Annotated in this window: 79 protein-coding genes (1 of these 79 only partly in view); 47 read left to right on the top strand and 32 right to left on the bottom strand. The window is 46.7% G+C overall.

Annotated elements, in window-relative coordinates; genetic code table 11:
- Nucleotides 1–147: 147 nt before the first annotated feature.
- The 4 genes from RJ60_RS04210 to RJ60_RS04195 all read right to left on the bottom strand — a co-directional run bounded on the left by RJ60_RS04210 (nt 148) and on the right by RJ60_RS04195 (nt 3,168).
- A complete protein-coding gene (locus RJ60_RS04210) occupies nt 148–900 on the bottom strand; it encodes an ATP-binding protein (RefSeq protein ID WP_103134087.1) in 753 nt (250 codons plus the stop codon).
- Between the two features lie 25 nt (nt 901–925).
- Nucleotides 926–2,128 (bottom strand): hypothetical protein, encoded by a 1,203-nt coding sequence (locus RJ60_RS04205; protein WP_103134086.1) that lies wholly within the window; start codon nt 2,126–2,128, stop codon nt 926–928.
- 118 nt (nt 2,129–2,246) lie between these two features.
- Nucleotides 2,247–2,939: a hypothetical protein gene (locus tag RJ60_RS04200; protein WP_103134085.1), complete on the bottom strand. Its 693-nt coding sequence runs from the start codon at nt 2,937–2,939 to the stop codon at nt 2,247–2,249.
- Nucleotides 2,920–3,168: a hypothetical protein gene (locus RJ60_RS04195; protein WP_103134084.1), complete on the bottom strand. Its 249-nt coding sequence runs from the start codon at nt 3,166–3,168 to the stop codon at nt 2,920–2,922. Before RJ60_RS04195 ends, RJ60_RS04200 begins: the two co-directional genes overlap by 20 nt.
- A 1,078-nt stretch (nt 3,169–4,246) precedes the next feature.
- On the opposite strand from RJ60_RS04195, the gene RJ60_RS04190 reads away from it, so the two are divergent.
- The 14 genes from RJ60_RS04190 to RJ60_RS04130 all read left to right on the top strand — a co-directional run bounded on the left by RJ60_RS04190 (nt 4,247) and on the right by RJ60_RS04130 (nt 28,151).
- Nucleotides 4,247–5,005 (top strand): hypothetical protein, encoded by a 759-nt coding sequence (locus tag RJ60_RS04190; RefSeq protein WP_103134083.1) that lies wholly within the window; start codon nt 4,247–4,249, stop codon nt 5,003–5,005.
- The gene (locus RJ60_RS04185) at nt 4,989–5,522 is read left to right on the top strand and encodes a BREX protein BrxB domain-containing protein (protein ID WP_103134082.1); all 534 of its coding nucleotides are present in this window, start codon (nt 4,989–4,991) and stop codon (nt 5,520–5,522) included. The genes RJ60_RS04190 and RJ60_RS04185 overlap by 17 nt, the downstream gene beginning before the upstream one ends.
- A 26-nt stretch (nt 5,523–5,548) precedes the next feature.
- Nucleotides 5,549–9,052: a BREX system P-loop protein BrxC gene (gene brxC / locus RJ60_RS04180; protein ID WP_103134081.1), complete on the top strand. Its 3,504-nt coding sequence runs from the start codon at nt 5,549–5,551 to the stop codon at nt 9,050–9,052.
- A gap of 1 nt (nt 9,053) precedes the next feature.
- Nucleotides 9,054–12,839, top strand: a complete 3,786-nt coding sequence (gene pglX, locus RJ60_RS04175; protein ID WP_103134080.1) for a BREX-1 system adenine-specific DNA-methyltransferase PglX — start codon at nt 9,054–9,056, stop codon at nt 12,837–12,839.
- A 3-nt stretch (nt 12,840–12,842) separates the two neighbouring features.
- Nucleotides 12,843–14,633, top strand: coding sequence for a DUF262 domain-containing protein (locus RJ60_RS04170; RefSeq protein ID WP_103134079.1), 1,791 nt, complete (start codon nt 12,843–12,845; stop codon nt 14,631–14,633).
- 31 nt (nt 14,634–14,664) lie between these two features.
- Nucleotides 14,665–16,878: a PglZ domain-containing protein gene (locus RJ60_RS04165; protein ID WP_103134078.1), complete on the top strand. Its 2,214-nt coding sequence runs from the start codon at nt 14,665–14,667 to the stop codon at nt 16,876–16,878.
- A 15-nt stretch (nt 16,879–16,893) separates the two neighbouring features.
- On the top strand, nt 16,894–18,909 hold the full coding sequence (brxL, locus tag RJ60_RS04160; protein ID WP_103134077.1) for a protease Lon-related BREX system protein BrxL: 2,016 nt from the start codon (nt 16,894–16,896) through the stop codon (nt 18,907–18,909).
- Between the two features lie 231 nt (nt 18,910–19,140).
- Nucleotides 19,141–22,071, top strand: a complete 2,931-nt coding sequence (locus tag RJ60_RS04155) for an ABC transporter substrate-binding protein (protein ID WP_180979900.1) — start codon at nt 19,141–19,143, stop codon at nt 22,069–22,071.
- 234 nt (nt 22,072–22,305) lie between these two features.
- On the top strand, nt 22,306–22,431 hold the full coding sequence (locus tag RJ60_RS15980; protein WP_258006171.1) for a hypothetical protein: 126 nt from the start codon (nt 22,306–22,308) through the stop codon (nt 22,429–22,431).
- Nucleotides 22,432–22,611: 180 nt separating this feature from the next.
- On the top strand, nt 22,612–24,864 hold the full coding sequence (locus tag RJ60_RS04150) for an ABC transporter substrate-binding protein (RefSeq protein ID WP_103134076.1): 2,253 nt from the start codon (nt 22,612–22,614) through the stop codon (nt 24,862–24,864).
- A complete protein-coding gene (locus RJ60_RS04145) occupies nt 24,852–26,165 on the top strand; it encodes a hypothetical protein (RefSeq protein WP_103134075.1) in 1,314 nt (437 codons plus the stop codon). The genes RJ60_RS04150 and RJ60_RS04145 overlap by 13 nt, the downstream gene beginning before the upstream one ends.
- A 579-nt stretch (nt 26,166–26,744) precedes the next feature.
- Nucleotides 26,745–27,176, top strand: coding sequence for a type II toxin-antitoxin system RelE/ParE family toxin (locus tag RJ60_RS04140; RefSeq protein WP_103134074.1), 432 nt, complete (start codon nt 26,745–26,747; stop codon nt 27,174–27,176).
- A 7-nt stretch (nt 27,177–27,183) separates the two neighbouring features.
- Nucleotides 27,184–27,738: a helix-turn-helix domain-containing protein gene (locus RJ60_RS04135; RefSeq protein ID WP_180979899.1), complete on the top strand. Its 555-nt coding sequence runs from the start codon at nt 27,184–27,186 to the stop codon at nt 27,736–27,738.
- Nucleotides 27,735–28,151 carry a protein-export chaperone SecB gene (locus RJ60_RS04130; RefSeq protein WP_103134072.1) on the top strand — a complete coding sequence of 139 codons (417 nt, stop codon included), beginning with the start codon at nt 27,735–27,737 and terminating at the stop codon, nt 28,149–28,151. Before RJ60_RS04135 ends, RJ60_RS04130 begins: the two co-directional genes overlap by 4 nt.
- 134 nt (nt 28,152–28,285) lie before the next feature.
- Here the strand turns inward: RJ60_RS04130 and RJ60_RS04125 are convergent, their stop codons facing one another.
- Complete coding sequence (locus RJ60_RS04125) at nt 28,286–28,954, bottom strand: hypothetical protein (RefSeq protein WP_103134071.1); 669 nt, start codon at nt 28,952–28,954, stop codon at nt 28,286–28,288.
- A gap of 256 nt (nt 28,955–29,210) precedes the next feature.
- On the opposite strand from RJ60_RS04125, the gene RJ60_RS04120 reads away from it, so the two are divergent.
- Complete coding sequence (locus tag RJ60_RS04120; RefSeq protein WP_103134070.1) at nt 29,211–30,278, top strand: family 16 glycoside hydrolase; 1,068 nt, start codon at nt 29,211–29,213, stop codon at nt 30,276–30,278.
- 11 nt (nt 30,279–30,289) lie between these two features.
- Here the strand turns inward: RJ60_RS04120 and RJ60_RS04115 are convergent, their stop codons facing one another.
- Nucleotides 30,290–30,745 (bottom strand): GNAT family N-acetyltransferase, encoded by a 456-nt coding sequence (locus RJ60_RS04115; protein ID WP_103134069.1) that lies wholly within the window; start codon nt 30,743–30,745, stop codon nt 30,290–30,292.
- 141 nt (nt 30,746–30,886) lie between these two features.
- Here RJ60_RS04115 and RJ60_RS04110 point away from each other — a divergent pair, with 141 nt between their 5' ends.
- The 13 genes from RJ60_RS04110 (at nt 30,887) to RJ60_RS04025 (ending at nt 46,817) form a co-directional block, all read left to right on the top strand.
- Nucleotides 30,887–31,891, top strand: coding sequence for a family 16 glycoside hydrolase (locus RJ60_RS04110; RefSeq protein ID WP_180979898.1), 1,005 nt, complete (start codon nt 30,887–30,889; stop codon nt 31,889–31,891).
- A gap of 148 nt (nt 31,892–32,039) precedes the next feature.
- Nucleotides 32,040–32,480 carry a hypothetical protein gene (locus RJ60_RS04105; protein WP_103134067.1) on the top strand — a complete coding sequence of 147 codons (441 nt, stop codon included), beginning with the start codon at nt 32,040–32,042 and terminating at the stop codon, nt 32,478–32,480.
- Nucleotides 32,481–33,933: 1,453 nt separating this feature from the next.
- Nucleotides 33,934–35,466, top strand: a complete 1,533-nt coding sequence (locus RJ60_RS04095) for a Fic family protein (RefSeq protein WP_180979897.1) — start codon at nt 33,934–33,936, stop codon at nt 35,464–35,466.
- 2,433 nt (nt 35,467–37,899) lie between these two features.
- Nucleotides 37,900–38,121, top strand: a complete 222-nt coding sequence (locus RJ60_RS15975) for a hypothetical protein (protein ID WP_103134063.1) — start codon at nt 37,900–37,902, stop codon at nt 38,119–38,121.
- A gap of 47 nt (nt 38,122–38,168) precedes the next feature.
- Nucleotides 38,169–38,903: a DUF6577 family protein gene (locus tag RJ60_RS04075; RefSeq protein WP_103134062.1), complete on the top strand. Its 735-nt coding sequence runs from the start codon at nt 38,169–38,171 to the stop codon at nt 38,901–38,903.
- A complete protein-coding gene (locus RJ60_RS04070) occupies nt 38,900–39,949 on the top strand; it encodes a nucleotidyl transferase AbiEii/AbiGii toxin family protein (protein ID WP_103134061.1) in 1,050 nt (349 codons plus the stop codon). Before RJ60_RS04075 ends, RJ60_RS04070 begins: the two co-directional genes overlap by 4 nt.
- A gap of 145 nt (nt 39,950–40,094) precedes the next feature.
- Nucleotides 40,095–40,382 carry a hypothetical protein gene (locus RJ60_RS04065; RefSeq protein ID WP_103134060.1) on the top strand — a complete coding sequence of 96 codons (288 nt, stop codon included), beginning with the start codon at nt 40,095–40,097 and terminating at the stop codon, nt 40,380–40,382.
- Entirely contained in the window at nt 40,366–40,641 is a 276-nt protein-coding gene (locus tag RJ60_RS04060) for a type II toxin-antitoxin system RelE/ParE family toxin (protein ID WP_180979896.1), read from the top strand. Before RJ60_RS04065 ends, RJ60_RS04060 begins: the two co-directional genes overlap by 17 nt.
- Before the next feature lie 508 nt (nt 40,642–41,149).
- Complete coding sequence (locus tag RJ60_RS04055; protein ID WP_103134058.1) at nt 41,150–41,548, top strand: acetyltransferase; 399 nt, start codon at nt 41,150–41,152, stop codon at nt 41,546–41,548.
- Between the two features lie 544 nt (nt 41,549–42,092).
- Nucleotides 42,093–44,189, top strand: a complete 2,097-nt coding sequence (locus RJ60_RS04045; RefSeq protein WP_103134056.1) for an EAL domain-containing protein — start codon at nt 42,093–42,095, stop codon at nt 44,187–44,189.
- 837 nt (nt 44,190–45,026) lie between these two features.
- Complete coding sequence (locus RJ60_RS15395) at nt 45,027–45,383, top strand: hypothetical protein (protein WP_146028889.1); 357 nt, start codon at nt 45,027–45,029, stop codon at nt 45,381–45,383.
- 293 nt (nt 45,384–45,676) lie between these two features.
- The gene (locus tag RJ60_RS04030) at nt 45,677–46,102 is read left to right on the top strand and encodes a helix-turn-helix domain-containing protein (protein ID WP_103134053.1); all 426 of its coding nucleotides are present in this window, start codon (nt 45,677–45,679) and stop codon (nt 46,100–46,102) included.
- A 514-nt stretch (nt 46,103–46,616) separates the two neighbouring features.
- Nucleotides 46,617–46,817, top strand: coding sequence for a hypothetical protein (locus tag RJ60_RS04025; protein WP_146739767.1), 201 nt, complete (start codon nt 46,617–46,619; stop codon nt 46,815–46,817).
- Between the two features lie 2,773 nt (nt 46,818–49,590).
- On the opposite strand, the gene RJ60_RS04010 is transcribed toward RJ60_RS04025, so the two are convergent.
- The gene (locus tag RJ60_RS04010; RefSeq protein WP_103134050.1) at nt 49,591–50,991 is read right to left on the bottom strand and encodes an HD domain-containing phosphohydrolase; all 1,401 of its coding nucleotides are present in this window, start codon (nt 50,989–50,991) and stop codon (nt 49,591–49,593) included.
- A 186-nt stretch (nt 50,992–51,177) separates the two neighbouring features.
- On the opposite strand from RJ60_RS04010, the gene RJ60_RS04005 reads away from it, so the two are divergent.
- The 13 genes from RJ60_RS04005 to RJ60_RS03935 all read left to right on the top strand — a co-directional run bounded on the left by RJ60_RS04005 (nt 51,178) and on the right by RJ60_RS03935 (nt 65,566).
- Nucleotides 51,178–53,259: a PAS domain S-box protein gene (locus tag RJ60_RS04005; RefSeq protein WP_103134049.1), complete on the top strand. Its 2,082-nt coding sequence runs from the start codon at nt 51,178–51,180 to the stop codon at nt 53,257–53,259.
- Nucleotides 53,256–53,696, top strand: coding sequence for a response regulator (locus RJ60_RS04000; protein ID WP_103134048.1), 441 nt, complete (start codon nt 53,256–53,258; stop codon nt 53,694–53,696). Before RJ60_RS04005 ends, RJ60_RS04000 begins: the two co-directional genes overlap by 4 nt.
- Nucleotides 53,697–56,647: 2,951 nt before the next feature.
- On the top strand, nt 56,648–58,051 hold the full coding sequence (gatA, locus tag RJ60_RS03985; RefSeq protein WP_103134045.1) for an Asp-tRNA(Asn)/Glu-tRNA(Gln) amidotransferase subunit GatA: 1,404 nt from the start codon (nt 56,648–56,650) through the stop codon (nt 58,049–58,051).
- The gene (gene gatB, locus RJ60_RS03980) at nt 58,048–59,493 is read left to right on the top strand and encodes an Asp-tRNA(Asn)/Glu-tRNA(Gln) amidotransferase subunit GatB (protein ID WP_180979902.1); all 1,446 of its coding nucleotides are present in this window, start codon (nt 58,048–58,050) and stop codon (nt 59,491–59,493) included. The genes gatA and gatB overlap by 4 nt, the downstream gene beginning before the upstream one ends.
- Nucleotides 59,490–60,311, top strand: coding sequence for a hypothetical protein (locus tag RJ60_RS03975; RefSeq protein ID WP_103134043.1), 822 nt, complete (start codon nt 59,490–59,492; stop codon nt 60,309–60,311). The genes gatB and RJ60_RS03975 overlap by 4 nt, the downstream gene beginning before the upstream one ends.
- Entirely contained in the window at nt 60,311–61,450 is a 1,140-nt protein-coding gene (gene hemW / locus RJ60_RS03970) for a radical SAM family heme chaperone HemW (RefSeq protein ID WP_103134042.1), read from the top strand. Before RJ60_RS03975 ends, hemW begins: the two co-directional genes overlap by 1 nt.
- On the top strand, nt 61,434–61,883 hold the full coding sequence (locus RJ60_RS03965) for a ferritin family protein (protein WP_099828569.1): 450 nt from the start codon (nt 61,434–61,436) through the stop codon (nt 61,881–61,883). Before hemW ends, RJ60_RS03965 begins: the two co-directional genes overlap by 17 nt.
- Nucleotides 61,883–62,386, top strand: a complete 504-nt coding sequence (locus tag RJ60_RS03960) for a dCMP deaminase family protein (protein WP_103134041.1) — start codon at nt 61,883–61,885, stop codon at nt 62,384–62,386. Before RJ60_RS03965 ends, RJ60_RS03960 begins: the two co-directional genes overlap by 1 nt.
- Before the next feature lie 13 nt (nt 62,387–62,399).
- Nucleotides 62,400–63,236: a 2-oxoacid:ferredoxin oxidoreductase subunit beta gene (locus tag RJ60_RS03955; RefSeq protein WP_103134040.1), complete on the top strand. Its 837-nt coding sequence runs from the start codon at nt 62,400–62,402 to the stop codon at nt 63,234–63,236.
- Nucleotides 63,233–63,844: a 2-oxoacid:acceptor oxidoreductase family protein gene (locus tag RJ60_RS03950; protein WP_099828566.1), complete on the top strand. Its 612-nt coding sequence runs from the start codon at nt 63,233–63,235 to the stop codon at nt 63,842–63,844. Before RJ60_RS03955 ends, RJ60_RS03950 begins: the two co-directional genes overlap by 4 nt.
- Nucleotides 63,841–64,272 (top strand): diacylglycerol kinase family protein, encoded by a 432-nt coding sequence (locus tag RJ60_RS03945; RefSeq protein WP_103134039.1) that lies wholly within the window; start codon nt 63,841–63,843, stop codon nt 64,270–64,272. The genes RJ60_RS03950 and RJ60_RS03945 overlap by 4 nt, the downstream gene beginning before the upstream one ends.
- Entirely contained in the window at nt 64,269–65,117 is an 849-nt protein-coding gene (locus RJ60_RS03940; protein ID WP_103134038.1) for a M23 family metallopeptidase, read from the top strand. The genes RJ60_RS03945 and RJ60_RS03940 overlap by 4 nt, the downstream gene beginning before the upstream one ends.
- The gene (locus tag RJ60_RS03935) at nt 65,114–65,566 is read left to right on the top strand and encodes a DUF523 domain-containing protein (protein ID WP_099828563.1); all 453 of its coding nucleotides are present in this window, start codon (nt 65,114–65,116) and stop codon (nt 65,564–65,566) included. The genes RJ60_RS03940 and RJ60_RS03935 overlap by 4 nt, the downstream gene beginning before the upstream one ends.
- On the opposite strand, the gene RJ60_RS03930 is transcribed toward RJ60_RS03935, so the two are convergent.
- The 7 genes from RJ60_RS03930 to RJ60_RS03900 are packed head-to-tail and all read right to left on the bottom strand — an operon-like array spanning nt 65,550 to nt 70,511.
- A complete protein-coding gene (locus RJ60_RS03930) occupies nt 65,550–66,152 on the bottom strand; it encodes a hypothetical protein (protein WP_258006170.1) in 603 nt (200 codons plus the stop codon). The genes RJ60_RS03935 and RJ60_RS03930 overlap by 17 nt on opposite strands.
- 18 nt (nt 66,153–66,170) lie before the next feature.
- Nucleotides 66,171–66,629: a hypothetical protein gene (locus RJ60_RS03925; protein WP_103134037.1), complete on the bottom strand. Its 459-nt coding sequence runs from the start codon at nt 66,627–66,629 to the stop codon at nt 66,171–66,173.
- Nucleotides 66,630–66,645: 16 nt separating this feature from the next.
- Nucleotides 66,646–67,746, bottom strand: a complete 1,101-nt coding sequence (locus RJ60_RS03920) for an NADH:ubiquinone reductase (Na(+)-transporting) subunit F (protein ID WP_103134036.1) — start codon at nt 67,744–67,746, stop codon at nt 66,646–66,648.
- Between the two features lie 13 nt (nt 67,747–67,759).
- A complete protein-coding gene (locus tag RJ60_RS03915) occupies nt 67,760–68,353 on the bottom strand; it encodes an NADH:ubiquinone reductase (Na(+)-transporting) subunit E (RefSeq protein ID WP_099828560.1) in 594 nt (197 codons plus the stop codon).
- Between the two features lie 15 nt (nt 68,354–68,368).
- The gene (locus RJ60_RS03910; RefSeq protein WP_099828559.1) at nt 68,369–68,968 is read right to left on the bottom strand and encodes an NADH:ubiquinone reductase (Na(+)-transporting) subunit D; all 600 of its coding nucleotides are present in this window, start codon (nt 68,966–68,968) and stop codon (nt 68,369–68,371) included.
- A gap of 2 nt (nt 68,969–68,970) precedes the next feature.
- A complete protein-coding gene (locus RJ60_RS03905) occupies nt 68,971–69,591 on the bottom strand; it encodes an FMN-binding protein (protein WP_103134035.1) in 621 nt (206 codons plus the stop codon).
- Nucleotides 69,588–70,511 (bottom strand): RnfABCDGE type electron transport complex subunit D, encoded by a 924-nt coding sequence (locus tag RJ60_RS03900; protein WP_103134034.1) that lies wholly within the window; start codon nt 70,509–70,511, stop codon nt 69,588–69,590. The genes RJ60_RS03905 and RJ60_RS03900 overlap by 4 nt, the downstream gene beginning before the upstream one ends.
- 71 nt (nt 70,512–70,582) lie before the next feature.
- Here RJ60_RS03900 and RJ60_RS03895 point away from each other — a divergent pair, with 71 nt between their 5' ends.
- Both RJ60_RS03895 and RJ60_RS03890 read left to right on the top strand, forming a co-directional pair.
- Nucleotides 70,583–70,843: a type II toxin-antitoxin system Phd/YefM family antitoxin gene (locus tag RJ60_RS03895; RefSeq protein WP_103134033.1), complete on the top strand. Its 261-nt coding sequence runs from the start codon at nt 70,583–70,585 to the stop codon at nt 70,841–70,843.
- A gap of 12 nt (nt 70,844–70,855) precedes the next feature.
- Nucleotides 70,856–71,995, top strand: coding sequence for an ABC transporter ATP-binding protein (locus RJ60_RS03890; RefSeq protein ID WP_099828555.1), 1,140 nt, complete (start codon nt 70,856–70,858; stop codon nt 71,993–71,995).
- A 52-nt stretch (nt 71,996–72,047) separates the two neighbouring features.
- Here RJ60_RS03890 and rpsT read toward each other — a convergent pair whose 3' ends face one another.
- The 16 genes from rpsT to speE form a co-directional block, all read right to left on the bottom strand.
- Complete coding sequence (gene rpsT / locus RJ60_RS03885; protein ID WP_099828554.1) at nt 72,048–72,326, bottom strand: 30S ribosomal protein S20; 279 nt, start codon at nt 72,324–72,326, stop codon at nt 72,048–72,050.
- A 44-nt stretch (nt 72,327–72,370) separates the two neighbouring features.
- Nucleotides 72,371–73,552: a methionine adenosyltransferase gene (metK, locus tag RJ60_RS03880; protein WP_099828553.1), complete on the bottom strand. Its 1,182-nt coding sequence runs from the start codon at nt 73,550–73,552 to the stop codon at nt 72,371–72,373.
- A 22-nt stretch (nt 73,553–73,574) separates the two neighbouring features.
- Entirely contained in the window at nt 73,575–73,880 is a 306-nt protein-coding gene (locus RJ60_RS03875; protein WP_099828552.1) for a hypothetical protein, read from the bottom strand.
- Between the two features lie 6 nt (nt 73,881–73,886).
- A complete protein-coding gene (locus RJ60_RS03870; protein ID WP_103134032.1) occupies nt 73,887–74,900 on the bottom strand; it encodes a hypothetical protein in 1,014 nt (337 codons plus the stop codon).
- Entirely contained in the window at nt 74,897–76,084 is a 1,188-nt protein-coding gene (hflX, locus tag RJ60_RS03865) for a GTPase HflX (protein ID WP_258006172.1), read from the bottom strand. The genes RJ60_RS03870 and hflX overlap by 4 nt, the downstream gene beginning before the upstream one ends.
- 67 nt (nt 76,085–76,151) lie before the next feature.
- Entirely contained in the window at nt 76,152–76,394 is a 243-nt protein-coding gene (hfq, locus tag RJ60_RS03860) for an RNA chaperone Hfq (RefSeq protein WP_099828549.1), read from the bottom strand.
- Nucleotides 76,387–77,307, bottom strand: a complete 921-nt coding sequence (gene miaA, locus RJ60_RS03855) for a tRNA (adenosine(37)-N6)-dimethylallyltransferase MiaA (protein ID WP_103134030.1) — start codon at nt 77,305–77,307, stop codon at nt 76,387–76,389. Before miaA ends, hfq begins: the two co-directional genes overlap by 8 nt.
- The gene (locus RJ60_RS03850) at nt 77,304–78,086 is read right to left on the bottom strand and encodes a class I SAM-dependent methyltransferase (protein WP_103134029.1); all 783 of its coding nucleotides are present in this window, start codon (nt 78,084–78,086) and stop codon (nt 77,304–77,306) included. Before RJ60_RS03850 ends, miaA begins: the two co-directional genes overlap by 4 nt.
- Nucleotides 78,083–78,274 (bottom strand): hypothetical protein, encoded by a 192-nt coding sequence (locus RJ60_RS03845; protein ID WP_243392177.1) that lies wholly within the window; start codon nt 78,272–78,274, stop codon nt 78,083–78,085. Before RJ60_RS03845 ends, RJ60_RS03850 begins: the two co-directional genes overlap by 4 nt.
- A 47-nt stretch (nt 78,275–78,321) precedes the next feature.
- Nucleotides 78,322–80,733 carry a carbohydrate ABC transporter permease gene (locus tag RJ60_RS03840; RefSeq protein ID WP_103134028.1) on the bottom strand — a complete coding sequence of 804 codons (2,412 nt, stop codon included), beginning with the start codon at nt 80,731–80,733 and terminating at the stop codon, nt 78,322–78,324.
- Between the two features lie 9 nt (nt 80,734–80,742).
- On the bottom strand, nt 80,743–82,071 hold the full coding sequence (locus RJ60_RS03835; protein ID WP_103134027.1) for a carbohydrate ABC transporter permease: 1,329 nt from the start codon (nt 82,069–82,071) through the stop codon (nt 80,743–80,745).
- A gap of 1 nt (nt 82,072) precedes the next feature.
- A complete protein-coding gene (folP, locus tag RJ60_RS03830; protein WP_099828543.1) occupies nt 82,073–82,918 on the bottom strand; it encodes a dihydropteroate synthase in 846 nt (281 codons plus the stop codon).
- Nucleotides 82,918–84,501 carry a CTP synthase gene (locus RJ60_RS03825; protein ID WP_103134026.1) on the bottom strand — a complete coding sequence of 528 codons (1,584 nt, stop codon included), beginning with the start codon at nt 84,499–84,501 and terminating at the stop codon, nt 82,918–82,920. Before RJ60_RS03825 ends, folP begins: the two co-directional genes overlap by 1 nt.
- 16 nt (nt 84,502–84,517) lie before the next feature.
- On the bottom strand, nt 84,518–85,369 hold the full coding sequence (locus RJ60_RS03820) for a deoxyribonuclease IV (protein ID WP_099828541.1): 852 nt from the start codon (nt 85,367–85,369) through the stop codon (nt 84,518–84,520).
- A gap of 10 nt (nt 85,370–85,379) precedes the next feature.
- Nucleotides 85,380–87,194: a translation elongation factor 4 gene (lepA, locus tag RJ60_RS03815; protein ID WP_103134025.1), complete on the bottom strand. Its 1,815-nt coding sequence runs from the start codon at nt 87,192–87,194 to the stop codon at nt 85,380–85,382.
- A 167-nt stretch (nt 87,195–87,361) separates the two neighbouring features.
- On the bottom strand, nt 87,362–88,237 hold the full coding sequence (gene speE / locus RJ60_RS03810) for a polyamine aminopropyltransferase (protein WP_103134024.1): 876 nt from the start codon (nt 88,235–88,237) through the stop codon (nt 87,362–87,364).
- A gap of 288 nt (nt 88,238–88,525) precedes the next feature.
- Here speE and RJ60_RS03805 point away from each other — a divergent pair, with 288 nt between their 5' ends.
- The 4 genes from RJ60_RS03805 to RJ60_RS03790 are packed head-to-tail and all read left to right on the top strand — an operon-like array spanning nt 88,526 to nt 92,295.
- Nucleotides 88,526–89,545 carry a rod shape-determining protein gene (locus RJ60_RS03805; protein WP_103134023.1) on the top strand — a complete coding sequence of 340 codons (1,020 nt, stop codon included), beginning with the start codon at nt 88,526–88,528 and terminating at the stop codon, nt 89,543–89,545.
- 14 nt (nt 89,546–89,559) lie between these two features.
- A complete protein-coding gene (locus RJ60_RS03800) occupies nt 89,560–90,258 on the top strand; it encodes a hypothetical protein (protein ID WP_103134022.1) in 699 nt (232 codons plus the stop codon).
- On the top strand, nt 90,255–90,635 hold the full coding sequence (locus tag RJ60_RS03795; RefSeq protein WP_103134021.1) for a hypothetical protein: 381 nt from the start codon (nt 90,255–90,257) through the stop codon (nt 90,633–90,635). Before RJ60_RS03800 ends, RJ60_RS03795 begins: the two co-directional genes overlap by 4 nt.
- Nucleotides 90,625–92,295, top strand: coding sequence for a penicillin-binding transpeptidase domain-containing protein (locus tag RJ60_RS03790; RefSeq protein WP_258006168.1), 1,671 nt, complete (start codon nt 90,625–90,627; stop codon nt 92,293–92,295). The genes RJ60_RS03795 and RJ60_RS03790 overlap by 11 nt, the downstream gene beginning before the upstream one ends.
- Before the next feature lie 2 nt (nt 92,296–92,297).
- On the opposite strand, the gene RJ60_RS03785 is transcribed toward RJ60_RS03790, so the two are convergent.
- Together RJ60_RS03785 and hflC are read right to left on the bottom strand one after the other, a co-directional pair.
- Entirely contained in the window at nt 92,298–92,927 is a 630-nt protein-coding gene (locus tag RJ60_RS03785) for a YigZ family protein (RefSeq protein ID WP_103134020.1), read from the bottom strand.
- Nucleotides 92,927–93,159: the final stretch of a protease modulator HflC gene (hflC, locus tag RJ60_RS03780; RefSeq protein ID WP_103134019.1), read on the bottom strand. Its footprint extends 625 nt past the window's final position; 233 of the gene's 858 nt are visible here — the last part of the coding sequence; the start codon falls outside the window, past its right edge; the stop codon is at nt 92,927–92,929. Before hflC ends, RJ60_RS03785 begins: the two co-directional genes overlap by 1 nt.

Below are 93,159 nucleotides of genomic sequence, written 5' to 3'. Positions count from 1 at the left end.
TTCAGCGGAGCTAGGCTCATGAACAGTTCCAGATCCCTTCTGTTGTACAGTTCTTCTTTCTTGCAACTGAGAACCTGCATCTTGGGACTGCTCTTAATCTTCTTTTTTCTCTTCTTGCAACTTGGAACTTGCATCTTGGAACTGCTCTTAATCTTCTTTTCGCTCTTCTTGCAACTTGGAACTTGCATCTTGGAACTCATCTCTCGTCCATGCCACATACCTCTCCCTCTTCTTCTCGCGGTAGGACTTGACTCCTTCCAGCCGCATGATCGCAGTCCTCTCGCCCAGTCTGTTGAAGATCCTTGCCCCCACGGTTGAATCGAAATCAGTTAAGTTCAGGTTGGAGGTTATTATAGTTCCCGCTCCCTGTTCATACCTGTGGTTTATCAGTTCGAATATCTTGTCTGTTGTCATCTTGTTCTCCGTCTCGTTGCTGAGGTCGTCGATAACGAGAAGGTCAACCCCCGAACACTCCTGTATCTTCTCGGAGACCGTCTTGAAGTCTCCGATCTTCAAGGAGGGAGCGGTTATGAAGGCTACCGTATCTCCCATATTGACAGCCTCTATCGCTATGCCGGCAGCGAGGTGAGTCTTTCCGGTGCCGTAGCCTCCGAGAAGGATGAAGTTCGATCCTATCTTCCACGCCCTGTGTCTCACGTATTTCTTCGAGAGGTCGAGCGCCCTTTCGGTCACTCCGTCTTCGGGGATGAAGTTGTCCAGTCTTCTCTCCCACAGTCCTTTGGGAAGGACTTTTATCAGCCTCTCCATGTTCTCCTTTACCCTTCTGAATTCTCTGTATATCGAGCACTCGTACATGAGGTCGCTGTAACGTGGGTCTTCGCTGGCGTAGACTATATATCCCCCGTAAGGGCACTTCTCCGGGCCGGGACAGTTCCTCATGCACTCTTCTATCGCCTCGTCTTTGCTAAACCGTGTATTTGAGGAGTTCTTCGAGTGTTTTGGGCTTTTCTCTTGCGGGGTTCTTGAACTTTTCGATAGGATCTCTAAACGATCCAGAATCGCTCCAATCTTTTCTTCCATTTCTATTCGCTCTCCTTCCGAATGCGCCCCTTAGAAGAGGCTGCATAAGATATTCAAAGCCTATCTCTTCGAGGACCTCGTGTTTTGATCTGTCCATAGCGATAATCGCAGTCTTTATCTGTGAGGGGTAGCATTTATTGAGGGCTTCTCTCAGGAGAGGAATCCACTCCCTCTCGAAGGGCCCTATTATCGCCTCCCATGTCTCCATTACGTCTCTCTCGTACCTCGAACAGGAGTCGAGATAGGAGAAATCCTCTTGCTCTCCATCTTCCCCATCCCGATCGTTCATCTTGAACGGCGGAACGACTAAACAGCTTTCAGCCGGGACTTCTTCCGGAGGTCCGCCTTCGCCTTGACGCAAAGGCTCCTTCCCGTTCGATTTGATTCCGGAAACGGCCATTTCGCCGGGAGGAGTATCTCCGTGAAGGGGCTCTTGCGAATCATTCTCCAACTCCGTTTGCACAAGAGAGGCTTTTGTGACTTCAGAAATCTCTTCTTTCTCTCCATTCTTAACCTCTTTTTCCGTTGATTGCGAAAGCAAAGCTTTCGTTTCTCCGTAAGGAGAAAGAATGTTTTTTTCTCTTGTTTTGTTTACTTTACTTTTCTTTAGTTTAGTTTTGTTTATATTACTAGCAGGCGTCGGGTAGGCCTCCGGGAGGTCTCCAGTAGGCCTAGAGTAAGTCTCGGGTATGGTCTCATCTTTAATGACGCTATTCTCTTGTTCATGAACAGACGCTTTCGTAAGATCGCAGGGTGGTGTGTCTAGAGTAGGTCTTGTGTCGACCTCGGGTAGGTCACGGGTAGGTGTCGGGTGCGCAATTATTGTGTATTTTCCCGGGTTATGTCGGTCACCCGTTTCATACGCCAACAGACCGAATTTACACAGTTTCCTCCTTGCCCTTATGAGTTGGTCCCTGGTGCAGGAGAAAACACTCTGAACTATCCCGTTTGGAACTATGAAACTCTCGGGCCATCTAGCGTTGTTCGCATAGTCGAGTATGAAGAAATAAAGAGACGTCTCGAGAGAGTTGAACTTATGAATCTTATTTGATATCCAGAAATTGTTAATCAGTTCTATGTAATTCACAGTAAAACCTCCAGTCAAAGATCGGACAGATGTGAGAGGTATGAGGCTAGAGGTTAGAAAGGCAGATCCAATTGCTCTTCTCACCTCTTCCCTCTGGCCTCTTACATCTTTTCAAAAGCTACGCTTTCCTGAATCTCCTCACCGGTTTCAGTTTCTCTTTCTTCTCGTACGCTTCTTCGGGAAGATAGTCGACCAGTTCCGAAAGGTTTCTGAACGTGATGAATTTGAATGGATCGGGAAGGCCAACGACTGTATCCAGCGCAGCCGCTAGCTTGTAATTGTCCTCGATTCCCAATCTCTCTTTGATCAGACTTGCAGTTTTCTTAATGAAGTCTTTTTTTCCCCACTTGGACATATCTTCACTCGTGTCTGCACGATACGAAGTATCCTTAGTAATATCATTATTTAGTAGTGACGGGTTTTCCGCTGCCGGATTATCCGCTTTCGGTTTTCCCGAAGTCGGGAAATCGGATTGCGGGTGAACCTCGCTCAAATAAGGGGTTTCGTAGATCAGATACCTCACTCCGTCGAACTTGCCCTTCGTTCCGCGCAACTTCACCTTTTTCACATAACCGGCCTTCTGCAGTTCTTCGATTCCCTTTCTTATACTTTCCTTTCCATCTTTAAAATTCCTCCTGATCTCGGAGAGCCGAAACTCCCAGTCATCGGGTTTGGAAAGAAAGAAGGCGAGAAGCCCTTTCGCCTTGCATGAAAGAGAAGCGTCGTTAAGGAAACTCTTGTCGATCGCCACGAAGTTTCTTTGCTTCTTCACTCTGAAAATAGATGGGGTATTAGATCTCGAGACTCTCAATTAGTTCTCTCCTTTCTTCAACTACATTTAGATAGGAATCGCGATTCCTGTCGTAGATCTCGTTCATAATCCTGTGGTCCTCCCTGTGAGCTCTTTCCTCCGAGGAAATGTTACGGAAACGATCACGATAGGAGCTAACGAATCTTCCTGTGCTAGAATCTCTTTGGGTAAAATATCCTTTGTACCTTTTCGGATCTCTTCCAGGAGATCCTTTTTTTCCTCTTGCCATTTTCCACACCTTCTTTCGTTTTGAGTTTTTTCTTACAGAATCGGAGCATAGAACTCCGACTGGACAAATCATAATCACAAAGAAACCCCGATTCCAAATACTTAAAGATCCTTTAAGTTTTGTTACAACTAATTGCCTTAATAACTCTCCCAGTGCTTCGGAAAATGACACAGTTGGATTTCATCTCTTCTCCCTCCTTATTTGCTTTGTGTTCGGCTGTTTCTGATTTCTAGCCTCACATAGGATCACCTCCTTTAGCAGAGCCCGGAATTCCTTAAGAGAAGAACGACCATCTAACCATCCAGAGTGGTTTTTCGAAAGCAGGACTGATTAAATGAATTCGGCCGAATAAAGAATCCGATGCCTAGAGATCTTAAATCACTCCGTCATTTGCCTGGAGATCCTTAATCACTCCTCATTCATCGAGAGTTCAGAAAATCGAATAGGCTCTTCTTGCTTTCAGAAGACCGGTCTGCGCATATCATTCATCATTTTATAGATTCAGAACTCCAAACACCAAGCTCAGGTGAAATTCACCTATTTTCATGTAGATGAAATCTAATAGTAAAAGATACAATCATTTACTCCGTTTCCCGAAAAAGATAATCACTCGTCTTCGAAAGTCTTCTTATCCAGGTAGTGATTTGTAGTTATGATTTCCTAGATTCAATGTTTGATACGCCTTTTGTTTGATCAAATGGCTGAGAGCGTTAGTGCCTATTCAAATGGGGATTTCGATACTTCTTGGAAGTTTAAGATGCCTGAGAGGAGTATACAGGGTAATTTAATTCGTCCTCAGGAGCCCGCTGTCTCAAGTCTGCTTTACACTCAGCAATCATCTATGTGTATTGGAAAAACCTGCGACAAATCCATTTGAATCTAGAGAAGCAGAATGCTGCGATTATAGCGTGAGAGACAGGTCTTATGGTCAGCGTAATGCATCATAATTGAATCTACTCAAGAGAGTCAGTATCAACTTGAGATCAGATGACGTTACAATTGAGCAGCAGACTTTGCACTTGGCGAAATGACAGTCACGTTGTTATAATCTATTTACCTAACGTGGAGGATCTGCTATATGCCGCCAAACTCAAAAACACACCTTAACAGAGCGTTTGACCATTTGGATAATGTCGTTTACATAATGGCCGAAGTTATGAAGGGAAGGAGCGCAGAGGAGATAAAACGTCATCTTGTCTCGGACGACCCGTTTCGAATCAGTTCTGGTGAATACAGAAAAAGAATGGCAAGCTGGCTCATTTCAGACTACGTGAAGGGTTTCTCGCCTGAAGCTCTGAAAGTCTTCGCGCGCATAATGACTTCCGAGAGTATCGACACGCAGACGAAGAGAGAGCTTTTATTCTGGAAGAACTGCGAGAGAGACGAGCTGGTGAGGGCAATCACAGTCGAGCAAGTATTTCCGGCTTATCATAAAGGGGCTGCCTTTCTGCTTCGTGAAGACGTCATAGATTACATCATAAAGAAAAAAGGCTTTACCGCATATATGTCGGACAAGAGGGTAACCATTTACCTCGCCATAACCACCAAACTCGGAATGGCGAGTGCGAATGGAAAAAACATAGACCTGAACTACTTCCGCCCAACTAAGAAGAGCGTTATGGCCGTGTTATACTTCCTCTTCAACTCGGGAATGGGACCTTCTAAGATCCTGCACTCGGATGATTTCAAATGCCTTCTCCTGGACGAGAGGGATCTGGTCTCTTACCTGGCGGAAATGAACGCTTCCGGAGTAATAGAATTCGCTATGGCCGGAAACATAGTGAGACTGGAACCTAAAGTAGATTTCGAGGAGCTGCCGGATGCACTTGAAGAATAACCTTTCTCTTTCAGAGAAGCTGAACATACTCTCGGAAAAGCTCGAAAGGGTAGATTCACTTACGAGTGAAACCGAAGGCTCGAAGGCTGTGGTACTCATAGTCTCTCCCAAAGAAGAAACGATAGCCATCCGGGAGCTTAAGATACGCTTTGAGGGCAAGTTGAAGCTGCTGAATCTGGGAAGCGTCCTTTCGGAGACGGCCACCAGTTATGGGATGGACAACCTAGCAGATGACTTCTCCTTCCTTGGCAAGTCCTGCATAAAAGACTTCGCTCATCTCCTGCACTCAAATATGACAGAGCGCATAGTGAAGGCCTCACAGGAAAGCTCTCTAACGGTTATACACAGGCTGGGCATACTCAACGGCTTCTTCGGTCTGAATCCGTTAATAGAGGAAGTGACGGGTAAACTCGTCAATCCCGTTCTATTTATCTATCCGGGAAAGAGGAAGGAACACATACTGACATTTCTGGATGGAAGACACACCACTTCGGTTTACAGGGCGCTGGTAATTTGAGATAGAAGGACTAGGGGGTAAGGGGAATGAAGATAAAAGAGCTTCTTAGGATAAACATAGACGACGAAGTCCCTCTCGTAATAAAGGCCGGTGAGCAGGATCTCGCTGTCGAAGAGAAAGAAATCTCCCAGTACATAGTCACCCACCAGATAGAGAAGCATCTTGAAGCCTTCCTGACGAACTACAAGCTTCTCTCTACTGACAGGATAGGAGTGTGGATCTCCGGCTTCTTCGGTTCGGGAAAGTCCTACTTCGCGAAGATACTCGGGTATTTGCTCACCAATCACACCCTGCCCAAGGGAATAACGGCCCGAGAACTCTTCAACGAGAGATTGAGCAACTGTTCGAACCCGGAATTCATAAAGGGAAACATAAGGGCGCTGAACAGCATAGCGAGTACCGTCGTTATGTTTGAAATGACGGCAGACAGCTCTCTCAATATGGAGACGATACAGCAATCTATCTTCAAGAAGTTTCTCGAGACCTGTGGCTACTCCTCATTCCCTAACGTAGCGGTAATGGAGTATGAACTAGATACATTCGGACACCTCGAAGAGGTACGCAATTACATAGAGCAGGGCGGAAACGACTACTCGAAGGTGGCTCAAAATGTCGGTGAATTCCGTCGCCACGCTGTAAAGGCTATGACGGAAAGGCTTGATTACACCGCGGATGAAGCGAGTGAATTTCTGAAATCTGCGGTAAACAAATACGATAATCTTTCCCCGAGCGTTCTTGCCGAACACTGCGTCGACTACACGAGAGAGACGGGAAAGAGACTCGTATTCATAGTCGATGAAATCGGGCAGTACGTGATATCCCTCAAAGATAACGAAGACAGAATACTTGCCCTGCAAGGAGTCGCAGAGGCCTTCGCCTCGAAGGGAAAGGGCTCGGTAAGGCTAATAGTGACCTCACAGGAAAAGCTCGACCAGCTGATAGCCAACAGAGACTTCGACAAGCGGAAGCTTGGCAAACTGACAGACCGGTTCGAAGTGAGGCTCGATCTCACATCCGAGAACGTGGATGAGGTGGCCCGCGAAAGACTGCTGAAGAAAAAGAGAGAGGCAGAGCCCCTGTTCGAAAAGACGATGCGTGAAAACCAGGGGAACATAACGACCCTCAGCGACACGAACGGAAATTACAGAAAGACCGAAACAAAAGACGATCTTATGACTTACTACCCGTTCCATCCATACCAGTTCCAGCTACTCCCCGATCTAGTGCAGAACACGATCGGCTCGACATATTACCAGGCTACGGCCCGCAAGTTCATCTTCCTCGTCGATTCAATACTGAAGAATCTGAAAGACGAAGAGTTCGGCCGGATAGTGAGCGCCACAGATCTCTTCGACGCTTTGGGCCCCTCCTTCTTCGGTTCGGGAGTAACCCATCTCGTGTATAGCGCCGACCAGTACAGGGGGAAGAACGTGAAGGCCTCGGACATACTCAAGACTCTCCATATACTGAAAAACCTCAATAAGATAGGCGCTAGCGAGACTGTAATAACCCGTATGCTTTGCAAGAACATCTTCGACAAACAATACGAGCTGACTAAGGAAGTCAAAGATGCCCTTGACTACCTGGAGAAGGCGAGATACGTTACCCGTTACAACGGAGAGATAACGCTCGTAACCGATCTCGAGAGGGACTTCATAGCAGAGATGGAGAACACCGTAATAGACATACCCAAGAGAAACGAAGAGATAGTCCGTCAACTGCTGAACATCTTCAACTACAAGGAAATCCGTTACGGAGAAGGCCCCTACATTCCCATAGAATGGTACCTGGATAACGCAGCAATCGGTGGCAAGAAGAAGGGTCTCCAGGTGCGCATCGCCTCATTTACCGGTGTCGATGTGGAAGGTCTCGAATTCGAGTCTATGAACCATCGCGATACGGTCTATGTGATCCCTGAGATAAACGAGACAATAGGTGATCTAGCCAGGGAGATAAAAAGCCTGGACGCTTCACTGAACTCCTTCAGAACGAAGAAGACGGGAGAAGGCATACACGAGATCCTCACCAAATACGGCAAGATAATGAACGATAAGAGAAACGAACTAGGCCGGGAGCTGCGAAAGGCAATAGACTCGGGACAGCTTCTTTACGAAGGCGAGCTAAAACCCACCTCCAGCCTTATAAACGAACTCAAGGACCTCCTCAAGGAAAAAGTCATACCCGGCCATTACACCGAAATCACCTTCACGACCGCCACGAGCAAGGATATAGAAGGGGCATTGACAAGACCGCAGAACACGCTGAAAACCCTTAAGGTAGATGACGACCACAGAGTCTTCAACGACAATGGAGACCTGATCGAGACACACAAGATCATCTCACCTGTAATAGCCTCTCTGGGAGAAGATCAAACGGGTGAAATTCTGCTCGAGAAGTTCTCGCTCGCTCCTTACGGCTGGACCCCGGAAACGATAATCTATTCAGTTGCCTGTCTCATACGTGGTGGAAAGATAATGGTGAACAATTCAGACTCTTACGGTAAGGCGGAGGTCCATAAAGCGTTGAAAAGCGTGAGCGAATTCAAGAAGGCCCGTATACGTCGCAGTGTGGTGCTAAACCCATCCGACAAGCAATATCTTATGGACATCATAAACCCGCTGCTGGATGACGGGAGGCTGTCGTTACAGTCGCCGAGGAGCGAATTCATTTCCCGGGCGCTCGAGGCGATGAAACATCTTGACAAGAGAATGAATGTACTGAAGAAAAGGATGGAAGAACTCGGTGCAGAGGTTAGGTGGAACCTCGACACGATTAGAACGATGCTAAACATTCTCACCGGTGGCGATAACGACTGTCTTGACGTCTTTCTTCGTGAAAGGGATTCGATACGAGAGCTGAAGGAAACTGCCGATAAGACGGAAAAGTTTCTCGAGAAGAACTACGAGCTCATACGTAAGCAGAAGGTCTTCCTCAACGAGCTGGAGGGTGAAATCTCCAAAAACGCCTTCGAGAAGGAGCAGAGCGAAGAGCTCTCCTCGCTCTTGAAAGAGTACAAGGACACTCTGCCAAGCATAGCCTCCTTCGGCACCGATCTCGACAGCATCTTCGAGAGACTGCGCAACACCTACAAGAGCTACTTCAACCCCATTCACGATGAGAGAGATGAATGGCTGGAGAAGATAAACAAGTATCTCGATTCTATACAGGAAGAGAAAAACGCACTGGGAAAGAGAGCGGGAGATCAAGACTGGTTCAGAAGACCCAACGCCCCTTGCGGAGAGCTTGAGATACAGTTCTCCATAAAGTGCGAGAAGTGCCACACGGGTCTCAATGAAGCCAGGCTTTACATAACAGACTTCGCGCACAGGCTGGAAAGCCTTGAAGACTCCTTCGACGGTTTTATGCGAGAAAAATCACCTGAAGAGTCGAACGGTACAGGGAAAGAGCCTGAAGTACAGCCAAAGAGACTGAGACTGAAGAGAAAGCTCACCTATGGTGAACTCAAAAACAAGTTGGAAAGACTCTCCGTTTCCGAAGACACCGAGCTAGAGATAGAGCTGGAGGACTGATATGGCCGATCTCGAAAAGACGATAATACAGATTCGTGAGACTCTGGAGCGATCGTACCCCCTACTTTTGAAACAGTGCGGCATTACAGAGAGTAATGATACGGGAAACTCCGTGGCAGGCTTCGAAGAGCTGCGAAGCCGGATACTTCCCATAATAATGGCAGATGAGAAACAGCTCGGAGCAAAAGAAGCGAGAAAGAAGTTCGTGCAAGAGGCCTCATTCACCACTCTAAACAGGCTCGTGGGACTGAAAGTAATGGAAGCAAGAGGGTTGATCGAGCGGACGTATGTCACCAAGAACATAGACACCGGTGGGAAGAGCGAGGCTCATTTCCTGTATCTCAGCAGAAATCCGCGGGCAAACGGCGAACCGGGCCAGGGAATAAACACCATACTGGAGGAAATCTTCCAGACTCTATCGCAGGAGCTGCCCCAACTGTATAACGGCAGTCGTTACGGCTTTCTCCCGCGACCAAACGACACGGTGACCGTTATTGACCTTATAAACTCCATAGCGTCAGAGGAATGGCTCAAGGACGACATAATAGGCTGGATTTACCAGTATTACAACATCGCCGAAAGGCGGCAATTGAAAGAGAGTAAGGCCAAGATAGACCAGTCTAACGTTCATTACCAGTCGCAGCAGTACACACCTAGTTGGGTTGTCAAACACATCGTAGACAACACTCTTGGTAGGTACTACCTAGAGATGTATCCCGATTCCCCACTGTATGACGAGATAGAGATACCCATTCAAAAAGAGCAACTTAAAAGGGAAAGGGAGCCAAAGAAGCTTGAAGAAATCAAGATACTTGACCCGGCCTGCGGGAGCGGCAACTTCCTCCTTTATTCCTTCGAGCTGCTCAGTAAGATGTACCGAGAGAGAGAGTACAACAGTGATGAGATTTCATCGCTTATCCTGAAGAACAACCTCTACGGAATCGATCTCGACGACAGGGCTGCACAGCTGACGATCCTCTCCCTATACCTTAAGGCCAGGACACTTGACAGGCGTAAGCGGAAGTACACTATGAACGTCGTATCGGCCGACTTCCACCTTTCCGATTCCCTTGAACTCACAGCCGTGAGAAACAAGTACAGGAGCGATACCACGGTGCAGGACTTCATAGACCTTATATGGAGCCAATTGAAGGATGCCAGCGCCGTCGGCTCTCTCCTAGATATAACCGGGGAGCTGGAAAGGCTCAAGGAGAAGCGCAAGAAGAGCGATGTGATGTTCTTCAGTGAAGAGGCCTGGAGCGAGACGGAGATAAAAGTCCTGGAAGACATAAAAGGAGCGGTATCTTCGAACAGGGAGTACGGCGAGTACATAGAACAGGGGATGAATTTTGCCGAACTTCTGATTCAGAAGTACGATGTGGTGATAGCCAACCCTCCCTATCTCGATTCGTCGGATATGACTGACAACTACAAGAAATTCCTTAAGGACAGATTCAAGGGCTTCGACAAGAACCTGTATGCGGCTTTCATTAAGAGATGTGCCGATTTCGTCGATGAAGGCGGTTATGTCGGTATGATAACTCCCCAGACGTATATGTTCATATCCAGTTATGATGAGACAAGAAAGTGGATACTGAACAAGAATCAATTGGTGGATTTTGTGCACTTCGGACTTGGGGGCGTCTTCAGCGAGGCTCTTGTGGATACTGCCGTTATTGTGCTGAGAAAGGCGCCACCTGACAGCGATGATTGTATATTCTTCAATCTGGTGAAGTTCGAAAGGGGAAGCGCGAAGGCCAAGAGGGAAGCGTTAAGAGAAGCCGTTGAAGCTATACGGATGGGGGAAGAATGCACATATGCTCATCTTCTTAACCAGTCCGAGTTCAAGAAGATCCCGGGCTATCCCTTCGTTTACTGGATAAGCGATAGGATAAGGGAGCTATTCAGTAAGTACAAGCCGCTAAAGAAGTATGCTCTTGTCCTTCTAGGAATGAGGACAGGAAATAATGATAGATTCTTAAGGTTCTGGTGGGAAGTAAGGCAGCAAGACATTTCCGTTGATTACAAGACTGATAGAAAGAGATGGGTACCCTACGCCAAAGGCGGACCTTACAACAAGTGGTACGGAAACCTATGGTGGCTAGTGAACTGGGAAAACGATGGGGATGCAATCAAGTTTGAGACGATAAAACAGTATGGCCAAAATAGTCTAGGATGGAAAGTAACAAACGAGTCATACTACTTCAGAGAGGGGCTGACTATACAGAGAGTTACATCTGGGATTCCAACAGTAAGACTGTTTCCGTCAAATCATATATTTGATTCTGCTGTTAGTGCTGTCTTTTCGGATAAGATTAGTTCTGAAAGACTTATGGGAGTTATGCTTTCGAGAGTCTTCAGCGGCATCTTACAAATAGAAAATCCTACTACAAATAAACAGGTAGAAGACGTAAAGAAAACACCCATCCCCGATCTATCAGCCTTGGGGAGTAAAGCCTTAAGCCCTGAAGAAATCCGCGACCTTCTCGGTGTTCTCTCGACCCACTCTCCACTCTCCACTCTAAACTCGGTCACTCTCTCCTCTCTAGCGCAGGACTGCATCGAGATAAAGAAAGAGCTATATGGCTTCCACGTTATGGAACGTGACTTCAAACACGATCCCCTCTCCTGGGGGTTGAAGGAGTTAAGAGAAGAGGGCAGGCAAGTGAGGGTAAAAGACGCCCTGAAGAAGTTCTTCATTCATAAGGCAGAGCTAGAGGCAAGACTGCTAATAAACGAGGCGGTGAACGACGAACTTGTATTGAAGCTCTACGAACTCCTGCCCGAAGACCTAACACTTTCAGATGTGATTGCACAATCCGGGCTCTTGGGGTCGCTCACGGAAGATGCGCCTTCTGCTCTTAACGAAGGACGGGTCCACGATTTGGGGCGAAGGACGCAGGACGGCTCTTCTGACCTCTACGCTGCCGTTCTCGAGGTCCTCGAATCCGAAGGCGTGCCCGTCGGCGCGTACTTTGCCAGAGACCTGAGAGAAGACGAGAGAAAGACACTGAAGAAGCTGTATCTGAAACATAGACACGATAGAGGCTCCGGTAAGAGCGAGGCTATAACGGGGATGGAGTTCGGAATAGTCGAGGAACTGGCCGGGACTCTGAAAGTCAGCCCCGTAACGGTGGTGGAAGAGCTGTCGAAAATTGATGCCCTTCCTGAAGAGGCGGTTAAGGACGTTATCTCTGAACACATACAGGCGATAACGCTAGATATAATGCGAGAGGACAACGACGGGATACTGTCATTATCCACAGACACGGGAGAGACCTCCATCGTTACCAGGATAGTCGAGAAATGGCGCGAGCTAGGCATAGGAGACACGTATAACGAAGTAGAAAACCTGCTGGGCAAGAGACTGGAGGAATACCTGCTGAAGAGCTTCTTCAAGGATCACTCCAAAAGGTATATGAGCCGACCAATAATCTGGCAGCTTGCATCGGATAAGGGGAGCGTGAACTTTTTCGTCCTCCATCACAGCTGGAGCTACGACAAGCTTCTTCTTCTGAGATCGAAGTACCTGGGTGGTGTTAAGAGGACACTTGAAAACACGCTGGCCACCGAACTGGACGAAAAGAACAGAGAAAAGCTAATGGAGAGACTGGCCGAACTGGAGAGATTCTCAGAAGCCCTCGGCGAGCTGCTTGACGGGAGCTATCTCCCGGAAGTGGATGGAGGCGTCGCCAAAAACATAGCGCCTCTCCAGAATAAAGGGCTGCTAAAATTCGACGTCCTCAGCAAGAAGCTTATGGACAAAATGCTGAAAGTGGAGTGGTGAACGATGATTCAGTCGGCAGCAAACTATAAAATATCGGCGCTATTTGCCATCGACGGAAAGATAAGATATGAGATTCCGAAGTACCAGAGGGAGTATGTTTGGGGCAAACGGGAATGGGATAACTTGTACGATGACATCTACGAGAATCAGGACCACTTTCTCGGTTCTATAATCTGCATAGACAAGGGAGTTGACGCACTGGACGTCAAACCGCTCGAAATTATCGACGGCCAACAGAGATTGCTAACAATCTCAATTCTTTATCTGGTTGTATTTGCTCGGCTCAAAGAAGGGAGCGATATGCGAACTGACGACCAACGTTACTCTAAAACGAATCTGAAAAACCTTAATACTATAATGAACCTAGAGAACCGTCTCGTGCAGAAACCCGAGGACAGGAGAACTCCCAGGGTTATACCTTCTTTTCAGAACAAGAACTATTCCGACTACCTTTCTCTTCTCAGTGAAAACGGAATAATTCAATCAACCAATGACAGAGCTCCATTTGCCGGAAACAGAAGAATATACACGGCATTCAGGTATTTTCAGAGCAAATTGAAAGAGGAATCGGAAGGGCAAGTAACTGATTTTCTCGACCGACTGAATTCGGCAAGTATGGTGAAGATCGAAGTGGCGAATCACGCCGACGCTTTCACCCTATTTGAAAGCCTAAATAACAGGGGAATACCGCTGTCTCCTATGGACATAATAAAAAACAAGATGCTTGCCGAATTAGAACGAACTAACGTGATGGAAGTAGATGATGCTTTTAATCGTTGGAACAGGATAATAACTCATATTCCTGAATACAGAGATCAGGAGAGGTTCTTGAGACAATACTACAACGCCTTCAGATACAGAGAAGAAGTACGCTTTCCGGGAATCTCCAAAGCGACTAAATCTAAGCTAATAACCATATACGAAACTCTCATAGAGAAAAACCCAGATAAGACGTTGCAGGAACTGGTCCAGAAGGCCGAAATTTACGGTCGCTTCTCTGTTTCTTTCGAGTCCAGAAATGGCGAGGAATTTAGAAATCACCTATTCGACCTCCAGAACGTTGGAGGCGCACCCGGTTATACTCTGCTGCTGTACCTCCTCTCCGAACACGGTGAAAAAGAGGATCTAATAGTAAAAGCATCGGAACTGCTGGTGAAGTATTTCATAAGGAGGAACATAACGGACTTTCCCGGAACACGCGATCTAGACAAGATATTCATAGACGCAATAGACTTCTGCGAGTCACAAAAAGAATCTTTTAGTATGCAAACAATAAAGGATTTTCTGACAGACAGGAAGAGATTTGCCCCTGATGAACGCTTTAGAGAGATGCTCGCCGGAGATATCTATGACAACCCGGAAGCGACAAGGTTCATCCTGACGAAGATCGAGGAATCTCGTTTTACACGGGAGAACAAGCCTAACTTCTGGGAAAGAGACAACAACAACAATCTAATTTGGACTATCGAGCACATATTCCCAAAAGGCGAGAACATACCCGATTCCTGGGTGAAATCTGTCGCAGGTGGGGATAAGGAAAATGCCAAGTTGTTGCAAGATCAGTGGGTACACAGACTGGGAAATCTCACTTTGACAGGGTACAACCAATACCTTTCCACATACTCATTCGAGAAAAAGAGGGATAGGAAAGACACTAGAGGAAATTACATAGGCTACAAGAACGGGCTCTTCCTTAACAGTGATCTGCGAGACAAAGAAAACTGGACTATTGAAGATATCGAGCAAAGAACGGAAAAACTGGTTAATCTGGCCTTCGAGCTTTTCAGAGTATAACTCTGGTCAATGGAATTAAAAGGAGCGCTCTATGTACTTACTGGACATCGTACTGAAAAGACTGGAGAAGCTGGACTCCTCAATTCCAGTAGTGTTGAAAGACTCCGATCTCTTACTGGGCGATAGCCTCACTTACTTCGAGGATCAGGGCTGGCACTGCCTCACGTTAAAGGATTTCGAGCGGGAGTTTCTCACTATGCTAGAGGCGGAGAGTCTTGTCCAATCGGGAAGAAAAGTAATCGTATATATAGCCAACCGCTCGGAGAAAGATCTCGTATATCTCGCGGAGTACTGGGACAGGGGAAATGGAGAGCTTGTATCTGCAATAAACCTGCTGAGTGAATTGAGGATTGACCGAAAAGACTTCAAGAAGGACTTCCTGGTCTCTCTTGTGAGATACGGTTTGCCGAAATCTGAAGACTGGTGGCAGGCCCTGAAGAAACGCGGCTTGGAGAATATAAGCAAGATAGTTAAGGAAAGCCTCTGGGAGCTGTTGAGCGACAGCAGCTATGCCTCGAGTCTGTCGGAAGCGGAGAGGGAGTTTATCTTCACTCATTTTGCTAATGCAACCTTCGATTTGAAACTGACGGCCTCTTCCACACCCGAAGAAGCGGCAAACCTTATAGCCGAGAAGATACTCGAGGCCTCCTACAAGAACAAACCTGGCGATGAGCTTTACGAATACTACAGGGACTGGACGGGACTGAGCGAGTGGGAAGAGAGTCTTCACCTTCACGCAGAGAAATTCTCCAAGAGCCACAGAGAGGAACTTATCGCACACATAGGCCTCTTCGAAGACGATTACAGACACCCCTTCACTGTTATAGAGCGAGAGATATTCGAGAGAAGAGTAGAGGCTCTCTTGCAGGAAGAAGATGCCACACAGGCGATTGAGTTCGCGAAAGAGCGGACCAGAAAGAGAAAGAAGAGAGTTGAAGACAGAGATGCAGGAGTCTACTGGGAAGAACTCCTCTGGCTCGAGCCACTCCTGGAAGAGCCCGACCTCTCGGGCATAGGCTCGCTGGAGAGCTTCCTCTCGGTTTACGGTCACACTCTCTGGAAATACGACTCTCTAGACAGAAAGCTCAGGAGCTCACATCTTCCAGACAGACTGAAAGTCCGAGCTGTGGAAAAAGTAACTCAGATAATGAAGGTGGTATCCAATCACTGGAAGAGCCATTACGATCCTGCAATTCAGTCCGAACAGGCAGGCCTCCTGTACAGAATACTTGAAGGCGAGGGCAAGAAGGCGGTAATCGTAGTAGATGCGCTCAGATATGAGCTTGCCTGTGATCTTGAAATGAAGAGCAAGGTGAAGATCGAAAGAAGACCTATACTGGCGGTGACACCGACGGAAACACCCGTGGGAATGGGGTCTCTTTTCTCCTCTGGTGATATTGAAAAGATCCTGAAGGACAGAAAAGTCCTCATCGTGGACAAGAAAACCGGCAAGACACTGGACAGCGTTACAGCCAGAGAGGACAACCTGAAAGAGCTAGTACCTGGAGTTGAGATATTCGATATAGACGCCGATCCTCCTGCCTCGGAAAAGCTGGTTATGAAGACGGGGGATATAGATTCATTGGGCCACGAAGCGCTTATAGAATTCTATGGCAGCATAATGACGAAACTGTCTGAAAAGGCCGACAAACTACTGAGGGACGGTTACGAAGTACACTTCACGAGCGATCACGGCTTCTACCTTCCCGTGCCCGGAGAGACCGTCAAACAGGATAAGACGCTCAGCTACTCATCCGGGGTGAGGTACAGCCTTAACAGCACCAAACCAGATGAAGGCAAATACGAACAGGCTGGCAGCAGCTTCATACTCTACGCCAACAGCGGGAACGTATTCAAAGACTACGGCGGCCACTTCTGGCACGGAGGGATAACTCACCAGGAAGTGGTAATTCCTCTCATCGTCATAACGCCGATTGTCGGAGAGAAGAAAAAGAGAGTGAAGATTGGAAATAAAGACCGATTGAAAGTCGTACAGAAGGATCACTTCGAAGTCTTCCTCTTCACTGAAATCGACCTGTTCGGTATCGCTCCGAGGGTGTATATACAGTGCCTGGGCGAGAAGTTCGAGGTGGAGGAGCCCGTCGATGATCAGATCAGCCAAACTGTGAAGATAAATGCGAAGAGCGGCGATACCTTCAAGATAGAAGTTAGAGATTTGGAAGACGGTACTCTTATGGACTGGGTAGAGTGTGAATATCTGCCCACAAGAGAGCGAATCTTCTGATAGGGGGAGAGAAAAGTGGAGCTGGATGCCCTTGATCTGAAAGTGCTCAAAATATATCCCGAGTATGTGATAAAGAAGTCGCTCGTTAGGAACTTGAAGATAGGCTATAACGTTCCTTCATACGTCCTGGAGCACCTGCTTGGAACATACGCCGACCTGTCCGATCCCAAGGACATAAAGGGCGTTGAAAACGTCAGGGAGATACTGGAGAAACACTTCTTAAGACCGGATATGGCAGAACTGGTGAAGATGCAGCTGAGGGACAAGGGTTTCTTCAGGGTGATCGACAGAGTAGATGCCTGGCTAGACATAAGGCAGAACGAGTACGTGGCGGGACTGCAGAATCTGAGTATAAAGAACGGGGTAATAACTGACGAACTGGTTAAGGAACACCCTAAAATGCTGCTCGGTGGTATGTGGGCGATAATCGACCTTATATACGACCACAACACCTACCCCGGAAGGCCCTTCGTAGTAGAGAAGATTCACCCCATACAGCTCAGTAACTTCATTAAAGACCAGTTTGTGGGTAGACGGAGTGAGTTCACGGTGGGCGAGTGGACCGATCTCATAATCCGCTCTATAGGATTGGAGCCGAAGAAGATGGACGAGAGGCAGAAGCTCTTCCAGCTACTCAGGCTCGTCCCTCTCGTGGAGAAAAACTACAACCTCGTGGAACTCGGACCGAGGGCTACCGGCAAGTCGTACATCTACAGAGAAATCTCGCCTTATTCCTTCCTTCTCTCCGGCGGTAACACTACAGTCGCCCAGCTTTTCTACAACATAGCCACACGAAAGGTCGGCCTCGTAGGAGAGTGGGATCTGATCGCCTTCGATGAAGTTGCCGGCATACAGTTCAAGGACAAACAGGCGCTGCAGATGCTTAAAGACTTTATGGAGGCCGGCTCATTTGCAAGAAAGGTAGAAGTAGTTGCCGAAGCGGGCATAGTCTTCAACGGAAACATTAACGACGACGTTCAGACTCTGTTGAAGATGTCTCATCTATTTGAGCCATTCCCCGTGGAGATGCAGGACACCGCCTTATTGGACCGAATCCACGCCTACCTTCCGGGCTGGGAAGTGGAGAAATTAAGAGCCGAACTCTTCACCGATCACTTCGGTTTCGCAATAGACTACTTCTCCGAGGTTATGAGGTCCTTAAGGGGAACCTCCGCGGTAACCGCGCCAGATACGTACTTCAATTTAGGAAGCCAGCTTAATAGAAGAGACGAGAAGGCGGTCCGAAAGACTGTATCCGGCTTGTTGAAACTGCTTTACCCAGATGGGGAGTACACGAAAGAAGCGATAGAAGAAGTCCTGGCCTTCTCCATAGAATGCAGGAGGAGGGTCAAGGAGCAGCTGAAGAAGCTGGGAGGGCTCGAGTTCTGGGACACGAACTTTTCGTACATAGACAAGGAGAGCAAGAAGGAAACCTATGTATCCGTGAACGAGGGAGGGAGCAAGGCTCTCATCTCGCAGGATCCGCTGCCTCCTGGGGTTGTTTACACAGTCTCGATAGCCGGAGGAAAGACGTCTCTCCTGAAGGTCGAAACGATAGTCGTTCCCGGTTCGGGAAAGCAAAACATAAGCGGCGGCGGGACAAAAGCGAAGGAAGCGCTCAAGACCACGGTCTCCTGCATAGGCTCTAACCAGCGTAAATACCTGCCCTCCAACTCGGCTTTGAAAGACTACGACATAGCAGTACAGATAACCCCTATGATAGGCAGTGAAGTGGGCGATGACATAACCGTCGCCATCTTCGTCTCCATACTCTCTGCCATCCATAAAAACACTCTGAAGAAGGGATTGGGGATAATAGGAGATATGACGATAACGGGGAGCCTCAAGACCACACTGTCCTTCGTCGACAGAGTAACAATGCTCGCCGAAAACGGAGCCAAATCGATCACCGTACCCCTGGAACAGATGGCAAATCTCGCAAGCGTCTCCATGGACACGATCTCCAAAATCATCCCGATACCCATCGCCGGACCCGAAGATGCCTTTATGCGCGCGAGACTCGAAGATTGAGCATCAGGGGCCAAAAGGGGAATCGTACTAGACCTTGTTTTGTATTATATGTTACATCGATCACGCCCTAATAAGTCTTGAGAGACGATGATCAATATAGTTTTTCAGCTTTGCTAGAAATGTAACATCTGTTATATTAGTCGTATGAGTGCATTGCACTTCTTTCTGTATATTGCCTGAGTCTTCACGTGCTTACTTCGAGTGCGAGGCCTCGCTAATGGAGGTGGGGTAATGAAGAACAAGCTTCTGTCTGTCTGTTTATTCGTGTTTCTCTTTTCGATTATCTTTCTCCTTCTTGGCTGTCCTACCATTGACAAACCACCAAAACTGACCATACCTGATAAGACAGTAGATGAAGGACAGGTACTTCAGTTCGACCTAAAACAATACGCCGAAGACAAAGACAAGAACTCCCTCGCCTTCACAATAGTATCCGGAGTTGGAGAGATAGTGGGGAGCGATTACAGATACACCCCGACATTTGATGACTCCGGCCAGAAAGAGGTGAAGATAAGAGTAACGAATGCAAAGGATAAGTCAGCAGAAGACACATTCAAAATAACGGTAAACGATGTTAACAGACCCCCTATGCTGGACATACGGGACCAGACGATGAACGAAGGGGAGACCCTTACCCTCAACCTAAACGACTATGCGGATGACCCCGATGAAGACGATCTAACCTTTACTCTAGTATCCGGAGTTGGAGAGATAACCGGTGCGACATATACCTACACTCCTGATTACGATGTACTGAAAAAGGTTAGAGAGTACGACCCGGCAGCCGAGAGTATAGATTTCGAGGTAAGTATAAGCGCAAACGATGGAAAGGATGGAGAAGCGACCTCTACTTTTACCATAAGTGTAACCGACGTAAACAGACCCCCTGTATTGGACATACCGGACCAGACAATAGATGAAGGCGAGACCCTCGTTCTCAACCTTCTTGACTACACGACAGACCCGGATACACTCGACACCTTCACATACACTCTAGTATCCGGAGTGGGAAACATAGCGGGATCTACTTACACCTACACAGCTACATGCACAGATGCCGGAACGAAGACGGTAATTGTTAGAGTAGCGGACAATAAAGGTGGTACTGATGAATCGACATTCAGAATAACGATCAATAGAGTACCTGTGATCAACAAGTTGAGCGGCCCATCCGGAACGATAAACCAGAGTAGCGTCACTTTCAGCTGGGCCGGAGACGATTCCGACGGGAACATTACCTTATACGAGTACAGAAAAGACGAGGGAAGTTGGACTAACCACGGGCTTAACACGAGTTATACGTGGAATGGTTATTCGGAGGGAGAACATACCTTCGATGTTAGGGCACAGGACAACAATGGGACTTTCTCTGAACCGGTTGAGTGGAGTTTCACCTTTTCTGCCAGTGAATCGCAGCTATCGGTTCTTAGGTCCTATTATTCTGTAGAAACCTTAGACCCACATATGTATTATATGTCTGGCTATGAAATTGAAGTCGTAAATAATGTGTATGACAACCTCATAATGTATGATCATGAATCGCTCACCAATTATCTTCCTATGATATCCACCGAAGTCCCTTCAGTTGACAACGGTCTTATAAGCCAAAATGGAGAAGTATACACCTTCCCAATTAGGCAAGACGTAAAGTTTCACACGGGTAACGACTTAACGCCTGAAGACATAAAATATTCCTTTGAAAGAGGTCTTCTCGCATATGGAGAAAATGCAAATTGGGTTTTAGTAGAAGCGTTGTCTGGTGGAAGGTTTGTAATCCTGGATGATTGGTTCAGAGATTATTCTAAAATGACGATCTCCGAAGCTCTCGATTCATCTGGAGAACCTGTATCGGCTTTTGCTAAGCAGAAACTCATCGGCTTTTACGAAGATGTAGTAGGTAAGATTATCACCACTGAAGGTGAAAACATAGTCTTCAATCTTGGAAAGTCTTTTGCTCCGTTTCTAAGCATGATAGTTCACTTCAGTCCCGCTGGTGCCATTATCGACTCGAAATGGGCAAAGAATAACGGAGCGTGGGATGGCAACGCTGACAGCTGGTGGCGATGGTATTCGGAATCGGCAGTTTCACCCTTATCATTAGCTGAAGCCGGATCGGGACCGTACAAACTTGTCACATGGAACCAACAGGGAGAGGGAATAGTTCTGGAGAGTTTTGAAGACTATTGGAGAGGGAGCCCATCAATAGACCGGGTAATAATCAGGAGCGAACCCGATCACAACAAAAGGAAGAACGAGTTGTCAGAGGGTACTGCAGATATAGTAGACATTGGGCTTGCGGAGGCGCTCGAGCTTCAGGCGGAAGGAAAGTGCAAAGTAGAAATATATCCAAGTACTAGGGTAAGCGAGATCATATTCAACAGGGAAGTAAATGACTCAAGTCCTTATATTGGGAGCGGCAAGCTAGATGGAAATGGAATTCCACCGGATTTCTTCTCGGATATCAACATCCGAAAAGCCTTCTCTTATGCATACGATGGAGTTACATTTATCGATTCTGTGCTCGGTATGGGAGAAATGATCCCCACGGCTCTACCTAGAGGATTTCTAGGGTACGATGAAACGCTCCCCCTTGCAGAATTCAATCTTTCGAAGGCAGTACAGGCGTTCAAACTAGCTTTTGGCGGGGAAGTGTGGGAAAAGGGATTCAAGATGCAGCTGGTTTATAATAGCGGAAACAACGTTCGAGAGAACGCGATGGAAATGCTCGCCTACTTCATAGGATCGCTCAACCCTTTGTTCAGAGTTGAGACTATCTCGCTGCAATGGCCAAGTTTATTGCAGGCACAACACAGCGGTTGGATTCCGGTAGTTATGGCAAGTTGGATGCACGATTACTGTGACCCCGACAATTATGTAGTTCCTTTCTACTCAAGTCAGGGTACATACGCCATACTTCGAGGGCAGGCCTATCGAGAATGGGCTGCAGCCAATGTGGATGAGGATATTGACGCGGCCAGGTCAACAGTGGATATCTCTGTTCGAGAAGAACTTTACAGAGAAATACAGGAGAAGATAATTGAAGCTGTTGTTGGAATACCGATGTATTTGATGCATAGCTATCACGTCCGCTCAACAAGAGTCAGCGGATGGTTTCCTAACCAGGCGCGTATCGGAGATTACTACTACGATCTTTCCAAGTAATCTCCTGAACAATCATGGCCGATAAGATATGTTGTGCGCAGAACCTAGCGGCTCCTCACGTGGTTATTAAGTATCGTGAGAAGATAGATCGAATTCGGGGTGAGCGAATGAAAAAAGGTATTGTACTAGTTATTATCAGGTCTTGTATTTGATTTCTTCGGTTGCGATGCTTTACAGCGTTTTCTGTCACCAGAACCGGCCAAGACAATTGTGGAAGAAGAAGCAGGAAAATTCATGATCTCAAAAGTTGGTGGGCCATCTGGAAAAACAGATGAAGAAACAGCAGTATTCAGCTGGACCATGAAAGGCATGGGCAGGCAAATCGTTAATTACCAGTTCAGAACAGACTATGGAGACTAGACAGGTTTTGGGCTGGAAGCAGAATATGCTTGGGCAACATATTCAAGAGGACCACACAACTTCGAAGTGAGGGCACAGGATAGCGAGTGAGCGTATTCATATATACACTGATCTGGAAATTCACATATGGTGTGAAATTCCCGGTAGTGTTCACTTCTGCAGGACAAAGGAGGTTAAAACATGAAAAGTAGACTGTTAGGAGTTTGTTTACTCGTGGCGCTAACAACTGGAATCTTTTTATTGACAGGATGTCCCCCGCGTCAAAACAGGCCTCCCACAGTGACTAAGTTGAGCGGTCCATCCGGAACGATAAACCAGAGTAGCGTCACTTTCAGCTGGGCCGGAGACGATTCCGACGGGAACATTACCTTATACGAGTACAGAAAAGACGAGGGAAGTTGGACTAACCACGGGCTTAACACGAGTTATACGTGGAATGGTTACTCGGAGGGAGAACATACCTTCGATGTTAGGGCACAGGACAACAAAGGGACTTACTCCGAGCCGGTTAGTTGGAGCTTTGCGTACGCTGCTGAAAAGGTTATCAAATCGAGAGGGCCGTCAGGAAGCATAGCAACTGATAACAGCGTTTTTGAATGGCAAGAAGCTGGATTTGCGGGTCAAGAAGTAGAGATAGTCAAATACGAATACAGAAAAGACGGTGGCATCTGGACAAACCACGGACTTAATACGAGCTATACGTGGAATGGTTACTCTAAAGGAGAACATACCTTCGAAGTCAGGGCACAGGATAACGGAGGATTTTACTCTAATACAATCAGATGGGACTTCGTTTATCTTCGCTCGGAAAATCATGGAGGGACACTAAAACTATTTGCCAGAAACGAACCTGCAACACTAAATCCATTGTGGGCTCAGGAAACCAGCTCAACCGATGTAATTAAGCTCAACCACATGTCTCTTCTCAGAGCCGACACTGGTGGTCTGCTTACTATTGCCGGGCTTGCCTCGGAATGGTGGTTTGCTGACGGTGGTAAAACTGCAAACTTCAGGGTTAGAGAATCGCTACAATGGTCTGATGGAATCCCTTTTACGATCGAGGATGTCAGATGGACCTTTGAGGACGTTGCGTTTTTGGAGGAAAACACGGCGAACGGCAATGCCACATATAAAGACTCTGCCGGTTACCTTCCAACAGTGAGCGTAAATGGCGATGTGATATCCTTTACCTGGACAGAACCCAATGTTTGGTGTTATAAGGCTGTCGGAATGACATCGATACTGCCCAAGCACATATTGAAGGAAGCAGTAGAAGAGGGGCGGATAGCCGAGGTCTGGCGTGTCACAGAATTTAATGAAGTCGTTGGCATGGGTCCTTTCTTGGTTTGTGAGTTCATCGAAGGAGTAAGAATAAGGCTCTCAAGGAACCCATACTATTTCGAGCTTGAACCGGGGGGTGCCAGGCTTCCTTATCTCGATAACGTTGAGTTCAAATTCAGCAACGTTGAACCTCAACTTCTGTTCGAAGCAGGGGAGATAGATGTTATTTCTCCTAACGTAAATGCGTGGCAGAGAATAGTGGATCAGGCAGAAGAAAAAGGTTGGATTTATGGGCAGGGAGGCCCTGATCTTGGTTCAGAATTCATTACCTTCAATTTCAACAACCCAGACCCTGCCAAAAGGGATTGGTTCAGGAACCCTTTTTTCAGAAGGGCGTTCCAGTATGCTATGAATAAAGATGCCATAATCGCGGGACTTTTTAATGGTCTAGGCACCGCAATATACGGACCTGTTAGTCCTTCTTCGGGCTTCTTCAATCCAGAGACTCTTGAGGCTTTTCCTTACAAATACTCAATAACAAGAGCAAGGTTAGAATTGAAGAGGGGTGGTTTCGATTGGGACGATGACGGTAATCTTATTGACTCTGAAGGCACAAGAGTTGAATTTGATCTTTCCACCAACACCACCAACGAGAATAGAGCATTTATTTGCAATATAATCGTGGATAGCGCCGAGAAACTCGGTATGCAAATAAACCTCGTTCTTACGGATTTCAACACTCTGGTGAGCAGACTTTTTATTCCTGATTACGATGCGATTTTGATTGGTCTTACGGGTTCCGTCGATCCGGGTTCCGGTTGGAATGTATGGAGGATGGATGGACCTTTACATTTCTTTAATTTCACTCCAGAGACCAAACCTGGTGTTGTAGATCCGGATATTTATGAGTCTTTTGACTGGGAAAACCGTATCCACGAGATATTTGTCAAACAGACTGCTGAGATGGATAAACAGAAGAGGTGGGATCTTTTCGCAGAATTCCAAATGCTTGTTGTTGAGTATCAGCCTTTTGTATATACCATCTCGCAAAATTTCCTTTATGCCCACAAGAAAACAGTACACCTGGCAAACCCTTCTCCCAGCCCTGCTGCTGGTTTTTTATGGGGGATCGAAAGTTTGTGGAAAGATTAAGTGCTTCTACTGCCTTTTTTACGAGAAACCGCGTGTCTCTTGGATACGTTTCGAACTCCATCCTTGCTGTTGTTGACTGTTCTGGTTTGCAAGGAAGACTGAGAGAAGATCTGTTTATGAACAGTAGAGATAGATTGAGAAGCGGTGAATTCGAAAATGCAATTGAGAGACAGCTTGAGGATCTTCTTAGAAGGCATGAAGGTCTGAGGCAACTGAATGAAAAAAGGCGGAGAGAGAAGATCGAAGGCAGATTACAGGACTCTAGACCACTTAAGGAGATTCTTCAAGACATTTTGAGGAAGTCGCCTACGTTATCACGCCTATTTATCGAGGGCAAGCAGTTGCATAATCCTTTCAAAGCAGCATCGATAGCGAGTGAACCGGAGTTTAATGGAAAGCGGTTCCCTACTTTCTTCACTCTTATTGGAAAGTTAAGTGAAGACCAACCAAAGCAATGCCCTATCAACAATTCATATTTCAGGGTGAAATTCACAACAGATGCAGAAAATGACTATTTCTATCGAGTGAATGACTCAGGCCACTTTGAGTTGATCTCTCCAGATGTTGAAATAGAGGATTACTTTGTTAATTTGTGGAACGGTACCGCAAACCTTAATGTAAGAGTTCCAGAGGATGCAGAAGTAGGAGAGCTAATTGAATACAACTCCAGAGTATCTGATATTCGTGAAACCGAGATCTTTGAATCGAGATTCTTCGTTCTGATAACTGAAGCGGAGAAGAAGACTTCCGGCGAACAAGGAGAACGAAAGAAACCGGCTTCTAAGGATCCGGGAGATGATACTCATGGGCTTCACGGGTTGAATCTACCTAATGTGATCAGGGTTTACGAGAACGAATGGGACAGATACGGGTTCGACAGGTATGATGCGCTACACATATCTAAAGCATCTGAGGATAATTACGACTTCTTTGTCAATGTTGATAACTGGCATCTCAAAACAGAGCAAAAAGGCAAGACCAAAACAGATCCTAGAATTCTTGAAGCGAGGTACATGTATGGACACGTAATCATTGCTCTTGCACTTATTACAGACCACGAAGAGGGAGAAGACCAAATTACGACGATTGAGGAGTTGGTTCAGAAGGTTTCAAGGGCAATTTCGCCTTTCATTCTTCCAATGGTCGAGGAGCTCGGTTCACTTGAACTAGAAGATGTTGCACTAGATACCTTTGAGGGAGATCCGTCAAACGAAGAGCCGGAAGTAGGAACTTCGATCAATCGGAAGAGTGCAGTTAAGAAAGCAGGAGATCAACAATACACATTATGGAGGAATCAATGAGCATAATTTCAGGCGAAAAACTTCCTTCGGAGAAGATATTCCGAAAAAGTTGGAATGGTGAAATGCAGTCACAGATTCCCTTTTTTGGTTTGGAAGTGGATACAAAACGGCGTCCTTTATGAGTACGGATATTATCTTGTAAATGTCGATCATTCGAAAAACAACACTTTCCTTTCTCGAAGAAGAAGTGGAGAATTTCCTGTTTTGCTGAACGGACACATTTGAGAGTTACTTTCTACGAAATCCAAGTCAACAGCGAAGCGAGGTGAAAAACCATGGACGTTCTAGCTTTGACAGATGTTGAATGGTTCAAATATCTAAGAGAATGGCAACCGCCTTTGATAAATTTCTGGACACCGGCAAAGCGCTCGGTCAACGATATGGACCTCTAGGATCTATTCCATTGATTGAATTGAGAGGCGACAATTCCCAACAATCTCTTACTACCTATGAGTATTGAACCACTATCTATTCAAAGTCGCAACAAAGGAAAGATGTAAAACATATGCAATCACTTGAATATATGGACAAATATGGACATAACTATTGACTTTAATTGATTGAAGAGGTATACTCTCTATGAAAGATGAAGAAAAGATTCTTGAGAACCTGAGAAAGATCGGTTTGCATTTTGATAACGTTGAGAAGTTTTCATCAGCTCTGAGGAAAGGGATAGATTACAGTGAGCCGAAGTTCTTCTCTCATACGATGTTTAAGAAGAATTTCAAGGATCAATCTACAAGAGAGTTCAAACTGGAGATACTCGGGATAGTACTTGGCTTGATGAATGATCCGAGAATGGGCGAAATGAAAACTGGTCCTCTCAAGGGACTGCGTTCTATAGAGTTGAAGACAGTTTCCCATGGCAGGTTAGTGTATTCATATTTCAAGAGGTCAAACACTATACACCTGATATATGTTGGTTCCCACGGAGGACTTGGGTCGAAATATGAGGTTCTGCAGAAGAATCTTGGGAAAAAACTGTCTTTGTTCAACAGAGAGGGTGATTGAAGTGATTATGTTTGACAGAATCTGGGAAATGCTTGAGAGCATCAGTGCCGGAGAGAGAAGAAAGGCATTCGATGCAATCATTGAGTTGCTCTCATTTTCGAAAGACGAAGAGATGCTCCAACTTAGAGATGACTTGGTAGCCTTTGAGGACGACATTACTGACGAATCGGAGGATCCGATAAAGTCGCTTCTCGAAAACACCTATACGAAGAAGGAAGCTGCCGAAGCGCTTCAAGTAAGTGAGAAAACGATTCAAAGAGCGGTCTCTGAAGGCTTGATTATGCCGATCAATCCCGGTAAAAAACCGCTCAGGTTTTCGGTCGATGATTTGAGAATACTTTATGGCAATCCGATTGATAAGGAGAGCAAAGGGTTAATTAGACAGTATTGGGTTAACGCAAATGCATTGGCTCAGATTTTCTTATCTTATTATGACCAGGTTCTTGCAGAGTTTGAAAATTTGGAAGAGAAAGCTAACGGAGTTGTAAATATGGGTGATCTTTGTTTCGCAAGTCCTCAAGAAGATGCTTATTGCTTCTCGCTTAACGGGGGTGTTAGGTGAAACCGAAAATCGCAGGTTTTCAATTAGTATCTCATACAATAAGAAGCCTCAGCTTCGAGATAAGGGGCGAGCTTAAAGAAGTCTCCTTGAAACCTGATTTGGATCTGATTCCGAAATATGAAATTCGCAGAAAGGATGAGAGATTAAGTGGTGAGCTGTGTCTTGACATATCTTATAATCTTAAGTCCGGAAAGAAGATTATTATAGCTTTCAAGGCGATAATTACAGGGCTGTTTGTTTCAACAAGAAACATGCAAGAAGAAGAATTCGAGAGGTTTATCAAGTATTCAGGAACACCAATGCTTATTCAAATGGCGAGGGGTCTCCTAATATCAATCTCTGCAGAAGCGGGATTGACTCCGCCGATAATCATACCGATGATAAACTCAACCACATGCTTTGAAGAGAAATGATTCTTAGAACCTACAGGTGCCATTTCACTTTTCTGGATCGATGCGATGATTATTAACAGCCTCTGTGTGGCGAAGCGCATTCATTCGTGGCTGACTTCTTTCTGTGAAATGATTGGGAACAAAAACGTCGTCCTCTAAAAAGCATCGGTCAGAACCCGAAGACCACGAACCACAAAAGGAATTACAATCTCAAATGCAGTCACATGCGGAAGTTGCAGAAAGCGGAGACTATGCAATGATCTTGTCTGTAGAGGAGAAAGGAAGCATATCAAGTGCATTTTGGACATGACCTCAAGAACCGAGAGAGACTGAAGAGATGCCTTTTCGTGAGCGGAGCGAACTCTCGATGCTCTTTCTCTCGTGTTTTGCCAACGATACCCCGAAACTTCGTGGCCGCTCTGAAGAATCGGAAAGTAGCCTCTATCTGAGAGGTTTAGACCTGTCCAGTCCCTCTGAACGGTATAGTAGTCTCCGTTGGCTTCGATACATATGGCCAGACCTTCATAACTTTCGTTGAAGATCTTCAAGAGAGGCTTTATCTTCGACCAGTCGCCGGAAAGCACTTCTTGTGTATTTGCCAGAACCCTTAGGGCGGCCATTATTCCATCCACTCTCTCTTCAAATGATGAGATCAGCGGGTTTAGAATATTGGAAATGTTTCCATCTGCAGTTATTTCAATGTCTCCTGCTTGATCTGCGGACAGAATTGAGTCGGCGTCTTTGCTAATCTCGATCATGCCTGTCGAGAGCAGAAATGTGCAAACATATAGCAATGAAACCAAAAGAAACGACTTTTGGTTCATTCTTATTCCCCTTTATTATTCATTTGATCCAACAGCTGAATTATATCTCAAGCGTCAGTCGTTACCGCCATGCTAGACCGGGAGTATCCCTTTAACGAGTAGAATTCCGGTACGATCTTAGGAAATCCTTGAGATACTTATCGAGAGAGCTTAGCACCAGTCAGACTCTCCCTCGACACAGTATTCAGGTCAACACATGGCACGAAATTGCATCGTAGCTATCGGAATGAGATCAAGAAACGATGGAGGAATGGGAATGAAGAAAGGGTTTTCACTTGTTGAGTTGCTCATAGTGCTTGCCGTTATTGCATCAATCATTGCCGTCTCTACACCTCTTGCCCTTAACGCTATAAGGAAGGCCAGGGCAACTGCCGTCGCTTCAGACTTCAAGACTCTATCGAGAGCTATTTCTTCTTCAATATATCTCGGTGATGGATTACCATCGTCGGTCGACAGTCTCGGAAGAAACGTGAGCAGCGATTACGGAGTTGCCTGGAGCGATAATGAAGGCGTCTATGACTTCGTTATATTCACCAATAAAGAAGTGGATACTTCTACACTCTACACACTGCTTACTAATACGGGTTCTGGCTTTCCGGCTGGAGAGTACGAATTCCTCCCCGGAGGAGCGGCCAGTTCAGAGAACTCAAAGGCCTACTACCACGTCTATCTTGACGGGAGCGGTAATCAGACGGTTTCTTCGGGTCTGAATCTATCCTTTGCAAATCTTAATCAGCTTCCCTTCCTGTACTCTACCGGAGGATGGACGGCAGAGAGCAATGGACTTGCCACTGCTTTTGGAGTGTTTGATAGTAGTAACTACAAAGAAAGTCAAAACAGGGCAATACTCAATGTTGGAGATGATAACTGGACGTGGGAAGATTACGAAATTGTAGTCAACCTTTCTTTTGCGGATCAGTACAAATCCGGCGAAACTCGCGCCAGAGGATATGCCGTGTACTTCCGCGCGACGGGTAGAAACGCTGGAGATAACCTCTCTTCCTATGCGTTTCAGTTTGATCCGGGTTACAGAGAAGACAGTATTTACGTCCCATCCTTTTTGTTGAGAAAAGTCTCGGGATATGGCGAAAGTCTTGTAGCTTCATCCCCTTTCATCCCTGGAATCATGGCCAATGATAGAATTGTTAAATCCGGAGAGCACACTATCCGGATAGTTGCAAAAGGTTCAGATTTCACTTTCTACTTCAACGGAACCAAAGTACTGGAAGCAAGCAATAGTGATCTCGCTAACGGCAAAGTCGGCCTGAGAACATGGGGAAATGTTGAAGTCGTCTTCAAGAGCGTAACGGTGAGGCCTCTTTGACCTTCAGCAGATCAATGAGACTTCTTTACAGACTTCTGGAAAAAGACAATATCTTCAGCCTCCGTGAAGCCGTTCTTCAAGTAGAAGCGATAGGCAGGAACAGTTCTTTCGGTCATAAGCCAGATCGACTTGATTTCGCGCGCCAGTAGAAAGTCATCCATCAGCACGAGAAATTCGCTTCCTATTCCCTTGCCTTGACTTTCTCCGCAAACAAAGAACTCCTTTATGAAATAGTCTTTGCCCTGCCACCAGCTGAAGACGTATCCAAGCGAAGCTGCGACTATGTTTTCATAATCATCTATTAGCATAAGGGAGAGCGAGTTTGGATTCTGCGTAAGCTCCCTGATATACTGCGTTAACTCTTCATCACTCTTCCAATGATCATTCCAGGGCTCTGCTGAAAATACCTCCAGAAATAGTTTCTTTACAGCTGTGATTTCGTCTGATCGCATCTCTACGATTTCCATCGACTCACCTCAAGAAGGGATAATCAAAACATATGATACCACTTTCACTTCACTTTCTTCTGTCACCGGTCTGTGCCTCTTCTGGCACGAAATTGCAATGTAGCTATCAGAATGATATCAAGAATCGATGGAGGGATGGGAATGAAGAAAGGGTTTTCACTTGTTGAGTTGCTCATAGTGCTTGCCGTTATTGGATCAATCATTGCCGTCTCTACACCTCTTGCCCTTAACGCTATGAGAAAGGCCAGGGCGACTGCCGTCGCTTCAGACTTCAAGACTCTATCGAGAGCTATTTCTTCTTCAATATATCTCGGTGATGGAATACCATCGTCGGTCGACAGTCTCGGAAGAAACGTTAGCAGCGATTACGGAGTTGCCTGGAGCGATAATGAAGGCGTCTATGACTTCGTTATATTCACCAATAAAGAAGTGGATACTTCTACACTCTACACACTGCTTACAAATACGGGTTCTGGCTTTCCGGCTGGAGAGTACGAATTCCTCCCCGGAGGAGCGGCCAGTTCAGAGAACTCAAAGGCCTACTACCACGTCTATCTTGACGGGAGCGGTAATCAGACGGTTTCTTCGGGTCTGAATCTATCCTTTACGGGTCTGAATAGATTACCGTTCGTTCACTCAACAGGGACATGGAACGTTGTTACTTCTGGAATAATGAGTAATCCTGGAGATGGAAATCAGAGCCGTGGTATTCTTGATGTTGACGAAAACTGGAAGGACTACGACATAACTGTAAACTTGTACTATACAGGGCAAACTTCTGAAAGTCAGAAAGGCGGTTATGCAGTTTTCTTTCGAGCTACCGGAGAAAACGCTCATTCGAAACTCTCTGCCTATGCTTTCAAATTCGATGTGACAAAGAAGAAGTTCGAATTCTCAAGATTCTCCGGATACAATGAGACGGTCATCGCTAGCTCACAAATTCCCTCGAACATTATCGCAAGTGATGGCGATCATACAATAAAAATTTCGGCAAGAGGCCAAAATTTCACCTTCTACTTCAACGGGAACGAAGTTTTCACAGCCACCGACAGCAGCGAAAGCAAACTTACAAATGGAAGAGTTGGGCTGAGAGCCTGGCATAATACCAGCGTCATTTTCAAAAACGTCACTATCAAGCCTTTATAACAAACGCCTTTAGATCTAGCGGAGAAACTGGATTCTTTCCGCTTCAATGAAAAGCGAAAGGTATTTCCACGAGAACTTTAAAAGACTCTGCAGGTTGTATTGTCTCAACAGTTGAGAGGTGTAAGATTCCTGTCGGAACCTGAAAAGTTTGAAGACATTGATCTCTCTCTTGTTAGCTCTTCTGTTTGTGTGCTCTTTTACTCTTGCAATGCCTTCGCTCGGTCTTATAAGCGCCCTGGCAAAGACTGAATCGCTTTCGAATACGCCTCTGTTGGGCTTTGTCGGTATAGACGTTATCAGTCTCGACCTGAGGTGTAATCTGGGCCCGCTATTTGCCGGTCTTGCAACGCCCTTTATGATGTTCACGCTTCCGGAAGATACCGGTCTGGGATGCAACACGATACTACCGGGCATCGCCTGGTACGGCTACGTCGGAGCAAAAATCGGTTTTGACCTTATCTACATCCGGGGCGATGTCGCGCATACGCTGGCGCTGGGGCCTCAACAGCTCGGGTTCTCTCCATTGAGACTTGGCGTCGGGTTCGAGGCAGGCAGGATGTATTTCGAATTCAACATTGTCGTACCGTAGAAAATGGGACCTCGGAAACCGGTCAGTCCCTTCTTGCTAAGCCTTTGCTAATGACTGCTCTTCCCAGTTTACAGGGGCTTTAAGATCGAGATGCTGATATAACTTCATGACGAATTTCTGGGCTAATTCGAAGGAAAAGGGACCATTGACGGACAACGTTGTCTTCGTCAGCGTCCAGCGGGTTCCCCGGTTTTAAGCGTACAGCGGTTCTTACATTCGAGATCCCGATCAGTTTCATATCGGGATGACAGTCCTTCATGTCATCCTGGCACGCTACTGGCCAGGATCTCGATCTTTGAAACAGTTCAAGTGCAATGTTGCAAGCTGCAAGTTGAATAAGAAAATGGTTGTCCGTTATCGGTTCACCGTTCTCCGAGCAGAGCTTCAAGACCTATCAAGCTCTTTGGATGATGATCTTAGGTCCTACCTTGAGGGAGGATGGCCACGAAGTGGCGGAAAGTGTCTGTTTCAAAGAAGAGCATCGAGAGTACGAGATGAGGAGAGAGGACGAGAAACAGGAGAGAGTTCTCGCCTTCTCGTGAGCGAAGCAAACGTCTCAACAATGCTCTTTCTCGATGCTTCTTATTGGTCTCGCAAGGCAGAAACTGGTCTGTGCGAACAGACAGTCTTCAAAATCGCCTCCTGCCGAAGGCAGCCTTGCGTCCCCGGATGCTTCTCCGGGCATTGCGACCTGGCGAAGCTAGCCTTGCGTCCGCCGATGTTCTTTCGGCGCCTTGCGTCTAATTTCAGCAGTGACTGACTTTTCACTCGCCTTCTCGTGAGCTCAGTGAACGTCTCGACAGTGCTCCTTCTCGACGCTTCTTATTGGTCTCGCAAAGCCGAAACTGGTCTGTGCCAACAAACAGGCTCAAAATCGCCTCCTGCCGAAGGCAGCCTTGCGTCCCCGGATGCTTCTCCGGGCATTGCGACCTGGCGGAGCCAGCCTTGCGTCCGCCGATGTTCTTTCGGCGCCTTGCGTCTAATTTCAGCAATGACTGACTTTTCACTCGCCTTCTCGTGAGCTCAGCGAACATCTCGACAATGCTCTTTCTCGACGATTGTTCTCACGTCTTGCGCGCGTATCAAAGGACGGCGGACCGATGACGGACAACGTTGTTTTCACGTGAACCATAGTGGTTTATTTTCTTTGACTGGGGGTGTCTTCGTGGGCGGAGCAGGAAATAGGCTCCGTTTTCTTCTTTTTGTGTATAAGAAGTCCCTCACAGTTTTTTGTCTTCGATTTCTCGTTCACTGTGAAAAATGGAGCCTGACCCTGTTCTATTAGCGTAACACTATTTCCCTCACAAAGGGCTTGTGTAAGTGATTGTCTTGTTTTGTAATCGTTGTCCCTGGAGTGTAGTAAGTGCAGGGTGTTGTCAGTAATTATTTGTCTTGACTTGTGCTACAATATAACAATAATTCTTGGATTGTAATCGTTTTTTCGGAGGAAGCTATGGCTGAAAACGATCAGGAAAGATCAACCGAAAGACTCGCGGGATATGCGACGCTTATCGAGCGATATGACTTAGATGTTATTCCAAATTGGCACAAGTCCATGGTGACCACGAGTGGAATCCGCCGGATCGACTCGAGCGAAGGCATAGTCGAGGAAGTATATCCTTCTAAGTACTGGCCGGGGGATACACTTGGTGATCATCTTGAATTTGCGCTCAAATATGACGGGACGAATCTTGCAATACTCGACAGCATATTTCAGGAAGTTACAGAAAGAGATTTGCTCGAATATCTTCGCTCCAGACCGACCGGCAAATACGCCAGGCGGCTGTGGTATCTTTACGAGTTTCTTACCGGGAAAATGCTTCCTCTAGATGACTTGAAGCAGGGTAACTACATTTATCTTCTTGAGCCGGATGAATATTACACGGTCAGCCCGGCCCGCCAGATTCGTCGACAGCGAATCAAAGACAATCTACTGGGTGACCCACGCTTTTGCCCAACGGTTCGACGAACTGAAACCCTTCGAAACTTTGAAACAGCCGATCTTGCCGGGAGATGCCGCAGGGTAGCGGCTGGCTATTCCCCGGAGTTGCTGAGGAGAGCGCTCGGCTATCTCTACACCAGGGAGACAAGATCCTCTTTTGAGATCGAAAGTATTAAGCCCACATCGACAAGAACCGAGCGATTTGTAGCGTTACTTCAGCTGGCCGAGCAGGAAGACTTCTGCGAAAAACCGCGCTTGATCGAACTTCAGAATCGCATTGTCGATCAACGGTTTCGCGATTACGATTACCGGACAAGCCAGAACTACGTCGGAGAAACAATCTCTTGGCAAAAGGAAAAAATACATTTCATATGTCCAAAGCCTGAAGATTTGGCTGGCCTGATGGAGGGCCTGATAGCCGCCCATAAGCGAATGGACTCGGGCGATGTGCCCCCCGTAATTCACGCCGCCGTTATCGGTTATGGGTTCGTTTTCTTGCACCCGTTCGAAGACGGCAACGGTCGAATCCACCGTTTCCTGATCCACAACATTCTTGCCCGGCGAGGCTTTACGCCCAAAGGCCTCATGTTTCCCATATCGGTATCCATGCTGAAGAACCCTGCCGACTATGACGCCTCTCTGGAAGCATTCTCACGGCATATTATGGCCCTGGCGGAATACTCGCTCGATGAAGAGGGCCGCATGACCGTGCACAACGATACAGCCAGGTGGTACCGGTATATAGATTTGACGCCCCAGGCGGAGGCACTCTTCAAGTTCATCGATCAGACCATCGAGGTGGAACTCACGCAAGAACTGGCGTTTCTGGCCAACTACGATAAAACAAAGAAAGCCATCCAGGAGATCGTGGATATGCCCGACCGGTTGATAGACCTCTTCATCCGCTTTTGTCTGCAAAACAATGGCAGGCTTTCAGCACAGAAACGAAAGAGTCACTTCGACTTTCTGTCAGACGAGGAAATGGTCCATATGGAACAGGCGGTTCTTGCAGCCTACGGCGACATGACCTCGAACGCTGATTGATGGCGGTCCCACAAAACTCCTGGCGATCGGCGACACTCATGCCGGTCCGGCGACCTTCGTCACAAAGTATGGACTCGTCACTAAAAAAAGAGCAGTTCTTCGTTCCTACGCTACGCGTTCAGGTTCTTGGTTCTTCGTCTAGGATTCCGTCATTCTCGTGTATTGTCACAAGAGAGAAAGCAGAGAGTATAGAATGAGGGTAGAGGGAGTAGCCAGTCGTCATTCCAAAATGATTCAGAATCCTGCTCCTAAAAATCGCAGTACGCTTAGGAGCAAGGACCGGCTGATCGCTGCTCAAAACAACGTTGTCCGTCAACGGTCCGCCGTCCACCGGAAACAGTTCCAAGTTTCATGTTGTCAGTTGCAAGCAGAAGAAATAGTTGCCCGTTGTTGGTGATTGGTAACCCGTCATTCGTCAAGACCCGCAGCCCAGATTGTGACCAAGATCAAGTGAGGATGACAGAGTGAGTAAATTTATGGTCATGCTTCAACGGTAAGACGCGTCGCCAGCTACTCGCTCTCAGTAGCATCAGATAATTGTGAATGGGTCAGTCGGTTCTTTCCGCCAAACCCCAGACCCTACACTCAATACCCACCCTGGTGATGCTATTGGATCTGCTTTCTCTTCTTGTTTTTCGTAGTCTCGAATAGGGTTTCTCTCGAAGCCAAGCTTCATCTCAGACTCAAAGCGTCTTCTCGCTCAAAGAGCCGCTGTACGCTTAAGAACGGTGAACCCGCTGAGCGCTGTTCAAAACAACGTTGTCCGTCGACGGTCCGCCGTCCACCGAAATCGCTAAAATTAGACGCAAGGCGCCGAAAGAACATCGGCGGACGCAAGGCTGGCTTCGCCAGGTCGCAATGCCCGGAGAAGCATCCGGGGACGCAATGCTGCCTTCGGCAGGAGGCGATTTTGAAGACTGTCTGTTCGCACAGACCAGTTTCTGCCTTGCGAGACCAATAAGAAGCATCGAGAAGGAGCATGGTCGAGACGTTCGCTCACTCACAAGAAGAGCGAGATTCTGAGCAGGATCATCTCAGAATGACGCGATGCAAAAGAAGGCTATCACCCCATGTCACTCGTACAAACTCCTTACTTCATCACCCGTAAGCCTGCCCTGAGAATCTCCTGTTAAGGGCTCTTCTTTACGATCTGGTCTTGAAGCACCGAGTTGCAGGTAGGTGTTGCAGGTTCGAAAAACCTTGAGAGCAGTATTTTGAAACAAGTTCAGCATGACGGGATGCGATATTCTCCAAATAACCTAAGGCCGTCATCCCGAGTACTCCTTATGTCAATCCCTTTCTTTGTCATCCCGTAGAGCCTGCCCCAAAATGCTCCTGTTTGGGGGGTCTGCACGGGATCTGTTCTTGAAGTACCGAGGTTGCAGGTTCGAAAAACCTTGAGAGCAGTATTTTGAAACAAGTTCAGCATGACGGGATGCGATATTCTCCAAATAACCTAAGGCCGTCATCCCGAGTACTCCTTATGTCAATCCCTTTCTTTGTCATCCCGTAGAGCCTGCCCCAAAATGCTCCTGTTTGGGGGGTCTGCACGGGATCTGGTCTTGAAGTACCGAGGTTGCAGGTAGGTGGTTGCGGGTTCGAAAAACCTTGAGAGCAGTATTTTGAAACAAGTTCAGCATGACGGGATGCGATGTTCTCCAAATAACCTAAGGCAATCATTTCAGAGTCGGATCCTGAATTTTGTTTTCGATCTTCTTCTTGGCTTAACCAAGAACGAAGAACAGGTCCTCGCTCTGGAACGAAGAATGAGTTTTCAAACAAATGGGACAGACTCGATTTTCATAGCCCTTTTTAGTGGTTGGTTAGGAGCAGAGAAAAGGGGCTTGACCGAGTTCATCGAGAAGCAAACGAGATTCACTGATCAGAACACTCACTTCGTAAGCTGACTTGATCCTCAAATAAATCGGGTCAGACTAGATCATTCGCATCTGCGCAACATTCTTCTTAGTGCGAAATTGGTTGATTTGCTCTTCTTGGCTGAGATTATCTTGTGAGATGACAAGACGGGACCACAAAAATGGGACAGACTCGATTTTCATAGCCCTTTTTAGTGGTTGGTTAGGAGCAGAGAAAAGGGGCTTGACCGAGTTCATCGAGAAGCAAACGAGATTCACTGATCAGAACACTCACTTCGTAAGCTGACTTGATCCTTAAATAAATCGGGTCAGACTAGATCATTCGCATCTGCTCAACATTCTTCTTAGTGCGAAATTGGTTGATTTGCTCTTCTTGGCTGAGATTATCTTGTGAAATGACAAGACAAATCGCCTCCCTTTTGATAATGAACCGCGGAGATTTTTCAGGACTACCAAGATCTTTCATTAAACACAATGCTCTTGTGCAAATCACCTGACTAAGCGAGAGATCCTGGTTGACAGAGCGATTTTAATCACATTGAAAGGGGGCGATCTAGTGGATAAACGACAGCTCCTGAGAAAGGAAACTGAAACCGCACCCGATGCTCTCATAGAAGAAATCCTTCGTTTTGTGAAGGCATTGAAAGAAAGGAATCTGCCTGCCTTAATTGCTGACGTAATACTTCCAGTCTTCCCACCTATCAGGTCCTCTTGGGTCTGTGACTCCAAGCATAGCTTCTGCAAGCACATGAAAGAAAGGCGCTATGCTATAATATAAAAGTGGCAATTGTAACTATATATTGCCGTTAATTGCAGGTGATTTCTATGAACTATATTGATCAAAGCTATGTAAGAGACTTGTTCGAGAACGATCGTTTTCTGACAACCGATGAGCTGGTTAAGAGGCTGAGTCTTCGTTTCCCCGATGCGAAGACGGGGACTCTTTCTGCTAAATTGCACCGGCTGAAGAGAGAGGGACTCGTGAGAAACGTCAGAAGAGGCCTCTACGCTGCCGGAAGCAAGCGTGAGTTTGAGCCTGACATATCGAAGGAACTCGCTGGTTTGTTTAAGAAGCTTAGTAAGAGATTCCCGTACCTGGATAATCTGTGTGTCTGGGATAGCAGATGGCTGAACGAGTTTACGGTTCACCAGGCACTTACTTCAATGGTGATCATAGAAACTGAGCGAGATGCAGAGAAGGCAGTGTTTGAATTCATCAAAGCTGCGTACTCCAGGGTGTTCATTGATCCGACTCCGAAAGAGATGGACAACTACATCCTCGGATGCAAGAAGTGTTTCGTTGTAAGGCCGCTTGTAACCGAAGCCCCTGTGACGTCCTCTGGTGGAGTCTCCATTCCGAAGCTGGAGAAGATACTTGTCGATCTTGTCTGCGAGAAAGATCTCTTCGTATCGTTTCAAGGAGAGGAGTTATGCAACATATTTCGCAGAGCTTTGATAGATTACGACGTGAGCCTGAGCACGTTCAGAAGATATGCTAGGCGACGCGGGAGGTTAGAAGAGATAGACAAGCTCATAGTGACCCAGGGAGAGGACATATGATCACAAGAAACTCTGCTACCAGACAATGGTTGGATGCGATTATGAAATTCTACAAGAAGAATGACCCCGGAATAGTAGAGAAGAGCATAATGGCGCTGACGTTGCTCGAACAGCTCTCCGTTGAAGGCCTCGACTTCATATTCAAAGGCGGGACGTCTCTTATGCTTCTTCTGGATAATTTCAACAGGTTTTCGCTGGACATAGACATATTGCTCCACGATGAGAAGGAAGGTCTTGAGGATATATTCAATGCAATCTGTAAGAAGGGCATATTCAAAAGCTGGTTCGAGGATGAACGCAAGACTCCATCGGATCTTCCTAAAACTCACTATGGATTCGTGAGGGATTCGGTGTTGGACGGAAGAGAACGGGCAGTCTTTCTGGATATTCTTTACCAGGAGGTCGGCACAAGGTCGCTGTTGAAAGTTCCCGTGAGGCATGGGGTAATAGAGACAGCCCCACCGGACGTGTCGGTAACCGTGCAGACCCTCGATGCTCTGCTTGGAGACAAGCTTACTGCCTTTGCACCGAATACGACGGGTATTCCGTACGGCACCGGAAAGGAAACCGAGATAATCAAGCAGCTCTTCGATCTGGGAGTCCTTTTCGACAATCTGGCCAATCTCGATGAAGTGCGGGAATCGTTCGCGCAGAACTGCATGTTCGAACTCGGTTACAGGAAGCTGGACTTGAGCGAGGCGGATGTCCTGAATGACTGTTTTGACACGGCTATCACGCTTATCTACAAAGGAGTCTACAAGAATGAACAGTTCAACGATCTTATGACGGGTATTAAGGCGTTCAAATCATTCTCCTTCAACAGCAGCTACTCTCTAGAAGACGCCATAAGAAGTTCGGCAAAGGTAGCGTATCTTGCTCAGTTGCTGAAGGCAGGCAAAGGAAGTCATGAAAAGTTTCGAGAAACAATCGACTTACGTGATGTCAATATCGTCAACCCGTCGTGGAGCAAGCTGAACAAGCTGAAGAAGACAGATCCAGAAGCCTTCTTTTATCTATTCAACGCATTGAAGTTGGTCGAGCAGTAGGTTCTAATTGCCTGCGAGTGAGATCAGACAATTGTGTGGAGAATCTACTTTCAAGCCGGCTAACGGTGGCCGATCGGTCGGTAAGATCAGGTGCAACCGGAAAAATGATATACTATGCGTATAGTGTGTATAAGGCGGTGATCGTATGAAGAATATTCAGGAAACCAAAGAGAGACACAATATAATGATGACACCTTCTTCATGGAAGGTTCTGAAGGAGCTAGGTCGTGTACAGGGCAAGAGCGCCAGTGAAATCATCGAGACGGCTCTATGGAATCTCATAAAGACGGAAGGCTATAATTCGATGTACTTCAAGATAATGGCTAACGCCGAACCGTGCGACCCCGAAGAGAATGAGGAACTCACAAGGATACTGGATCAGATGACGGAAGAGGATCTGGAAATCGTCGATAGCTATGAGTTACCGGGTTAGCTTCACGAGATCAAGCAAACGGCGACACGACAAGCTCGATACCGCGATTAAGAATAGAATAGATAAAAGCTTCCGCCAGCTTGTAGATTACTACGACGCAAAGGGCAGCAAGAAACCGGACGTTAAAAGTCTTTCGGGTAAATACAACGGTCTTCTTCGTTTGAGGGTCGATGATTACAGAGTCATTTTCCAGGTCCGGGGAGATGAATTTGTAATTCTTGTTGTTCAGATAGTCAAACGCGGAGACGCGTATAGATGACATCAAGCTCATTTGAGAAATGATTGAGAATTAACCGGTGAGGATTAACGGGTCAGACTCCTGATTCTTACGAGAACTGAGGCCCTTATTGTGTCATTATTCGAACAATCGGCAATATGTTTAGAAGTTGCCATTTGCTCTATGAGTGAGTTGATTGGTTTGAATGACCAGGATTTTGGTGAACATTTGCAGAAATGCCCTGTCGAAATGATAGAATAAATTATAAAGGCACTAGAAAGAAGAGAGAATTATGGCAACAAGAACATTCGAGAAAGAGATTTATATCGACCAGAAAGCTGCGGAGAATATTATTAAAGCAATGAAAGCTGCAAAGAAGCGGCCTAAAGAAGATCATATAGACGTTAGAGCCTCCATCGAGAGGAGCGTATCTCTATTACCAGAAACATTACGCCGATAAAGGCCCTGCTAGAAAAGTACGAAGAGAGTGAAGTGAGGGAGGTTTTATCCCTCTTTTTTTTGCTCGAAAAACAGCGACGTCGAAACGTTTTTGAGAGAAAAAGCGATTACATTCGAGAAGGCTTCGAGAGCCTGGACCTATTTGATACTGGATGAAGAAGCCTTGATTGATGGGAAGATAAATATCATCGCTTATTTCACGGTATCGACGAAAGCACTCAACCTTAGAGATGGAATCCGCAAGAAAGTTAGAAAACACCTTGACGGCCTGGGGAACAAGCGGAGTTCTACCTTCGTTGTTTACCTCATTGGCCAGCTTGGAAAGAACGATACTTATCGCTCGGAGATAGATGGGAATGAACTTGTCGCCCGGGTAATAGCAACCATCAAAGAGGCCTATGAGATAGTTGGAGGTCGGTGTATTCTCATCGAGTGTCAAAATAGGGTCAGACTCCTATTCTTTGTAATGCTTTCTACAAGTCAGGAATAAGAGCGCATTATGATGTGCTTGAGGTCACGTGGAAGGTGGCAAAAGATGTCTGCCCCGATGAGATCATGGATGACAATCAAAGAGATGCACTTATGATTGTTATCCGAATGAACAGGGTCAGACTCCAATTCTCTTTGCATTGTGAAACAAAGGACATATGCTATTATTCAGATACTAGCGATTCTGTTATATGACTGCCAGGAGAAAGACATGGAAGATAACGGACAAAACGAAGTAGGTAATCGATTCAAGAAGGGTTGTTTCTTCGAGACTATCAGCCTGTTTGAAGTACAGACGGTGCCCTTTCTCAATGCAGAACTCGTCCCTCTTTTTGCTGGTCTTCGGGAATTAGGAGAAACGACCCACGAAGAGACCCGCGTGTTATTCATTGCGAGCGGAAACTTGGACCAGCCATTTACAATGTGCTCTTCGATGCATTCCAATGTATGGATCTCATTCAATAAGAGCGTAGTAAGGGAGGTAGTTCTTCAAGCCTCCCTTTTTTGTGATTTGAGGTTAGTGTATTGCTTAAGGGAGATGATTTATGTCTGTGAAAATCCTGGTTGTCGATGACTCGGCGGCCGATCGCCTTATGATTGAGAAGATGTTGAGCGAGTACGATCTCCTGACAGCTAGTGATGGCGTGGAAGCAATGCAGAGAATAGATGAGCACGAAGAGATTCAGCTGATCATACTCGACCTTAATATGCCCAGAATGAATGGATTCGAGGTTCTAGCGGCGCTGAAGGCGGATGATCGCTATAAGAGAGTACGAACAATAATACTGACAAACCATGAAGAACTGGAAGACGAAAGCAAAGGTCTGGAACTTGGTGCTGTGGACTACATAAGGAAGCCTATTAGTGTAAATGCTTTGAAGGTTCGAGTCAATATCCATCTTGAATTGCTCAGAAGTCGGCAGCTGGCAGAACAGAAGCATGACGAGCTAAAGTCAGTGTTCAACACAATCTTTAGCCGGGCACCGATTGGAATTTCGATTTCCTACGCTAGCGGTCCCCAAGATAAGAATGTGGATCCAGAAACACAGATCAACTCAGCATTCGAGCAAATTACCGGTAGAACGAAAGAGGAGTTGATTGAGCTTGGCTGGGCAAGTATTACTCATCCAGACGATCTGGAGAAGGATCTAGAGAATTATAGAAAGCTGAAATCAGGCGAAATCCAGAGCTATACAATGGAGAAGAGGTTTGTCAGGCCAGATGGTTCTTCCGTATGGGTTGAAATGACAGTGGCGTCCTTCCATCTTCCGGGTGAGAGTGAAAGCGGCCATATTGCCCTTCTTAAGGATATATCCAGCCGTAAGGAATTCGAGAATACACTCAGATATAGCTCTGAACACGATAGCTGGACTGGCCTATATAACCGCAACTACCTGAAAACTCTTCTGGAAAGAGATGATGAGAGCAGACTGCGGGAGAAAAGAGCCTTAGTGAGCGTGGATTTAAGTACAGTGCTGTCACTGACATCTACTTATGGATTTCAATACACTCAGGACCTTATAAAGAAGATTGCAGATATGCTGAGGCAGTTCTGCACAGATAGGCGCCTGCTTTTCAACACATACGAAAATCAATTCGCATTCTACTTGAAGGGCTATAAAGACAAGAACGAACTGACGAAATTTGTCATTGAAGTTGCAAAGCAACTGGAGCCTGTCCTTCTGATGGAAAGGATTAAGGGTGGTATTGGAGTAATTGAAATCGGTGAAGGCGATGAGAAGGATGTCGATCTCCTACTGAGAAGGCTTCTAGTCACATCTGAGAAGGCTTTCAACATATATGATAGAAACATTGGAATCTGTTTCTATAACGAAGAAATCGAGAAACAAATGGTTCGAGAACAGCAGATAACCTTAGAACTGGCGAAAATCTCGACAGACGAGAAGGATTTTGGGCTCTTCGTGCAATTCCAGCCGATTCTTGATCTGAAGTCTAATAAGATAAGCAGTTTTGAAGCTCTGGCGAGATTGAGTATTGAAGGACTTGGCCCGGTGCCGCCTCTGGAATTCATCCCGATAGCCGAGAAAACAAATCTTGTCGTTCCGATCGGCAGGAAGATTATTCTCCAGGCACTCAGTTTCTTGAATAAGCTGAAGAGAAGTGGTTATGGATCGATCGGGGTTTCAATCAATGTCTCAGCCATCCAGTTATTGAGGGACGGTTTCACAGATAGCCTTCTTGAGATGATAGAGCAAACTCAGGTCCTTCCTAAAAATGTTGGACTCGAGATCACCGAGTCGGTATTTGCCTCGAATCACGAGAAAATAAACCGTATTCTTGGCAAACTGAGTGATAAAGGGATTCATACAGCCATAGACGACTTCGGGATCGGATACTCCTCTTTTGCACGGGAAAGAGATCTAAACGTGAACTGTCTCAAGATAGACAAATCCTTCATAGATAGGCTGCAGTATCTCGAGAGCGATGATGCCATCACCAGTGACATCATTTCGATGGCACATAAACTAGGTCATTGTACTATAGCTGAAGGGGTAGAACACGAAAGGCAGAAAGAGTATCTGGAGAAATGGGGTTGCGATAGAATACAGGGACATTTGATCAGCAAACCACTGGACGAAGAAGATGCAATTAAATTCCTGGAGAAATACAATCACCAGTAAAGATCGTCTTAATCGTGGATCTCGCGGGTGGTAGGTCAGGAGCATATAGCAAGAGCTTGACACAATCCTCAAGAAGCAAATTGAAGCAATATGATCAGAGCCACTCACTTTGTCATCCAGTAGAGCCTGCCATGAAAGCCTGCCCTAATGAGCCTGCCCTGATATGCACCTGTTCAGGGCTCCTGTTTGGGGCTCCTGTTTGGGGGCTCCTGTTCAGGATCTGGTCTTGAAGTACCGAGGTTGCAGGTTCGAAAAACCTTGAGAGCAGTATTTTGAAACAAGTTCAGCATGACGGGATGCGATGTTCCCCAAATAACCTAAGGCAATCATTTCAGAGTCGGATCCTGAATCTTGTTTTCGATCTTCTTCTTCTTGGCTTAACCAAGAACGAAGAACAGGTCCTCGCTCTGGAACGAATAAAATAGGGTCAGACTCCATTTTCACACTAAACGAGAAATTGAAGGCAAAAAACTGTGAGGGGCTACTTATACACAAAAAGAAAAAACGGAGCCTTTTTTCTGCTACGCCCACGAAGACACCCCCATGCAGAGAGATCACTCCATGGCTTTTCTGGCAGACGCGGGTTTTTTCATTGCATTATCTTTAGATGATTTGATTATCGAGCTCATGACTTCGCCCTCGATAAGCTAAGGAAGTGAACGCAAAAAAACATAGAAGAAGTCTGGAAGATATCAAAGAGTTCTTGATTTTCTCGACTTCAGCAGTGGAAGACTTTCTAGAAAAGAACGGCTTTAAGTCGTGAAAGCCTTCTGATTACTCAAGGGCATAATTACATCTTGCGGATCTACACCGGCGGGAAGAAGCTGGTGGAACAAATTGAAAGACACTGCGCACGATTCTGAAGACATTTACAGACTTCAAGGCCCTACTTCGAATAGAGTTGCTTTGAAAACTAATAGGCAACATCATCTTTGCCGCATGCTATTGTTCGTTCTTATAGTCAGGAAAGAATTGCTGTACTTTTGCCGAAGGCATTATTCACACAATAGCGAAGATTTGACTTATATTAACATATATGCTAACATTAACGTGTCTGGTGGAGGAGTTATGGGACTTGTTAGATGGAAGAATTACTCAGCCTATTTTTTCGATGAAGAAGGCGCAACGATTATGTCGGTGATTTCATTGATACCCTCTACGAAAAGGATAGTGCGACGGCCGCAAGAATACTGAACTTGTTCATAAAGAGACTGGCAGAGGGAAAAGGAGTCACCCAGGAGTGTTACGACCAGCATTTAAAAGGAATAGCATCATCCGACATCTTTGAGTACAGGGACAAATCGACGCTCCTTAAGAAGCAAATACGCATCTATTTTGGCGCTCATAGACAGACTAAGACCATCGTATTTGTTTGTGCAGGTTTTAAAGGAAGTAAGGCAGAACAGAATAGAGATATAGATACGGCAAAACAAAGATACAGGAGATACATTTCTAGGTATTGATGTCATTAGGAGGGTGTGAGTAATATGGCAACATTTGAGCAACTTCTCAAGAGACTTGAGAAGAATGAGGGGTACCAGAAAGCCCAGGAAGAATTCGGTCCGTTATTTGATTTTGTAAACGCGCTTACTGATTTGCGCATCGAAAAAGGTCTGACACAAAAGGATCTAAGTAATCTTACAGGTATAGCTGTGCCTACTCTTTCACGCATCGAAGCTGGCAAACAGAATCTTTCATTCAAAACTATGCAAACACTCGTCAATGCTCTTGGAGGAAAACTGCGCATCACACCGAAAGCGGACTCTGTTGTAGAGCTTAACTCTAAGGCGAAAGAAGCACTTGAAAAACTCGTCGAAAAGACTGGAATGGGGGAATCAGAGCTTATTGAAGGTCTTGTATCTATCTACGAACAAGTGGTGGATGGTGCGGCAAGCAGAGCATTGAAACAATGAATAGCTCCAAATAGGGTCAGACTCCATTTTCACATGAAGGTGAAATCGAAGACAGAAGTCTGTGAGAGTGCTTCTAAGGACAGAAAAGAGAGATTAAGCACAGCCTTTCTGCTGCTTCGTCCACGGGGACACCCCAGTCAAAGAGAATATACCAACATGGTTCACATGAAAACAACGTTGTCCGTCATCGGTCCACCGTCCTCGAAATAGATCAGTTGCAAGTGCCAAGATGAAAGTTGCAAGCTATAGAGCAAAAAACTCAAGTTCCGTCTGAACTTCTTTCAGCATCACGTTTCTTCGATATTAACAGTCGGGAAAGAACATTCTCGAGAGCGTCGCTTCGAGGAAAGAAAAATTCAATAACAAGCGTGTTATCGCGTGCAATGCACAGACTGCCACATTTGAGATACATGTTATCGATACGTGGTCGAGCTAATATAAAATATGGTCAGACTCCAATCTTGATTAACCTTCAGCATTGAGACAAAAGGCACCGGGGGTGATTACAGTGATCATGTTCGACAGAGTATGGAAGATGCTCGAGGAGATCGACGCAAGCGAAAGGAAGAAGGTATTCGATGAGATTATTGAACTCCTCTCTGCTTCGAAGGACGAGGAGATGCTTCAGCTTAAAGACGACCTGCTGACATTCGAAGACGACATTCTAGATGACTCGGAAGACCCGATAAAGACGCTTCTTGAAGGTGAAAAGTGATGCAGACTTTCGACTCTCTCAAAAAGGAATGGCTGAAGGATGAAGAATTCGCCAAAGTCTACTATTCGAAGAGACCTCTTCAAATCTTCATCAGGGCGATAAAATCTGCAAGGCTGTAGTACAAATAGGGACTCCATTTTTAGGAACAAGAGCAGTTCCTCGTTCCCACGCTTCGCGTCCAGGTTCCTGGTCATCAGTTCCAAGTTGCAAGATGCAAGTTGAATAAGAAAATGGTTGTCCGTTATCGGTTCACCGTTCTCCAAGACCGAGAGTTGCAAGTTCCATGATGCAAGTTGCAAGAACGGTTATACGTTAACGGTTCTCCGTTCTCCGAGCAGAGCTTCAAGACCTATCAAGCTCTTTGGATGATGATTTTAGGCCCTCCCTTGAGGGAGGAGGGCCACAAAGTGGCAGAGGGTGTTTGTTTCAAAGAAGAGCATCGAGAGTACGAGATGAGGTGAGAGGACGAGAAACAGGAGAGAGTTCTCGTCTTCTCGTGAGCGTAGCGATGTCTCGACAACGCTTTTTCTCGATTGTTGTTGACGATTTCGGTGGACGGCGGACCGTTGACGGACAACGTTGTCTTCGTCAGCGACCAGCGGGTTCTCCGCTTTTAAGCGTACAGCGGTTCTTCCAGCGTGCAGCGGATCTTCAGGGCGAGATCCCGTGCAGGTGCATCACGGGATGACCCTGAACAAAACGTTTTCAGGGCAGGCTTACGGGTGATGAAGTAAGGAGTTTGTACGAGTGACATGGGGTGATAGCCTTCTCTTGCATCGCGTCATTCTGAGATGATCCTGCTCAGAATCTCGCTCTTCTTGTGAGTGAGCGAACTCTCGATAATGCTCTTTCTCGATGCTTCTTATTGGTCTCGCAAAACCGAAACTGGTCTGTGCCAACAGACAGTCTTCAAAATCGCCTCCTGCCGAAGGCAGCCTTGCGTCCCCGGATGCTTCTCCGGGCATTGCGACCTGGCGAAGCCAGCCTTGCGTCCGCCGATGTTCTTTCGGCGCCTTGCGTCTAATTTCAGTGACTGACTTTTCACTCGTTTCGTGAGGAAGCGAACATCTCGACGATGCTCTTTCTCGATTGTTGTTGACGATTTCGGTGGACGGTGGACCGATGACGGACAACGTTGTCTTCGTCAGCGACCAGCGGGTTCACCGCTTTAAGCGTACAGCGGTTCTTCCAGCGTGCAGCGGATCTTCAGGGCGAGATCGCGTGCAGGTGCATCACGGGCTGACCCTGAACAAAACGTTTTCAGGGCAGGCTAAGTGAGTGGATTCCAAGTCAGGCTCATGAGTGTAAGCTCTCGAATGACAGTCCTTGACGTAGCTGGCATGATTCAGGTTAGGATCTCTTTCTTTGGTGCGTTCTCAAGACCAGATCCCGATCAGTTTCATATCGGGATGACAGTCTTTTCTTGCTTTCGGTCATTCTGACGAAGGTCCTGGTCAGAATCTCGGTCCACGCAAAAAACGCGAACAGGTGCAAGTGCAATGTTGCAAGTTATAAGAGCAAAAGCCAATACACTCTATAAGTCTTTTGAAATGCTCTTCTCGGTGGACGGCGGACCGTTGACGGCCAACGTTGTCTTCGTCAGCGACCAGCGGGTTCACCGCTTTTAAGCGTACAGCGGTTCTTCCAGCGTGCAGCGGATCTTCAGGGCGAGATCCCATGCAGGTGCATCACGGGATGACCCTGAACAAAACGTTTTCAGGGCAGGCTTACGGGTGATGAAGTAAGGAGTTTGTACGAGTGACATGGGGTGATAGCCTTCTCTTGCATCGCGTCATTCTGAGATGATCCTGCTCAGAATCTCGCTCTTCTTGTGAGTGAGCGAACTCTCGATAATGCTCTTTCTCGATGCTTCTTATTGGTCTCGCAAAGCCGAAACTGGTCTGTGTCAACAAACAGGCTCAAAATCGCCTCCTGGCGAAGCCAGCCTTGCGTCCGCCGATGTTCTTTCGGCGCCTTGCGTCTAATTTCAGCAGTGACTGACTTTTCACTCGTTTCGTGAGGAAGCGAACGGCTCGACATTGCTCTTTCTCGATCGAATGGTCTTAGCGGTGAACGGGTTCATGATCTTGAACGGTCAACGGCGAACCGTATTTCACAGCGATCAGCGGGTTCTTGTTCTTAAGCGCACAGCGGATCTTAGAACAAATAGGGACCTTATCATATTAATAAGGAAAAGTCTACTAATCAAGTGACATTCAAGTTTTCAACCACATCCTTAGTGGCTGCTAAGGATGGATGAGCATCCTGGGAGTGGGAGTATTCAGGATCGTAATGCATCATAATTAAATCTACTCAAGAGAGAGTTAATGCATCAAAATAGAATCTATTCAAAATCGAATTGAAGAAGATTAAGAACACCTCCCTTTGAGTTAGATTTAGACTTCATTATTCGTATATCAGCGTACCAAAAGGGATTACTCAATCGCAAAAGAGGTGTGAGTAGAATCAGTCACTGGAGCGAACACGGCAGTATCAAGGACAATCTTCATTTCTTATCGAAGAGTTAATCGTATGTTCCGGTCGATTAATGAGTTTATTCAGAAGCTTGTGTTATTATAATTCAATGCCTATTATTTTCGCGTAAACACTTCCTATTCTTAACCGCCCATCATGGGCGGTTCTTATTTTTTCGCTCTTATTTGTACAGGAGATTGGCAGTGCAGTTCAGCTAAGTGACTCAAGCGAGATTCCGCCTCAGTGGACGACGAGCTAGCTGCCAAATCGAAGACTTAGTCTAGGATCGGAGCACGAATCAAAATCTGAAGCCTTCTTCGAAGATGGAAGTACAGATCTGGACGATCTCAGCGTCATAGAGAACTCCGGCGTTCTTTTTGATCTCTTCGATAGCAGCTTCAAAGCCAAGCGCCGCCCTATATGGCCTGTGAGAACTCATCGCCTCAACCACATCTGCAACGATGATGATTTTGGCTTCTAGCAAAATCTCGTCACTCTTCAAATGTCTCGGATAGCCTGAACCGTCCAGCCGCTCATGATGTTGGTAGACAATTTCTGCAACGGGCCAGGGCAGGTCGACCTTCCGAAGGATTTCATATGCGGTTTCGGGATGCTTCTTGATCATCTCGAACTCGATATCGCTCAGTTTTCCTGGTTTGGATAGAATCTCTGTTGGAATATTTATCTTCCCAATATCGTGAACCATCGAAGCAACTCTTATAGACTCAACAGTAAACTCGTCCAGATCCATTCTTTCTGCTATTTCTAAGGCCAACTTCGCAACATTCTTCTCATGAAACTGAGTGTATGGATCCTTAAGGTTCAGCATATCAGAGAGAACACTGACTATAGAATAGAAGGCTCGCTTCAGGGCTTCGTTTGCCTTCTGGCGCTCAGTTACATCTCTTGCAATCCCTTCGATCGCGATCAGCCTTCCGTCATTATCGTAAACTGGAACATTACTCTGTTCTGCCCAGACTACTTCGCCATTTTTTTTGATCCACCTAAGTACTACTGGAGAACCATCTACATGCTCCAGCAAATCTCTCAACTTTTCACGATCATCTGGATGAACCAACTCGAAGCCAAGATTTGGATTGGCATAGTGATCCTCTGGAGTGTAACCGATAAGCTTTGTAGATGATGGGCTGACGTACGAAAACTTCTGTTCGGGATAAAGCTCTATTCTGTATATCAGGTCGCTGGCCTTCTCTGCGATTAGTCTGAACTCTCTTTCACTTTCTTCGAGAGCCCTTTCGGCAGAAGTTCTAAGCTCCTCTTCCTTTTTTCTTTTCAAAGCCTCTTTAACAGCAAAGGGAAGCCTTGAGATGTGCTCCTTAAGGACGTAATCTGTTGCACCGGCCTTCATGCATTCGACTGCAGTCTCCTCATTAATAGAACCTGTCAGGATAATTACCGGGATATTTGGAGCGTGTTCGAGCGTTAGTTCTATCACTTCCATACCACTGAAGCCGGGCATCATGAAGTCTGAGACTATCAGAGTGGGCTTAAAAGTGCTAATAGCGTCTAGAAATCCCTCCCTATTGTCCGTGGTAAGAAAACGCAGACTTGAATCCCAATCCGCCAGCCCTCTAGTTATTTCCAGCTTTGCCAGTTCTACATCACTTACTAAATCCTCTACAAAAAGTATCCTCACTACTGGAGAAGAAGACTCTTGATCAGATATTGTTCGAGCCATAGACACCTCCTGAAACTACTTGATGATAGCACGAAAGAACCTTCCTTAAGATGTACGAACAGCACTCGTTGAGCAGAAACCCAACAGAAATCATCGGGCATTGTCTTTCTGTTGTGCTTATTCAACAGGAGCGAAGACTATAATTCTTGTAGAAGTAATTAAGGCGGACTGGCAGGAGGATTTTCTGTGGGAAGAGAAGCACTTATAGCTTTGATGAATAACGCGGCGTTACTCATAACTCTTGCGGTTGTTTATGGGCTCTTCTATACCCGATCTTCACCGAGCAGACAATTCTCAAGTCAAGTGATCTCAGGTTTGTTTCTCGGTATGATCACTCTTGCCGTAATGCTCAACTCATGGCAGCTAGCTCCTGGAGTAGTTTTCGATACAAGATCCGTTGTCCTTGGGCTTATAGGCCTCTACTTCGGTCTCGTGCCTTCCGTGATTGCCGCTTCCATGAGCATTGCTATGAGAATGTTCATGGGAGGAGGGGGCACGCTTGCAGGCATAAGTGCGATTATCAGCTCGGTTTCTGTCGGTCTCCTTTGGCGACACTTTTCGAAAGAGAGAAGGACAAGCCACTCGATTGTTGAGTTGTACCTATTCGGAATCCTCGTACATGTTTTTATGTTGTTATGCATGCTTCTTCTCCCATCGCCAAGCCGCGAGACCTTTTACGCCGTTGCCGCACTGCCGGTTATGCTTATCTATCCAGCAGCAACTACGGTAGTTGGGTGGGCTATGACAGCGCAATCAGCCAGGCGGCGCGGTGAGATAGCAGAGAGAGTGCTGGCGGCTACAAGCGAAAGACTTGCAACAATCGTTAAGAATTCTCCGATAGCCATCGTGAGTCTTGATCTCGAATACAGAGTAACAAGCTGGAACGAGGCGGCTGAAGAGATCTTTGGCTGGAAGAGTTCGGAGGTAATAGGCAAACCCCTGCCCTACATTCCAAAAAACATGAGAGAAGAACACGCTAGAATGAACGAAGAGACTTTGAGAGGTCTATCGGTTCTCGGAAAGCGATTTGTAAGGATCAGAAAGGACGGCAGTGAAGTTGTGGTGAAGGTATTCAATGCTCCGATAAGGAATGACAAGGGAGATCTCGAGGGAATACTTGCAATCCTTGAAGACGTAACCGCACAGCACAAAGCAGAAGCCGCTCTCAAGGAAAGTGAACTCCGTTTCAGAAGGCTGTACATGAACATGAATGCTGGCGTTGCCATATTCAAGGTTACTAACTCAGGAGAATACGTGGTATTTCTCGATATGAACCCCGCAGGATTCAAGATAACCGGGGTCACGAAAGAAGAGATCCTTGGAAGAAGTGTGCGGGGGGTCTTCCCGAAAGTAGTTGAACTCGGGTTGTATGACACGATGATTGAGGTTTGGAAGACCGGACGCTCTAAGCATCATCCAGTAATGAACTACCGTGACGGTAAACTGGATCTAAGAGTTGAGATCTTCGTTTACCGTAACAGGCCGGATGAAATAGTTGCTGTGTTTGAAGATGTGACGAAGCGCGAGTTAACACTTCAAGAACTTGAACGGAGAGTTTGGTACAGAACGAAAGAGCTTGAGGAGGTAAACAAGGAGCTTGAGGCCTTTACTTACTCAATGGCCCATGATCTGAAAGCTCCCCTGAGAGCAATTAAAGGCTTTTCTAAGATAATCTCGGATCGTTACTCGGAACTTATTCCTGAAGAAGGCACTCGCTATCTGGGGTTCATACTCAAGGCCGGGGAGGATATGTCGGAGCTGATAACGGGCCTTCTTGAGTACTCAAAAGTAGGTAGATCTCCCCTTAACGTAGAGATCCATTCTTTGAAGGAAATAGTTGATGAATGCGTTTCTACACTGTCAAGTAGAATTGAAGAGGAGTATGCTTCGGTGCAGACCGCCTCTGAGATGCCAAATGTCTATGTAGATCGCACGCTAATGAAAAGGGTGGTTATCAACCTTCTTCAAAACTCCTTGACCTATCACAAACCAGAAGAACGAGCCGCAGTGAAGATATACTCTGAAAGAAGAGGAGAATGGGTACACCTGATTGTTGAAGATAATGGAATAGGAATAAGTCAGAAATTCCATGAGAGGATCTTCAACATATTCCAGAGGCTCCATTCTAGCGAAGACTTCCCGGGAAGCGGTATAGGTCTAGCTATTGTGAAGAAGTCGATCACTTTGATGGGTGGGGACGTTTCTGTGCAATCAGTACCGGGAGAAGGAGCAAAGTTCATAGTGAAGATTAAGGAGGCCAGGCTTTGAAAGAAGCTTTGATACTGCTCGTCCAGGATAACCAGATGGACGTCGAACTGACACTTGACTCCTTCAGACAGGTAGGACTTACGAACCGAGTCGAGGTTGTAGAGAGCGGTGAAATGGCTCTCGACTATATGTTTGGCAGAGGGCGATACGAAGATAGAGAGGCATTCCCTGTGCCTGATCTTGTCTTGCTGGATCTAAACTTACCCGGGATTTCTGGGCATGAAGTTCTTCACGAAATAAAGCATTCCGAACTCACAAGAAGGATCCCTGTCGTCGTCCTCACATCTTCTCGTGAAGAAAGAGACAGGCCAATTTGCTATGACTGCGGAGTGAACTCCTATCTTGTCAAACCGATCGATTTTGACGACTTCCTGATCGTTGCGAAAGCAATTGGAGATTACTGGCTGACGATCAATGTCGGTCCTCCAGAAACATAAGGGCCATGAAGGTACGCGGCGGGTTGAGTATTGGAAAAGAATGAAAGTTCTTCGTTGAGCAAGGAACTGTTCCTCGTTCTTAGAATTCGCTGAGCGCTTGTAAAAGCTCAGTTGCAAGTTCCAAGATGCAAGTTGCAAGAAATAGCATAAGATCGGGGTTGGAGGTAGCGGTTCGTGTAGGAAAGAACGAGAGAACCTGGTTAACCGTTGAACGGTTCACCGTTCGCCGAGGAAACCTGTCATTCGTTCCAGAGCGAGTACCTGTTCTTCGTTCTTAGAATTCGCTAATCGCTTGTAAAAGCTCAGTTGCAAGTTCCAAGATGCAAGTTGTAAGAAAAAGCAAGAGACCGGGGTTGGGGGTAGCGGGTTCGTGGTAGGAAAGAACGAGAGAACCTGGTTTACCGTTGAACGGTTCACCGCTTTCCGAGGATAATCGGTTCTTCGTTCCAGAGCAGGTATCTGTTCTTCGTTCTTAGAATTCGCTGGTTGCTTGTAAAAGCTCAGTTGCAAGTTCCAAGATGCAAGTTGTAAGAAAAAGCAAGAGACCGGGGTTGGGGGTTGCGGGTTCGTGTAGGAAAGAATGAGAGAACCTGGTTAACCGTTGAACGGTTCACCGCTCTCCGAGGATAATCGGTTCTTCGTCCTTGGTTAAGGTCAAAAAACATGAGCTGAAACGAACATGACATAATGGGATCTGATATTCGCTCTCGATTACGAAGAACACTACTGACTCTCGCTCTCTCTAATCATTTCTCGGTTCTTAACCAAGAACCTGGACGCGCAGCGTCGGAACGATGAAACGCTCTTCTTCTACCGATCCTAAATCCCCGCTCGAGCGCTCAAACTGGATCTCATCTCATCCGTCTCGTGCTCTCTCATCATCTCGTGGTTTTTAATTAGGAACCCGGACACGATGTGTCTGATGAACCGCTCTTCTGCTCTTGATCTCAATCCCCGCTTGAGCGGGGGGGACCGCTTGCGGTGGGGAGTGTGCTCTTTGAAGCCCCTTTGCTCACTCGTCCACGGCAGGTTATCGCCCTAAGAACCGCTGTACGCTTAAGAACAAGAACCCGCTGATGGCTTTGAAGAACCGTCCTTCGTGACTCGTCCCAGATCATGGACCCGTCCTTCGTGAAGAACGGTTCTTCGTTCCTACGCTACGCGTCCAGGTTCTTGGTTCTTCGTCTAGGATTCCGTCATTCTCGTGTATTGTCACAAGAGAGAAAGCAGAGAGTATAGAATGAGGGTAGAGGGAGTAGCCAGTCGCCATTCCAAAATGATTCAGAATCCTGCTCCTAAAAATCGCAGTACGCTTAGGAGCAAGGACCCGCTGATCACTGATGAAAACAAAGCTGTCCGTCAACGGTCCACCGAGATCGCTGAAATTAGACGCAAGGCGCCGAAAGAACATCGGCGGACGCAAGGCTGGCTTCGCCAGGTCGCAGTGCCCGGAGAAGCATCCGGGGACGCAAGGCTGGCTTCGCCAGGTCGCAGTGCCCGGAGAAGCATCCGGGGACGCAAGGCTGCCTTCGGCAGGAGGCGTTCTGAAAGCCAGTCACCTTCGGTGGCCAGTTCCGATTCGCGGCCTAGGAACCGCTGAACGCTTAGGAACGAAGACCCGCTGAACGCTGTTCAAAACAACGTTGTCCGTCAACGGTCCGCCGTCCTCCGAAATCGCTAAAATTAGACGCAAGGCGCCGAAAGAACATCGGCGGACGCAAGGCTGGCTTCGCCAGGTCGCAATGCCCGGAGAAGCATCCGGGGACGCAATGCTGCCTTCGGCAGGAGGCGATTTTGAAGACTGCCTGTTCGCACAGACCAGTTTCGGCTTTGCGAGACCAATAAGAAGCATCGAGAAAGAGCATGGTCGAGACGTTCGCTACGCTCACGAGAAGACGAGAAGCGAAAATAAGGGACTGACCGGCTCAGTAAGAACCGCTTTTTTAGCTCTTGATCTTATAACTCACAACTTGCATCTTGCCACTTGCTACTGTTTGCGTTTTTCCCACCAAAGAACGAGATCCTGAACAGGAGCACTTCAGGATGACGTGAAGGACTGTCATCCCGTAGAGCCTGCCCCAAAATGCTCCTGTTTGGGGGGTCTGCACGGGATCTGGTCTTGAAGGGAAGTACCGAGGTTGCAGGTAGGTGGTTGCAGGTTCGAAAAACCTTGAGAGCAGTATTTTGAAACATGTTCAGCATGACGGGATGTGATGTTCTCCAAATAACCTAAGGCCGGCATCACGAGTTACTCTAATATCAATCCCTTTCTTTGTCATCCCGTAGCGCCTGCCCCAAAATGGTCCTGTTTGGGGGGTCTGCACGGGATCTGGTCTTGAAGGGAAGTACCGAGGTTGCAAGTAGGTGGTTGCAGGTTCGAAAAACCTTGAGAGCAGTGTTTTGAAACAAGTTCAGCATGACGGGATGCGATGTTCTTCAAATAACCTAAGGCCGGCATCCCGAGTTACTCTAATATCAATCCCTTCCTTTGTCATCCCGTAGAGCCTGCCCTGAAAAGTCCCTGTTCAGGGTCATCCCGTGATGGGTCTGCACGGGATCTGGTCTTGAAGGGAAGTACCGAGGTTGCAGGTAGGTGTTGCAGGTTCGAAAAACCTTGAGAGCAGTATTTTGAAACATGTTCAGCATGACGGGATGTGATGTTTTTGCTCAACCGCTTGCAACTTAGAACTCACAACTTTCAACTGATCTTCCAGAGTACAGCGCATCATAGAACGAATAAAAGTTCCTTGCTCTGGAACGAAAGGCTTCTCTTTTATTTGTCTCATACAGTCCAACCGCAACCGCGCGAACATTTTGCGGCTGCTAAAGTCTCACCATGGCAGAGGGCATTAGATTCAGAAATGGGCCTTTTACTCAATTTCGGTCGTTTTCTGCTGTTAGAAGTGCTCTGAAAATGTTAGAATTGTCCTGAATATCTGGAGGTGGCTTTCGTGAAGAAGAATCCCCTGAATCTAAGACTTTCAGAGATCATGTCCTTAAGAGGTTCTTTTGAGTTTTATAGAGAGAGAATTGATAGATACAACGACAAACTGAATGCATTTCTTCAGGTGAGCAACCCTTCCGATTCGCAAAAGGAAGGGTTTCCTTATGCTCTAAAGGATAATATTCTGGCGGTAGGGACTCGAACAACCTGTGCGAGTAGAATACTTGAAAACTATGAGTCTCCTTATGACGCCACTGTTACCAGCAAGCTGAACAATAAAGGCGGAATAATACTTGGCAAGACCAATATGGATGAGTTCGCAATGGGTTCCTCAACTGAGAACTCCGCGTTTGGACCTTCCAGAAATCCCTGGGATCTCGACCGAATTCCTGGAGGTAGCAGTGGTGGAAGCGCAGCAGCAGTTGCTGCGGGTCTTGCCCCATTTGCATTGGGAAGCGATACCGGAGGGTCGGTAAGACAGCCGGCTTCCATGTGCGGAATCGTTGGTTTCAAACCGACTTATGGCCTTGTGTCGAGATACGGATTGGTTGCATTTGCCTCATCGCTGGATCAGATCGGGCCAATGACGCGCTGTGCACAAGACGCCGCAGAAGTGATGGCGATGATCGCAGGCCATGATCTGAAGGATTCAAATACTCTAAGGAGGAATCTTGACTTCAATGTCTCTATTGAAAGCGATATTAAGGGGCTGAAGTTTGCTGCACCTTCAGAGATGCTTAACTACCCGGGTTTGGATTCGGGAGTCAAAGAGAGATTCCTGTCAATGATGGAAGCTATGAGGAGCGCCGGTGCAAAAGTAGAGGAGATTTCGATTCCTAGTGTCGAGTATGCTGTCGCCACATATTACTTGATCGCTCCGGCCGAGGCAAGCTCGAATCTCGCCCGTTATGACGGAATCAGATTTGGGTCGAGAAGTCCCGCAGAAGACTATGAAACTCTCATAAACAAGAACAGAGACAGCGGTTTCGGAGAAGAAGTGAAAAGGAGGATTCTTCTTGGAACTTTCACTCTAAGCGCTACCTATTATGACGCGTACTACAGAAAAGCGTTGAAAACAAGAAGGATCATGGCCGGTGAACTCAACCGAGTACTCAATGAATATGATTACATTGTAAATCCCTCTTCGCCAGTCATTGCTCCGAGACTTGGCGAGATAACCGATCCCCTCGCCTACTATCTTATGGATATATATACTATACCCGCAAATGTAGCAGGGCTTCCGTCGATCTCAGTTCCTATAGGCCTGGTTGACGGTTTGCCTGTCGGTCTGCTTCTCACAGGGAAGAGGTTCAGTGATGTCTCACTACTGAATGCTGCCGGGGGGATTGAGGATCTCTCTCCCTCTTATGAGAACGGACTGGCGAAGATCCCTGAAAGGTGGGCGAAATAATGTATAAGACTGTGATCGGGCTGGAAATCCATGCTCAGCTCAAAACCGAGACCAAAGCATTCTGTAGCTGTCGGGCCGATGTTTTCGATCTTGAACCGAATACTGTTATTTGCCCTGTCTGCACAGGTCAACCCGGCACTTTACCGGTGTTAAACGAACGGGTAGTCGAGTTCGCCATAATGGCTGGAATCGCTATGAACTGCACCATCAACAGGCGGTCGGTCTTTGACAGAAAGAATTACTTTTACCCGGATCTGCCGAAGGGTTATCAGATTACTCAATACTTTTTCCCGATAGCCGAGAACGGTTACCTGTATCTCGTAAACGGCGAAGAGAAGCGAAGAATTAGGATCCGCAGGATTCACATAGAAGAAGACGCGGGCAAGATGGTTCATCAGGGAACGGAATCAATAACTGGATCGTCGGGAAGTTATCTGGATCTAAATAGGTGCGGGGTTCCGCTAATTGAAATTGTTACAGAACCAGATCTAAAGAGTCCGGTCGAGGCCCGCATCTTCATGGAACTCCTCAGAGATACGCTAAGGGCCCTGGGTGTGTGTTCCGGAGACATGGAGAAGGGCGCATTGCGCTGCGATGCGAACATCTCGATGGTTGACGAGAGTGGGAGAAGCTCTAACAGGGTAGAAATCAAGAACATTAACTCCTTCAAGTTCGTTGAGAAGGCACTGGAATTTGAACAGGAGAGGATTTCCAAGGCGTTGGCTTCAGGAGTCGATGTCGCAAAAGAAACCAGGTCCTGGAATTTCTCTTCAAAGGAAACATATTCTATGAGATCAAAGGAGGAAGAGAACGATTACCGTTATTTCCCCGAACCTGATCTCCCAGAGCTTATCATCAGCGATGATCTTATAGAGAGAATTGAGAGAAGTCTTCCGGAGCTTCCGTGGGAGAAAGTAGAGAGATTCATGGAGCAATACTCGCTTCCCGGCTATGACGCCTCCGTTCTTGCTTCAGATAGTGAAATCTCTTCTTATTTTGAAGAGGTTGCGCAGGCCACCGGAAAGCCCAAAGAGAGTTCAAACTGGATTATGGGAGAGGTTATGAGGCTTATGAACGATAGGCAACTTTCCCTGGAAGAGGTGAAGGTAAGTCCGGAGAACTTCAAGGAGCTTTTCGATCTAATTGAGCAGGGCAAGATCTCAAACAAGATAGCAAAAGACATTTTTCCAGTGATCGTGGAGAACGGAAAGTCACCGACTCAATTGGTTAGAGAAAAGGGACTTCAACAGATAGACGATGACACCGTGATCGAAGATGCAGTTAGAAAGGCCATGAATGACAACCCTGCAGCCGTTCAGCAGTTTAGAGACGGTAAGGAGGGAGTCCTTGGATACTTCGTGGGAGCGGTCATGAAAGCGACCAAAGGAAAGGCAAACCCGTCCAAGGCAAATGAAATCGCAAGGAGGCTGCTTAGAGATTGAAGAAGAGACTTTGTCTGTTCTTAGTTGTTTTTCTGGGAGTTCTGATCTTCTCCGAAACTCAGATCAAGCTGAACAATGCTGGGTGGAGCGTTTCCGCGGACATACGGGCATATGAAGATATTTATCTGACACTAGCTTTGGCCTCGGGAATCCCTTACGTTGGGGTAACTTATGTGGACATCTGGGAGGAATACTCCACCGGATTTCTTAAGCTGAAGACCAAAGACGGTCTTTTCAGAGGATCGCTGCTTGCCAGCAACGAGGGGCTTTTCATGGGTGTAAGGTACGTCACCAACACAAGTCAGATCCCCATCTTTTCTCACACTACTCTTGAACTCGAGCTTTCAACGGTGGGTAAGATGAAGTATCTGGCGAGGAACTGGGTGCGTCTGCCGCTGGGTCAGCTCAATGGAGGCCTCAGCGTATTCCTCCATGGGGAGGACTCCTTTTCGTTCAACGATATAGGTTTGTATCTTTATGCAAAGGAATATGAGCGAAGCCTAAGGATAAAGAATGCAGAGAGTAACGTTGTCGCCACTGTGGATCTCAAGACTAACGACTCGCTCGGAGAGGTCGGTTACGGTATAGGGATAGGGATGAACTATCTTTCCTTCGATCTCGGCGTGGCTTTCGCCGGGAATTTCATAGTCCCGGCCGGCGACCTGAGACTAATGCTTTCGCCCACAGTCATGGTAAGCATGCGAGGGATCGATGCACAGATGCTTATCTCGAAGCTTGGGAGCGACGATTCGGTCTTTGCAGGTATCTCAGTCACAAACTTCAACCTTAACGGGATTTTCATGAGGCTTGTATTCTGATGGGTGTGGGAGCGTATGTGCATATTCCTTTCTGTGCTAGAAAATGCTCTTATTGCGATTTCTGCACAATCCAATTCGACAGGGAATCGGTCGAGGCCTATCATGATTCGTTGAAGAAGGAGATCGAGATGTATGAGGTCCCGGGAATCGTCGATACCTTGTACTTCGGAGGCGGATCACCTTCGCTGTATCCTATTGACCTAATGGAGGAAATCGTATCGCATGTCAATCTTTCATTGGGTACAGATGTGTCCGAGGCTACCATAGAGGCCAACCCGTGGGAGCTCGATAAAGAGCATCTCCTGGCATGGAGATCTACTGGCTTCACCAGGCTTTCAGTGGGAGTCCAGTCATCCGAGCGGAGTATACTGGAGCGTTGCGATAGACCCGTTCCCGCCGATCTTATGGGCAGGTTGTTCTTGAGCAGAGATACTTTCGATAATCTGAATCTCGATTTCATTCTCGGGTTACCCGGTGAAAACAGAGAAAACGTGATTGCCAATTTAGAGCTGATCAAAGAGATTTCCCCCGATCACATCTCATACTATATCTTTGATTCAGATCACGAAACTGAATTGATGAGGCGGGTACACGATGCTATCATTGAGTTGCCCGATTCCGAAGCAATTGCAGAACTTCACGACATGGTTCTTGAATCTTTGGCCAGCATGGGATACAAGAGATATGAGATATCATCCTGGGCAAAAGATGGTAGTGAATGTCTTCATAATCTGAAGTACTGGCGAAACGAGGAGTATCTGGGTTTCGGGGTTTCTGCCGGCGGTCATCTGGATCGCAATAGATACGTCAATACCGAAGACCTTCAACTTTACAGCAGTTTGGTCAACCAGAAGATAAAACCGATCGCCGAGTTCGCAGAAAACGATGCTGTTCAGGAGTTGTTTGAAACTCTCTTTATGGGACTGAGGTTGGCAGAAGGAGTGGATCTGTCTGATCTGGTGTACTCTCGGGAGCTTCTTTCTCTCCTGGTTTCAAAGATAAAAACCCGTATTGGAGATTATATCTCATCTGACGAAGGTACAATTAAGTTGAACGACTTCGGGATGGATGTCTCCAGAAGAGTGTTACAGCAGCTCCTGGATATAAAGGAGGAGATCGAGATTGCTTTCTCCACATGAAGTACTCGAGGTTGCATTAAGAATCGAAACTGAAGGAGAGAACTTTTACAGAGAACTGGCGGAGAGCGCGCATAACGACCGGCAGGGCTCGGTCTTTAGGTTCCTCTCTTCTCAGGAAAGAAGTCACGCCGATACCTTTCGAACTCTTCTCAGGAGATTTGAAGAGGAGGCCATAGAACTTATAAACTGGGACGATGCACGTCAGTACATGGCGGCCTTAACCGAGGCAAGTGTGTTTTCTGACGAATTGAAGGACGCGATGAGCCGCTCAGACTATAAAAAGGCTATTGAACATGCAATAGAAGTGGAAAAGAAAAGCATAGCGTTCTACGAGAGTCTTTTGAAGAACTCAAAGGCCGATACTGTCGAAGCTCTCGAAAAGGTAATCAGCGAAGAGAAGAACCATGTTGAACTTCTGGAAGGACTGAGATAATGACCGTGGAAGAGCTTTCCGACTATCTGAAGAGGTTCTCTATTCACGAACGCAGTAATGAGACCGAAAGCTGGGACTCTTACTTCATGAGACTCGCATACCAGGTTAGAGAGCGATCCAGCTGCCATCATAGAAAAGTGGGCGCTCTGATAGTGAGGGAGAATAGGATTCTTTCGACCGGCTATAATCAACCGCCTTCGGGTTTTCCTCATTGCGATGAGACAGAGTGCATAAGGGATGCTCTGGGAATACCTTCCGGCCAGAATCAGGAGATATGTTACGCCGCTCATGCTGAACAAAACGCACTGTCTCAAGCGGCGAAATTCGGAATCTCGACTAATGGATCCACTATATACGTTACTCATCGTCCTTGCTCCATCTGCGCCAGACTAATAATCAATGCGGGGATAAAAAAGGTTGTCTTCTCCGAAGGTTACCCGGATCCACTTACTGAGTTTATGTTCGAAAAAACAGGTGTCACAATGACGCATTTCACAAAGTGAATGGGAGGAAATCATGGCTATCGCAAGGTTAATGAAGTACTTAAGGCAGGACAGGATGCCTCATGTTTGGTGCCCGGGTTGCGGAAACGGCGTTATTATGAAGGCTTTCATAGAAGCTGTCGATAAGGAAGAACTTGATCCCGACAGAGTCGCCGTCATCTCGGGAATCGGATGTTCTTCAAGGGTTACGGGCTACCTGAACTTCAATACGATGCACACTCTTCATGGAAGAGCAGTAGCATTCGCTACAGGAGTGAAGCTTGCCCGACCGGAATTCAATGTGGTAGTTATGGGTGGAGACGGTGATATGGTCGCCATAGGAGGGAATCACTTCATTCATGCCTGCAGGAGAAACATGGATCTCACTGCAATAATGTTCAACAACAATATCTACGGTATGACCGGTGGGCAATACTCTCCTACTACTCCTTACGAGAAGATAGCATCGACTTCACCATATGGGAACGTTGAAAACTCGTTTGACATAGTTAATCTGGCAGTCTCTTCAGGCGCAACGTATGTTGCCAGAACGACAGTATTTCACTATGCTCAAATGGTTCAGTTCATTCAGAAGGCCCTCAACCATAGAGGCATGGGGATAGTAGAGATCATGACCAACTGCCATACGTACTATGGCAGGTACAACGCAATGTCGAAACCCGAAGACATGCTTGCATACTTCAAGAAAAACACGGTTCAAATAGCCAAATCAAAAACAATGACTCCCGAAGAGCTGAAAGATAAGATCGTTGCAGGTGAGTTTGTGAATATAGAAGCGGAAACATACAGCGACAGATACAAGGCAAAGAGCGAGCAGATAATCGCAGCGGAGAGAGGTGAGAAAGCATGAAGCACGCATTCTCTCAACCTCATTCGGTAAGGATTTCCGGTATTGGAGGCCAGGGAAATGTTTTGATGGGGATAATTCTCGCAGAGGCCCTTTTGATACAGGGAAGTTGGGTAGTGCAGACCCAGTCTTTCGGAGCCCAGGTGAGAGGAGGACTCTCTTACTGCGATGTTCTCTTCAACACTGAGCCCATAGATTACCCCAAGGCTCATTCCTTTGAACTGATTTACTCTATGCACCAAACCGCTGTAAATGCTCATGTCCCTCTCATTCACATGAACGGCGTCCTTATTGTCGACTCCACTCTCGTGAAGTCTATTCCAAAAGAAGGAATCAGAATGACGAGAAAGATCATATCGAAGCCAGTGACAGAGCTCACTGAGAACAAGTTTGGAAGTACTCTGCCGGCCAATATGGTCGGTCTAGGGTTGATTGCCAGAGCAGGAAATTTCGTCACAACTCAGTCGTTGAAAGATGCCATGGCAAAACACATAAAAGCAAAGTACGTAGAGATGAATTCCCAGGCGATTGATTTCGGTTACTCACTAATAGAGAAATCGTATAGTATTAGAAGAGAAAGAATAGATTCTGTCGGCCGGGGATTTGAATGAAGAAGTTTGTCAAGAGTCTTGGCAACGCAACAAATGGAATCAAGCACCTTCTAGGAGAGAGAAACTTCAGAATCCAGCTTGTAATCGGAGCAGTGATCTTGACTGTCGGCGCACTGATCGGACTTGATAAGGGTGATTATTACTGGCTTCTCTTCTGTACGTTTATGGTTCTGCTTCTCGAAGGAATCAATACCCTGGTCGAGAAGATAGCAGACATATTGAGGCCCTACTATGATGAAAGAGTGCGTGTGCTTAAGGATACAGCGGCTGCTGTCGTTCTACTCGGGAGCGCGGTATCTGTTTTGATTGGGTTATCAATTATTTTACAATCAATTTTCGGTCTGCATTTTGCCGTTGGACTGCTTTTTGGTATAATAATCTTGGTTGTCTTCTTTTCTTTGGGGCTATTTGGAGGTGGCAGGGAATGAACCGTCGGGTCATTCTGTTATTCCTATTATCGTTTTTGCTATTAATGACTCGCAGTTTTGCGTATTTCCTCGTTACATACGTGGTTAGGCCGGGAGACTCGATTCATACTATTTCGAGAGATCTGAGTGTCAGTATCTCAACTATTATTGACTTCAACAATATCAAAAGTGCAAACAGCATTAAAGCAGGGGACACGCTTAAGATACCTCAACCGGACGGTTTGATCTACGAGGTTCAGTCTGGTGACACCTTCGAGTACATCGCAAAGTTGTTTTTCTCTCCTGTCGATGAATTGATAGCAGCAAATAATCTCAGGCCGGATTCTGTAATCAATCCCGGTCAAAGAGTTTTTATTCCCATGTCTTTAGTCAACCTGTATCAGTACATTCCTCAGAGCACCCCTTTCAGATGGCCCATTTATGGAGTAATATCTTCTGATTACGGTTGGAGAACACATCCTGTAAGCGGGCAGCCCTCATTCCATTCGGGGCTTGACATTGCGGCTCCGGAAGGAACGCCGATCTTCGCAGCTTCGAGGGGAACAGTAGTCTTTGCCGGAGTGAACGGCGGTTATGGAAATATGGTCGAAATACAGCACGACAACGGTTACGTAACCCGCTATGGCCACATGAGCAGGATCAGTGTTTATGTAGGCCAAAGAGTGGATACCGGTTCGTTAATCGGCCGGGTCGGAAGCACAGGGGTCTCGACTGGTCCTCACGTACATTTCGAAGTCAGAGATCCGAAGACCAACACGATGAATCCACTTTCGATGCTTCCAACACGTGACCTCATGTACGTCATTAGAAGAGAGGATGACGGCACCGCTGCCGGTGGTAAATGACAAAGATACTGGTTAGTGCGTGCCTGATCGGAGTTAATTGCACCTATCGCGGAGATAACAACCTGTCTTTCAAGCTTCTAGAGCTGGTCGACAGGTTTGTTTTTTTGCCTGTGTGCCCCGAGCAGCTTGGCGGACTCCCCACGCCTAGGCCTCGTGCGGAGGTTACTACCTCAAAGGACTGGCTGGCAAGCAAGATAGTCCTAGATCAGTTTGGAAACGATGTCACGAGCAACTATGAGAAGGGGGCCGAGGAGGTTCTGAAGATTGCAAAACTCTCAGGTTCAAGTATTGCAGTTCTCAAATCGAGAAGTCCTTCTTGTGGTTGTAGAGGTATCTACGACGGAACCTTCAGCGGAGTGATGATTGACGGAATGGGAATAACGGCAGAACTGCTCATGAAGAACGGCATCGAAGTCTATTCCGAGGAAGAAACTAGCTTCTTATACTAGGATCAAACAACTCCGTAAGAATCTGCATCTCTTCCTTCTCGTTGAGCGTAAAACCCGGACTCTTCGCAAGGATAACCCATTTACCTTTTTGCCATAGCAAGGACTGATCTTTACCTCCGAACCTGACTATTTTGGCGTAGTAGTAATCTGACTTCTTAATCCTTCCTAAATCTCTAGTCAGAACCGATCCTTCTACAAGGAAGAGCGTCTCCCATGTGTCTTTTGCAGCTTCAACAGATTCCATTTTCCAGACATAGACGTTTATCACTCTTGAACTGAGATCCAGTTGCAGGCAGCGCACCGAGTTGTCATACGGAGGGTAGAACACTCTGATGCTTTCTCCGCTTTCCTGCTTGACGGAAACCCCATTCGCAAGTCCCTGATCTGGCGGAAATGGCGCTTCACCGAGAAAAGTGAAGATACTTCGATTGAAAACAAGATCGTCAAGCATAATCTCATCTATGGGCACAACAACATCTTTCTTGTGACCAAATGCGTAGTAAGAAGCAAATGCAATCAGTCCCAACACAAAGACGACTGTGAACAACGCCCTGTTTCTATAACGCTTCACCTTAGCGCCTTTCACTTTCGCTGCTCCCATCATTCAGATAAGTTCTAGAATCTTTGCAACCTTTGCTGGATCAAGCCTGTAAGGCGACCCCTTCCCTTGATAAAAGCCATGTTCTCTAATCAGATGGATTGAAATAGGTGAGTAGTCGACTTCTTCCTTTCGAGCTATGTTCCTGACATTGATGTTGGCTTTCTTTGAAAGATGACCGTGACGAAAGGGGCAGGGTATGTAGCCACGGCTCTCCTCAACGATTACAACGAATCGGTCATCGACCTTTACAGGCGAACCGAATCCTCTCTCGCCTTGCTTCATAAACATTTCCAGTTTGTTCGCGATTATCTCGTTTGTCAAACCCAGTTCCTTTACCTTCGCCTGATCCTCACTAATAATATCTACCAGGTTTCTTTCGTCGTTACCAAGAAAACCCGGGCCGGTAATACTGCCGGCTCTCATATTTTCCTGGATCTTATCGAAGTCCGGAGTCTGTTTCACAATCTCACCTCCAAAACTATCCAAATTTGTCGTAGTAGATCTTTTCTTCAGTGATTTTGTGCTTCGTCAAAACATCTATGCAGGCGTTTATCATTCCGGGACTGCCGCAGAGATACCCTTCTCTTGCAACATCATCACCCTGTTCGGAAAGATATCTGTCGACAACATCAGTAATGAGACCTACCTCGCCTTGCCAGTTGTCTTCCTGCTGCGGATCGGACAGCGCAGGAATGAAGTGAAAATTTGGCATCTTGCTTTCGATTTCCTTCATCTCCTCAAGGTAGAAAAGATCCCTCTTACTTCTTGCTCCAAAGAAATAATACGCCTTTCTCTCAACTCCCTTTTCCATCATATCCAACAAGATTGACTTGATCGGAGCCATTCCAGAACCGCCGGCAATGAATATTATATCTGAATCTGTATCTCTTAGAAAGAAATCTCCGAATGGTCCGAGGATTTTAATCCTGTCACCCACATTGAGCAGTTTGTGGACGTAAGTGGTTACAATTCCATTTGGAACCAGTCTTATAAGGAGTTCCACTCCATTCTTCACGGACGGCTGGGAGGACATCGAGTAGGCTCTCATGGTCTCTTCTCTTGTATCCCCATAGGCAGGGACAACCAGCTGGACGTACTGACCAGCTCTGAAACTTATCTCATCTTGAATACTGAAAAAGACTTCCTTAATGTCGTGAGTAACGTCTTCTATAGAAGAGACTGTCGCCACATATTCGCGAATATTGAACAACTCTTCGGGAATCTCGATTGACATATCGCCCTTAACTTTGATCTGGCACGAAAGCCTCACATTGTCCTTCTTCTCCTTAGGCGAAAGATAAGGAAGTTCAGTGGGAAGTATAGGCCCAACGTCCGTCTTCACTTTAACCTTACAGAGACCGCAGCTGCCCTTTCCCCCACAGGCAGATGGAATGAAGATCTTTTCTCCAGCAAGAGTCGAAAGAAGAGTAGATCCGCCCTTCACCTTGTGACTCTTCGAGTCGTTGATAGTGATACTTACTTCTCCATAATTGTTCACAAGAGCGTCTGCAATTGTAAGAACGGCAGCGAGTACTGCGGAGATCCCTCCAACGACCAGAGCCGTGACGATTATCTGCAAACCAAACACCACCTTACTGGACGGGCAGCATGCCCGAGAAACCCATAAAGGCCAGGGCCATAATGCCGATGATAATCATTGTTATTCCCGGGCCCACCAACTGAGGAGGCAGGTCCTTCTCTCTAAGTCTCATTCGCATTGCAGACAGAGCAACTATCGCAAGCCACCAGCCGGCTCCAGAGCCGAAACCGAAGAATAACGACTGAATCAGGCTGTACTCTCTGATAATCATGAACAGTACGCCCCCAAGGATCGCACAATTCACTGTAATTAAAGGCAGAAAGATCCCGAGATTCATGTAGAGTGTTGGAGAGAATCTGTCTATGACCATCTCCAGAAACTGAACGAATGCGGCAATGACAATAATGAACACTATGTACCTTAGATAGACTAAATTCAGCGGGACAAGAATGTAGTAATACACTATGTAATTGAGCACAGATGTCAAGGTAAGAACAAAGGTTACCGCCATGCCAAGACCATTGGCCGTCTTTATGTCCTTCGATACCGAAATGAACGAGCACATCCCCAGAAAGTTGCTCAGAACCATGTTGCTAGTAAGAGCTGCTGCGATCATTATCACAAAAGGATTAAGCGGAACTCCCATCTACATCTCCCCCCCTCACTTCTTCTTCACGATCGGAGTCCTTGCGATCCAGATTATCGCACCTAATATGAAGAAGGCACTGGGTGCCATTATCATTATTACCCATGGAGTGAAGCCTTCAGGCATGACTCTCAATCCGAACAGAGTACCGAAGCCCAGCAGTTCTCTCACAAAAGCCACGGCAAGCAGGATCAACGAATAACCTATTCCCGCAGAGATTCCATCTATGAAAGAGAGCACAGGCCCATGCGACTGTGCGAAAGCCTCTGCACGACCCATGATAATGCAGTTGGTTATTATAAGGCCCACATAAGGACCAAGTGCTTTGCTTATAGAAGGCAGATAGGCCTTCAAGACAATATCGAGAATTATGACGTAGGTGGCTATTATCAGAACCTGCACCATCATACGGACGTTCTTTGGGATATGCCTTCTCAAAGCCGAGATTGTAAACGAGGAGAAAGCGGTGGTGAAGATAAGGCCGATGCCCATTATTAGAGTGTTTGTGAGGTTGTTTGTTACAGCCAGAGCCGAGCAGATTCCCAATATCTGAACAATGACGGGGTTGTCTTTCCAGATATTTGTAAGAAAAACCGACTTTTTTGATTCAGCCATTTCTAATTCACCGCCTCAAGAACTGCAGGAAATACATCGTTGATTGCCTTATTAAGCAGAGTTTGAATCGACTCCGAAGTCCTTGTTGCTCCAGTAATCGCATCTACCTTTGAGTCGTCTTTCGAACCAGTATCCTGTCCAGACACTACGGCGATTCGGGCAGAAGAACTCGATGATATCCGTTCTCCCCTGAACTGTTCCTTGAAAGCTGTTTCGTCGATTCTCCCGCCCAGTCCTGGGGTCTCTGAGTGGTTCACAAAATCAATCCCAACTATTCTAGAACCACTCTCATCAACTGCGACAAGGGCCGTTATAGTTCCCCATAGACCTGCGCTTTGAACTGTAAATGCGATTTCTCTCTTTCCTTCATTATCAGCAATGTATACGGTCTGCTCACCGTCGATCTCCTGTATTCTATCCAAATAGAGTTTTTGCACTTCTTCACCCGGCAGAGAACGCGCATCCTCTACAATATTGAAAACATAGATCAAAGAACGACGAAATTCAAGCTGTTCGTTCCTTTCAATAGTGCCTGAAGCAATTGCGTTGATTCCTGCAAGACAGATAACGAATACGGTTGTAAGAATGAAAGTGAATACTACAGAGTAGAGCTTTTCACTCATGCTTTCACCTTCTTTGGGGTCACCAGATAGTCAAGAAGAGATGCGAATGTGTTTGCGATAAGCACCGCAAACATCAGACCGGCACCAAAAAGTGAGAATGTGCCGATTACTATGGCTAGAGACCCGATAATAACTCCATATATCCACTTTGCTGTATCCTTCTTAGGGGCACTGATAGGATCAGTTGCCATGAACACAGCTCCGAACAGAATGCTACCTCCGATTATTGAGTGGACAGGATTTATGCTTGAAAGTCCGAACAAGAAGAGTATTCCCGACATCGCGAAGGCCGAAACGAGAGTGGAGACTATGATCTTCCACGACGCGGTCTTGGTTAGTATCAGGTAAACGGCCGCCGCAGCAATCAGCCACTTCGCAGTCTCTCCCGCAGTGCCGGAGATGTTCCCGAAGATCATTCTCCATGCGCTAACCTCTTCTCCGCTCCTGATGACATTCATAGGGGTGGCCATAGTAATAACGTCGGAGCTGATCCATCTACTGAAGCCCTGTCCCCATGACTGGACGGCCGGCGTCCAGCTCTGCTGAACTGCAGCCGGAAAACTCACGTAGACAAAGGCTCTGCCAACAAGAGCCGGATTGTATAGGTTTTTGGCAAAGCCCCCGAATGCCATTTTCGCAAAAACAATTGCAAAAGAACTGGCAACTATGACGATCCAGAACGGTACTGCAGGAGGAAGGACCAGACCCATCAAAATACCGGTGACTATAGAAGCCTCGCTCACCGATTTTCCCTTTTTCCTTTCAAAGAGCCATTCGCATAGGACTGAAACCAGAACCGAAAGCAGAACCGTGGAGAAGACTACCCAGCCGAAATTTCCAATGGAGAATACCGAGATTGGAAGTAGAGCATAGATAACCTTTCTCATCATCGGCTGTTTCTGGAAGAACTTTTTCGCCATCTCTGGCACCTCCGAAAAAAAGCTTGACTATAATTGTGGTCATACTGTATAATGGTCCCGAGGTGGTTCTCTTGTCAAAATTACACGAGCTCTCATTTTATTCTCTGGCCGAAGCAAAAGCTCACTTTTCAAAGGTTGTTGACGATTGTGAGAAGGCCGATATAATTATAACAAAAAACGGTCTTCCAAAGGCAGTTATGATGGACTACGACAAGTACGTACTCCTCAACAGATTTCTCGAACGGGTTTACGATCTTTACTTAATGGACGCTGGCGATGAAGCTATGGATGTCGAGATAAAGGATCTTATCGTTCAGGTTGATGATGATTGACGGAGGTGCAAGATGGCAGAAGTTATCCTCGAGAAGGTAGCAAAGACTTATCCGAACGGATTCAAGGCCGTTCTCGATGCGAATCTCGAAGTACAGGACAAGGAGTTTCTGGTTCTACTCGGTCCCTCAGGCTGTGGAAAGACGACGACACTCAGAATGATCGCGGGCCTTGAGGAGATTACGGAAGGAACAATCAAGATCGGTGGAAGAGTTGTTAACGATGTCGAACCTAAGGATAGAGACATCGCCATGGTCTTTCAGAACTACGCGCTTTATCCACACATGTCTGTTTACGAAAACATGGCTTTCGGACTTAAGTTGAGAAAGACTCCAAAGCCGGAGATCGAGAAGAGGGTAACAGAAGCGGCACGTATTCTTGGGATAGAGCAGTTGCTGGATAGAAAGCCAAAGCAGCTTTCCGGTGGTCAGAGACAGAGGGTCGCAGTCGGTAGAGCTATTGTTAGAAACCCAAAAGTCTTCCTCTTCGACGAACCTCTCTCCAACCTTGACGCCAAGCTGAGGGTACAGATGAGAGCCGAACTGAAGAGGCTTCACCAGAACCTTCAAGCAACGATTATCTACGTTACTCATGACCAGGTTGAAGCAATGACAATGGCCGACAAGATCGTAATTATGAAAGACGGAATAATTCAGCAGATCGGCGATCCTTATTCAGTTTACTTCGAGCCGAAGAACAAGTTCGTTGCTGGATTCATCGGCACTCCCGCAATGAACTTCATCAGCGCGAAGCTTGTATCTGAAGGAGGAAAAGTCTGGGTAGTAAAGGAAGACATGAAGCTTCTCGTTCCTGAAGACAAGGTCGAGAGGCTCGGGCACCTTGTCGGCAAAGAAACGACTTTCGGTATAAGACCGGAAGACATCTACGACAAGATGTATGCGGTTGCGCCAAAAGACGAATTCACGGTGAAGGGCAATGTAGATGTTGTAGAACCCCTTGGAAGCGAAACTCTAATCCACGCCAATATTCACGGGGACGAAATCGTCGCAAAGGTTGATCCGAAGAGCAGAGCGTCTGCAGGCGACAAAATGGATCTGGTCTTCGATATGTCTATGATGCACCTGTTTGATCCTGAAACCGAGGAGAACGTCCTCGCCGGTACTCACCAGGAAGCTACCCCTGACAACATTTAGTTATCATGAAAAAAAGGTGGCTTAGGCCACCTTTTCTTATTTTTTGGTTCAATTAACCTCTCGCTTCGACATAAGTCTTGACTCTGGCGGTCAATCTTGCCTTTTTACGTGAAGCCGTATTCTTATGAATAGTTCCTGACTTCGCCGCCTTGTCGAGAGTAGAATATACTTCGCTAAGCATGGAAGAAACGGACTGTGGATCTTCGCCCTGTTCCATAGCCTTGTATAGCTTCTTGGAAGCATTTCTGAATTTTGTCCTGACGGCCCTGTTCATTACGGTTCTCTTAGCCGTCTGCTTTACTCTCTTCTTTGCTGATGCATTATTAGGCACTTATCACTTCTCCTCCTTTCGAGATTTACCTGTTTATTCTATCATCAATCTAATGCTTTCTTCAATTGGTCGACGGCGTTTGTTTCTTCCCACGGAAGCTCGACGTCGATCCTTCCAAAATGACCGTATGAAGCTGTCTGTCTGTAGATAGGGCGCTTCAGGTTGAGACGATCGATTATTGCCGCAGGTCTGAAATCAAAGACCTTAAGGACCGCCTTTCTGAGCTTCTCGAGGTCGACCTTCTCTGTATCGTGGGCATCGATCATGAAGGATACGGGCTTAGCAACACCTATCGCATAGGCAAGCTGAAGAGTGACTCGATCTGCAAGGCCGGCTGCCACGATATTCTTGGCAGCATATCTCGCCATGTAGTGAGCAGACCTATCTACCTTCGTAGGATCCTTTCCACTGAAGGCTCCTCCACCGTGAGGTGTCCAGCCTCCGTAAGTATCGACGATGATCTTCCTGCCAGTCAATCCCGTATCTGCAGAAGGACCTCCCCTGACGAATCTGCCCGTCGGGTTCACAAAGATTTCGACCCCTTCAAGAAGTAGCTCGTGGTCTATTTCAGGAGCAATTACGTTGTCAACTACGAGTCTTTCGATCTCCTCTGCAGTCAAGTCAGGATCATGCTGGGTCGATACAACTATCGCAGTTACGCCAACGGGCTTGCCATCCTGATACTTAACTGTGACCTGGGTCTTTCCGTCGGGTCTAAAACCACGAACAGATTGATCCTTTCTCACTTTGCTGAGCCTACGGGCCAGCCTGTGGGCAAGGACTATCGGCAATGGCATCATCTCGGCAGTTTCATTCGTTGCATAGCCGAACATCATACCCTGGTCCCCCGCGCCGATAAGCGCATATCTATCTGTATCATTCTTTTTCGCCTCAAAGGACTTATTCACTCCAAGTGCAATATCCGGCGACTGCTCATCGATACTTGTAAGAACTGCACAGGTCTCTCCGTCAAAGCCGAACTTTGCCCTGTTATAACCGATATCGAGAATTGTATCCCTTACTACCCTGGGAATATCTACGTAAGCCTTTGTGCTTACTTCTCCGGCAACTACTGCAACGCCCGTTGCCAGAAGAGTCTCAACCGCGACTCTAGAATCTTCATCCTGAGTCAACATCGCATCGAGTATCGAATCTGAAATCTGATCTGCCATTTTGTCGGGATGGCCTTCGGTAACGCTTTCACTGGTGAACAACCAAGTCTTCATGACTGCCTCCTATAAACTGAATCTATTCTCCATATTCTTCCTCGGATAAGAATCTACCACCAATTATCTCGAAGGACAAGGGCCTGAATGCTCTGCTGAAATCGGCAGTGATCTGGATCTTGTTCTGACACTTGCTGCCAACAAATTCTTTATCCAGTCTATAGGCTCCCTTTCCCTTTCCGTAATTGACGCTCACATCGTAGTACTTTCTCAAGTGGCTTCTAAACTTCTCCCCGCACTTGTTGCATTCAAAATGTACGATGATTGTGTTTCCGCTGTCGTAAAACGGATTCTTGCTTATGTCACGCGGCTTCTTCTTGAAAAACATCCGAAACTACCTCCTCATGACTATTCTGAAGTCCTTCGAAGCCTCGTTGCCCCAGTGATCACGAACTACTACCCTGGCATCTCTTGGATTCGTCCAGTCTATGTCGTCCCAGATGTTTATCGGAAGCAAACTGAGAGATATCCTGGAGTTAAGGTTAAACCAGTAGTCAGACTCTGTCGATGGCGAAGAGTATATTTCGTGGACCCTGTCTGCTTCGTCCGAATCGAAAGAAACGAAGTCAATCTGATACACGAGATTGTTTTCAACATAAAGCTCGATCGTCTTCGGGCTTACCGGATGCCTCAGCTGCACCTTGGCATGGAGATCCAGAGGGGTGCTGGAGGTCATTTCAATCGTTGGCTTTCCCTGTGCGAAAGAATAGGTCTTTCCGCCTGCCCTTATGTCAAGAATCTCAACCGCAGATGTCGGATTACCTGTGTCAAAATAGAATCCGGGATTGATTATCGTCTTCATAGTTGAATCTCTTACTTCGAGATGAAGATGAGGCGCCACATTTCCACTGTTTCCGGATTTCGCAACAACATCGCTTTTCCTAAACGGAAGCTCTCTCGGGTCGAAGGTTACTTCGATATATTGATCTCCAAACTCGGAGATCAATTGATGATAAAGATCGTTGAGTTTTCTTCCGGTGAGAGAGGAAGTGTCTCCAATCTCGTTAACGTGAGCGAATATAACATTGATTCCTTTCTCGTTTGTGAGAATGTTCGTAACCTCTGGAAGCATCAGAGCTATACCGATCCCGTATATGGGATGATTTAAGTATATCTGGTGAACATACGAGTTGTCCGGAGAAAGGAGATCTAATCCAACGATGCTTCCCGTGGAGTAATCCATTCCCATATGGAAGTGCTCGGGATAATTGATATTTCTTGAGTTGCCACGATACTCGCCAAAGTAACCTGTTACTTCTGGAGCCCTCTTCAGCGGAAACAGCAAAGTCGCAGAAAACAGCACACCTACAAATAAGAGCACCGCTGTGACCGACAATAATCTCTTCATTTCCTTCCCTCCTCACAAATAGAAGAAATGAGCCTTTTATTTATCTCATCGGAGGACACATACTCAACCTCAATAAGATCCTTTTCGTAGTTCTCAGACAGAATTTCGACCGAACCCCTGAACCTCATGAAGCTCGAAAACTCGGTAGGTTTAAGTCTAAGTTTTCTCCGAGATCTCTTACCGTATAGCCGCGTTGATATCTCGCTCAATATACCTTCGATATTGTAACTCTTCAGAGCACTAACCATCACGGCTTCTGGAAAGATCGTCCCGAGCTCCGCAAGTCTCTCGTTCGTGCATAGATCGATCTTATTCAAGACATGGATCCTCTTGATTTCACCGGCGCCGATATCCCGCAGGGTACGATCGACGATTTCATATTTCTCTTTGACTGCCATGTCAGAGGCATCGGAAACTACAGCCAGAAGATCCGAGTATTTGACTTCATCTAACGTCGATCTGAAACTCTCCATCAATTCGTGTGGCAGTTCTCTAATGAAACCAACGGTATCTGAAATGAGAACCTGCATTCCTGCAGGTAGTCTAGCTCTCCTGACTCGAGTATCAAGAGTCGCGAACAATTTGTTCTCTACAAGAAGGTCTTCACTGCTGATTTCAGATACCAGCGATGACTTCCCAACATTCGTATATCCTACAAAGGAAACCAGTGGGATCGACGAAACGAGTCTTTTCTTCCTCGAGATCTCTCTCTGCCTGCCCATCTCTTCTATGTCTTTGCGAAGCCGAGAGATTCTCTCCTGCGCCTGCCGCCTGTCCGTTTCAAGCTTCTTCTCTCCGGGCCCTCTTGTTCCTATTCCCGCTCCAGTCTGCGAAAGCATCCTTCCGAAGCCTTTCAGCCTCGGCAACTGATACTTAAGACTGGCCATCTCAACTTCGAGTTTCCCTTCCTTGGTCGATGCGTGGTCCCCAAAGATCTTCAGGATAAGTTGCGTCCTATCCATTACGGGGACTCCAAGAAGCTTCTCCAGGTTCATTGCCTGAGATGGAGACAGCTCATGACGGGTGATAATGAGGACTGCACCAAAAGCTTCCAGTGTTCTCCTCGCAAAATCCACCTTGCCTTTGCCCAGATAGTGACGGGGATCAGGGTAATCGAGGTTCTGGACCACTGTCTCAACGATTTCGTACCCAGCAGTCCGGGCGAGCTCGTTAAGCTCGCCCAGTATTTCTGACTTGATATTCTGCTCTTCAGACGAAAAAACAGCGACAAGTAAAGTGTCTATGCTCGCTTCAGTCCTCCTTCTTGCCAGTAGTATTCGTCAATTTCACGTACTTCTGGGGAACCATCATCTTGATTGCATGCTTGTAGACCAGAGTCTGCTCCTGACCGTCCTCAAGCAGCACCGTGAAATTGTCGAACGACTTGACCAAACCCTTCGTCTGGAATCCCCCTTCAAGGTACATCTTCACTTCGATCCTGTTAACCCTAAGAAGATTAAGGAAACGATCCTGCAAATTGAACTTTTCAGCCATTCTTACCCCCCCAAACTGAGAGAACCGTATTTTCTAAAACCCGAGCAGCCTCACCTTCTAGACTGGACAGGTCAATTCTCAGAGCTTCAGAATATCTTCTAAACCATATAATCTGACGACGAGCGTATCTTCTCGTGTTCACAAGAATCCGCTCGATGGTATCCGAAAGGGATACACCACACCTAATATATTGTACCATTTCGGCGTAACCTATTGTCTTAAATGCGTTGAGCTCGGGCCCATAGCCTTTTGACAGAAGGCTCTCGGTCTCATCGGCAAGGCCTGCGCGAATCATCTCATGTAGACGACTCTCTATTCTGGCATGGAGCTCGCTCCTATCCCTTTCGAGAATGACAAGACAAAAGTCACGATTGTGATCTCTCTCGTTCTGCAACTCAGTTAGCGGTCTTCCCGTTTTGAAGAAAACCTCAAGATACCTTATAGTTCTCTTGAGATCGTTCTCGTGGAATCTTTCAAAGGCATTCTTGTCGACTCTTTCCAGGATCTTCCTCAGCGATCCTTTGTTTTCGGATTCTATCTGAAGAAGGGCCTCTCGCACCGTTTCATCTCTGGGGGGAACGTCCACCAAACCCTTCATAAGGACCTCGGCGTAAAGGCCAGTTCCGCCGGCGAGAATCGGGATCTTCCCTCTAGCAGTTATGTCCGCAACACTTTCCAGAGCAAGGTTTCTGAACTCCATCACATCAAAGTCTTCATCTGGATCACGTATGTCGATCAGCCAGTGCTTAAGGACGGCCTGTTCACTCTCGGTTGGCTTGGCCGTGCCGATATTCATGAAACGGTAGATCTGACGCGAATCAACGGAGACAATTTCTATCGGGAGTCTCTGAGCCAAATCCAGAAGAAGTGATGTCTTTCCCACAGCGGTCGGTCCGAGGAGAATTGGTATCATTCTTTATCAATAACCCCGTACAGGACTCCGCTCTTTTTGCTACCCCAGAGTCTGTCGAACTCGAGATTGAGCTCTTCGAAGAGGCTGTCTCGTGTTCTGCTTTTGATAATGAACCTCTTTGACGAAATCCTGATCATTTCATCAACGTCCGATCTATTTATCCTTTCATACATCGCAAATGGCCTTAGAGGGTTAATCGAATGAGACCTCATCTGCGGGCTGTCAAACATAGGATCACAATAGACTATATCGTAAGCATTGTCTTCACAGCCTTTCACAAAGTCTCGTAGATCTCTATTATGAAGCTCTATCCTTTTCGAAGCCTCTATTAACCATTCATCTGCATAGGGGTAGTTGCGAAGACCGTGAGAAACGATCCTGTATATGTGTTCGGACGCCTCCAGGCCTATCACTTTGCCTTCAGGCAGATAGTGCGCGATAAGAAGCGCTTCATTTCCGAGACCAAACGTTGTATCCAACACAGTTTCACTTCCGGAGAGATCCATGCTCTTTATCAAATAGTCGGAATCCTGAATTCTCATGTTTTTGAATCTTACCTTTGACATTCCGGGGTGAAAGAAGAAAACCGTCTCCCTATTTCTAATGGTTAACTGGCCATTCTTATCGAAAACATAGTAGAAGTCGAGCGAATGCTCGCTCTCAAATTCCTTAAGCCGGCTTCTTGAAACATATTTGACACCCAGTTCTTCGGCCAGCCCTCTCGCAGAAGATACTACTTCTTTCGTCGGTTTGTATGAAGTCGTAACAACGAATCTCATCTGTTGCCTCCACCGTTGATGCCAGGAATCAACTCTCTAAGCAGATCAAGTTCAGATTCCTTGATTCTTATCTCTTTCTCGAGCGCATCATACTCTTTCTGGAGATTCTCCAGTCTTCTTTGAGCCTGTTTGTAGCTAAGGTAAGCGTTGACATTCGTTATCGCCAGGAGCGATAAGAGAAGAGCCATGAACAAGAACAACCCGAGCGGGAATCTTGACTTATCCTTCTTGCTCTTTATTTGAGACCACTCCTGGCAATTCCGGCAATGAAGTACTTCTGCGTAATCAAGAAGAGAATTACAACAGGAATTATCGAGAAAGTGGCAGCGGCCATCAAAAGGTGATAGTCGCTTCCGGTAGCCGAACTGAAATTCTGGAGCCCGACAGGTAAAGTTCTAATCTCCGGACTTTTTGTAACAATAAGAACCCAGAGGAAAGAATTCCAGCTTCCAACGAATTTCAGCAGCGCACCAGTAATCACCGCCGGCTTTGAGAGCGGAACGAGAATCGTCCAGAGAAAACGCCACTTTGAGAGTCCGTCTATCATAGCCGCATCGTAGAGTTCATTAGGAATCGTCATGAAATGCTGCCTCAGAAGGAATATCGCAAAGACGGAGACAACCCACGGAACGATTAGAGCATAGTACGAGTCCACCCAACCGAGCGCCGTAAGCGTGATATAGTTCGGGACCAACAGGACCTCGCCAGGAACCATCATCGTTGCCAAAAAGAGCGTGAACAACAGATTCTTGCCGAAGAAATCCATCTTCGCAAAGGCGAATGCGGCCATCGCCGCAAAGATTATCTCTACAAAAGTCGTAACCATCGCCACAAACACAGTGTTGAAGTAGTACCTGCCAAACGGAGCCGCATTCCAAGCCGAAACGTAATTCTGGAAGAAGTTCTTGAACGTTTCAGCAAATGTGAAATTCGCCTTGCCGGCCGGAACATCGTCTTTAAGCCAGACTGCGTGTATTCCCGCAAGCTTTATGTCAAAGGTCTTCGCTCCGGAAGGAGAGATTATTCCCCTGTAATAGACCCTCTCAACCTCGACCGGCTTGATTGAAAGGTCAAGCTCGCTGAAAATGTCGGAATGTACCTTCGAGAAAGTACCGACCAAAGAAGTCTCTTTCCATCTACGTCTGATGAAATCAGCGAACGGTTCTTGACCACTTATGTTCGCCTGTCTGTCAAGGTTGGCTACTATTCCTCCGACCCCTATCGTTTGACCGGCAGATGAGGCCACTTCTCTAAAAAGGGCCACAAGATCAGCATAAGTTGTGTTCTGATCCATTGCGCTTCTGACCTTCCTGTCAAGCTCCGGATTAGCGGCAACAAGTAGTGATGTCCTCAAGAAGTTCATTGCGTCGTTGACGACCTCTAGCGGTGTTTGAGTATTCGTGAAGTACTGCGAAAGGCTGTTCTTGAAATCCCTGTCGAGGTAGTCCAAAAAGATCGTAACTGCACTTCGAACATTGGATGGATTAATTGCGGAAAGCAGATAATCCTTCAGCTCCCGCTCAACATTCCAACTCTCTATGAATTGCGAAAGCAACGCATGGACCTCAGCATCGGTTCTAATTCTACCCACAATCGAAGAACCTGAAAGATTGGCGTTCTGAGATTCGTTGTAAAAGACTTTTATGTCGGAGTAAAGGTCAAGCAAATCCGACCATTGTACCAGCCCATCAGGGATGCTTTCCAATGAACGCTCCAGCTGGCGTACAGAAAGGGACATCCGAGCGTCTCCAGCAGAGACTTCTTCAGACAAAGCGATAATCTCGGAGACAGCCTTCCGAATTTCATCTGTGCTGCTTCTAAGATCGGCCACGATCCTTTCTAGTTCGCTCAGTTCGGTGACTCCTGTTGTACCGGTTCTGTAAGACTCAAGTGACTCCATTGACTTTGCAAGAGCAGCAACAGGCCCTTCAAGGAGTACAGCCGACTCTTCGCGGATTCTTGCCTTCATCTCTTTGGTTGCATCGGTATCTATTGGCAGTTCCTTCATCGCAGTCTCAACGCTTTGAGATAGCCTTTCGATCGCTCTTGAGTACTGCGCTCTTAGAGAGCTAACCAGGACTACTCTCTTCACAAACCCACCATCACTATAGACAGCTGCGTTGAAGAATCCGTCAAGAAATCTCCCTGCATCTTCTACCGGTAGATCTCTTAATGACTTTGCATGAGCATCCGGTACGTTATCCTTGATCGCGCTATATCTGTCGACCAATTCGGCAAAGAGCTGTTCATCAACTTGCGATGCGTAGTTTGCAGGAGCGCCATCTCTGCCAAGCAGCTGGATCTCTATTTCGCCTCTCCTTATGGGGTCATCGTTCAAATTAACAGAAAGGGTATCAAAACTAACTGACTCTTCCATCAACGCCGCGAAGTTCCTGAATTCGCTAAGACTCAGCGTCGCAAGATCGACAGAGGCGCTGGTGCTCTTCTGCTTAATCTGAGTCTTAAAGGTGAAGGAGTTTGCTGCATTTTTCGTGGTCCAAACAGGCGGCCAGCTAGAAACCTCGCTGGGAGCTTTGAACGACGTGGCAACCATCCATGCAAATGGAACGAGCATCAGGAATGCTCCGCCAATAATAACTACATAGAGAAGGATTTTCGAGATTATCTTAGTCGATGATGTGGTCATCTGCGCACCTCAACCCTCATAGTGAACGCGCTTCTTGCCTACGTACATCTGTACCATAGTAAGAATCAGGATTATCACGAATAGTATGTAGGCAGCTGCGCTTGCGACTCCCATTCTCTGCTGATTGTAGAAGGCATCAAATACATAGTAGACAAGTGTCAACCCACTCTTGTTGACAGGTCCGGGCAGTCCCTGGTATAGTATGAAAATCTGCGAGAAGACCTTGAATGCACCTATCATCGTTATTATCATAATGAAAAACGTCGTACCCGAAAGAAGCGGCCACGTGATGAATTTGAACTTCTGCATGCCGCTTGCTCCATCGACATCTGCAGCCTCATAATACGATCTATCTATATTCTGAAGACCGGCAAGGAAGATTACAGTGGTGTAGCCAACGTGCTGCCAAACCGAGACTATGGCGATAGTCGGAATGGTCCACACTTCTTCCTTAAGCCAGGCGATCCTCGGCAGATTGAAGATCGAGAGAACATAGTTCAGTAACCCGAACTGGTCATTGAACATCCACTGCCATACCAGAGACACGGCTACTACTGACGTGACAAAGGGTATGAAGTAGGCAGTCCTGAACAGAGAACGAAGCTTGATGTTTTTGTTCAGGAGCATCGCTATGATCAGAGCAAGACCTATCTGAGTAGGCACGGAAAGCAAGACGTAATAGACGGTGTTGTAGATAGATTTCAGAAAGTCCGAGCTCTCTTTTGCAAGAGTGAAGTACTGAACAAAGTCCGCGCTTTGCTTCAATACTACATAGGCCAGTACGTAATATAGGGCAGCAAAGAGAATCATCGTAGACCACTGGCTGGACCTCATCTTAATGCTCTGAATGCTTCCTCTCCTTCGGAGAAGCACAAAGAGCCCCAAACCCATCAATCCAAGTCCAGCGAACAGTCCTGCAGCGGAAAGATCACTCGATAAGTTGCGCAGCAGGATATAGCCGATTAGCGCAACAGCGAACAACCCGTACAAAAGCGAGTGGCCTTTCTTTGTTTTTTCGTATTTGCTCATTAGCCCGAACAGATGATAGAGAATCTGAATCACCACAAGAACAATAACGACGTAGACTGCCGTGTTTATCAACGAGTTGACAAAACTCAACTGAACGGGATATGTAAGTCTGAAAAGCTCCTTATAGTTGTCAAGACCTATGAAGTACCGGGTAGTTGAAGTATAATCCCATTTGAAGAAACTCAGAACAAGAGAGAAGCCGATCGGCCAAAAGACAAACACACTCAAGATCACTATCGAAGGCAATAGAAAAAGATACGCTTGCCAAGTCTCCTTCCAATACTTCTTCGAACGCTTAGCGTAAGGCAAATCATCCCCTCCCATTTGCTATGCATGGGTTTAGCATCTTAAGTATACCAAAGATTCGACCGTGCTCCTGAACATCATGGATGCGAATTATTTCGACCCCTTTCAGATACAGGTAAGTTGAGATTGAAAGCGTCTCTTCCAATCTTTCTTCTACCTGTGTCCCCGTAATCTTGGAGATGAAACTTTTTCTTGAATGCCCTACAAGAAGAGGGAACCCCAGTTGCTTGAACTTAGAGATGTTTCTCAGTATCTCGATGCTCTGCTCCGCATTCTTGGCAAAACCTATCCCCGGATCGAGGATTATCCTCTCTCTACTTATCCCCGCTCTAATTGCGCGGTCTGCTCTTTCAACCAGCCACGCCGAAACCTCTCCGACCACATCGCGGTAATCGGTCATCGCGCTCATAGTAGCAGGGTCTCCTCTCATATGCATAATTATTACTGCCGCATTGTTCTCCGAGATGACGTGGATCATCTCCTCTGAACTAAGCCCCTTAATATCATTTACTATGTCTGCTCCTTCAGAAAGTGCGAGTCGGGCAGTTTCGCTGTTGTAAGTGTCTACAGAAATAACGGCATCCGGCCTCCTGTTGCGCAGCCGCCTTATGACCGGGACTACTCTGGAAATCTCTTCGCCGATACTTACCTTCTCCGCGCCCGGCCTTGAAGACTCTCCACCTATATCGATTATCGAAGCTCCCCAATCTAGCATCCTTATCGCGGCTTCTACGGCAGTAACTCCGCCTTGGTACCTGCTGCCCGGGAAGAAAGAATCTGGAGTCACATTGAGTACCCCCATAATAACGGGGCTGGAGAGATCGAGCTTTCTTCCACCGCAGAAGATCACTATTGATTCCTTCGCTTCTCTATGACACGCTTGACGAAGAGTTCGAACACCGGATTAGGCTTGCCCACTTTCGATCTAAACTCGGGATGATACTGAATTCCGACAAAAAAATTCTTTTCGGGAAGCTCGATGGCCTCCACGAAAGTCGCTTTTGAGGATATTGATAGTTTCTTTACATCGATTTCTCCGGGCATTCTGAAGAGCTCGGGGAAGCGATCAAGGTTGACTTCGTATCTATGCCTGTGCCTTTCATAGACTAACGGTTCGTTATAAGCTTCAAAAAGGACCGTGTTTTTCTCAATAGGAGTCTCTTGGGCACCAAGTCTCATGGTTCCGCCGAGTTTCATGATTTTCTTTTGCTCTTCCATAATGTCAATTACGGGATAAGGGGTCGACGGATCGAACTCCGTAGAATTGGCTCCCTCATATTCGGCGACGTTCCTTGCAAACTCGATAACCATAAGCTGCATCCCAAGACATATTCCAAGAATTGGAGTATCTTCTTCTCTGGCAGCCTTTATTACTGAGATCTTCCCTTCTATTCCCCTCTTTCCGAAACCGCCGGGGATGATTATCCCATCGTACTTCCTAAGCTCAGATTTTATTTGCTCTTCCGTCATGTCCTCAAAACACTGCGAGTCGATAACTTCAGGTTTGCTTGCCCCACAAAGCGTGATGCTTTCCGAAATGCTCTTGTAAGCATCATCGGTGCCCAGATATTTTCCGATCAGCGCGATTCTTGCTGGAAGGAATGATCTGGGATAATTCCAATCAAACCTTTCCTCAATTTCTATACTGAGCCAGGCGGCAATCTTTCTGTGAATCCCGTACGAGTAGACTATAAAAGGAACATCATAGACGTTTTCGGAGTCGGGCAGATTGTAGACCATCTGTCGATCAACTCCACCGAAGAGAGCGATCTTTCCAAGCTCATTCTCCTCAATAGGCTTTTCTGACCTAACAGCGATCATCTGAGGTTGAATGCCAATTCTTCTGAGAAGCTGGACAGACTGTTGAGTAGGCTTGGTCTTGAATTCGTTGGTCACTCTGAGGTAAGGAACATATGTTACATGAATAAAGAGGAAGTTCTCAGGACCTTCTTCGACCGATAGTTCGCGAACGGCTTCAAGGAAGATCTCACCTTCAATGTCACCGACGGTACCACCGATTTCTATCATTATGAGTTCACCGGGAACACTCTTGATTCGTGACTTTATTTCGTCTGTAACGTGAGGAACCATCTGTACGGTCGCCCCGAGAAATTCTCCCTCTCTCTCTTTATCGATTATTGTCTTGAATACCTGGCCCGCGGTCATATTATTTTCTCTTCTCATGTTCTTTCCGAGAAATCTCTCGTAGTGTCCAAGATCGAGATCTGCCTCGTATCCGTCTTCTGTGACGAAGACTTCACCATGCTGATTAGGATTCATCGTTCCGGCGTCAAGATTTAGATAGGGATCGATCTTGAGGGTGTTAACCTCTACCCCACATTCCTTCATTACACGCGCGATGGAGGCAGAGAGTATCCCCTTGCCAATTCCGCTTATTACACCTCCGGTAACCACAACGAACTTCTTCTTCATCGATTACAGTCCTCCACTATCCGAGTAGTCTCTTAATATACTCAATTTCAGAAGCGTGATCCTCATCGTCCCCAGGCGTCTCCAGAAGCCAAGGTTTTTCCTGAATTCTCTCATTGGAAAGAAATTCTCTGAAACCATCGTTTTTTCCGATATGGCCTTCACCGATCATCTCGTGTCTGTCTTTGCCGGCACCTAGAGGAAACTTGCTATCGTTAAGATGTATCATCTTCAGTTTTTCGTAGCCCACCGTAGAATCAATCTTGTCGATAAGTCTCGAGATACCTTCCTTGTTTCTTATCTCGAAACCCGAATCAAACCCGTGACAAGTATCATACGTTATTCCGATTCTCTCTGGCTGTACGGTTCCGTCAATAATTGACTTGAGTTCCTCAAAGCTGCTGCCTATGTGATTGCCTTTCGCTGCAACGTTCTCGAGCAGCAGCATGACATCATTTTCCTGGTTCTCGCCTAGTACAATCTCTATACCTTTCAAAATCCTCGCAATTCCCTCCTCGAGACCATCTCCAAGGTGGCTCCCGGGATGGAAGTTCAAATACTTCAGACCGAGGGAAGCGGTTATTTTCATTTCAAGGGAAAGCAAAGCAACGGATTTTCCCCAAACTTCCTCGTTAGGAGAGGCGATGTTGATCAGATAACCCGAATGTACCATAGAATCAAAGGGATCCAGCGATTCCCTTTTCATTTCATCTTTAAAGCTATTCGACATCTCCTCTTTTGGAAGCGATGCTCTCCACATTCTGGGACTGTGAGGAAATATCTGGAAGGCGTTACCGCCTATCGAAACAGTTTCTTTTGGGACTCTGTCAAAGCCCTTCGATGTAGACATGTGTGCTCCAAGCTTTATCATTCGCTTCACCTCATCGCTCTTCTTCGCCAATCCTTAGAATAGCGAGGAAAGCGTTTTGCGGAATCGATACCTGCCCAATCTCTCTCATCCGCTTTTTCCCCTCTTTCTGCTTCTCAAGGAGCTTCATCTTCCTCGTCAGGTCCCCTCCATAACACTTCGCCAGCACGTCTTTTCGTAAGGCCTTTATGTCACTCCTCGCGATTATCCTACCTCTTGATTTCGCCTGTATGGGAATCTGAAACTGGTGCTGAGGTATTAATTCGCTCAGCTTGTCGACAACCTTCTTTGCAATTGGATACTCCTTATCGACATGGACGATGAACGATAGTGAGTCAACGGTTTCTCTGTTGACCAGGATTGTCACTTTCACCAGATCAGATTCTCTATAGCCGAGGATCTCGTAATCCATAGATGCATATCCCCTAGAAATTGCCTTCATCCTGTCAAAGAAATCAAACATGATTTCAGAGAGCGGGGCTTCGAATCTCAGAACGACACGGTTCTTTCCGGCGTTCTCCACCGCATTGAACTCCCCTCTTTTCTCTGAAGTTATGAAACCGATGAGGTTTCCCATATACTCGGAGGGGGTGATAATAGAAAGATCTACGAACGGTTCTTCAACCTTCAGAAACTCTCCCGGCTCGGGGAAACTTGCGGGATTCGTTATCTCCTCAACATCCCCGTTTTGCATCGTAACTCTATAGACAACGTTTGGAGCGGTCAGAATGCAGGTGATGTCGAACTCTCTTTCAAGCCTCTCCCTCACAACATCCATGTGAAGCAGTCCAAGAAAGCCAACCCTAAATCCAAAACCAAGTGCCGGAGAGTTTTCTGGCTCGAAGACGAGTGCTGCATCGTTTAATTTGAACTTGTCCAGCGCCTTTCTCAGTTCATCGTAGTACTCCGGCATCCCGGGGAACATTCCGGCGTAGACCATCGGCTTCGCCTCTTTGTACCCCGGCATCGCTTCCGCGGTGGGGTTGCTGGCCGAGGTTATCGTATCGCCGATTTTCGCACTCGAAACGTCCTTTATGACGGCAATGATGTAGCCTACTTCGCCGGCATCTAGAGAGTCTGTCTTCTCCATTTGAGGCAGAAAGTATCCGACTTCTACAACTTCGAAGGTCTCTCCCGAAGACATCATCATTATCTTGTCTCCGGCCTTGACGCTTCCCTCGAAAACTCTGACATGAACTACTACTCCTCTATACTTATCGTAAATGGCATCAAAGATTAGAGCTTTCAATGGGGCTTCAAGCTTGCCGGAAGGAGGCTTGACTCTGCTGACTACCGCTTCCAGTATCTCCCTCACTCCCTGACCTGTCTTCGCGCTTGCCTGAAGGCAATCGTCCGAAGAATAGCCGATGAGGTCGATTATCTCTGCCAGCGTCTCTTCTATATTTGCGTTAGGGATATCGATTTTGTTCAAAACCGGTATGAGTTCCAGATCATTCTCGATAGCCAGGTACGTGTTCCCCACGGTCTGGGCCTCAACTCCCTGAGAAGCATCTACCAGAAGAATAGCTCCCTCGCAAGCCGCAAGGCTTCTCGAGACTTCGTAGTTGAAGTCGACATGACCCGGCGTGTCGATGATATTTATCTCATAAGTAATTCCGTCATCAGCCTTATAGTTGAGCTTAACCGGCTTCGACTTAATAGTTATGCCTCTCTCCCTTTCTATGTCCATCGAATCCATGAATTGATCCTGCTTATGTCTTCTGTCCACTATATCGGTTATGTCGAGAAGTCTATCGACAAGTGTCGTTTTGCCGTGGTCGATATGAGCAATAATCGATATGTTTCTTATACGATCTCTGTTATACATTAGAACTCCCTCCTGCCGGTCAAGGATGATTCTATCACGGCGTAGGTTAAGCAAGTTGAATTGAACAGAAAAGAATGAAAACATATCCAGCGAAAAAGGCTGGACGAGCCATCTCGTCTATGAATAATCTGGTTTAGTCTATCACCAAGGCCTTAACGAGTAAACACTTAAAATTGACCGGTCAGCTCTTTAAGAAACGTCGGAAGAGCAAACGAAGCCCTGTGAATCTCCGTATTGTAGTATCTCAAAGGTGCTCCGAAATCAAGCACTCTCTCTTCGTCGAAATCTTCTCTCGGATCTGCTTCCTTAGATCCAATAGTATATGTCCACATCCCTGAAGGATAAGTGGTCATGAAACTAGTGTACATCTTCGAAATCGGGAAGACTGAAGAGATTCTGTTGTAGGCTATCGCCACCCATCCCTTGTCGTAGAAGGGATCCTCGGTCTCTGCACAGAAGACTCCATCCTTTCTAAGGGCTTTGTAACAATTAGCGTAGAATTCCTTTGTGAAAAGATGGCCACCCTCGCCGGCCGTGGGATCGGTTGAATCAACTATTATTACGTCGAAGTAGTCCTTGTTCCTTCTCACGAAGTCGGCTCCGTTTTCGTTTATTATTGATGCCTTGGGATTGTCAAGTTCGACCGACATCTCCTTGAGATAGAGTTTCGCCGCGTCAATTACATAGGGATCGACCTCGCAGAGAATTGCCTCCTCAACGGAAGTATGCTTAAGAACCTCCCTCAGACTTCCCCCATCGCCGCCTCCAATGATCAGCACTCTTTTCGGATCGGGATGCGTGAAGAGAGGTACGTGAACCAGCATCTCATGGTACATGAATTCATCGGCTTCAGTGAACATTGTTATCCCGTCCAAAACCAGGACCATGCCAAACTCAGGGTGTTCGAAGATATCTATTCTCTGAAATGGACTCTGGTAAGAATATACAAGTCGCTTCATTTTCATGAAAAGACCTGCATTCCCTCCCGTATAGTATTCCATGAACATTAGATGATTCAAAGTCCTCAACTCTCTATCTTCCATTCCTTCACCTCCGCGTTATCATCACAATTATCTCACCGATCTGGAACACTACAATGATTAATTCACACTATTCAAAGCTTATAGAGACTTCAAAGCTTTTGTCACAATTACTTTTCTAATTAGGCCAAATGGATTCTATCACTTTGATTAAGGCATAGTCAAACTTGCGGAATGCCTTATCTGAGGGCTCAATAAACGAAATTGCCTGATTTCTGCACTCTTCGTCATTGGGTCGCATCCTGATGGTAGAATTAAGAGTAAAGACTTTCCCCGACAGGAGGCCTTCGAATGTTCTTAAGGCAAGACATGGGTATTGATTTGGGAACTGCCAACACCCTGGTTTATGTGAAGGGACAGGGTGTGGTAACAAATGAACCTTCGGTTGTTGCTATTGACGTGAATTCAGGCAAGATCCTTCAGGTAGGCCTGGAGGCAAAGAGAATGGTGGGAAAGACACCTGCAAGCATTGTGGCGACCCGCCCGTTGAAAGACGGAGTTATTGCCGATTATGATATCGCTCTCGCAATGTTGAAGTATTTCATGGGCAGAGCAACGGGCAGACGGCGCTTCGTCAAACCCAGAATAGTTGTCGGAGTTCCTTCGGGTGCGACCGAAGTCGAAAGAAAGGCGATCGTCGATGCCGGTATTGAAGCGGGAGCCAAGAAGGTCTTCCTCATTGAAGAGCCGATGGCAAGTTCAATAGGCGCCGGGCTGAATGTTGAAGAGCCGACAGGAAATATGATTGTCGATATCGGCGGCGGCACAACCGAAATCGCCGTAATATCTCTTGGGAGTATTGTTTTGAGCCAGTCTATAAGGGTTGCCGGAGATGAGATGGATGACTATATTGTCCAGTATATCAAGGAGAAATACCGGCTCTTGATTGGCGAAAAGACTGCCGAGAGAATAAAGATGGAGGTTGGTAATGTTGTTGAGGCAGAAGAGGCCGATAGCTCTTATTCAGAAATCGTAGGTCTCGATCTCAATTCCGGATTGCCGAGAAAGATCTCCGTTTCAGGCGCAGAAGTACGCGAAGCCATTGTAGAACCGGTGGCGAGAATCGTCGAGGCGGTTAAACTCACTGTTGAAAACACGCCTCCAGAACTCATCTCGGATATTGTTCAGAGCGGTATAGTCATTGCGGGCGGAGGGTCGCTCCTCAATGGCATGAAGGAACTAATACAGGGTGAGACTGGAATCACGGTTGTTGTTGCCGAAGACCCCCTAACCTGTGTAGCCAGAGGCGCCGGTCAGGTTCTTGAGAGAGTCCCCATTCTTGAACGACTCGAAAAAGGCAACCTTAGATAGGAGGAGCTTCGCAGGTGAAGTTCGCCGAGGCGGCAGTAGTGATTCTTATGATCTTTCTCATCCTTCTGACACTTTCAGAAGTATCTGGAGTGAACAGAAAGATGAGTGATTTGCTTGAAACCCTTGCCCTGCCGCTGATAAATATAAGAGTAGACATAGAGAACTTCTTCAGATCGGTATTTCAACTCAGGAGTATCGATCGAGTCATCAGAGACCTGAACAGGTATGCTGAATCTTTCAGCAACAGGTTTCCATATCCTCTGCCAATGAGAGTCGCATTCTTCAGCTTTGAGCGAAACAACACCGCCATCATGACTACTGATAGAAGCGCGGCTCAGGGAGTTCCTGTTGTTTCGGTCTTTTCTTCGACCATCTATGGTGTGGTGAAGAGCTCGCATGACGGATATGTTATGGTCTCACCATTAACGGCTCCTGGTGTGAGGATTTCCGCCGTAGTACAGAGGGATAACAGAACAGTTGAAGGGGCTGTCTACTCGAGTGGAGGTAAGCTGTACTTCTCTACTTTCGACCCCTATTATCTGGAGAGCGGTGATCAAGTAAGAATCGCTTCGACGGTCCAGGGTTATGGGTACTACAAGAACATGAAGATTGATCTAATTGGCGAAATCGCCGGACTCCACGGAAGCGACTATCTAGTAAATACTCCAAATGTTTTTGGTGATTACTTCGTCTATCTGGAGTGGCACGAATGACCTGGCTATTACTGATATTCCCTGCTCTGTACTTTGATCTCGGATTTGGAGATCTCATACCTCTATATCCTGCATATTTGACATTGCTCGTCTTCCTTCCAACCAGAAACATCGCTTTTGCTCTCTCTCTTGCGCTGGTCATTTCATGGATAGTGGGGACGGCTCTGTCTGGAATCAGCATGGTTATAGTGCTCTCATTGATCGTTACATTATCGGCGCTGGCAATTCACGGGAGATATCGGACGCTCAGTTTCGGAGCGCTTACATCGGCAGCTATTGGTCTTGCTGGAGTGTTTTTTTCGGGTACGAGCTTTGGTGTCCTGGTTCCTTTTCTGGCAACATTCTGCATCCTGAGGAGGTTGAGCATTGAAGACTAAGAGTGCCAAGAGGTTTGACCTCTTCTTCGTGCTTTTCCTTATAGTGATGGGATTGTTTGTATATAAGCTCTACGATTACCAGATAGTCAACCAAGAGAAGTATGCGAAACAGGTAGAGAGTATAAGCCGTAGATCCATTCCCATCCTTCCTCCCAGAGGCATGATTATTGATCGCAACGGAATCCCTCTTGCTTGGGACGCACCTTATTACAGGATTACGAAGAAAGTCGTCTTTCTTCCTGAAGACCTGAAGAGGATGATGGTTGACGCTTCAGAAAATAGAGAGAAAATGGAAAAGCTGATTCGGCGTCTCGAGGTTTTTGGCAGCGTTGAGACAGTCCTACCAGCTTCGGTCGCAGAGAGACTGAATGACTTTCCCGAGTTGGAAGTCTCGGAAAGGATCATAAGGCACTACCAGGATAATCCTGGAATCTCTCACGTAGTGGGTTACATAAAGTCTGATGGGGAACCGGTTATGGGAATAGAGAAGCAATACAACGAACTCCTCAGAGGAACTCCCGGTGAACAGCTCATTCGTGTCGATGCTTTAGGAAGACAGATTAGCCTCGAAGGCGAAATACCCCCTTTGCCGGGAGATGATCTGAAGATCACAATAGATTCTAAAATGAGTGAATATATCTATAACCTCATAAACGAAACCGGAAAGACCGGCGCAGCCGCTGTAATGAAGACCGACGGAGAGGTTCTCGCTCTCGTTTCAGTGCCAAGCTTTGAAAGCATGTTTTTCACAACGGGGATTTCAAACAGGGATTGGGACCGCCTTAATCTCGATCCTTCGAGACCTCTGGTAAATAGAGCTTTGAGCCCCTTCTCACCAGGCTCTGTGATCAAACCGTTCATTGCCATGGTGGCTCTGGCAGAAGGGAAAGACAGCACAAAGGAGATCGACTGTGGAGGGATTTTTCAGTACAAAGACAGTCGAGGCGTGGTTCAGGGAGTATACAGAGATTGGAACCTTTACGGCCATGGAAAGACCGATCTTGCCAAAGCTATAACAGTATCGTGCAACGTTTATTTCTATCAGCTCGGTCTAGAACTGGGAATCAACACGATCAACAGATACGCAGAACTGTGGGAGGTCTTTAAACCTACCGGAATCGATCTTCCCGAGGAGTCAGTCGGCTTGATGCCCTCCCCCACCTGGAAACGTGAGAGGCTTGAGGAAAGCTGGTTCCCTGGCGACACGATTCAGATATCAATAGGCCAGGGTTATCTCAGCATCACTCCGCTGCAGCTGGCAAAGTTGACAAACGAAATCGCAACTAGAGGGATCGAGATCATTCCTTTTATCGGTTCAAAGAAAGAGAGTAGCAGAGAAGCAATCAATCTGAAAGACAGCGATTGGGATCTTCTCATCAATGCAATGGGAGATGTCATAAGCAAGGGTGGAAGTGCCGCCGATGCGGGAACCGCATACTCTGCATTCAGAGGTTTTGAAGAGACGGCCGCCGGAAAGACCGGTACTGCGGAACAAGGAGGTTCGAAACCGACTCACTCCTGGTTTACAGGTTTCATGCCTCTCCATGAACCGGAGATAGTTGTTACGGTGTTCGTTCACGAAGGCGGCTACGGATCGGGTCTGGCTTCACAAATCTCAAGAAAGATCATGGATTATTATGTGACAGAATACGCCCGGTAGAATCATTCCACCGGGCTCACAAAACTCAACTCTTCTCCCATCTCGAAGTGAATCCTTCTCTCTTTGAAGAAGTAGCTGACCCTATCGATAGTCTCTTTTCTGACCGCAAGCGTTGAAATAACTCTATCAGAGTAGTCTACATTTCGAACGGAGAAGTCTCTTCCTTCCACGAACAATCTGCTGAAGTCGTTCCAATGACTGTAGCTCATCTCGGCAGCTAGCTCAACACCCGGGCAAAACAGAGCTGGCTTTCCTGCCCTCAAGGCCTTCAGGGCCGTTTCACCATAGGCGTCTATCAGTCCTCGTATTCCCAGCTTAACTCCTCCGAAGTACCTTATGACTGCCACTGCAACATCGGTCAACTCGAGTCGAAAGATCGATCCAAGTATTGGCTGCCCTGCAGAACCGTGAGGCTCTCCACCGTCGGAGTAATTAGCCACTTCCCTTCCTGGAAGCGAAATACGATACGCCCAGCAACAGTGGTCGGCACCTGCGTGATCCTGTAAGACAGCCTTTATTAGTGACTTTGCTTCATCCTCGTTCTCACACCTCTTACTGAAGCCGATGAACTTTGACTTCTTGATGTTTATCTCACTGCTTCCGGTTTCGAGAAGTGATTTCGTACAATCCATTACTCTCCTCTTGAAAACTTATCTATGAAATCCATAGCAGGTCCGAGAATGTAATTGGCATCGGCAAGTGTCTTTTCGTAGACTTCCAGCCTCTTCATGAACTCGTAGAATTCCGGATCTCTGTTGAATGCATCTGCATAAATGGTGAGAGCTTGAGCGTCTCCCATCCCAATTATGATATCTGCTTCCTTCTGTGCAGTCGCCATCATTATCTGCGCTTCTTTGTCGGCCT

The organism is Mesotoga sp. B105.6.4, from assembly GCF_002896535.1.
Classification (GTDB): domain Bacteria; phylum Thermotogota; class Thermotogae; order Petrotogales; family Kosmotogaceae; genus Mesotoga.
This window is presented reverse-complemented; position numbering and strand designations above follow the sequence as displayed.

What these genes read in the sequence shown, in the direction of transcription:
- RJ60_RS04125 (WP_103134071.1), bottom strand. Translation starts at nt 28,954, where the DNA reads ATGAACCAAAAGTCGTTTCTTTTGGTTTCATTGCTATATGTTTGCACA.
- RJ60_RS03825 (WP_103134026.1), bottom strand. Translation starts at nt 84,501, where the DNA reads ATGAAGAAGAAGTTCGTTGTGGTTACCGGAGGTGTAATAAGCGGAATT.
- miaA (WP_103134030.1), bottom strand. Translation starts at nt 77,307, where the DNA reads ATGATACCAATTCTCCTCGGACCGACCGCTGTGGGAAAGACATCACTT.
- RJ60_RS03915 (WP_099828560.1), bottom strand. Translation starts at nt 68,353, where the DNA reads ATGGGAGTTCCGCTTAATCCTTTTGTGATAATGATCGCAGCAGCTCTT.
- RJ60_RS03940 (WP_103134038.1), top strand. Translation starts at nt 64,269, where the DNA reads ATGAACCGTCGGGTCATTCTGTTATTCCTATTATCGTTTTTGCTATTA.
- RJ60_RS03910 (WP_099828559.1), bottom strand. Translation starts at nt 68,968, where the DNA reads ATGGCTGAATCAAAAAAGTCGGTTTTTCTTACAAATATCTGGAAAGAC.
- RJ60_RS04030 (WP_103134053.1), top strand. Translation starts at nt 45,677, where the DNA reads ATGGCAACATTTGAGCAACTTCTCAAGAGACTTGAGAAGAATGAGGGG.
- RJ60_RS04095 (WP_180979897.1), top strand. Translation starts at nt 33,934, where the DNA reads ATGGCTGAAAACGATCAGGAAAGATCAACCGAAAGACTCGCGGGATAT.
- RJ60_RS04195 (WP_103134084.1), bottom strand. Translation starts at nt 3,168, where the DNA reads ATGGCAAGAGGAAAAAAAGGATCTCCTGGAAGAGATCCGAAAAGGTAC.
- RJ60_RS03845 (WP_243392177.1), bottom strand. Translation starts at nt 78,274, where the DNA reads ATGGCTCTTCTCTTATCGCTCCTGGCGATAACGAATGTCAACGCTTAC.
- RJ60_RS03900 (WP_103134034.1), bottom strand. Translation starts at nt 70,511, where the DNA reads ATGGCGAAAAAGTTCTTCCAGAAACAGCCGATGATGAGAAAGGTTATC.
- RJ60_RS04165 (WP_103134078.1), top strand. Translation starts at nt 14,665, where the DNA reads ATGTACTTACTGGACATCGTACTGAAAAGACTGGAGAAGCTGGACTCC.
- RJ60_RS03795 (WP_103134021.1), top strand. Translation starts at nt 90,255, where the DNA reads ATGACCTGGCTATTACTGATATTCCCTGCTCTGTACTTTGATCTCGGA.
- RJ60_RS04045 (WP_103134056.1), top strand. Translation starts at nt 42,093, where the DNA reads ATGTCTGTGAAAATCCTGGTTGTCGATGACTCGGCGGCCGATCGCCTT.
- RJ60_RS04150 (WP_103134076.1), top strand. Translation starts at nt 22,612, where the DNA reads ATGAAAAGTAGACTGTTAGGAGTTTGTTTACTCGTGGCGCTAACAACT.
- brxC (WP_103134081.1), top strand. Translation starts at nt 5,549, where the DNA reads ATGAAGATAAAAGAGCTTCTTAGGATAAACATAGACGACGAAGTCCCT.
- RJ60_RS04135 (WP_180979899.1), top strand. Translation starts at nt 27,184, where the DNA reads ATGTTTGACAGAATCTGGGAAATGCTTGAGAGCATCAGTGCCGGAGAG.
- RJ60_RS04120 (WP_103134070.1), top strand. Translation starts at nt 29,211, where the DNA reads ATGAAGAAAGGGTTTTCACTTGTTGAGTTGCTCATAGTGCTTGCCGTT.
- RJ60_RS03785 (WP_103134020.1), bottom strand. Translation starts at nt 92,927, where the DNA reads ATGGATTGTACGAAATCACTTCTCGAAACCGGAAGCAGTGAGATAAAC.
- RJ60_RS04075 (WP_103134062.1), top strand. Translation starts at nt 38,169, where the DNA reads ATGAACTATATTGATCAAAGCTATGTAAGAGACTTGTTCGAGAACGAT.
- RJ60_RS03960 (WP_103134041.1), top strand. Translation starts at nt 61,883, where the DNA reads ATGACCGTGGAAGAGCTTTCCGACTATCTGAAGAGGTTCTCTATTCAC.
- RJ60_RS03820 (WP_099828541.1), bottom strand. Translation starts at nt 85,369, where the DNA reads ATGATAAAGCTTGGAGCACACATGTCTACATCGAAGGGCTTTGACAGA.
- RJ60_RS04070 (WP_103134061.1), top strand. Translation starts at nt 38,900, where the DNA reads ATGATCACAAGAAACTCTGCTACCAGACAATGGTTGGATGCGATTATG.
- RJ60_RS03945 (WP_103134039.1), top strand. Translation starts at nt 63,841, where the DNA reads ATGAAGAAGTTTGTCAAGAGTCTTGGCAACGCAACAAATGGAATCAAG.
- lepA (WP_103134025.1), bottom strand. Translation starts at nt 87,194, where the DNA reads ATGTATAACAGAGATCGTATAAGAAACATATCGATTATTGCTCATATC.
- RJ60_RS04110 (WP_180979898.1), top strand. Translation starts at nt 30,887, where the DNA reads ATGAAGAAAGGGTTTTCACTTGTTGAGTTGCTCATAGTGCTTGCCGTT.
- RJ60_RS03805 (WP_103134023.1), top strand. Translation starts at nt 88,526, where the DNA reads ATGTTCTTAAGGCAAGACATGGGTATTGATTTGGGAACTGCCAACACC.
- pglX (WP_103134080.1), top strand. Translation starts at nt 9,054, where the DNA reads ATGGCCGATCTCGAAAAGACGATAATACAGATTCGTGAGACTCTGGAG.
- RJ60_RS04060 (WP_180979896.1), top strand. Translation starts at nt 40,366, where the DNA reads ATGAGTTACCGGGTTAGCTTCACGAGATCAAGCAAACGGCGACACGAC.
- RJ60_RS03955 (WP_103134040.1), top strand. Translation starts at nt 62,400, where the DNA reads ATGGCTATCGCAAGGTTAATGAAGTACTTAAGGCAGGACAGGATGCCT.
- RJ60_RS03850 (WP_103134029.1), bottom strand. Translation starts at nt 78,086, where the DNA reads ATGAGATTCGTTGTTACGACTTCATACAAACCGACGAAAGAAGTAGTA.
- RJ60_RS04115 (WP_103134069.1), bottom strand. Translation starts at nt 30,745, where the DNA reads ATGGAAATCGTAGAGATGCGATCAGACGAAATCACAGCTGTAAAGAAA.
- RJ60_RS03905 (WP_103134035.1), bottom strand. Translation starts at nt 69,591, where the DNA reads ATGAGTGAAAAGCTCTACTCTGTAGTATTCACTTTCATTCTTACAACC.
- hfq (WP_099828549.1), bottom strand. Translation starts at nt 76,394, where the DNA reads ATGGCTGAAAAGTTCAATTTGCAGGATCGTTTCCTTAATCTTCTTAGG.
- RJ60_RS04155 (WP_180979900.1), top strand. Translation starts at nt 19,141, where the DNA reads ATGAAGAACAAGCTTCTGTCTGTCTGTTTATTCGTGTTTCTCTTTTCG.
- RJ60_RS04025 (WP_146739767.1), top strand. Translation starts at nt 46,617, where the DNA reads ATGTTCGACAGAGTATGGAAGATGCTCGAGGAGATCGACGCAAGCGAA.
- RJ60_RS04185 (WP_103134082.1), top strand. Translation starts at nt 4,989, where the DNA reads ATGCACTTGAAGAATAACCTTTCTCTTTCAGAGAAGCTGAACATACTC.
- RJ60_RS04140 (WP_103134074.1), top strand. Translation starts at nt 26,745, where the DNA reads ATGAAAGATGAAGAAAAGATTCTTGAGAACCTGAGAAAGATCGGTTTG.
- hemW (WP_103134042.1), top strand. Translation starts at nt 60,311, where the DNA reads ATGGGTGTGGGAGCGTATGTGCATATTCCTTTCTGTGCTAGAAAATGC.
- RJ60_RS03890 (WP_099828555.1), top strand. Translation starts at nt 70,856, where the DNA reads ATGGCAGAAGTTATCCTCGAGAAGGTAGCAAAGACTTATCCGAACGGA.
- RJ60_RS04010 (WP_103134050.1), bottom strand. Translation starts at nt 50,991, where the DNA reads ATGGCTCGAACAATATCTGATCAAGAGTCTTCTTCTCCAGTAGTGAGG.
- RJ60_RS03875 (WP_099828552.1), bottom strand. Translation starts at nt 73,880, where the DNA reads ATGTTTTTCAAGAAGAAGCCGCGTGACATAAGCAAGAATCCGTTTTAC.
- RJ60_RS03840 (WP_103134028.1), bottom strand. Translation starts at nt 80,733, where the DNA reads ATGACCACATCATCGACTAAGATAATCTCGAAAATCCTTCTCTATGTA.
- RJ60_RS15980 (WP_258006171.1), top strand. Translation starts at nt 22,306, where the DNA reads ATGATCTCAAAAGTTGGTGGGCCATCTGGAAAAACAGATGAAGAAACA.
- RJ60_RS03935 (WP_099828563.1), top strand. Translation starts at nt 65,114, where the DNA reads ATGACAAAGATACTGGTTAGTGCGTGCCTGATCGGAGTTAATTGCACC.
- RJ60_RS04210 (WP_103134087.1), bottom strand. Translation starts at nt 900, where the DNA reads ATGAGGAACTGTCCCGGCCCGGAGAAGTGCCCTTACGGGGGATATATA.
- RJ60_RS04190 (WP_103134083.1), top strand. Translation starts at nt 4,247, where the DNA reads ATGCCGCCAAACTCAAAAACACACCTTAACAGAGCGTTTGACCATTTG.
- RJ60_RS04065 (WP_103134060.1), top strand. Translation starts at nt 40,095, where the DNA reads ATGAAGAATATTCAGGAAACCAAAGAGAGACACAATATAATGATGACA.
- speE (WP_103134024.1), bottom strand. Translation starts at nt 88,237, where the DNA reads ATGGAAGATAGAGAGTTGAGGACTTTGAATCATCTAATGTTCATGGAA.
- RJ60_RS03870 (WP_103134032.1), bottom strand. Translation starts at nt 74,900, where the DNA reads ATGAAGAGATTATTGTCGGTCACAGCGGTGCTCTTATTTGTAGGTGTG.
- RJ60_RS03950 (WP_099828566.1), top strand. Translation starts at nt 63,233, where the DNA reads ATGAAGCACGCATTCTCTCAACCTCATTCGGTAAGGATTTCCGGTATT.
- metK (WP_099828553.1), bottom strand. Translation starts at nt 73,552, where the DNA reads ATGAAGACTTGGTTGTTCACCAGTGAAAGCGTTACCGAAGGCCATCCC.
- RJ60_RS04170 (WP_103134079.1), top strand. Translation starts at nt 12,843, where the DNA reads ATGATTCAGTCGGCAGCAAACTATAAAATATCGGCGCTATTTGCCATC.